The sequence below is a fragment of the Streptomyces sp. NPDC050287 genome, assembly GCF_044459385.1.
Lineage (GTDB): Bacteria > Actinomycetota > Actinomycetes > Streptomycetales > Streptomycetaceae > Streptomyces.
Window position 1 is genome coordinate 545196 of record NZ_JBITIY010000004.1, and the last position, 114260, is coordinate 659455.

At 71.7% G+C, this 114260-nt stretch carries 97 protein-coding genes, 1 tRNA gene and 4 pseudogenes (2 of these 102 cut by a window edge); 47 read left to right on the forward strand and 55 right to left on the reverse strand.

Features of this window, described 5'->3' with window-relative positions; all coding sequences use genetic code 11:
* A protein-coding gene (locus ACIBK3_RS17420) for a lamin tail domain-containing protein (RefSeq protein WP_399366411.1) crosses the window boundary here: on the forward strand, positions 1–503 show its 3' portion. The gene continues 1 nt to the left of window position 1, outside the view; the window shows 503 of its 504 coding nt (coding positions 2–504); its start codon straddles the left edge of the window (only 2 of its three bases are visible, at positions 1–2); the stop codon is at positions 501–503.
* 103 nt (positions 504–606) lie between these two features.
* On the opposite strand, the gene ACIBK3_RS17425 is transcribed toward ACIBK3_RS17420, so the two are convergent.
* The 3 genes from ACIBK3_RS17425 to ACIBK3_RS17435 all read right to left on the reverse strand — a co-directional run bounded on the left by ACIBK3_RS17425 (position 607) and on the right by ACIBK3_RS17435 (position 1788).
* On the reverse strand, positions 607–984 hold the full coding sequence (locus ACIBK3_RS17425) for a luciferase family protein (protein ID WP_399366413.1): 378 nt from the start codon (positions 982–984) through the stop codon (positions 607–609).
* Positions 985–1428: 444 nt separating this feature from the next.
* A complete protein-coding gene (locus ACIBK3_RS17430) occupies positions 1429–1599 on the reverse strand; it encodes a hypothetical protein (RefSeq protein ID WP_399366415.1) in 171 nt (56 codons plus the stop codon).
* A gap of 54 nt (positions 1600–1653) precedes the next feature.
* Positions 1654–1788: a hypothetical protein gene (locus ACIBK3_RS17435; RefSeq protein WP_399366869.1), complete on the reverse strand. Its 135-nt coding sequence runs from the start codon at positions 1786–1788 to the stop codon at positions 1654–1656.
* Positions 1789–2042: 254 nt separating this feature from the next.
* Between ACIBK3_RS17435 and ACIBK3_RS17440 the strand changes: the two genes are divergently transcribed.
* The 11 genes from ACIBK3_RS17440 (at position 2043) to tgmB (ending at position 17457) form a co-directional block, all read left to right on the forward strand.
* The gene (locus ACIBK3_RS17440) at positions 2043–4658 is read left to right on the forward strand and encodes a SpoIIE family protein phosphatase (protein WP_399366417.1); all 2616 of its coding nucleotides are present in this window, start codon (positions 2043–2045) and stop codon (positions 4656–4658) included.
* Positions 4659–5001: 343 nt separating this feature from the next.
* Complete coding sequence (locus ACIBK3_RS17445) at positions 5002–7815, forward strand: SpoIIE family protein phosphatase (RefSeq protein ID WP_399366419.1); 2814 nt, start codon at positions 5002–5004, stop codon at positions 7813–7815.
* Between the two features lie 146 nt (positions 7816–7961).
* Positions 7962–8810: a chitosanase gene (locus ACIBK3_RS17450; protein WP_399366421.1), complete on the forward strand. Its 849-nt coding sequence runs from the start codon at positions 7962–7964 to the stop codon at positions 8808–8810.
* Between the two features lie 171 nt (positions 8811–8981).
* A complete protein-coding gene (locus ACIBK3_RS17455; protein WP_399366423.1) occupies positions 8982–10346 on the forward strand; it encodes an FAD-dependent oxidoreductase in 1365 nt (454 codons plus the stop codon).
* 386 nt (positions 10347–10732) lie between these two features.
* Positions 10733–11827, forward strand: a complete 1095-nt coding sequence (locus ACIBK3_RS17460) for a hypothetical protein (protein WP_399366425.1) — start codon at positions 10733–10735, stop codon at positions 11825–11827.
* An 82-nt stretch (positions 11828–11909) separates the two neighbouring features.
* Positions 11910–12467, forward strand: coding sequence for a (2Fe-2S)-binding protein (locus ACIBK3_RS17465; RefSeq protein WP_399366427.1), 558 nt, complete (start codon positions 11910–11912; stop codon positions 12465–12467).
* The gene (locus ACIBK3_RS17470; protein WP_399366429.1) at positions 12464–13456 is read left to right on the forward strand and encodes an FAD binding domain-containing protein; all 993 of its coding nucleotides are present in this window, start codon (positions 12464–12466) and stop codon (positions 13454–13456) included. Before ACIBK3_RS17465 ends, ACIBK3_RS17470 begins: the two co-directional genes overlap by 4 nt.
* Positions 13457–13481: 25 nt before the next feature.
* Positions 13482–15599: a xanthine dehydrogenase family protein molybdopterin-binding subunit gene (locus ACIBK3_RS17475; protein WP_399366431.1), complete on the forward strand. Its 2118-nt coding sequence runs from the start codon at positions 13482–13484 to the stop codon at positions 15597–15599.
* A gap of 241 nt (positions 15600–15840) precedes the next feature.
* A complete protein-coding gene (locus tag ACIBK3_RS17480; RefSeq protein ID WP_399366433.1) occupies positions 15841–16146 on the forward strand; it encodes a DUF1232 domain-containing protein in 306 nt (101 codons plus the stop codon).
* 119 nt (positions 16147–16265) lie between these two features.
* Positions 16266–16457: a putative ATP-grasp-modified RiPP gene (tgmA, locus tag ACIBK3_RS17485; RefSeq protein WP_030679873.1), complete on the forward strand. Its 192-nt coding sequence runs from the start codon at positions 16266–16268 to the stop codon at positions 16455–16457.
* A gap of 16 nt (positions 16458–16473) precedes the next feature.
* A complete protein-coding gene (gene tgmB, locus ACIBK3_RS17490; RefSeq protein ID WP_399366435.1) occupies positions 16474–17457 on the forward strand; it encodes an ATP-grasp ribosomal peptide maturase in 984 nt (327 codons plus the stop codon).
* A gap of 7 nt (positions 17458–17464) precedes the next feature.
* On the opposite strand, the gene ACIBK3_RS17495 is transcribed toward tgmB, so the two are convergent.
* Complete coding sequence (locus ACIBK3_RS17495; RefSeq protein ID WP_399366437.1) at positions 17465–17695, reverse strand: hypothetical protein; 231 nt, start codon at positions 17693–17695, stop codon at positions 17465–17467.
* Between the two features lie 126 nt (positions 17696–17821).
* A complete protein-coding gene (locus tag ACIBK3_RS17500; protein ID WP_399366439.1) occupies positions 17822–18292 on the reverse strand; it encodes a hypothetical protein in 471 nt (156 codons plus the stop codon).
* A gap of 190 nt (positions 18293–18482) precedes the next feature.
* On the opposite strand from ACIBK3_RS17500, the gene ACIBK3_RS17505 reads away from it, so the two are divergent.
* A complete protein-coding gene (locus ACIBK3_RS17505) occupies positions 18483–19457 on the forward strand; it encodes a GlxA family transcriptional regulator (RefSeq protein ID WP_399366440.1) in 975 nt (324 codons plus the stop codon).
* A 37-nt stretch (positions 19458–19494) separates the two neighbouring features.
* Here ACIBK3_RS17505 and ACIBK3_RS17510 read toward each other — a convergent pair whose 3' ends face one another.
* The 3 genes from ACIBK3_RS17510 to ACIBK3_RS17520 all read right to left on the reverse strand — a co-directional run bounded on the left by ACIBK3_RS17510 (position 19495) and on the right by ACIBK3_RS17520 (position 21313).
* Positions 19495–19752 carry a DUF5133 domain-containing protein gene (locus ACIBK3_RS17510; RefSeq protein WP_399366441.1) on the reverse strand — a complete coding sequence of 86 codons (258 nt, stop codon included), beginning with the start codon at positions 19750–19752 and terminating at the stop codon, positions 19495–19497.
* 416 nt (positions 19753–20168) lie between these two features.
* Positions 20169–20714 (reverse strand): hypothetical protein, encoded by a 546-nt coding sequence (locus tag ACIBK3_RS17515; protein WP_399366443.1) that lies wholly within the window; start codon positions 20712–20714, stop codon positions 20169–20171.
* Between the two features lie 23 nt (positions 20715–20737).
* A complete protein-coding gene (locus ACIBK3_RS17520) occupies positions 20738–21313 on the reverse strand; it encodes an ATP-binding protein (protein WP_399366445.1) in 576 nt (191 codons plus the stop codon).
* Between the two features lie 216 nt (positions 21314–21529).
* Between ACIBK3_RS17520 and ACIBK3_RS17525 the strand changes: the two genes are divergently transcribed.
* Together ACIBK3_RS17525 and ACIBK3_RS17530 are read left to right on the forward strand one after the other, a co-directional pair.
* Positions 21530–21760 (forward strand): DUF397 domain-containing protein, encoded by a 231-nt coding sequence (locus ACIBK3_RS17525; protein ID WP_399366446.1) that lies wholly within the window; start codon positions 21530–21532, stop codon positions 21758–21760.
* Between the two features lie 99 nt (positions 21761–21859).
* Positions 21860–22777 carry a helix-turn-helix domain-containing protein gene (locus ACIBK3_RS17530; protein ID WP_399366449.1) on the forward strand — a complete coding sequence of 306 codons (918 nt, stop codon included), beginning with the start codon at positions 21860–21862 and terminating at the stop codon, positions 22775–22777.
* Between the two features lie 101 nt (positions 22778–22878).
* On the opposite strand, the gene ACIBK3_RS17535 is transcribed toward ACIBK3_RS17530, so the two are convergent.
* Both ACIBK3_RS17535 and ACIBK3_RS17540 read right to left on the reverse strand, forming a co-directional pair.
* Positions 22879–23697: an SAM-dependent methyltransferase gene (locus ACIBK3_RS17535; RefSeq protein ID WP_399366451.1), complete on the reverse strand. Its 819-nt coding sequence runs from the start codon at positions 23695–23697 to the stop codon at positions 22879–22881.
* Positions 23698–24059: 362 nt separating this feature from the next.
* A complete protein-coding gene (locus ACIBK3_RS17540; protein ID WP_399366453.1) occupies positions 24060–24917 on the reverse strand; it encodes an aldo/keto reductase in 858 nt (285 codons plus the stop codon).
* 706 nt (positions 24918–25623) lie between these two features.
* On the opposite strand from ACIBK3_RS17540, the gene ACIBK3_RS17545 reads away from it, so the two are divergent.
* Positions 25624–26505 (forward strand): Gfo/Idh/MocA family protein, encoded by an 882-nt coding sequence (locus ACIBK3_RS17545; protein WP_399366455.1) that lies wholly within the window; start codon positions 25624–25626, stop codon positions 26503–26505.
* A gap of 158 nt (positions 26506–26663) precedes the next feature.
* Here ACIBK3_RS17545 and ACIBK3_RS17550 read toward each other — a convergent pair whose 3' ends face one another.
* Positions 26664–27557: a GNAT family N-acetyltransferase gene (locus ACIBK3_RS17550; protein WP_399366457.1), complete on the reverse strand. Its 894-nt coding sequence runs from the start codon at positions 27555–27557 to the stop codon at positions 26664–26666.
* 189 nt (positions 27558–27746) lie between these two features.
* Between ACIBK3_RS17550 and ACIBK3_RS17555 the strand changes: the two are divergent.
* Positions 27747–27953: pseudogene (locus ACIBK3_RS17555) on the forward strand (beta-1,3-glucanase family protein); the annotation flags it as partial.
* A 76-nt stretch (positions 27954–28029) separates the two neighbouring features.
* On the opposite strand, the pseudogene ACIBK3_RS17560 reads toward ACIBK3_RS17555, so the two are convergent.
* Positions 28030–28224 (reverse strand): annotated as a pseudogene (locus ACIBK3_RS17560) (hypothetical protein); the annotation flags it as partial.
* Positions 28225–28889: 665 nt separating this feature from the next.
* Between ACIBK3_RS17560 and ACIBK3_RS17565 the strand changes: the two are divergent.
* Positions 28890–29096, forward strand: coding sequence for a hypothetical protein (locus tag ACIBK3_RS17565; protein ID WP_030679916.1), 207 nt, complete (start codon positions 28890–28892; stop codon positions 29094–29096).
* Positions 29097–29216: 120 nt separating this feature from the next.
* Complete coding sequence (gene sthA, locus ACIBK3_RS17570) at positions 29217–30620, forward strand: Si-specific NAD(P)(+) transhydrogenase (protein WP_399366459.1); 1404 nt, start codon at positions 29217–29219, stop codon at positions 30618–30620.
* Between the two features lie 11 nt (positions 30621–30631).
* Here sthA and ACIBK3_RS17575 read toward each other — a convergent pair whose 3' ends face one another.
* The gene (locus ACIBK3_RS17575) at positions 30632–31135 is read right to left on the reverse strand and encodes a DUF5709 domain-containing protein (protein WP_399366461.1); all 504 of its coding nucleotides are present in this window, start codon (positions 31133–31135) and stop codon (positions 30632–30634) included.
* Positions 31136–31485: 350 nt separating this feature from the next.
* On the opposite strand from ACIBK3_RS17575, the gene ACIBK3_RS17580 reads away from it, so the two are divergent.
* Positions 31486–32958: an APC family permease gene (locus ACIBK3_RS17580; protein WP_399366463.1), complete on the forward strand. Its 1473-nt coding sequence runs from the start codon at positions 31486–31488 to the stop codon at positions 32956–32958.
* Positions 32959–32971: 13 nt separating this feature from the next.
* Positions 32972–33931, forward strand: a complete 960-nt coding sequence (locus tag ACIBK3_RS17585) for a hypothetical protein (protein WP_399366465.1) — start codon at positions 32972–32974, stop codon at positions 33929–33931.
* Positions 33932–34402: 471 nt separating this feature from the next.
* Here the strand turns inward: ACIBK3_RS17585 and prcB are convergent, their stop codons facing one another.
* The 4 genes from prcB to ACIBK3_RS17605 all read right to left on the reverse strand — a co-directional run bounded on the left by prcB (position 34403) and on the right by ACIBK3_RS17605 (position 40128).
* Positions 34403–35257, reverse strand: coding sequence for a proteasome subunit beta (gene prcB / locus ACIBK3_RS17590; protein ID WP_399366467.1), 855 nt, complete (start codon positions 35255–35257; stop codon positions 34403–34405).
* A gap of 111 nt (positions 35258–35368) precedes the next feature.
* Complete coding sequence (locus ACIBK3_RS17595) at positions 35369–36865, reverse strand: hypothetical protein (protein ID WP_399366469.1); 1497 nt, start codon at positions 36863–36865, stop codon at positions 35369–35371.
* A gap of 165 nt (positions 36866–37030) precedes the next feature.
* Positions 37031–39385 (reverse strand): glycoside hydrolase family 65 protein, encoded by a 2355-nt coding sequence (locus ACIBK3_RS17600; protein WP_399366471.1) that lies wholly within the window; start codon positions 39383–39385, stop codon positions 37031–37033.
* Positions 39382–40128: a beta-phosphoglucomutase family hydrolase gene (locus ACIBK3_RS17605; RefSeq protein ID WP_399366473.1), complete on the reverse strand. Its 747-nt coding sequence runs from the start codon at positions 40126–40128 to the stop codon at positions 39382–39384. Before ACIBK3_RS17605 ends, ACIBK3_RS17600 begins: the two co-directional genes overlap by 4 nt.
* Before the next feature lie 105 nt (positions 40129–40233).
* On the opposite strand from ACIBK3_RS17605, the gene ACIBK3_RS17610 reads away from it, so the two are divergent.
* A complete protein-coding gene (locus ACIBK3_RS17610) occupies positions 40234–40947 on the forward strand; it encodes a nucleoside/nucleotide kinase family protein (protein WP_399366475.1) in 714 nt (237 codons plus the stop codon).
* Complete coding sequence (locus ACIBK3_RS17615; protein WP_399366477.1) at positions 40889–41509, forward strand: hypothetical protein; 621 nt, start codon at positions 40889–40891, stop codon at positions 41507–41509. The genes ACIBK3_RS17610 and ACIBK3_RS17615 overlap by 59 nt, the downstream gene beginning before the upstream one ends.
* A gap of 171 nt (positions 41510–41680) precedes the next feature.
* On the opposite strand, the gene ACIBK3_RS17620 is transcribed toward ACIBK3_RS17615, so the two are convergent.
* The 5 genes from ACIBK3_RS17620 to ACIBK3_RS17640 form a co-directional block, all read right to left on the reverse strand.
* Positions 41681–43399 (reverse strand): hypothetical protein, encoded by a 1719-nt coding sequence (locus ACIBK3_RS17620; protein ID WP_399366479.1) that lies wholly within the window; start codon positions 43397–43399, stop codon positions 41681–41683.
* Positions 43400–43401: 2 nt separating this feature from the next.
* Positions 43402–44304 (reverse strand): carbohydrate ABC transporter permease, encoded by a 903-nt coding sequence (locus ACIBK3_RS17625; protein ID WP_399366481.1) that lies wholly within the window; start codon positions 44302–44304, stop codon positions 43402–43404.
* Positions 44301–45212, reverse strand: a complete 912-nt coding sequence (locus ACIBK3_RS17630; protein ID WP_399366482.1) for a carbohydrate ABC transporter permease — start codon at positions 45210–45212, stop codon at positions 44301–44303. Before ACIBK3_RS17630 ends, ACIBK3_RS17625 begins: the two co-directional genes overlap by 4 nt.
* Positions 45213–45334: 122 nt before the next feature.
* A complete protein-coding gene (locus tag ACIBK3_RS17635) occupies positions 45335–46657 on the reverse strand; it encodes an ABC transporter substrate-binding protein (protein WP_399366484.1) in 1323 nt (440 codons plus the stop codon).
* A 275-nt stretch (positions 46658–46932) separates the two neighbouring features.
* A complete protein-coding gene (locus tag ACIBK3_RS17640) occupies positions 46933–48066 on the reverse strand; it encodes an ROK family transcriptional regulator (RefSeq protein WP_399366486.1) in 1134 nt (377 codons plus the stop codon).
* Between the two features lie 317 nt (positions 48067–48383).
* On the opposite strand from ACIBK3_RS17640, the gene ACIBK3_RS17645 reads away from it, so the two are divergent.
* The 3 genes from ACIBK3_RS17645 (at position 48384) to ACIBK3_RS17655 (ending at position 53164) form a co-directional block, all read left to right on the forward strand.
* The gene (locus ACIBK3_RS17645) at positions 48384–49292 is read left to right on the forward strand and encodes an N-acetylglucosamine kinase (protein WP_399366488.1); all 909 of its coding nucleotides are present in this window, start codon (positions 48384–48386) and stop codon (positions 49290–49292) included.
* A gap of 167 nt (positions 49293–49459) precedes the next feature.
* Complete coding sequence (locus tag ACIBK3_RS17650; RefSeq protein ID WP_399366490.1) at positions 49460–51388, forward strand: phosphatase PAP2 family protein; 1929 nt, start codon at positions 49460–49462, stop codon at positions 51386–51388.
* A gap of 36 nt (positions 51389–51424) precedes the next feature.
* The gene (locus ACIBK3_RS17655) at positions 51425–53164 is read left to right on the forward strand and encodes a phospholipid carrier-dependent glycosyltransferase (RefSeq protein ID WP_399366492.1); all 1740 of its coding nucleotides are present in this window, start codon (positions 51425–51427) and stop codon (positions 53162–53164) included.
* Between the two features lie 77 nt (positions 53165–53241).
* Here ACIBK3_RS17655 and ACIBK3_RS17660 read toward each other — a convergent pair whose 3' ends face one another.
* Entirely contained in the window at positions 53242–53643 is a 402-nt protein-coding gene (locus ACIBK3_RS17660; RefSeq protein ID WP_399366494.1) for a DUF3662 domain-containing protein, read from the reverse strand.
* Positions 53640–53822, reverse strand: a complete 183-nt coding sequence (locus ACIBK3_RS17665) for a hypothetical protein (RefSeq protein WP_399366496.1) — start codon at positions 53820–53822, stop codon at positions 53640–53642. The genes ACIBK3_RS17660 and ACIBK3_RS17665 overlap by 4 nt, the downstream gene beginning before the upstream one ends.
* A 187-nt stretch (positions 53823–54009) precedes the next feature.
* Between ACIBK3_RS17665 and ACIBK3_RS17670 the strand changes: the two genes are divergently transcribed.
* The 4 genes from ACIBK3_RS17670 (at position 54010) to ACIBK3_RS17685 (ending at position 58892) form a co-directional block, all read left to right on the forward strand.
* Positions 54010–54933 carry a MurR/RpiR family transcriptional regulator gene (locus ACIBK3_RS17670; RefSeq protein WP_399366498.1) on the forward strand — a complete coding sequence of 308 codons (924 nt, stop codon included), beginning with the start codon at positions 54010–54012 and terminating at the stop codon, positions 54931–54933.
* A 323-nt stretch (positions 54934–55256) separates the two neighbouring features.
* Positions 55257–55631 carry a hypothetical protein gene (locus ACIBK3_RS17675; RefSeq protein WP_399366500.1) on the forward strand — a complete coding sequence of 125 codons (375 nt, stop codon included), beginning with the start codon at positions 55257–55259 and terminating at the stop codon, positions 55629–55631.
* 73 nt (positions 55632–55704) lie between these two features.
* Positions 55705–56271, forward strand: coding sequence for an antibiotic biosynthesis monooxygenase (locus ACIBK3_RS17680; RefSeq protein ID WP_399366502.1), 567 nt, complete (start codon positions 55705–55707; stop codon positions 56269–56271).
* 239 nt (positions 56272–56510) lie between these two features.
* A complete protein-coding gene (locus ACIBK3_RS17685; RefSeq protein ID WP_399366853.1) occupies positions 56511–58892 on the forward strand; it encodes a SpoIIE family protein phosphatase in 2382 nt (793 codons plus the stop codon).
* Between the two features lie 294 nt (positions 58893–59186).
* Here the strand turns inward: ACIBK3_RS17685 and ACIBK3_RS17690 are convergent, their stop codons facing one another.
* Both ACIBK3_RS17690 and ACIBK3_RS17695 read right to left on the reverse strand, forming a co-directional pair.
* The gene (locus ACIBK3_RS17690) at positions 59187–59678 is read right to left on the reverse strand and encodes a flavin reductase family protein (protein WP_399366504.1); all 492 of its coding nucleotides are present in this window, start codon (positions 59676–59678) and stop codon (positions 59187–59189) included.
* 113 nt (positions 59679–59791) lie between these two features.
* The gene (locus tag ACIBK3_RS17695; protein WP_399366506.1) at positions 59792–60493 is read right to left on the reverse strand and encodes a peptidoglycan-binding protein; all 702 of its coding nucleotides are present in this window, start codon (positions 60491–60493) and stop codon (positions 59792–59794) included.
* Positions 60494–60746: 253 nt separating this feature from the next.
* Here ACIBK3_RS17695 and ACIBK3_RS17700 point away from each other — a divergent pair, with 253 nt between their 5' ends.
* Together ACIBK3_RS17700 and ACIBK3_RS17705 are read left to right on the forward strand one after the other, a co-directional pair.
* Positions 60747–61415, forward strand: coding sequence for a TetR family transcriptional regulator (locus ACIBK3_RS17700; protein WP_399366855.1), 669 nt, complete (start codon positions 60747–60749; stop codon positions 61413–61415).
* A gap of 146 nt (positions 61416–61561) precedes the next feature.
* Entirely contained in the window at positions 61562–61996 is a 435-nt protein-coding gene (locus tag ACIBK3_RS17705; RefSeq protein ID WP_399366857.1) for a Zn-ribbon domain-containing OB-fold protein, read from the forward strand.
* A 7-nt stretch (positions 61997–62003) separates the two neighbouring features.
* On the opposite strand, the gene ACIBK3_RS17710 is transcribed toward ACIBK3_RS17705, so the two are convergent.
* Positions 62004–63371, reverse strand: coding sequence for a Gfo/Idh/MocA family protein (locus ACIBK3_RS17710; protein ID WP_399366508.1), 1368 nt, complete (start codon positions 63369–63371; stop codon positions 62004–62006).
* Positions 63372–63547: 176 nt separating this feature from the next.
* On the opposite strand from ACIBK3_RS17710, the gene ACIBK3_RS17715 reads away from it, so the two are divergent.
* Positions 63548–66343, forward strand: a complete 2796-nt coding sequence (locus tag ACIBK3_RS17715) for an alpha/beta hydrolase family protein (protein WP_399366510.1) — start codon at positions 63548–63550, stop codon at positions 66341–66343.
* 43 nt (positions 66344–66386) lie between these two features.
* On the opposite strand, the gene ACIBK3_RS17720 is transcribed toward ACIBK3_RS17715, so the two are convergent.
* Together ACIBK3_RS17720 and ACIBK3_RS17725 are read right to left on the reverse strand one after the other, a co-directional pair.
* On the reverse strand, positions 66387–66773 hold the full coding sequence (locus ACIBK3_RS17720) for a PPOX class F420-dependent oxidoreductase (RefSeq protein WP_399366512.1): 387 nt from the start codon (positions 66771–66773) through the stop codon (positions 66387–66389).
* Positions 66774–66847: 74 nt separating this feature from the next.
* Positions 66848–68026 (reverse strand): MalY/PatB family protein, encoded by a 1179-nt coding sequence (locus tag ACIBK3_RS17725; RefSeq protein ID WP_399366514.1) that lies wholly within the window; start codon positions 68024–68026, stop codon positions 66848–66850.
* Between the two features lie 25 nt (positions 68027–68051).
* Between ACIBK3_RS17725 and ACIBK3_RS17730 the strand changes: the two genes are divergently transcribed.
* Together ACIBK3_RS17730 and ACIBK3_RS17735 are read left to right on the forward strand one after the other, a co-directional pair.
* Positions 68052–69077 (forward strand): hypothetical protein, encoded by a 1026-nt coding sequence (locus ACIBK3_RS17730; protein WP_399366515.1) that lies wholly within the window; start codon positions 68052–68054, stop codon positions 69075–69077.
* A gap of 94 nt (positions 69078–69171) precedes the next feature.
* Positions 69172–70557, forward strand: coding sequence for a S1 family peptidase (locus tag ACIBK3_RS17735; protein WP_399366517.1), 1386 nt, complete (start codon positions 69172–69174; stop codon positions 70555–70557).
* Between the two features lie 23 nt (positions 70558–70580).
* Here ACIBK3_RS17735 and ACIBK3_RS17740 read toward each other — a convergent pair whose 3' ends face one another.
* The 3 genes from ACIBK3_RS17740 to ACIBK3_RS17750 form a co-directional block, all read right to left on the reverse strand.
* A complete protein-coding gene (locus tag ACIBK3_RS17740) occupies positions 70581–71402 on the reverse strand; it encodes an EamA family transporter (protein WP_399366519.1) in 822 nt (273 codons plus the stop codon).
* A 73-nt stretch (positions 71403–71475) separates the two neighbouring features.
* On the reverse strand, positions 71476–71637 hold the full coding sequence (locus ACIBK3_RS17745; RefSeq protein WP_399366871.1) for a hypothetical protein: 162 nt from the start codon (positions 71635–71637) through the stop codon (positions 71476–71478).
* 112 nt (positions 71638–71749) lie between these two features.
* The gene (locus ACIBK3_RS17750) at positions 71750–72907 is read right to left on the reverse strand and encodes an ROK family protein (RefSeq protein ID WP_399366521.1); all 1158 of its coding nucleotides are present in this window, start codon (positions 72905–72907) and stop codon (positions 71750–71752) included.
* A 167-nt stretch (positions 72908–73074) separates the two neighbouring features.
* Between ACIBK3_RS17750 and ACIBK3_RS17755 the strand changes: the two genes are divergently transcribed.
* Genes ACIBK3_RS17755 through ACIBK3_RS17770 form a run of 4 tightly spaced genes read left to right on the forward strand, consistent with a single transcriptional unit; the run spans position 73075 to position 77557 of the window.
* The gene (locus ACIBK3_RS17755) at positions 73075–74040 is read left to right on the forward strand and encodes a carbohydrate ABC transporter permease (protein WP_399366523.1); all 966 of its coding nucleotides are present in this window, start codon (positions 73075–73077) and stop codon (positions 74038–74040) included.
* Positions 74041–74056: 16 nt separating this feature from the next.
* Positions 74057–74977 carry a carbohydrate ABC transporter permease gene (locus ACIBK3_RS17760; RefSeq protein ID WP_399366525.1) on the forward strand — a complete coding sequence of 307 codons (921 nt, stop codon included), beginning with the start codon at positions 74057–74059 and terminating at the stop codon, positions 74975–74977.
* A 7-nt stretch (positions 74978–74984) separates the two neighbouring features.
* A complete protein-coding gene (locus ACIBK3_RS17765) occupies positions 74985–76331 on the forward strand; it encodes an ABC transporter substrate-binding protein (RefSeq protein ID WP_399366527.1) in 1347 nt (448 codons plus the stop codon).
* 26 nt (positions 76332–76357) lie between these two features.
* Positions 76358–77557 carry a Gfo/Idh/MocA family protein gene (locus ACIBK3_RS17770; RefSeq protein WP_399366529.1) on the forward strand — a complete coding sequence of 400 codons (1200 nt, stop codon included), beginning with the start codon at positions 76358–76360 and terminating at the stop codon, positions 77555–77557.
* 28 nt (positions 77558–77585) lie between these two features.
* On the opposite strand, the gene ACIBK3_RS17775 is transcribed toward ACIBK3_RS17770, so the two are convergent.
* The 5 genes and pseudogenes from ACIBK3_RS17775 to ACIBK3_RS17795 all read right to left on the reverse strand — a co-directional run bounded on the left by ACIBK3_RS17775 (position 77586) and on the right by ACIBK3_RS17795 (position 82031).
* On the reverse strand, positions 77586–78281 hold the full coding sequence (locus tag ACIBK3_RS17775) for a L,D-transpeptidase family protein (RefSeq protein ID WP_399366531.1): 696 nt from the start codon (positions 78279–78281) through the stop codon (positions 77586–77588).
* A gap of 591 nt (positions 78282–78872) precedes the next feature.
* Positions 78873–79189, reverse strand: a pseudogene (locus ACIBK3_RS17780) (SDR family NAD(P)-dependent oxidoreductase); the annotation flags it as partial.
* A 68-nt stretch (positions 79190–79257) separates the two neighbouring features.
* Positions 79258–80172, reverse strand: a complete 915-nt coding sequence (locus ACIBK3_RS17785) for an SDR family oxidoreductase (protein WP_399366533.1) — start codon at positions 80170–80172, stop codon at positions 79258–79260.
* 141 nt (positions 80173–80313) lie between these two features.
* Positions 80314–80943, reverse strand: coding sequence for an MBL fold metallo-hydrolase (locus ACIBK3_RS17790; RefSeq protein WP_399366534.1), 630 nt, complete (start codon positions 80941–80943; stop codon positions 80314–80316).
* Positions 80943–82031, reverse strand: coding sequence for an S-(hydroxymethyl)mycothiol dehydrogenase (locus tag ACIBK3_RS17795; RefSeq protein WP_399366536.1), 1089 nt, complete (start codon positions 82029–82031; stop codon positions 80943–80945). Before ACIBK3_RS17795 ends, ACIBK3_RS17790 begins: the two co-directional genes overlap by 1 nt.
* Positions 82032–82194: 163 nt before the next feature.
* Here ACIBK3_RS17795 and ACIBK3_RS17800 point away from each other — a divergent pair, with 163 nt between their 5' ends.
* Positions 82195–83949, forward strand: a complete 1755-nt coding sequence (locus ACIBK3_RS17800) for an ABC transporter ATP-binding protein (protein ID WP_399366538.1) — start codon at positions 82195–82197, stop codon at positions 83947–83949.
* 156 nt (positions 83950–84105) lie between these two features.
* On the opposite strand, the gene ACIBK3_RS17805 is transcribed toward ACIBK3_RS17800, so the two are convergent.
* On the reverse strand, positions 84106–84315 hold the full coding sequence (locus ACIBK3_RS17805) for a hypothetical protein (protein WP_399366540.1): 210 nt from the start codon (positions 84313–84315) through the stop codon (positions 84106–84108).
* Positions 84316–84485: 170 nt separating this feature from the next.
* On the opposite strand from ACIBK3_RS17805, the gene ACIBK3_RS17810 reads away from it, so the two are divergent.
* Positions 84486–84851, forward strand: coding sequence for a nuclear transport factor 2 family protein (locus tag ACIBK3_RS17810; RefSeq protein ID WP_399366541.1), 366 nt, complete (start codon positions 84486–84488; stop codon positions 84849–84851).
* A 63-nt stretch (positions 84852–84914) separates the two neighbouring features.
* On the opposite strand, the gene ACIBK3_RS17815 is transcribed toward ACIBK3_RS17810, so the two are convergent.
* On the reverse strand, positions 84915–85580 hold the full coding sequence (locus ACIBK3_RS17815) for a TetR/AcrR family transcriptional regulator (RefSeq protein WP_399366542.1): 666 nt from the start codon (positions 85578–85580) through the stop codon (positions 84915–84917).
* Between the two features lie 217 nt (positions 85581–85797).
* On the opposite strand from ACIBK3_RS17815, the gene ACIBK3_RS17820 reads away from it, so the two are divergent.
* Positions 85798–87048, forward strand: a complete 1251-nt coding sequence (locus ACIBK3_RS17820) for a YncE family protein (protein WP_399366544.1) — start codon at positions 85798–85800, stop codon at positions 87046–87048.
* Between the two features lie 3 nt (positions 87049–87051).
* On the opposite strand, the gene ACIBK3_RS17825 is transcribed toward ACIBK3_RS17820, so the two are convergent.
* The 8 genes from ACIBK3_RS17825 to ACIBK3_RS17860 all read right to left on the reverse strand — a co-directional run bounded on the left by ACIBK3_RS17825 (position 87052) and on the right by ACIBK3_RS17860 (position 96445).
* Positions 87052–88266 carry a glycosyltransferase gene (locus ACIBK3_RS17825; protein ID WP_399366546.1) on the reverse strand — a complete coding sequence of 405 codons (1215 nt, stop codon included), beginning with the start codon at positions 88264–88266 and terminating at the stop codon, positions 87052–87054.
* Complete coding sequence (locus tag ACIBK3_RS17830; RefSeq protein ID WP_399366548.1) at positions 88263–89048, reverse strand: MerR family transcriptional regulator; 786 nt, start codon at positions 89046–89048, stop codon at positions 88263–88265. Before ACIBK3_RS17830 ends, ACIBK3_RS17825 begins: the two co-directional genes overlap by 4 nt.
* Positions 89049–89146: 98 nt before the next feature.
* Complete coding sequence (locus ACIBK3_RS17835; RefSeq protein WP_399366550.1) at positions 89147–91012, reverse strand: cellulase family glycosylhydrolase; 1866 nt, start codon at positions 91010–91012, stop codon at positions 89147–89149.
* 74 nt (positions 91013–91086) lie between these two features.
* On the reverse strand, positions 91087–93069 hold the full coding sequence (locus ACIBK3_RS17840) for a GTP-binding protein (protein ID WP_399366552.1): 1983 nt from the start codon (positions 93067–93069) through the stop codon (positions 91087–91089).
* 478 nt (positions 93070–93547) lie between these two features.
* Positions 93548–94462 (reverse strand): aminoglycoside phosphotransferase family protein, encoded by a 915-nt coding sequence (locus ACIBK3_RS17845; RefSeq protein WP_399366554.1) that lies wholly within the window; start codon positions 94460–94462, stop codon positions 93548–93550.
* A gap of 310 nt (positions 94463–94772) precedes the next feature.
* Positions 94773–95273, reverse strand: a complete 501-nt coding sequence (locus ACIBK3_RS17850; protein ID WP_399366556.1) for a metallophosphoesterase family protein — start codon at positions 95271–95273, stop codon at positions 94773–94775.
* A 127-nt stretch (positions 95274–95400) separates the two neighbouring features.
* A tRNA-Gln gene (locus ACIBK3_RS17855) sits at positions 95401–95472 on the reverse strand.
* A gap of 343 nt (positions 95473–95815) precedes the next feature.
* Entirely contained in the window at positions 95816–96445 is a 630-nt protein-coding gene (locus tag ACIBK3_RS17860; protein WP_399366558.1) for a hypothetical protein, read from the reverse strand.
* A gap of 325 nt (positions 96446–96770) precedes the next feature.
* Here ACIBK3_RS17860 and ACIBK3_RS17865 point away from each other — a divergent pair, with 325 nt between their 5' ends.
* Positions 96771–98273, forward strand: a complete 1503-nt coding sequence (locus ACIBK3_RS17865) for a S8 family serine peptidase (RefSeq protein WP_399366559.1) — start codon at positions 96771–96773, stop codon at positions 98271–98273.
* Between the two features lie 418 nt (positions 98274–98691).
* Positions 98692–100638, forward strand: a complete 1947-nt coding sequence (locus ACIBK3_RS17870; RefSeq protein WP_399366561.1) for a glycosyltransferase family 2 protein — start codon at positions 98692–98694, stop codon at positions 100636–100638.
* Between the two features lie 202 nt (positions 100639–100840).
* Here the strand turns inward: ACIBK3_RS17870 and ACIBK3_RS17875 are convergent, their stop codons facing one another.
* The 4 genes and pseudogenes from ACIBK3_RS17875 to ACIBK3_RS17890 form a co-directional block, all read right to left on the reverse strand.
* Positions 100841–101644 carry a class I SAM-dependent methyltransferase gene (locus ACIBK3_RS17875; protein ID WP_399366562.1) on the reverse strand — a complete coding sequence of 268 codons (804 nt, stop codon included), beginning with the start codon at positions 101642–101644 and terminating at the stop codon, positions 100841–100843.
* Positions 101641–102312 (reverse strand): SDR family oxidoreductase, encoded by a 672-nt coding sequence (locus ACIBK3_RS17880; protein WP_399366564.1) that lies wholly within the window; start codon positions 102310–102312, stop codon positions 101641–101643. The genes ACIBK3_RS17875 and ACIBK3_RS17880 overlap by 4 nt, the downstream gene beginning before the upstream one ends.
* Positions 102313–102464: 152 nt before the next feature.
* A pseudogene (locus ACIBK3_RS17885) lies at positions 102465–102758 on the reverse strand (sugar phosphate nucleotidyltransferase); the annotation flags it as partial.
* Positions 102759–102909: 151 nt separating this feature from the next.
* Positions 102910–103089, reverse strand: a complete 180-nt coding sequence (locus ACIBK3_RS17890) for a hypothetical protein (protein ID WP_399366566.1) — start codon at positions 103087–103089, stop codon at positions 102910–102912.
* A 274-nt stretch (positions 103090–103363) separates the two neighbouring features.
* On the opposite strand from ACIBK3_RS17890, the gene ctaD reads away from it, so the two are divergent.
* Together ctaD and ACIBK3_RS17900 are read left to right on the forward strand one after the other, a co-directional pair.
* Positions 103364–105037: a cytochrome c oxidase subunit I gene (gene ctaD, locus ACIBK3_RS17895; RefSeq protein ID WP_399366568.1), complete on the forward strand. Its 1674-nt coding sequence runs from the start codon at positions 103364–103366 to the stop codon at positions 105035–105037.
* A complete protein-coding gene (locus ACIBK3_RS17900) occupies positions 105034–105423 on the forward strand; it encodes a cytochrome c oxidase subunit 4 (protein ID WP_399366570.1) in 390 nt (129 codons plus the stop codon). Before ctaD ends, ACIBK3_RS17900 begins: the two co-directional genes overlap by 4 nt.
* On the opposite strand, the gene ACIBK3_RS17905 is transcribed toward ACIBK3_RS17900, so the two are convergent.
* The 3 genes from ACIBK3_RS17905 to ACIBK3_RS17915 form a co-directional block, all read right to left on the reverse strand.
* Positions 105353–106849, reverse strand: a complete 1497-nt coding sequence (locus tag ACIBK3_RS17905) for a cytochrome bc complex cytochrome b subunit (protein ID WP_399366572.1) — start codon at positions 106847–106849, stop codon at positions 105353–105355. The two genes, ACIBK3_RS17900 and ACIBK3_RS17905, sit on opposite strands and share 71 nt — an antisense overlap.
* Positions 106850–106981: 132 nt before the next feature.
* Positions 106982–107401, reverse strand: coding sequence for a CBS domain-containing protein (locus ACIBK3_RS17910; protein ID WP_399366574.1), 420 nt, complete (start codon positions 107399–107401; stop codon positions 106982–106984).
* Between the two features lie 257 nt (positions 107402–107658).
* On the reverse strand, positions 107659–110235 hold the full coding sequence (locus tag ACIBK3_RS17915; RefSeq protein ID WP_399366576.1) for a SpoIIE family protein phosphatase: 2577 nt from the start codon (positions 110233–110235) through the stop codon (positions 107659–107661).
* A 198-nt stretch (positions 110236–110433) separates the two neighbouring features.
* On the opposite strand from ACIBK3_RS17915, the gene ACIBK3_RS17920 reads away from it, so the two are divergent.
* Positions 110434–112587, forward strand: coding sequence for a SpoIIE family protein phosphatase (locus tag ACIBK3_RS17920; RefSeq protein WP_399366578.1), 2154 nt, complete (start codon positions 110434–110436; stop codon positions 112585–112587).
* Positions 112588–113082: 495 nt separating this feature from the next.
* Here the strand turns inward: ACIBK3_RS17920 and ACIBK3_RS17925 are convergent, their stop codons facing one another.
* Positions 113083–114260, reverse strand: the 3' portion of a protein-coding gene (locus ACIBK3_RS17925; RefSeq protein WP_399366580.1) for a S1 family peptidase. It continues 271 nt past the right edge of the window; only the last 1178 of its 1449 coding nucleotides appear in the window; its start codon lies beyond the right edge, outside the window — the gene reads right to left on this strand; the stop codon is at positions 113083–113085.

Sequence of the window (114260 nt, forward strand, 5' to 3'; positions counted from 1 at the left end):
TGCGTATGCGCCATGTCCTGGCCTGCTCCGCCACCGCCGTCGCCACCGGGCTGATAGCCGCCGTGGCGGCCGCGCCGGCCCAGGCCGCCGAGTACTCCTCGGCCCTGAAGCTCAAGGGCGTCCAGTACGACGCGCCCGGCTCGGACTCCAACAACTGCAGTACCGGCAACACCAAGGACGAGTACCTGACGATCAAGAACTACTCGTCCTCGGCGACCGTGAACCTCAAGGGGTACGTCGTCAAGGACGCCACCGGCAACCGTTTCACCTTCACCGCCAGCCACTCGCTGCAGCCCGGCGACTATGTGAAGCTGCACGGCGGCAAGGGCACCGACTCCGACGCGAAGAACGTCGTCTACCGCCAGAACTGCAACTTCATGTGGAACAACGACAAGGACACGATCTACTTCTACAAGCCCTCCGGCAGTCGGGCCGACGTGCACGCGTACACGAAGAGCGGTTCCGACCGCGACGGCAACGGCTACGTCAGCTTCCACGGCTGACAGGGCGTCACCGGCCCATAGGATCCGGCAGCCCATAGGATCCGGCAGCGCCTCAGATCCACCGGACCCTCGGATCCAGCGGCCCCTCGGAAACACCAACCGCTCACAGGGTGATCGCGACCCCACGGTGGTCGTTGCAGCGCGCGGCGGGGGAAGGGTCACCGGCGGGGCTTGACTGATGGGCTTTGAGGGCGACGCTCACCAGCGTCAGCAGCAGGTCGATGTCCGACTCGCATTCCAGGCGGACGGTCACCCAGGCGGAGCCGGGCACCAGCCGAAGCGCGGTCGAGTTCTTCAGGTCGCCCCTCAGCCGCCAGATCGTCGCCGCCGACAGATGTACGTCGGCCGTCCGGCCCGAATGGAAGTGCGCGATCTCGGCACCGTCGGTGCGCAGGGCCCGGCCCGTTCCGCAGCTGGGCCGGGCCTCCACGAGGTCCGGCCAGTCCGCCAGTCGGGTCATGGCCCGCAAGCCTGTCGTCATGGCTTCATCATGAGGAGCTCACCGTGCGGCCATCAAGGTTTGAGGGCAACGTAACCGGCCCGTAGCCTCACAGGCCCCCCAGAGGACGTCGCGCCCTGGGGGTCGGCGCCCCGCCCGCCTGCCGCGGCAGGACGGAGCCGGCCGGGTGGCCCCGCGTCGGCCACGGGACCACCCGGCCGGCCCGGCTCGGGCTGTCCGTCCTCTCCGCCCGGTCAGTTCGCCCGTCCACCGTTACTGGCCTCCAGGCACTCCTGGAACCTGGCCATACAAGGCAGACAGTGGCGGTCGGTTTCCGTCCCGGCGGACCGTGGGGCACCGGACAGGTCGGCACCGCACAGGCTGTTGCCCCGGTGCCGCTCGACCACGTGCCACACCGGCGCGCCCGTCTTCGTCTCCGGGCCTACGCACATTTCGTACATGGGACATCTCCTTCGACGGCTGTCTTCAGGAGACCGCATCCTCGGCCGGGTATCTCAGCGGGAACGCCATCCGTGTGAAGCCGACGCCCCAGCGGAGCAGTCCGCGTTGCGGGGCGAGCGGTGTCGTGCGCCGGTCGCGGTGGCGGTCGCCGGGGTGGCGGGTCGCAGCGGTCGGCGTCCGGAGCGCGTCCGGCACCCCGCCAGGGCTCAGAGTCGGCGTCCCAGGACGCGTCCGGCACCCCGTCACGGCTCAGAAGCGTGGTGCCGGTGCCTTGCTCTCCACCAGGTCGGCCGCCTCCCGCGGCGTGGCGACCGAAGGCGGGGAGCCCGCGAGGGGCTTGCGGGCCGTCTCCTTCATGCAGGCGACGGCGACGGTGGCCGCCATCGGGTGCTCCTTTCCGCCGTGCACGGGTGCCACAAGATCGGCTGCTCGCTCGTGCCCGGCGCAAACGGGACGCCGTGGGGAGAGCGAGATGTGTCACGCGGCGTGGTCGCGGACGTACGGGAGGCGCGCGGGGCCGGTGGCGGCGCCGGGGTGGCCGACGCCGGTCTCTGTCCGAGCGGATGCGCTTTCCGGCCCGGGGGGCGCATTCTGGCTGTGTCGTCTCCCGTGTGACGGCGTACGACGAGGTAGGGCCGATGACTGGGAGCGCCGGGGACACACATCCGCCGCCGGGACGGCTGGCGGAGCTGCTGATCGACGCCTCGATCCAGGCGATCGACACGGCCGGCGGCCATGCGGGAGGGATCTATCTGCGGTCCGGTACGCCCGGACTGCTGCGGCTCGCCGTGCTCGCCGGGCTGCCCGGTCCGCTGTTCCGGCCCTGGTGGCGGCTGCACGTGGACCGTCCGTTCCCGGTCGCGGACGCCTATCGGCTGGGCGTCCAGGTGGTCCTGCCGAACGCCACGGAGACGATGCGCCGATACCCCCAGTTCGCGGCCGGTCTGCCGTTCCCCTTCGGGTCCCTGTACGTGCCGGTCGGCACCGGCGCGGAGCCCTTCGGGGTGCTCACCGTGCTGCGCCCCTCCGTCGGGGACGCCGCCGACCTGCTGATCGCCCGGGACGGCATGACCCGACTGGCCCAGGAGCTGGAGAGCGCGCTGCGCGGTCTGGACGACGGCGCCGACGCCGTCGTATGGGACGGCGATCCGGTGTGCGTACGGCCGGCGGCCACCCGTCCGCCCGTGGAGCGCCTCGGCCGTTTCGCCTGGGATCCGGCCGCGGAGGAAGTGACCGTGGACGAGGGCCTGCACCTCCTGCTGGGGGTGCCACCGGACGACTTCCCGGGCAGTGCCGAGGCGTTCGCGCACGCCGTGGCGCCCTCGGACACGCACCTCGTGCTGGCCGCGCTGCGGGGTACGGCCGCCGGCCACCCGCCGACCCTGCCGCTGTATCTGCGGGCCGCGAACGGGGCGCTGCGGTTGATGGACCTGTGGAGCGCGGACGAGGCGGCCGACCTGTCCGGCTCGTGGGCCGCTCGGGGGATCGTGAAGGGCATCGTCCTCGATCCGGGCCCCGCCGCGGTCGCCGAAGCGGCCGCCGACCTGCTGCCGGACGGCGTGTTCTGCCTGGACCGGGCGGGCCTGGTCGTCTACGTGAACCCGCGCGCCGCACAGTTGCTGCGCCGGCCCCGGAACGAACTGCTCGGGCGGACACTGTGGCAGACCGTGCCGTGGATCGGCAGACCTGACGTGGAGGACCAGCTGCGCGGGGCCCTGCTGGCGCCGGACTCGGTGCACTTCCACGTCCGACGGCCGCCGGAGGCCGATCCGGCGACCCCGGCCCAGCCGTTCGAGGGCGACTGGCTGTCCGTCTCCGTGCACCCTGCCGAGGACCGGCTGACCTGCACGGTCCGCCCGGCCAGCCGCGTCGGGGACACCGATCCCCCGGACACCGATCCCACCGACGCCGTTCCCGCCGACCTGGCTCTCGACGACGAGACTCCCGCCGGTCCCGCTCCGCCCGGAGCGGCTCCCGGCCTCCTCGCGCCCGGCTCCCCGCACCCGTCCCCTCTCACCGCGCCGGCGCCGGTGTACCGCCCGATCATCCTCGCCATCGCGCTCACCGAGGCGGTCACCGCGCGCCAGGTGTCCGCCGTCGTCATGCGCGAGCTGCTGCCCGCGTTCGGCGGCCGCCGGCTCGCCATCTACCTGTTGCAGGAGCGGCATCTTTTTCTGGCCTGGGAGTCGGGCTTCCCCAAGGGATTCCTCGCCGCGTTCGAAGGGGTGGGCCTGGACGCACGGCTGCCCGGCGTGGAAACGCTCACCACGGGCCGTCCGCTGTTCTTCGACTCGATGGAGCAGCTGTCCGCGGCCTATCCGGGCATCGCGCTGGACGCGAAGGAGGGCGCCCGCGCCTTCCTTCCGCTGATCGCTTCCGGCCGCCCGGTCGGTTCCTGCATCCTCGGTTTCGACCGCCCGCGCAGCTTCAGCACCGAGGAACGTACGGTGCTCACCGCGCTCGCCGGGCTGATCGCCCACGCCATGGAGAAGGCGCGGCGCTACGAGACGGAGGCGGCGCTCGCCCGCGGGCTCCAGCAGGCCCTGCTGCCGCGGCGGCTGTCCGCGCATCCGCTGGTGGAGACCGCCGGGCGTTATCTGCCCGGCACCCAGGGCATGGACGTGGGCGGCGACTGGTACGACGTCGTCGGGTCCGGGGACGGACTGGCGCTGGTCATCGGCGACGTCCAGGGACACGGCGTGCAGGCGGCCGCGACCATGGGGCAACTGCGCAGCGCGGTAAGGGCGTTCGCGCTCAGTGACCGGCCGCCCGACGAGGTGATGAGCGGGACCAACCACCTCCTCATCGACCTCGACCCCGGGCTGTTCGCCAGTTGCTGCTACGTCCGCCTCGACCCCGCCACCGGGGTGGCCCGGGCGGCCCGCGCCGGGCATCCGCAGCCGCTGCTGCGCCGGCCGGACGGCCGTACCCATGTGCTGGACCTGCCCGGCGGGGTCGTGCTCGGCGTGGACCCGCGGGCCCGCTACCCGGTGACCGAGCTGACGATGGAGCCCGGTGCCCTGCTGGCGCTGTACACGGACGGGCTGGTGGAACGGCCCGGCGACGACATCGACGACGGGATCGGCGCCCTGCGGGTGGCCCTCGCCAAGGCGGGCGGACCCGCCGTCCGTCCAGGCGGCCGGTCACTGGCGGGCGTCGCCGACCGCCTCACCGCCACCGCACGCCACGCCGCCGACCGCCCCGACGACATCGCCCTGCTCCTCGCCACCCGCCGCACGGCCCGACGGGCGTGACGGGGCGGGCCGTGTGCCTGCGCGGCCGGGCGACGGCGGAACTGGTTCTCTCAAGGCACCGAAGCGCCCCCATGACGCCGCCGACCCGCACGCCCGGCGTCGCAACGCGAAGGCATCTCACGACACGGCCCAGCCCCCCGCCGCCGTCAACAGAGCCGCGCTCTCAAGGCACCGAAGCGCCCCCGTAACGTCCCCATGACGTCATCGGTCCGCGCGTCGGACACCGCAAGGCGGGCAGGGCCTCGCCGACAAGGCCCCGGCGCCCCCTCGCGGCCAGACGGGCGCCTGTCACGCCGTGTGACGCCCCTCGCCTCCTGGGGCGCGGCAGTGTAGACATGGGCACATGGTCCGACTCTTGGGTCGATCCGGGGCCCGGTCGACCCGTGGTCCCAGCGGTCCGCGCCCTCGACACGCGCCTGACCGCGCCCCGGCGGTGCACCGGCACCGGGCGCGGTCGGCGCCGGGCGGCCCGCCCGCCGGGCCGCCCGGCGCCGACCGGCGGCGGCGGGGACCGGCGTCGGGACTGCGTGCGGCGCTCAGCGGCCGCAGCGTCGCCGGACAGGTGTTCGTCCTCCAAGTGGTGATCGTGCTGCTGCTGGTGGTCGCCGCGGTGACCGCGCTGGTGCTGCAGGCCCGGCGGGACAGCACCACCGAGGCCCGCAACCGCTCGGTCGCCGTCGCCGAGGCCTTCGCGAACGCGCCGGGCACCGTCGAGGCGCTGAGAGGCCCCGATCCGACGACGGTCCTGCAACCCCGGGCCGAGGCGGCCCGGCTGGCCACGAAGGTCGACTTCATCGTCGTCATGAACACCGACGGCATCCGCTACACCCACCCCAAGCCGGACCGCATCGGCAAGAAGTTCGTCGGCACCCTCGGCCCGGCGCTGGCCGGCCACACCGTCACCGAGACGATCGACGGCACCATCGGCCCGCTCGTGCAGGCCGTGGTCCCGGTCAAGGCGGCCGACGGCAAGGTCGTCGGCCTGGTGTCGGCGGGGATCACGACGGCGAACGTGGGCGGGGCGGCGAACCGGCAGCTGCCGCTGGTGCTGATCGCCGCCGCGGCCGGCCTCGCCCTGGCCACCGCGGGCACCGCGCTGGTGAGCCGGCGTCTGCTGCGCCAGACGCACGGCCTGGGCCCGCACGAGATGACCCGGATGTACGAGCACCACGACGCGGTGCTGCACTCCGTACGGGAGGGCGTGCTGATCGTCGGCGACGACGGCACGCTGCTGCTGGCCAACGACGAGGCGCACCGGCTGCTCGACCTGCCCGCCGACGCCGAGGGCCGGCATGTGCGCGACCTCGCCCTCCCGGCGGACACGGCCGGCCTGCTGGCCTCCGGCCGGGTGGCCACCGACGAGGTGCACCTGGTCAAGGACCGGCTGCTGGCCATCAACCAGCGGACCACGGACAGCCAGGGCGGCCCGCCCGGTACGGTCGCCACCCTCCGTGACTCGACGGAGTTGCGGGCCCTGTCCGGCCGGGCGGAGGCGGCCCGGGAGCGCCTGAACCTGCTGTACGACGCCGGGGTGGCCATCGGAACCAGCCTGGACGTGACCCGTACCGCCGAGGAACTGGCGGAGCTGGCCGTGCCCCGGTTCGCGGACTTCGCCACCGTGGACCTGTTCGAGGCGGTGCTCAGCGGCGGCCAGCCGGAGGCGGCGAGGAGCCTGCGCCGTACGGCGTTGAGCGGGATCCGCAAGGACGCGCCGCTGTATCCGGTGGGCGAGCGGATCAGGTTCGTCGACTCCACTCCGCAGGCGCGCAGCGTCCGCTCCGGGCAGGTCGTCGTCGAGCCGCGGCTGAGCGAGGCGGCCGGCTGGCTCGCTCAGGACCTCGAACGCTCCGCCCAGGTGGTGCGGTACGGCATCCACTCGCTGATCATGGTGCCGCTGCGGGCGGGCAGCCTGGTGCTGGGGGTGGCGAGCTTCTGGCGGTCCGAGAAGCTCGAGCCGTTCGACCCGGAGGAGGTGGCTCTCGCCGAGGAACTGGTGGCCCGGGCCGCCGTCTCCATCGACAACGCGCGCCGTTACACCCGCGAGCACAGCATGGCGGTGACGCTGCAGCGCAGTCTGCTGCCGCGCACCCTGCCCGAGCAGAACGCCCTGGAGATCGCCTACCGGTACCTTCCCGCGCAGGCGGGCGTGGGCGGCGACTGGTTCGACGTGCTGCCGCTGTCCGGCGCCCGGGTGGCGCTGGTGGTGGGGGACGTCGTCGGGCACGGGCTGCACGCGGCGGCCACGATGGGGCGGCTGCGCACGGCGGTGCACAACTTCTCCGCCCTGGACCTCCCGCCGGAAGAACTGCTCTCGCTCCTGGACGAGTTGGTCTCCCGGATCGACCAGGACGAGACCACGGACGGCACCCAGGAGGGCGCGAGCGCCCCGGTCACCGGCGCGACCTGCCTGTACGCCGTCTACGATCCGGTCTCCCGGCGGTGCACGGTCGCCCGCGCCGGTCACCCGCCGCCCGCCCTGATCCACCCCGACGGCCGCGTGGAGTTCCCCGACGTGCCGGCCGGTCCCCCGCTGGGGCTCGGTGGGCTGCCGTTCGAGACGGTCGACCTCGAACTCGCCGAGGGCAGCCGTCTGGTGCTCTACACGGACGGGCTGGTCGAGGACCGGGACCACGACATCGACGTGGGTCTGGAGCTGCTGCGGCAGGCGCTGGAACGGGCCGGCCGCTCGCCGGAGGACACCTGCCGGACCGTTCTCGACTCGCGGCTGCCGGCCAGGCCCAGCGACGACATCGCGCTGCTCGTGGCCCGCACCCGGGCCCTCGCCGCGGACCGGACCGCCGAGTGGCAGGTGCCGGGCGACCCGGCGGCCGTGTCCGAGATACGGGCCTCGGTGAGCCGCCGGCTGACCCGATGGGGCCTGGACGAGCTGATGTTCACCACCGAGCTGATCCTGAGCGAACTCGTCACCAACGCGATCCGCTACGGCGGCGACCCCATTCACGTTCGCGTGCTGTACGACCGCACCCTGATCTGCGAGGTCTTCGACAGCAGCAACACCTCGCCCCGCCTGCGCTACGCGGCCACGACGGACGAGGGCGGACGCGGTCTCTTCCTGGTCGCCCAGCTCGCGGAGCGCTGGGGCACCCGGTACACCCGGGAAGGCAAGGTCATCTGGGCGGAACAGCCCCTGCCCTGACCGAACCTCCTGTCGTCATTCCCCGCGAAAATCACACGAACTTTTCCCGAACGGGTGTCCAGCATCCCCAACCTCTGATAGGAAACCTTCCTATCAGTGTGCGCACACGGCCGACTCTCCACCCCCCACCCCCACTTGGAGCCCCCGTGAGACACCCGTCCAGCGATCCCGTACACCCCTGCGGCACCTCACGCCGCACCGTCCTCGCCCTGCTCGGCGCGTCCCTGGCCGCGGCACCTCTCCTGCGGCCGCCGGCCGCCTCAGCCGCCCCGACGGCGGCGGGCTGCGTCGGACTCGACGACCCGGCGAAGAAGGAGATCGCCATGCGGCTGGTGTCGAGCGCGGAGAACTCCTCGCTCGACTGGAAGGCGCAGTACCAGTACATCGAGGACATCGGCGACGGCCGCGGGTACACCGCCGGCATCATCGGCTTCTGCTCCGGCACCGGCGACATGCTCGACCTCGTGCAGCTCTACACCGACCGCAAGCCCGGCAACGTACTCGCCAGGTACCTGCCCGCGCTGCGCGCGGTCAACGGTTCCGACTCGCACCAGGGCCTCGACCCGAACTTCCCCAAGGACTGGCGCAAGGCCGCCCAGGACACGGCCTTCCAGCAGGCGCAGAACGACGAGCGCGACCGCGTGTACTTCAACCCGGCCGTACGGCAGGGCAAGACCGACGGGCTCGGGACACTGGGGCAGTTCGCGTACTACGACGCCATCGTCATGCACGGTGACGGCGACGACTCCACCAGCTTCCGCAACATACGCAAGCGGGCCCTGGCGAAGGCGAAGCCGCCGGCGCAGGGCGGCGACGAGGTGACCTATCTCAACGCCTTCCTCGACGCGCGCGTGTGGGCCATGAAACAGGAGGAGGCCCACAGCGACACCAGCCGGGTCGACACCGAGCAGCGGGTCTTCCTGCGCAACGGCAATCTGTGCCTGAACACGCCGCTGAACTGGAAGGTGTACGGCGACAGTTACCACATCGGCTGACCGGGTCCCTGGGCTGCCGTGCCGCCACCGGCGCGGTACGGCAGCCCAGAAGGGCCGTGGACATAAGGGCGGCTTATGAGCTCATAGACCGGACCCGCGTACCAACTAAGGCTTGCCTTAGCTTAGGCTTCCGATCGAGTCGATCCATCGCCGCTCGAAGGGAACCTGAACATGCCCCGCCCCCTGCGGGTAGCCATCGTCGGAGCCGGCCCCGCCGGGATCTACGCCGCCGACGCCCTGCTCAAGTCCGAGGTGGCCGCCGAACCCGGCGTGTCCATCGACCTCTTCGAGCGGATGCCGGCCCCGTTCGGCCTCATCCGCTACGGCGTCGCACCCGACCACCCCCGCATCAAGGGCATCATCACCGCCCTCCACCAGGTGCTCGACAAGCCGCAGATCCGCCTCTTCGGCAACGTCGACTACCCGACCGACATCAGCCTGGACGACCTGCGCGCCTTCTACGACGCCGTGATCTTCTCCACGGGCGCGACGGCCGACCGCGAGCTGTCCATACCGGGCGTCGAACTCGACGGCTCGTACGGCGCCGCCGACTTCGTGTCCTGGTACGACGGTCACCCGGACGTGCCGCGCACCTGGCCGCTGGAGGCCGAGAAGGTCGCCGTCCTCGGCGTCGGCAACGTCGCCCTCGATGTGGCGCGCGTCCTCGCCAAGACCGCCGACGAGCTGCTGCCGACGGAGATCCCGCCGAACGTGTACGAGGGCCTCAAGGCCAACAAGGCCCTGGAAGTCCACGTGTTCGGCCGCCGGGGCCCGGCGCAGGCGAAGTTCAGCCCGATGGAGCTGCGGGAGCTGGACCACTCCCCCACCATCGAGGTCATCGTCGACCCCGAGGACATCGACTACGACGAGGGCTCGATCGAGACCCGGCGCGGCAACAAGCAGGCCGACATGGTCGCCAAGACCCTGGAGAACTGGGCCATCCGGGACGTCGGCGACCGCCCGCACAAACTGTTCCTGCACTTCTTCGAGTCGCCCACCGAGATCCTCGGCGAGGACGGCAAGGTCGTCGGCCTGCGCACCGAGCGCACCGCCCTGGACGGCACCGGCAACGTGAAGGGCACCGGCGAGTTCAAGGACTGGGACGTCACCGCGATCTACCGCGCCGTCGGCTACCTCTCCGACAAACTCCCGAAGCTGCCCTGGGACATCGAGTCGGGCACGGTCCCGGACCGGGGCGGCCGGGTCATCCAGGAGAGCGGCGAGCACCTGCAGTCGACGTACGTCACCGGCTGGATCCGGCGCGGTCCCGTGGGCCTGATCGGGCACACCAAGGGCGACGCCAACGAGACGGTGTCGAACCTGCTGGACGACTTCGCGGGCGGCCGTCTGCACACGCCCGCCGCACCCGCCCCCGAGGCCGTGGAGGCGTTCCTCGCCGAGCGCGAGGTCCGCTTCACCACCTGGGACGGCTGGTACAAGCTGGACGCCGCGGAGAAGGCACTGGGCGAGCCGCAGGGCCGTGAGCGCGTCAAGCTCGTCGAGCGCGAGGACATGCTCCGGGAGAGCGGCGCGTAAGGCACCGAGCGGTGAGATCGACGGGTCCGGGGATTCCCCGGACCCGTTCGTCATTGCGTGAACTACGAGGTGAACAGGGCCCGCCCCAATGCGGATGGTGGGCGAGCCCTGTCCGGTGAGCCATTGTGCGGGTGCTGTCGTGATCGGGGCAGGAGTGAACGGCTGCCGTCCGGAGCGACGGTCGCGCACCCCCGGTGTCCGACGCGCACCCCGTGTGCGGCGTCGGCCGGGCGGCATCGTGGCCCCGGCCGGCTCGCCGAGGCGACGTAGGCGCCGCAGGCAGGCCGAGCGCCCGCCGACCCGGCAGGGTGACCCCGGGTGATCGCCGGCGCGGGCGGGCGGCGATACTGAAGGACGCACGTGCCCTCCCGCCACCAGATGGACTCATGCCGACCTCCCCCACCGTCCGTCCGCCCTTCCCCCTCACGGTGTGGCTGGCCCGTGGCCGCCACACGGGACCCGACCCGCTGGACACCGTCCGCCGCACGCTGCGGCGGCTGAAGGACGCGGGCGCCATCGACGACTTCCTGGAACCGGCCGAGAACGAGGATGCTCCGGAGCAGGTCTTCGAAGCCCGCTGGAGGGTCCCCGAGGGGGTGACCGTACGGGCGAGGCTCACGGTCGTCGCCGATGCGGAGACCGGGCCGGAGTGGGTGCTGGCGGCGGAGGCGGACCGTCCGTGGGACCAGCGGTGGCCTTCCCCCGCCACCGTGTTCTGGCCCGACACGCCGGACGCCGAGTGGGACCACGACATCCCCACCGGACTGCGGCTGCGGGACGTCAACCGTCTCCCCGAGGACGACAAGGCCATGCGGCGGCTGTTCCGGGACGCCGTGCGCGGCAGCTGGAACATCCACGTCGTCGTGCACGAGGCGATGACCCCGGACGCACGCGGCCGAAAACCGCTGGCCCAGCTGTTTCCGGAGAGCCTGCGGCACCGGGTGGTCGAGCACCGCGCGGCCCCGCAACAGCTGCGGGCCGTCAACTGGGCCCTGAAGGAGGTCGGCGTGCAGGTGCCGCGGGGCGGCGCGGTGGTGCTGCCCGCGGCGCCGGGCGCGTCCGGCCGCGGGGGTGACGAGTTCGCCGTACGCAGTGTCTTCCTCGACGGATCGCAACCGTTGGACCTGGTCGAGGCGTTGACGCGGTTCACCGCGGCGCAGCGTCCGCTTCCGGACGGGGCCGGGGAGGCGGTGACCGCGCTGCGGGAGCAGTGGCGCCTGCTGTCCCTGGAGGAGGAGCTCGCCCGCGAGCGGGCGCTCGTCGCCATGTACGCCGAGGCGCTGGAGGCCATGACCAAGTCCCGGGACCTGTACCGGGAGGCCGCCGAGCGGGCCCACGAGGCACTGGCCACGTACCGCGAGACGGCGGCGTCCCTCCCCGAGCGCGGGCAGCCGTCCTCCCCGGCCGCCACGTCCCCGCTGCAGCAGCTGACCCGCACCCTGGAGCGCCTCAAGGGTGCGCGGACGAAGGACTCGCCCTAGGAAGCATCCGGTACGTGTGGGTCTCCGGAGTTTGGATACGCGGTTGCGACGGCACCGGTCCGTCCCGGAAGGCACGTACGACATGGACAGTCACCAGCACCAGGGTGAGGGGTCCGCGACCCGTCACCAGTCCGAGACGACGCTCCGCGTCAACGGCAAACCGCACACGTTGACCGTCGACCACCGGCGTGTCCTGCTGGACGTCCTGCGCGAGGATCTCGACCTGTTCGGCGCGAAGAAGGGCTGTGACCACGGCCAGTGCGGCGCCTGCACGGTCCTGGTGGACGGGCGGCGGCTGAACAGCTGTCTGCTGCTCGCGGTCGCGCTGGACGGCAGTGAGATCACGACCGTGGAGGGGCTCTCCGGTGACGGTGAGGACCTGCATCCGCTGCAGCGGGCCTTCCTGGACCGGGACGCCTTCCAGTGCGGCTACTGCACCCCGGGGCAGATCTGTTCCGCGCTCGGCGCGATCGCCGAGGCCTCGGCCGGACACCCTTCGCACGTCACCGACCCGGCCGCGCCCTCGGGCGAGCCCGTGCCGCTGGACCGGGACGAGATCCGGGAGCGGCTCAGCGGCAACCTCTGCCGCTGCGGGGCCTATCCACGGATCGTCGACGCGGTCGAGGACGTGATCGGGTGAGGACCTTCGACTACGTCCGGGCCGACAGCCTCCAGGAGGCCGCCGACGCCCTCGCCGCCCGGCCCGGCGCCCGCTGTCTGGGCGGCGGCACCAATCTGGTCGACCTGATGAAGTTCGGCGTCGAACAGCCCACCGCGCTCGTCGACATCAGCCGGCTGCCGCTGGACACGGTGGAGGAGCTGCCCGACGGCTCGCTGCGGATCGGCTCGACGGTCCGCAACAGCGACCTCGCCGCCCATCCCGCCGTACGGGACCGCTGGCCCGCGCTGTCCCAGGCGGTGCTGGCGGGCGCCTCCGGGCAGCTGCGCAACGCGGCCACCACCGGCGGCAACCTGCTGCAGCGCACCCGCTGCCCCTACTTCCAGGACGTGGCCAAGCCGTGCAACAAGCGCGAGCCGGGCAGCGGCTGCGGCGCCCGGGACGGGGTGCACCGTGACCACGCCGTCCTGGGTCATTCCGCGCACTGCATCGCCACCCACCCCTCGGACATGGCGGTGGCGCTGGCCGCCCTGGACGCCCGCGTCGAGCTGTACGGAGCCGAGGGCGCCCGGAGTCTTCCGGCGGCCGAGTTCCACCGGCTGCCCGGGGACCGTCCCGAGGTGGACACCGAGATCCGGCCGGGGGAGATCATCACCGGCGTGGTGCTGCCGGCGGCCACGGGCGGAGTGCCCTCGGCCTACCGCAAGGCCCGCGACCGGGCGTCGTACGCCTTCGCGCTCGCCTCCGTGGCCGTCGCGGTACGGGTGGAGGGCGGCGTGGTCGGCCGCGCCCACATCGCGTTCGGGGCACTGGCGCACCGGCCCTGGCGGGCCCGGCGGGCCGAGGAGGCCCTGCTGGGCGCGGCTCCCACCGAAGCCGCTTTCGAACACGCCGTCGACCTCGAACTGTCCGCCGCCGACCCGCTGCGGGACAACGCCTACAAACTGCCCCTGGCCAGGGGGCTCGCCCTGGACGTCCTGACCCGGCTCACCGCCGCCGCCCGGACCTGAATCCCCAGTCCCCGAGGAGGACTCCATGGCCAGTGTCCCCACCGCTGTGGGCGCTCCCGCCGAGCGCCGGGAGGGGCGGGAGAAGGTCACCGGCACCGCCCGCTACGCCGCCGAACAGCCCCGGCCCGGACGACTGCACGCCCGGCCGGTACCCGCCACGATCGCCCGGGGCCGGGTGACCGGCATCGACACCGCGGCCGCGCTGGAGGTGCCCGGCGTGCTGACCGTGCTCACCCCCGAGAACGCGCCCCGGCTCGCCGAGCCGGACGATGCCACGCTCGCCCTGCTGCAGAACTCCCGCGTCCCGCACCGCGGCTGGTTCGTGGCCCTGGTGGTGGCCGAGACCCTGGAGGCGGCCCGCGCCGGCGCCGCCGCCGTCCGCGTGCGGTACGCGGCGGAGGAGCACGACGTCGCCCTCACCGCCTCGCACCAGCAGGCGTACGTCCCCGAGGAGGCCAACGGCGGCTACCCGGCCCGCACCGAACGGGGCGAGCCCGACGCCGCCTTCGGCTCCGCGGCCGTCCGGGTCGACACCGAGTACCGGGTGCCGCCGCTGCACAACCACCCCATGGAGCCGCACGCCACCACCGCGCACTGGGACGGCGAACGGCTCACCGTGCACAACTCCAGCCAGGGCTCGACGGCCGTACGCGCCACGCTGGCCCAGATGTTCCAGCTGCCCGAGGACCGGATCACGGTCGTCGCCGAACACGTCGGCGGCGGGTTCGGCTCCAAGGGCACCCCCCGCCCGGACGTGGTGCTCGCCGCGATGGCCGCGCGGCACACCGGCCGGCCCGTCACCGTGGCCCTGCCCCGGCGCTTCCTGCCCACGGTCGTCGGACACCGGGCGCCCACCCTGCAGCGGGTGCGCCTCGGCGCCGACGCGGACGGCCGCCTCACCTCCCTGATCCACGAGGTCACCACCCACACCTCCCGCGTCAAGGAGTTCGTGGAGCAGGCCGCGGTACCGGCGCGGATCATGTACGCCTCGCCGCACAGCCGCACCCTGCACCGCGTCGTGCCCCTCGACGTGCCCTCGCCGTCGTGGATGCGCGCCCCGGGCGAGGCTCCCGGCATGTACGCGCTGGAGTCCGCGATGGACGAACTCGCGGGTGAACTCGGCATGGATCCGGTGGAGTTGCGGATCGTCAACGAGCCGGACACCGAGCCCGACAGCGGTCGGCCCTTCAGCAGCCGGCATGTCGTTCAGTGCCTGCGCGAGGGCGCCCGCCGCTTCGCGTGGTCGGCGCGCGATCCCCGCCCCGGCTCCCGGCGTGAGGGGCCGCTGCTCGTCGGCTCGGGCGTGGCCGCCGCCACCTATCCCGTCCAGATGTGGCCGTCGACCGCCGAGGCCCGCGCGCTGCCCGACGGCGGCTACCTGGTCCGGGTCAACGCCACCGACATCGGCACCGGAGCCCGTACGGTCCTCGCGCAGATCGCGGCGGACGTGCTCGCCGTACCGCTCGAACGGGTCCTGATCCAGGTGGGCAGCAGCGATCTTCCCTCGGCGTCGCTGGCGGGCGGCTCGTCCGGCACCGCCTCCTGGGGCTGGGCCGTGCACGAGGCGAGCTCACAGCTGGCGGCGCGGCTGGCCGAGCACTCGGGACCGCTGCCCGGGGAAGGGCTCGCGGCCCGCGCCGACACGGCCGGGAAGGCCGACGCCGACAGCCCCTGGTCGCGGCACGCGTTCGGCGCGCATTTCGCCGAGGTCGGCGTCGACACGGTCACCGGTGAGGTCCGGGTCCGGCGTCTGCTGGGGGTGTACGCCGCCGGGCGCATCCTCAACGCCCGGACCGCGCGGTCCCAGTTCGTCGGCGGGATGACCATGGGTCTGGGGATGGCACTGACCGAAGGCAGCACGACGGACGAGGCATTCGGCGATTTCGCGGAGTCGGACCTGGCGTCGTACCACGTGCCCGCGCACGCGGACGTCCCGGACGTACAGGCGCACTGGATCGACGAGGACGATCCGCATCTCAACCCGATGGGCAGCAAGGGGATCGGCGAGATCGGCATCGTCGGCACGGCCGCCGCGATCGGCAACGCCGTCCACCACGCCATCGGCGTCCGGCTGCGGGAACTGCCGCTCACCCCGGACCGGGTGCTGGCCGCGCTCGCGGACCGGGGTGGGCGGGGCCGGTAGGGATCACTGGGCCGTTCGGCCCGCCTCAGCCATCGGCCGGACCACCGCGCGGCGGGCTGCCGCCGGCCCAGGCGGACGGGCAGGGCCGGTCCTCATACGTGGATCCAGGGGATGCGTGCGGCCGCCGTTCGGGCGTGTCCGGCGTACGGACACACTTTCGGCAGGCCATACCGGCGCCCGGAGGGGGAATCCGTCAAGGTGCGGACGCACGGAGCGTACCGCCCGGACGAGGAGGCTCCCCGTGGACACGACCAGCACCGTGTTCGTCGTCGCCGTGATCCTCGCGGCCCTGGTACTCGCCGTGGCGATCGCCCTGCTGGTGCGGCTGGTGCGGACCCGGCGCACACTGCGGCGGGCAGGACTTCCGACCGGACCGCGCTGGGTCTTCTGGGGCGCTCTGCTGTACTTCGTACTGCCGACGGACCTGCTGCCCGACCCGGTGTACCTGGATGACATCGGTGTACTGCTTCTGGCACTGCGAAGCCTGCGCTCCTCACCCGGTGGACGCGCGCTCGGGTCCCTGCGTGACCATGACTACGCTCCGTAAGGAAACCATTCACCCGTTCGATTCGTATAAGTCTCTGGAAAGCCCGAGAAAGCGGCGGACCAAGGGGGGCCGCGGGGGCGGCCGTCGTTCCATCGAGCAGTACCGGTGAGGGAGAGACGATGCAACCGTTCGCGCTCAACTACGCACGTCCGGCAGTGGAGTTGGAAGTCACGATTCCGTACGCGTACGACTCCGGGCTGCAGTTGAACGTGCTCCTCGACGGGCGGATAGCCGCCTGTGACCACGGCCTGATGAGGGAACTGGGGACCACGACGTCGACCGCGGGCTCCAAGACGCACTTCGACGACTGAACACGGGCCGCTGACCATGACCGTGTTGATTCTGACCAGTGAAGGGGACGTGACCGCCGACATGGTGGTCGTGCACCTCAACACGGCGGGGGTGCCGGTGGTCCGGCTCGATCCCGCCGACCTGACCGGCGGTGCCGCGCTGTCCGGTGAGTATGTGCACGGCGCCTTCCGCGGCCATCTGTCGGCCGGGGGGCGTCTGGTGAGCATCGGCGGGCTGCGCTCCATCTGGGTGCGCAGGCCGGGCACGCCGGCCGCGCGGGCCGCCGCGCCCTCCTCCTGGCTGACCGAGGAGACGTCCCAGGCGCTGTACGGCATGCTGCGCGGCAGCGACGCCTGCTGGATGAACCATCCCGACGCGGCCCGCCGGGCCCGGCACAAGCCCTGGCAGCTGCGGCTCGCCCAGCGTTCGGGCCTGCCGGTGCCGGCCACGCTCATCACGACGTTCCCGCAGGCGGCCCGGGAGTTCGCGGCACGCTACCCGGATCTCGTGGTCAAGCCGGTCTCCGGTGCCCATCCGCAGGATCCGCCCCGCGCGGTGCCGACCAGCCGGGTCGCCCCGGACACCGACTTCTCCGCCGTCGCCTACGGCCCGACGCTGTTACAGCGCCGCGTCGCCAAGCGGGCCGACATCCGTCTCACCGTGGTGGGCGACCGGATGCTGGCCGCCCGCAAGGCGGTCGCGGACGACGCGGACCCGGACGAGGTCGATGTCCGCTTCGCGGTGAACTCCCTGTCCTGGTGCCCCGCCGACGTCGCGCCGCGGGTCGCCGACGCCGTGCGGGCGTACATGCAGGGGGCCGGACTGGCCTACGGCGCCTTCGACTTCGCCGAGGACGCGGACGGCACCTGGTGGTTTCTGGAGTGCAACCAGTCGGGGCAGTTCGGCTTCGTCGAGGTGGACACCGGTCAGCCGATCGCCCGGAGCGTCGCCGAGTGGCTGGCCCGGCCCGATCCGCGGCGGCGGGCCGGCGTCAACGGGGTCGACACGGCGGTGCGGTGAGGGCGGGTCAGTAGGTACGCGGGCCGGGCAGGGCGGCCCGCTGCCATCCCGGGCCGGGGGACGCGGGGCGGTCGGGAGCCTGACCGGGGCCGGGGCCCGGGCCGGAACCGAAGGACTGCAGCGGGCGCATGGCGTACTCCAGTTCCCTGGTGACGCGCTCGGCCTCCCTGCGTGTCTGAAGGGGGACGTCGCCGCGTTCCGCGACGAGCCGGTCGTAGATGGGGGAATCCTGGAACACCCGTCAACGCGCCTTTCGTGTCACTGCCCATCAGCACGGGCACGACTGCCGAGTGTAGGCGCCCTCACCCATAGGAGGGCGAATTCCCGTGGAGGTCTTGACGCCACCCTGTGAAGCATGCCGCGCTCAGGCACCGGTCGTGGAGCCGGGCCGGACGATCATCAGCACCGTGACAGTCGCCCAGAGCAGGTTGAACAGACCGGTGAACATGGCGAGTTGGGCGGTGTTGCGGCGCTCGACGGGCTGCTGCGCGCTCAGCTGTTCCAGAAGTTCGTCCTGGCGGGGCAGCACGAAGGCGACCAGGATCCCCGCGGCCGCCGCGGTCAGCGCGATGGACGTCACAAGCCAGCCGTCACCCAGGACACCCATGGCGCCCGCGGTGGCGAACCCGAGGACGGGCACCGCGAGTCCGACGCCGGAGTAGACCCGGCAGATGCGGTGCAGCAGCCGCACGGTGCCGACGCCCGCGGTGTCCGGTCCCTCGGCACCGGAGTGGGCGCGGCGTGCGGCGGGCGGGAACATGCTGGCCGCGACGGTGACGGGCCCGACGGCGACGATGGCGGCCAGGACGTGCAGGGTCAGCAGGAACTTGGTCATGAAGGGCGTGTCCTCCGGGGCGTCGGTCAGCGGTGCCCGCCCACCCTAGGAAGCCCCCGGATGATCACACAGGGGCGGAAACGACAGGTTCCAACGGATTCTCGCCAATGCTCTGTCCAGGGGCTGGGCCCTCGACACCTGACCAGCCCGTGCTGCCGTGCCTGGCGGGAATCCGCCTATCGTGGCAATCATGCACACGGTGGCGATCCTCGCTCTCGATCACGTGGTGCCGTTCGACATGGCGGCGCCCATGCAGGCCTTCGACTGGACGCGGCTGCCCGACGGCCGCCGTCCCTACCGGGTGCGCCTGTGCGCCGAGACTGCGGAGGTGCGTGCCGACGGCGGCTTCGGCCTGCGGGTCGACCGGGGCCTGGAGACGCTGGCGGAGGCCGACACGGTCATCGTGCCGGGCTGCTCCCCCGATGCCCCGCCGCCCTCGGCCGCCGTGCTCGCGGCCCTACGACAGGCCGCCGCGGCGGGCACCCGGATCGCGTCCGTGTGCGTGGGCGCCTTCGTGCTGGCTCAGGCCGGGCTGCTCGACGGACTCGGAGCCACCACGCACTGGGTGGCCGCCGACGAGCTGGCCCGCCGCTTCCCGCGCGTCGACGTACGGCCGGACGTGCTCTACGTCGACAACGGCCAGATCCTCACCTCGGCCGGAGCCGCCGCGGCCCTGGACATGTGCCTGCACATGATCCGCCGGGACCTGGGCTCGGCCGTCGCCGCACACTCGGCCCGGATGTCGGTGATGCCGCTGGAACGGGAGGGCGGCCAGGCCCAGTTCATCGTGCACGAGCACCCGCCCGTACCGCGGGGCTCGACCCTGGAGCCGGTCCTGGAGTGGATCGAGGACAACCTGGCCCAGGAGGTCACCCTGGGCGACCTGGCGGCCCGCTCGGGGATGAGCGAGCGCACCTTCAGCCGCCGTTTCCGCGAGCAGACGGGCACCACTCCCCTGCAGTGGCTCCTCCGGGCCCGGGTACGGCGGGCCCAGTACCTGCTGGAGAACAGCGACCACCCGGTCGAACGGATCGCGCGACAGGCGGGCTTCGGTTCCCCCACCTCGTTCCGCGAGCGGTTCCGCCGGGTGGTCGGCACCACACCACAGGCGTATCGCGCCGCCTTTCACGCGAGGACGCTCGCCGTCCCCGAGCCGCGCCCCTGACAGGCCCGTTCCGGCGCGGCACGGGGACGGCACGACCTCACACGGCGAGCCGCAGCCCGTCCTCCCCGTCCCTTTCGGCCGGGGTGGTTGCCGCGGTCCCGGCGGCCAGGAGCAGGGCGTCCGCCTTGGCGACCGCCTCGTGGATGTCGGTGACCGCCATCATCACGCACAGCGTGTAGGTGACGTCCTCCAGTTCACGTGCCGTCGCCTCCCTTTCCCTCTCCGCCTGAGCGATCCGCAGCGATGCGTATCGAGTCAGCAGCTTCCTGACGACCTTCGGGTCCGGAACGAGCACGTAGCGCCCCTCTCTCGAGTTTTCACCGCGTATGCCCGAACGGTGGCGGACCATTCACCTCCGACGCGCCCCGGCGCGCAATTGGCGCAAATCCATTACTTCCTGCCCGGCTTTCACGCCCGGGCGTACGCCGTCAGACAAGCTGCCCGCTGTGCGGTGCCCTGTACGCCCCTCCGCGGCGCGGGAGTTCCTCGTGCCCGCCGATCTCCTGGACCCGGCCCTGAGCCGGGCGACGACCAGTGCGGCGGCGGGGGCGACGTCGGCGACGCCATCGGTGGTGGTCTTCCTCGGTTGCCGTCTTCAGGGCGAGAGTTGCCGTCTTCAGGGCGAGCGCTTTCTTCCCTGGCGGGTGAGGACCGCACCGGTGACGGGAGAGACTTTCGGCAGAGGTGGGGTCGGGGTACGGCGGCGCGGGGTCACTCGCCGAGGGTGCGGGCGAGTTCCGTGGTCGCCCGGGCGATCTCGGTGTCCTCCTCGGCCAGCAGCCGCCGCAGGGCGCCCCGCCGGTCCCGGACGGCCTGCCGGGCCTTGCGCTCCCACACGACGTGGTTCTCGCGGTGGTTGAGCAGCTTGGGGTAGACGGCGGCCGTGTCCTCCCACTGCCGGGCGTCGGCGATGCTCCTGAGCAGCTGGATGATCTCCGCGCGGCAGGTCACATGGGGCAGTTGGGCGAGTTCCCAGAGGAAGGGGACCGTGGCGGCCGTCGCCTGTTCCACCACGAAGCCGTACTGGCAGATACGGCTGCGCAGATCGGCGAGGGCGGCGCGGGCGGTCTCCGGGTCCCCGCAGGCCATGGTGGTGAGCAGCAGCGGGATGGCGGCCGCGCAGCCGGTGGAGTCCCGGATCTCGCGCCACGGCACCCGGTCCAGGGCGGTCAGGGACGTCGTCCTGGCCACCCCGGTCGGCGGCTGGCGGGGGTCGGTGCCCTCGGTGCTCTGTCGGTGCGTCGGAGCGGTGCGCATGGCGTGGGGGCCTTTCCGCGGGGTCATACCGGTGAGGGAGGAGGGCAGGTCGACAGCCTTGCCCAGACGGTCTTGCCGGCCGGGGGGTTCAGGGTCCAGCCCCATTCCTCGGCGAGGGCGTCGACGATGAAAAGGCCCCGGCCGTGCTCCAGCAGGGCGGAGCCTTCGGTGGCCGTGAACTCGGGCAGGTCGTCACCGGGGTCGGAGACGGTGAGCAGCACATGGGCGGGGTCGAACAGGATTCCCAGCCGGACCTCCGCCTCGGTCGCCAAGGCGCCGGCGACCGTGTGCGCCACGGCGTTGGCGGCGAGTTCGGTGACCACGAGGGCGGCGTCGTCGCCGTGGTGGCCGAGCGACCAGCAATCCAGGGTGTCCCGGGTGAAGGCCCGGGCCAGCGCGAATCCTTCACCGCTGCATCTGAGGCGCAGGGCGGCGGAGGCGGGGATGCCGTTCGGGAGCGCCGGACTCGGGGCCTGCCACGCGCGGGCTTCCGCGGTGCGTGGCTGCGGGGGAATCCCGTCGGCCAGGGCAGCTCCACCCGCGCCGCCGGGCGCGGCCCGGCCCGGCTGCCGGAGCACGGGGTTCGCAGGTGATGACACGGCATCTCCCTGATGCGACATCAAGAACGGGGCGCCCCCAGGGGGTTGACGCCGTAGCTATTATCCACGCAGACAGCGCCCGCGTGCAATTGCACGAGAAATTGCACGAAAGACAGGTGGGGCGGAAGGGAGCGGGGGAACCCGTCCTGCCCCGTCCGGACGGCCGGGCGGCCGGGCACGGTGCCCGGGAGGAATGCGAACAGCAAGGAGACTGCGGTGCCACCAGTGCGGAACGGAGTGCGGGCGAGTTCGCTGGACGTCCGCTGGATGAAGAGCCGGCACAGCAATGCCGAGGGCAACTGTGTAGAAGTGGCCACGCTGGTCGACGGGGGCATCGCGGTGCGCAACTCCCGTGATCCCGACGGGCCGGCGCTCGTCTACACGCCGGCCGAGGTGGCTGCGTTCGTCGCCGGAGCGAAGGAGGGCGAGTTCGACCATCTCCTGTGAGGGAGCGGTCAACTCCCTTGCGGAGGCGGGCCTCTGCGGTGCGACACTACGGAGTGCGATAGTCTGAGTCGCCTCTGTGCCGGTTTACTGGGAGTCAGGATGTCCACCGAGTCGCATCGCATCTCCCGCCTGCAGCCGTACCTGGACCGGCCCGAGCCGGCTCCCACGCTGCTGAAGATGCTGGTCGGCGTGCAGCTGGCGGGTTTCCGCGAGGACGCCGACCTCACTCAGGAGCAGGCGGCGCGGGCCCTCAGGTTCAGCCCGGCGAAGCTGTCGCGCATCGAGTCGGGCAAGGGCCGGCGGCCCCCGACGGAAAGCGACGTCCGCGCACTGCTGGAGCTGTACGGCACCGACGACTACGAGGCGTCGATGCTCCTCAAGCTGCTCCGGCGCGCCGGTGAGCCGGGCTGGTGGCAGCGCTACGACAAGCGGCTGATGCCCGAGTGGTTCGACCGTCTGGTCGGCCTGCAGGAGGCCGCCGCCGCGATCCGTACCTTCGAGATCCAGTACGTGCCGGGCCTGCTGCAGACCGCGGAGTACACCCGGGCGGTGGTGGAGCGGGGTCTGCCCTCGGCGGCCGCGAGCGAGGTACGGCGCCGGGTCGAACTGCGCACCCGCCGGGCGCAGTTGCTGGAACGGACGGATCCGCCGCAACTGTGGGCGGTCCTCGACGAGTCGGTACTGCTGCGGATCCTGGGCAGCCGCGAGGTGATGCGGGACCAGCTCGGGCATCTGATCGAGATGGCTCAGCGTCCCCATGTGACGGTGCAGATCGTGCCGTTGGACGTGACGGCCGCCTCGGCTCCGTCCATCCCGATCACCTATCTCCGCTTCGGCGGCCTCGACCTGCCCGACGTTGTCTACCTGGAGCACATAAAGAGCGCCAACTTCCTGGAGGACCGCGACGAGACGGAGGAGTACCGGCTCGCCCTGGACCGACTGGCCGACGAGGCGCTCGAACCCCGGGAGTCCCTGCGGTTGCTGGAGGACACCATGAAGCAGCGCTACGGCGGCTGATTCCCCGCACGCACCGACGCCCCCCACGATGGTGTGGGGGGCGTTGTCGTTCGGGGGGACCGCGATCGACGTGGGGGGCGTCGTTCGACGGGACCGCGAAGCTAGACGATCCGGGCCACGCCGCCGAACTCGATCCACTCGTGGGTGAGCTGGCGGGGGGCCACCTCGGAGTCGGGCCGCCAGGTGGAGACCTCCACCAGACCGGGGTCGAGGATCTCCATGCCCTCGAACCACTCGGCCACGTCCTTCTCCTGGCGCACCCGGCCCCAGTGGCCCTGGGTCGCCTGGTCCATGAAGTCGGTGACGAACTTGCGGACCTCGGGGTCCTCGCTGACCAGCTGGCACATCACCAGGTAGCTGCCGGGCACCAGCCGTTCGGACACCCGGCGCACCACCGCGAGGGGCCCGTCCGTGTCGCTGTCGGGGATGCAGTGCATCACCGAGTTGAAGAGCACGGCGACCGGCTGGGTGAAGTCGATCAGGCGCTCGGTGTCCGGGTGCGAGAAGATCTCGTCGGTCTGCCGCATGTCCGCGTGGATGACGGCGGTCCGCTGGTCCTGCTCCAGCAGCGCCCGGCCGTGGACCAGCACCATCGGGTCGTTGTCGACGTAGACGACATGGGTGTCCGGGTTGATGCGCTGGGCGACCTGGTGGACGTTGTCCTGGGTGGGCAGGCCTGATCCGTGGTCGAGGAACTGCCGGATGCCGTGGTCCTGTGCCAGCACCCTCACGACGCGCTGCAGGAAGCGCCGGTTGTTCACGGCGAGGCGGCGGGTGCTGGGAACGACCTTGTCCAGTTCCTCGCACGCCGCCCGGTCGGCCGCGTAGTTGTCCTTGCCGCCCAGATAGTGGTCGTACATCCGTGCGGCCGTGGGTACCGTGGCGTCGATCGACGTGGACAGCTGCTTACCGGTCTGCATCTTTCCCCCAGCTTCGTGCCGCGCCAACTGGCCTGGCAGGACAGGGAGTCCATCCTAGGGACCAGGCGTTCGCCGATGCCAGTCCTCGCACGAACCGTCCCCGAACGAACGACGCGGTGAGGCTGGGGAGGCCCATCGAGCCTGATGGTGTACCGGTTTCGAGTGCGCCCCGCCCGATGTCGCTCCTCGACCGGACCGGGCGGACGTGGCGTCCGGCGACGACGGCCCGGCACCCAGCGCCCAGCCGCAGCTGACGGACTCTGGCCGCCCCGCATGACCGAGGCGGCCGGGCGACCCCACCGCCCCGGGCGGAGCCGACCGCTCGGGTGCCCACCCGACGAGCGCGCACCCGACGCCTCGGATCAGGCCGCGTCCAGTTCCGCGACCTCGTCGGCGGTCAGGACGAGGTCCGTGGCGGCGGCCGAGTCGCGTATGGTCTCGGGGCGGCTCGCTCCCGGGATCGGCACGACCACCGGCGACTTGGCCAGCATCCAGGCCAGGCAGACGCGTTGCGGGCTCACTCCCCGGGCCTGGGCGATCCGGTCGAACGGGGCATGGGCGGAGCCGAGTTCACCGGCCCGGGAGATACCGCCGAGCGGGCTCCAGGGCAGGAAGGCGATGCCGAGCTCGTCGCACAGCCGCAGTTCCGGCTCGCTGGAGCGGAAGGCCGGGGAGAACTGGTTCTGCACGGAGACCAGCCGGCCGCCGAGGATCTCGTAGGCCTGGCGGATCTGGTCCGGGTCGGCGTTGGAGATGCCGGCCATGCGGATCTTGCCCGCGTCGAGGAGGTCGCGGATCGCGCCGACGGACTCCGCGTAGGGGACCTTCGGGTCGGGGCGGTGGAACTGGTAGAGCCCGATGGCCTCCACCCCGAGCCGGCGCAGGGATGCCTCGCAGGCGGCCTTGAGGTGCCCGGGGCTCCCGTCCTGGGTCCAGCTTCCGTCGCCGGGACGCAGATGGCCGCCCTTGGTGGCGACCAGGACCTCCCGGCCGCCGTCGTGCGAGGCGAGGGCCTTGGCGATCAGGGTCTCGTTGTGGCCGACCTCGGCGGCGTGCAGGTGGTAGGCGTCCGCGGTGTCGATCAGGGTGATGCCGGCGTCGAGGGCGGCGTGGATCGTGGCGAGGGAGCGTGTCTCGTCCGGTCGCCCTTCGATGGACATGGGCATGGCGCCCAGGCCGATCGCGCTCACTTCGACATCACCGATACGGCGGGTGTGCATGGGCTCGTGACCTCTTTCGGCTGTCTCGCGGAACCGATGCGGAACCTGTGCGGAACCGATGGGTCCGAGGCTCCCGGCTCGGGAGGGTGCGGGCGCCGTCGGACGCACTCCAGCCTCGTGGGCCCGTACCCCGCAGGTCCAATAGAAGAAGCAGAACGGATTCAGCACCCGGGCCGATGAATCCCGGTCCGAGAGGGCCGCGGCCCGCCCGGCAGGAGGGCCGGACCGCGGCCGTCGGCCGCCGTGCGAGTCCCGGGGGTCGCCTCCTCCGGGTGCGGTGTGTGCGTCCTCGACGAGGGCCCGGCTTCCGGACGCGGATGAGCAGGCCCTGGCGGTGCTGCCCGGCGGGCATGCGGACATGGGGCGCGGCGGCCCCCGGCACCGGGCGTGGGGCCGTCGTCGCCCCGTACACGTCCCTGGGCGCCGACGAGACGGTATGCCGTCGTCCGGGGCCGGACACGTCAGGCGGGGAAGGGAGCGTCAGGCGGCAGCGGTACCGCGGGCCGACCGGGCAGCCACTTCCGTCCGCGTCCCGGCGGGAGCCCGGTCGCCGCCCAATGCCCCCGGTGGGCAGCGGCGCACCGGCACCGTGCCCACCGGGCACGCGGGGCTACGCATCCGCCCACCCATGTGAAACGCTCTGCGTCGACCGGTCGCCCCTCCGCCTCCGGTCCTCACCAGGTCGTACGGCGTGAAAGGCGGCGGTATGCGCATAGGACTGCTCGGCACCGGTCCCTGGGCCCGCATGGCCCATGCTCCCGCCCTGAGCGAACATCCGGGACTGGACTTCGCCGGGGTGTGGGGCCGCCGCCCGGACGCGGCCAAGGAGTTGGCCGAGCTGCACGGCACGCGGGCGTACGACGACGTGGACGCGCTGCTCGACGACGTGGACGCGGTGGCGATCGCCCTGCCTCCGGGCGTACAGGCTCAGCTCGCGGCCCGGGCCGCGCGGGCGGGCCGCCATCTGCTGCTGGACAAGCCGCTCGCCATGACGGTCGAGGAGGGGCGAGCCGTGGTCGACGCCGTGCGGGACTCCGGTGTCGCCTCGGTCGTCTTCTTCACCACCCGTTTCCTGTCCGAGCCCGAGGCGTGGATCACCGAACAGGCGGGAGTGCAGGGCTGGTTCACCGCGCGGGCGCAGTGGCTGGGCTCGGTGTTCACCAGCGACAGCCCGTTCGCCGCCTCGCCGTGGCGGCAGGAGAAGGGCGCCTTGTGGGACGTGGGCCCGCACGCGCTGTCCGTGCTGCTGCCGGTGCTCGGTGACGTGCGGCGGGTGGCGGCGGCAGCGCCCGGTCCCGGGGACACCGTGCATCTGGTCCTGAACCACGCCGCCGGTGCGTCGAGCACCCTGACGCTGAGCCTCACCGCGCCGCCCGCGGCGGCCGCGGCCGGCGTCGAGCTGCGGGGCGAGGCGGGGGTGACGTTTCTTCCGGAGAGTTCCGAGGCAGTCCTGCCCGCTCTCACCCGCGCCGCGGACGCCCTCCTCGACGCCGCCCGCACGGGCCGCCCGCACCCGTGCGACGCCGCGTTCGCCCTGCGGATCACCGAGATCCTGGCGACAGCCGAAGCCGTGCTGGACGACGCCTGAACGACGCCTTATCGCCCGACCTGACCGACGTGGCGGTTCCCGGTCAAGGCTCCTGGCCAGGATCCCGAGCAGTACGCCACCTGGCACCGACGAACGGCCGAACCGTCCGTCGGTGCCGGGGCGAACGTCTCAGCCGGTGCTGCGGCCGAGGGGGAACATCAGTCGTTGCCGAGGTGGAAGTTCAGGCGTTCCCGTACGACGGGATAGCCGGCCCTGGCGAAGTTCGCGGCCATCGGGAAGTTGCCCTGGTCGGTGGCGGCCGAGACGAACTCGGCACCCCGATCGACCAGGAAGTGGGTGCATTCCGCCAGGAGGTCGTAGGCGTAACCGCGTCCCCGCTGGTCCGGCAGTACCCCGATGAATCCGACGCAGGGGCCCGCCGGATTGTGCGCCGGGATGTGAATACCGACCGGCTCTCCCTCGTGGGTGTGGGCGACCTGCCACCACTCCCTCGGTGAGGGGCACCAGTGGAAGAAGTCGAGTTCCTCCTGGGCCGCCTGGTCGAGTCCGCCCTCCTCGATCGCCTTGAGGGCGTGGGCGTCCAGAGTGACGGAGTGGATGCGGCGCAGGGCGTCGCGGAACACCTCGTCGTCCGGTTCGGGCCGGAAGACCAGGCGCCCGGGACGCTCCGGCAGCCCGCACGCGGGGGTCCACCGGTACAGGAAGCGTTCCACCAGGAGTTCGTAGCCGGCGTCCCGTACGGCGGTGAAGCGGGTCTCGGCGGCGGCGCGCAGGGCGGGGTCCTCGCGCCAGCCGCCGGGCAGGTTCATCTCGAGTTCGACCTGCCAGGGTGCGGTGCGCAGAAGTTCGGCCCCCGCCTCCTCCTCGCCCTCGGCCACGTCGAACCAGTTGACGTTGAGGGGTTCGGTGTCGTCGGGGCCGCCCCACCAGGCGGCGCGTGCGACGACCTCGCCGTCGCGCAGGGCCACGCGCTTCCAGTCGGGGCGGTGCCGGGTGAGCCGGTGCGCCTCACGGGCGTTCAGCGGGTCGGGCAGGGTGTCGAAGAGCGGTGCGTCGCGCTCGTCGAGCGCGCGGATGACCAGATCGGTCACGGGTTTTCCTCCGGGATGCGTACTGCGTGAAGCGCTCCCGGTCAGACGAAGCACGCCGGGGCAACGGAGAGGGAGCGCTCAGTGGGTGTGAACTGCACGGCACTCGCCTCCTTCCCGTCGGTCTCAGGGCGTCGGATCACACGCTACCCCGGCAAAGCGGTCCGTGAGGCCGAATTAAAGGCCCCGGCCGGCCCGGTCGCCGCGGTCCTCGGGGCCGGGTTCAACCGCTCGACGCTGCTGGGCGTCCCTTCCCGGCCGACGACCGACCCCGCGTCCTTCAACCGGACCGACCTCACCGACCACTACGCCAAGGCCATGCACACGGCCACCGAGGACGGCCGTGCGTACGACTTCGCCTTCGACGAGGGCCGGCCCCGGTCCCAGCATCTTCACGACGATGTTGTCGCTGACGAGGAACGCGGCGAACACGCTCACCATGATCAGCGCGGCAGCACGTCCTCGGCGAGCGAGCCCGCAGGGCGTAGCGGCAGGCGCCCTGGATCTCGGCTCCGCCGGCGTCGTTCTCGGCGACGGGGCGGCGCACCCGGTAGCGGTCGATGCGGGTGCCGATCAGGCCCGGCAGGCTCTGGACCAGGGTCAGCGCGCCTGGCACGGCCGGGACGACCGTGGCGGCGGCCAGGCCGAGCTTGCCGATGAAGCTCACGCCATGGGGAGCGGTTTCCGCAGGTCGGCGACTGTGGTCGTCCGGCTGGGAGCCCGGCGATCCCAGCGATGCCTGCCGGTCGCGCAGGTCGAGCCGGCTGCCGTAGCCGCCCGCCGCCGGGTCGTGCCGCTTCAGGGCGTCGAGGCCCTCCTGGGACCGCACACCGGGCGGGGAGAAGGTGTCCGAGAAACGTGCCGCCGTGGGTCCGGTTGAGGGTCCGGAGGGCCACCAGTGCCACCAGACGGGCCACCAGGACGATCAGGAAGTGCCGGGCGCACCACTTTCCCGGAGCCCCTGGGAACCCCCGGCCCCCGGACCCCCTGAGGCCCCTGAGCCCCCTGAGCCCCCTGAGCCCCCTGAGCCCCCTGAGCCCCCTGAGCCCCCTGAGCCCCCTGAGCCCCCTGAGCCCCCTGAGCCCCCTGAGTGACACTACCCCCCCCCTCCCGCCTCCCCGGATGTCTGCGTCGCCGGCATGGGCCTGGCCTGCTCTGCCGGGCGAAATCCCCGGTCATCCCCATCACACGCTCTGGTGATCACCGGGGCATCCCGGGAGCGAGCGCCTCCGGGCCGCTCGGGATGCGGGGTGCGCGTGGACGTTGAATGGTGATATCGGGCCCGGTGAGGGAAACCGGGATCGAGGAACGATCCGGATCCGAGGAGCAGACATCATGCCGACGTCACAGCCCGAAGCATCCGGGCAGTCCGAGGACCGCACGACCCCGGACGCCCTGCTGCACACCCGTACCGGCACGGACGTGTCACCCGAGGACGTGGTGCTCGCCTCCGGCAAGGACCTCACCCCGCGCACCCTCGAGTGGGCCAGGCGCAAGCTGGCGGCCGAGGGCCCGGCCGCGCTCGACAAACTGCTGCCGTAGGGCCGTAGTGTCGTAGCACGAGGCGGGCGTACGGCCCTGGCCGTAGGCCCGCCGGGAGCGGGGACGGGATTGCCCGTCCGCCCTTCCGGAGGAGCCCTGGGGACTGACAGACTCCCGAGGGTGCCCGACTTCGACATGCTCGTCATCGGATCCGGACCCGGGGGCCAGAAGGCCGCCATCGCCGCGGCCAAACTGGGCCGCCGGGTCGCCGTCGTCGACCGCCCCGACATGGTCGGCGGGGTCTCCATCCACACCGGCACCATCCCCTCCAAGACGCTGCGCGAGGCGGTGCTGTACCTCACCGGACTCAGCCAGCGCGACCTGTACGGACAGAGCTACCGGCTGAAGGAGGAGATCACCGTCGCCGACCTGACCGCGCGCACCCAGCACGTGGTCAGCCGCGAGGTCGACGTCATCCGCAGCCAGCTGTCCCGCAACCACGTCGCCCTGTACGCCGGCACGGCCGCCTTCATGGACCCGCACACCGTCGCCGTACGCGAGATCACCGGCCACGAACGCCTGGTGACCGCCGAACACGTCGTGATCGCCACCGGCACCCGCCCCGCGCGCCCCGACAGCGTCGAGTTCGACGGGCGCACCATCATGGACTCCGACAACGTGCTCGCGCTGGAACGGGTGCCGCGTTCCATGGTCATCGTCGGCGCCGGGGTCATCGGCATGGAGTACGCGTCGATGTTCGCCGCGCTCGGCAGCAAGGTCACCGTGGTCGAGAAGCGGGCCGGGATGCTCGACATGTGTGACGTCGAGGTGATCGAGTCGCTCAAGTACCAACTGCGGGACCTGGCGGTGACGTTCCGTTTCGGGGAGACCGTGGCCGCCGTCGAGCGCCACCCACGGGGCACGCTCACCGTCCTGGAGAGCGGCAAGAAGATACCCGCCGACGCCGTGATGTACTCGGCGGGCCGGCAGGGCCTCACCGACGACCTCGACCTCGACAAGGCGGGCCTGTCGGCGGACGCCCGGGGCCGGATCACCGTGGACGAGCACTACCGCACCGAGGTGCCGCACATCTACGCCGTCGGGGACGTCATCGGCTTCCCGGCGCTGGCGGCGACCTCGATGGAACAGGGCCGGGCGGCGGCGTACCACGCGTGCGGTGAGCCGGTGCCCCGGATGCACAACCTCCAGCCGATCGGCATCTACACCATCCCCGAGATCAGCTTCGTGGGCCGGACGGAGGACCAGCTCACCGAGGACCGGGTGCCGTTCGAGGTCGGCGTCTCCCGCTACCGGGAACTGGCCCGCGGACAGATCATGGGCGACTCGCACGGCATGCTGAAGCTACTGGTCTCCCCCGAGGACCGCACCCTGCTCGGGGTGCACTGCTTCGGCACCGGTGCCACCGAGCTCATCCACATCGGCCAGTCCGTGATGGGGTGCGGCGGCACCGTCGACTACCTGGTCGACGCCGTGTTCAACTACCCGACGCTCGCGGAGTCCTACAAGGTCGCGGCCCTGGACGCCACCAACAAGCTCCGTCTCATCGACCGGATCGGGGACTGAGGCCGGCCCGCTCAGGCCTCCGGGCTGTCCTCCTCGTCGGGGGGCCATTCGGGAAGGACCTCGTCCTCGACGACGTGCACGGCGGCCTCCTCGGCCCCGGCGGCGCCCGCGTCGATGCCCACGTCGGAAGCGACGGCCTCCTTGGTGGTGTCGGGGTGGGCGCCCTCGTCCGGAGCCACGAGTCGCCCGGCACGGTCGCCGCCCGCCTCCGGGTCGACCGGTTCGCCCTCGCCGCCGGGAAGGTCGCCGACCGCGTCGCCGGCCGGCTCGCCGGCGTCGGGAACCTCCTGGGCCAGCCGCTGGTCGAGGCTCTCCCCGTCGTGCTGTTCGGCGGCCGTGGTGCCGTACTTGGTGACGCCGAGCGGTTTCTCCGGCGGGGAGTAGCCCTCGTCGAGGGTGTCGTCGTACGTCCGCTCGTCGACCGCGTCCTGCAGGTCGAGCGGGGCCGCGTCCTCCTGCTCCTCGTTGGTACCGGTGGGCTGGTACGCGTCGTCCGCCATCGGCTCGGTGCCCATGGGCCGCCTCCCTCGTTCACTGCGTCGACTGGTTTCACTCCGGTGTCCTGACACCGCGTTTCCAGCCAGGCGGAGCCCAATCCCCACCGGCGGCGGAAGTGGCCCGGGACCGGCCGCGGAGGTTACTCACCGGTCAACCTTGAAACGTCAATCAGTGCCGCTATCATCACTCGCACCCACGGTGTGACCTGCTGCCGACATGGGGGCAGCGGTATCCGCCGCCCTGCTTTCACCGCCCCTGACCCGAGGCCAACCCTCTCCGGTTCCGGGCGGATCCACCCCCCGCCGCCCTCTTACGTCGTCGAGGCCTCATGGTCCGCGCGTCGTGCACGACCGAAAGCAGCACAACCATGAGCAATGTGAGGGGCAGAGGGCTGCAGGCCAACGCCCTCGGTATGGTCGACACCGTTGTGATGGCCGTCGCGGGCAGCGCACCGGCGTACTCGCTGGCCGCGACCACCGCGGTCCTGGTCGGTGCGGTGGGACTGGCCAGTCCGGCCGCCCTGTTGTACTGCGCGATACCGATGCTGGGCATCGCGCTGGCCTTCAGCTACCTCGGCCGGATCGATGTGAACGCGGGCGCCAGCTACTCGTGGGTGGGGCGCACGCTCCACCCCTTTCTCGGCTTCATCAGCGGCTGGGCGCTGGTGATCTCGGCGACCATCTTCATGGTGGCCGGCTCACTGCCCGCAGGTTCCATGACACTGGCCCTGTTCGACGACAAGCTCTCCGACAACACCGCGCTGTCCACAGTGGTCGGAGGACTCTGGTTCCTGGTCATGCTGCTGGTGGTGCTCGGCGGCGCCCGGCTGACCGCCCGCGCCCAACTCCTCATGTCCGGCGTGGAACTGGCCGTCCTGGCGCTCTTCGCGGTCCTCGCCTTCTTCCACTCCGGCAACGCCCTCGCCTTCGACTGGTCCTGGCTCGGGTTCAGCCACTTCGACGGCATGGGAGGCTTCGCGTCCGGCGCGCTCATCGCCGCGTTCTACTACTGGGGCTGGGACGTCACCAGCAACCTGAGCGAGGAGACCCGCAACAGCCGCCGTACGACCGGACTCGCGGGCCTGATCGGGGTCGGCATCGTCTTCCTGCTGTTCGAGGCGTTCACCATCGCCGTGAACATGATCCTGTCCTCGAAGCAGATCGAGGGGAACAACGCCAACGTGCTGTCCGCGCTGGGTGACGAGATCTGGCCGGGCTGGGGCGGCAAGCTGCTCATCGTGGCGGTGATGCTGTCGACCATCGCCACGCTGGAGACCACGCTGATCCAGGTCACGCGTTCGCTGTTCGCGATGGGCCGGGACCGCACGATGCCGTCCGCGCTGGGCCGGGTCCACCCTCGCTGGAACACCCCGTGGGTCGCGATCGTGGTGGTCGGCACGGTGGCGCTGGGGATGCTGGTCGCCTCCAACGCCCTGGGCAGTGTCGGTGACATCCTCACCGACGCCATCTCCGCGATCGGTCTGCAGATCGCCGTGTACTACGGACTCGCCGGGCTCGCGGTGGTCGTCGCCTACCGCAAGATGCTGCTGAAGTCGGCGGCCAACTTCGTCTTCGGCGGGCTGTGGCCGCTGCTCGGGGCACTGTTCATGTTCTGGGTGTTCGCCGAGTCGCTGGGCGAGCTGAGCACGGCCGCGGTCGGCATCGGCATCGGTGGACTGGCAGTCGGTCTGATCCCGATGCTCTGGTACTGGCGGCAGGGCAGCGAGTACTACGGGCCGGCCCGGCTGGACGCCTCCCACGCCGTCGAGACGGACTACGTCCCCGACGACGCCGCCGCCGCGCACTCCCGGTTCCACGAGGGTCTGCCCACCGACTTCTGAAGGGAGACCTCCGATGGCGCGCGACAGCTTCACCCCCGACTTCGACCCCGACTGCGGGGACAGGGCCCTCAGCTCCGCCCGCCACGACATCGTCATCGGCCGCTGGCGGGGACTGCGCGAACTGCTCTACGCCACCGGCCCCCACTGGCTCACCCGCGGGCACCGCGTCCGGCTGCTCGCGCAGGCCTGCGCGAGCAGTTCGTCGGTGGAGGCGTGGCTGGCCGCCGAGCCGCACCGCGGCGACGCGCTGGTGCTGCGCGCGGCCACGGAGACGGCCCGGGCCTTCAACCTGGCCATCAACGCGGGCCGGGGGGTACCGATCGACCAGCACCGTATCGACGGCGCGGTGCTGGCCTGTCTGGAGGCGGCCGAGGCGTATCCGGAGGACCCGACGCCCTGGGTCTCCCTGATCTCGGTGGCCCGGCTGTATCCGGGTGGGGTGCGCCGGCAGGAACTGGGGCGCTGGTGGGACGAGTTGCACAGCCGCGACCCGTACAGCGTGGAGGGTCACCTGCAGATCCTGCACTACTACTCCGCGCGCTGGCACGGCTCGAACGGCCTCATGTACGACTTCGCCCGCGACGCGGCGGGGGTGGCCCCGCCCGGCTCCGCGCTGCCGGTGCTGGTGCAGTACGCGCGGGTGGAGGAGTACCGGTACGCCCAGGCCGGGGCTCAGGAGGGCCGGACGTCCGTGGGTCTGGGGCAGCACTGGAGGCACGACGGCCCGGTCAGCGACGTACGGCGCACCTGGGAGCGCTGGATCATGGGCCGGACCGAGAGCGAGGTGGCGCCGGGCGAGCTGCGGGACCTCAACTACCTCGCGCACGCGGCCTGTTACGCGGGCCTCCAGGAGATCGCCGGCGCCGTGCTGCGGATGCCGGGCCGGCTCGCCACGCGGACCCCGTGGTCGTACACGGGCGATCCGGAGAAGCAACTCCTCAAGTGGCGCAAGGAGTTCAGGTTGCGGGCCTGAACGAGGCAGACTCTCGCACGGCAGCGCTCCGCACCGTCCAGGGCGGACCGGTGCGGCACGGAGCGCGACCGGGACCCGCCGGCAGGCCCGCCCGGCCCGATGCCGGCTCAGTGGACGCCGTCGGTTTCGTCGGTGACAGCGAGCCAGGACGTGCCGTGCGCGCCGCACCGTTCGTGGTCGGGTGCCAGGCGGCCTCGACCTCGACGACGATCCGTGAGCCGTCGGAGGTACGGCGGCCGTCCCGCCCGCCCTGATCCACTCCTGCCGGGCCGAGCCTGTCCCGGGACGGCGGGGAGGAGAGGCGGAGCGGAGTCAGGGGCGGCCGGCATCGGGAGGAGGATCTTTCTCCACGGGGTACGGCCGCGGTCAGCAGCCTGGTTCCCTCCTGGAGCAGCTGCAAGTCATGTGCGGTAAAGGCCGGGACAGGTCTTCCCCACGAAGGAGGAAAGCCGCCTGTCACGGGGGCCTGTGTCACGGCGTCGCGTTCGGTCCGTCCGGCCTGGTGCGGCGCTGCTCGACCATCTCGCGGCTCAGTTCCCCGGTCTCCGGTTCGGGCAGCCGCTCGAAGCCGTCCTCGGTGATGACCGAGACGATGGGATAGATCCGGCGGCTGATGTCGGGGCCGCCCGTCGCGGAGTCGTCGTCGGCCGCGTCGTACAGCGCCTGGAGCGCGGCGAGGGCGGCCTCGCGCCGGTCCATGCCCTTGCGGAACAGCTTCTTCAACGCGCCCCGGGCGTACGGGGATCCGGAGCCCTCGGCGTGGAAGTCCGTCTTCTCGTACAGTCCGCCGGCCACGTCGAAGCTGAAGATGCGGCCCTTCTCGCCCTCGGGCGCCGAGGCGTCGTAGCCGGTGAGGAGGGGAACGACGGCGAGGCCCTGCATGGCCTGGCCGAGGTTCTCCCGGATCATGCCGGCCAGGCGGCGCGCCTTGCCGTCGACGCTCATCGCGACGCCCTCGATCTTCTCGAAGTGCGTCAGCTCCACCTGGTACAGCTTCACCATGTCCAGCGCGAGACCGACGGTGCCGGCGAAGGCGACGGCCGTGTGGTCGTCGGCGGGGTGCACCTTCTCCAGGTCCCGCTGGGCGATCAGGTTGCCCATGGTGGCCCTGCGGTCGCCGGCGATGAGGACGCCGTCGCGGTAGGTGAGGGCCAGCACGGTGGTGCCGTGCGGGACCCGGTCGGGTGGGGCGACCACGCCGGGCGGGAGGATCCGGCGGGTGCTCAGCAGTTCCGGGCGGTGCGCTGCCAGGAACTCACTGAACGACGATGTGCCGGGGGTGAGGAACTCGTCTCCTAACCGCCCGCCGTTCTCGTTCCCTGTCATGGCCCTCCCCCTCGTCCGTGATCCGACATCCGGGCTCCTACCAGGTGCGGGCGAGCGGGAAACACCAGTGGCGGCACAGCTCCCCCGAGGCGACGGCGGCCTGATCCCCCGTCATCCCGTTCCGGGCCCGTCCGGCGCCGGTGCGATGTGGAGGTCCACTCCGGCGCCCCGGTGGGTGTCCCAGTCGCGGGCGTACGACGGGGGCTTGGCACCGGGCAGGGTGACGTTGGCGGCCGGGATCCGGCGGGCGGTACGCAGGATGTCCGCCCGGGTGCTGTTGGCGTTGTGTCCGCCGGTCGCCGCGGAGGAGCAACCGGTGTAGTAGGCGATGGGGATGGCCTCGTGCCCGGTGAGCAGACAGGGCGGCTCGACACCCAGGCGGTGCAGTGCGTCGGCGGTGCGGGCCCAGTCGCGGCGGTCGGCGCCCGTGCGGTCCACGGTGTGCTCCAGGACGATGTACTGCACCGCGAGATGTCCGGCCAGGCCGAGTGCGAGCACGGCCGCCGCCACCGGGCGCCAGCGGCCCTGCGGCCGGGTGACCAGGTGCAGGAGCGCGTCGGCGACGGGGATCGCCGCCAGGGCGTAGGCGGGCAGCAGGAAGCGGGGAGCCGCGTAACCGATCATGAACAGGTAGGGCACGGCGGCCGTGGTGGCGCAGGCCAGGGGCAGCAGTGTCCGCTCGATGCGGCGGGCCCGTAACGCGACCATGAGACCGACGACGGCCAGCAGTGGGAGGACGAACCACCAGACCATCACCGCGGGATGGGGCATCGATCCGGTGCACGGACGGCACAGGGCCCGTCCGCCGAGGCTGCGCAGTTGGTCGTCGACGGCGAAGTTCCAGCCCAGGCCGCCCTGGATGTCGGAGGCGTCGGACAGCCGCTGCCCGAGGCCGCCGTAGCTGACGTACGCCTCGATCACCCACTCCACCGCGCCCGCGGCGAGTCCGCCGACCAGCGCGAGAGCCGGGCGCCACAGGCGGCCCACGGCCACCAGCACGAACAGCGGCAGCGTGACCCACACGGCGTCGGTGGGCCGCATCCATGCCATGAGCATGGCGCCCGCCGCGATGCCCCACAGGGCGGCCCGGTCGAGGCGGTCCGCGCGGACGCGTACGAAGCAGCCGACGGTGATCAGGGCGCCGAGGGCGACCCAGTAGTTGGGCATGGCCTGCGGGCCGTAGTAGAGGGTCACCCACAGGGAGGCGAACGCCGCGCCCGCCACGGCCAGGACGCGGATCGGGAACAGTCCGCGCCAGACCCGCAGGGCCAGGTAGAGGCCCAGACCGGAGAGGACGGCCAGATAGACGCGCAGGAGTTCGGTGGACGTCGACCAGGACGCGATCGGCGCCACCAGCAGGGAGATGCCCCGGGACCGCGGAGCGCTGAAGAAGGCGGCCGGGGCCTGGGTGCCGACCTGGCTGACGTACACGGTCTCGTCCCAGCCCAGGCCCAGGCCCGGTCCGACGAGGACCAGTTGGGCGAGGGTGAAGGCGGCGGCCACGGCTGCGAGTGGCCATGCCCAGCGCGTCCGCCCGGACGCGCTGGGCATGCTCGCCGGTTCGCGTCTTCGCAGACCGACGAGCATGGCGGTCGTGCCGTTCACCATTCCACCCCTTACCCCTACGCGTCGTAGGGCGGCTCAACCCCCGCGGCTGACGAGCCGACAGCAGGATCGGTTTAACTGAAAAACACGCCAAAGTTAACCCGAGGTGGATGGTTGTGCAGTCGGTATTCGGCCAGGTGAGTGACCTGATCCGGTGGCTCCCCCCAATCAGCGGACGGTGGGACTGCGGTGCGGGGGCTGTTCGGGGGTCGGGCGGGTTGCTTGGGGTGGGATCGCGCGGACGACGGGGCCGTCGCCGTTCACGGTGAGGGGCGCTCGGTGGTGCCGGATCGTCAGAGGGGCGCCCGACACCAGTGTGTAGGTGGCCTTGTCCGGGCCGATCTCCACCCGCAGGCGCCGCCCCAGGACTTGCAGGGTGAAGGCGAGGCGGCTGAACCTGTCGGGCAGCCGGGGTGCGAACCGGAGGGAGTCACCGTCCCGGCGCAGACCGCCGAACCCGGCGACCAGGGCCGTCCAGGAACCGGCGAGGGACGCGATGTGCAGTCCGTCGCGGGTGTTCTGCTCCAGGTCGGCGAGATCCATCAGTGCCGCCTCGGCCGTGTAGGCGTAGGCCAGGTCGAGATGCCCGGACTGGGCGGCGACGACGGCCTGCACGCACGCCGAGAGCGAGGAGTCCCGTACGGTCAGCGGCTCGTAGTAGGCGAAGTTGCGGGCGATCTGCTCCTCGTCGTGGAACTCCTCGAACCAGCCGCTGCACATGTACATCGCCAGTACCAGGTCGGCCTGTTTGACGACCTGCTTGCGGTAGAGGTCGAAGTAGGGGAAGTGCAGCAGCAGCGGGTACTGGTCGGGGCGGGTGCCGTCGAAGTCCCAGCGCTGGTAGCGGGTGAAGCCGGCGTGCTGTTCGTGGACCCCGAGTTCGGCGTTGTAGGGGATGTGCACGGCGCCTGCCGCGTCCCGCCAGGCGGCGCTCTCCTCGTCGTCGACGCCGAGCCGGGCCGCCCGGTCGGGATGGCGTTCGCAGGCGTCGGCGGCGGCCAGCAGGTTCGCCCGGGCCATCAGGTTGGTGTACAGGTTGTCGTCGGCGACCGCGCTGTACTCGTCGGGGCCGGTGACGCCGTCGAGGTGGAAGACGCCGTGGTGGTCGTGGTGGCCCAGGGAGCGCCACAACCGGGCGGTCTCCACCAGGAGTTCGACACCGGTGTCCCGCTCGAAGTCGACGTCACCGGTCGCGGCGACGTAGCGCACCGCCGCGTCCGCGATGGCCGCGTTGACGTGGAAGGCGGCCGTACCGGCGGGCCAGTACGCCGACCCCTCCGAGCCCTCGATGGTCCGCCAGGGGAACGCGGCGCCGTTCAGGCCGAGTTGCTGGGCGCGTTCCCGGGCCGCGGGCAGGGTGTTCTGCCGCCAGCGCAGCGCCTCGGCGACGGAATCCGGCGCGGTGTAGGTGAGCAGGGGCAGGACGAAGGTCTCGGTGTCCCAGAAGGCGTGCCCGTCGTATCCGGAACCGGTCAGTCCCTTGGCGGGGATGGCGCGTTGCTCGGCGCGGGCGCCGGCCTGCAGGACGTGGAAGAGGGCGAAGCGGACGGCCTGCTGGATCTCCTCGTCGCCGTCGACCTCGACGTCGGCGCGGGCCCAGAAGTCGTCGAGGTAGTCCCGTTGTTCGTCGAGGAGGCCCTGCCAGCCGCTGTGCGCGGCCGCCGCCAGCGCCGCCTCGACCTGGTCGCTCATCGCGGGCCGGGAGCGGGCGCTCGACCAGCCGTGGGCGACGAGCTTCTCCACCCGCAGCCGCTGTCCCGGTTCCAGGACGGAGGTGACCGTCAGCCGGGACACGTCCACGTTGCTCTCGCTGCCGGTCGTGGTGCGCTCGGGGCCGTCGATGACATGGTCGGCGGCCACGGCCACCCGGAAGCCGCTGCGGCGGGTGCGGTGGACCAGGCGCAGCCGGGTTCCGGAGGCGAAGTCCTCCTCCGGCTCCAGCGGCGATTTCAGGGCGCGGGCGGCACGCGGGTCGCCGTCGGGGTCGGGCAGGCTCTCGTTGGCGACGAGTTCCGACTGGATCACCACACGGGTCCGGCTGTCGACGGGTTCGACCTCGTAGGCGACGGCGGCGATGGCCCGCTGGGTGAGGGAGACCAGCCGTGTCGAGCGGACGCGGACCTGTGACCCGGCCGGGGATATCCACTCGCAGGTCCGCTCCAGGACGCCCCGGCGCAGGTCCAGGGTGCGTTCGTGGGTGACGAGGCGGCCGTAGCGCAGGTCGAAGGGTTCGTCGTCGACGAGCAGCCGCAGCACCTTGCCGTTGGTGACGTTGATGACGGTCTGCCCGGACTCCGGGTAGCCGTAGCCGGCTTCGGCGTAGGGCAGCGGGTGCAGTTCGTGGACACCGTTGAGGTAGGAGCCGGGCAGGCCGTGCGGTTCGCCCTCGTCGAGGTTGCCGCGCCAGCCGACATGGCCGTTGGACAGCGCGAACACGGACTCGCTCTGGGCGAGGACGTCGAGGTCGAGGTCGGTCTCCCGGACGGCCCAGGGTTCCACGGTGTACGCCCTGTCCTTGATCACTCCTTGCCTCCCAGCTCGTCGAGGTCGGCGAGGTCCTTCACGACCACGTCCGCGCCGTGCGCGTACAGCTTGTCGGTCTGTCCGACCCGGTCGACGCCGACGACGTAGCCGAAGTGGCCGGAGCGGCCCGCGTCCATGCCGGCCAGGGCGTCCTCGAAGACCGCGCAGCGGGCGGCGTCGACGCCCAGGTCCTTCGCGGCGGCCAGGAAGGTGTCGGGGCGTGGCTTGCCCGGCAGTTTCCGCTTCGCGGCCACCACACCGTCGATCCGTACGTCGAAGAGGTCCTCGGCGCCGATCGCGCGCAGGACGTCACGGCAGTTGGCGCTGGAGGAGACGATCGCGGTGGCGAGGCCCTTCGCGCGGACGGCGGCCAGGTAGCGCAGGGTGCCGTCGTAGGCCTCCACTCCGTCGGTGCGGATCTTCTCCAGGACCAGGTCGTTCTTGCGGTTGCCGAGTCCGTGCACGGTCCGGGCGGACGGTGGATCGCCCGGATCGCCGTCGGGCAGTTCGATGCCGCGGGAGGCGAGGAAGGTGCGTACGCCGTCGGCGCGGGGGCGGCCGTCGACGTACTCGTCGTAGTCCTTGTCGTCGAACGGCCGGAAGTGCTCGCCCTCGCGTTCTCGCAGGAACGCGTCGAACATCTCCTTCCAGGCGGCCGCGTGCACCACGGCCGTCCTGGTGACAACGCCGTCCAGATCGAAGAGGCAGGCCAGGATGGTTTCGGGTAGACCGAGCTCCGTCATAAGGACACGGTTCCCCGCGAAACCGTCTCCAGTGAGTGGCGCACGCCACAGTGGAGGCACTTCACGGCGAACTCTCACCCCGCGCCGGATGACAGACTCTGCTCTGTGCCGCTGACCTTCGACGATCTCCTCACCCGCGCCCGCGCCCTCACGCGCCCCGGTCGCCGTGCGCTCCTCGGCCTGACCGGCAGCCCGGGCGCGGGCAAGACGACCCTCGCCGAGCAGCTCGTGCGGGCACTGAACGGGTCCGGTGAGCCGTGGGTGGCGCATGTCCCCATGGACGGCTTCCACCTCGCCGACGTCGAACTGGACCGGCTCGGCCTGCGGGACCGCAAGGGCGCGCCGGACACCTTCGACGCGGCGGGGTACGCGGCGCTGCTGCGGCGTCTGCGGACCCAGGAGCCGGACGACGAGATCGTGTACGCGCCCGGTTTCGAGCGGGTGCTCGAGCAGCCGGTCGCGGGGACGATCCCGGTGCCACCGACCGCCCGACTGATCGTGACGGAGGGCAACTACCTGCTGCTGGACACGGGAGCGTGGCGGCGGGTCCGGGCCGAGCTGGACGAGGTGTGGTTCTGCGACCTCGACGAGGACGAGCGCCTGCGCCGACTGGTCGCGCGGCACGAGGAGTTCGGCAAGACCCACCGGGAGGCGGTGGCCTGGGTGCTGCGCTCGGACCAGCCCAACGCCGCACTGGTCGCGGCCACACGGGAGCGGGCGGACCTGGTGGTCCGCGACCTCGTAGGGTGGCCGGATGGGCATGGACATCACCGTACTGGCGGTGGACTGGGGGCAGTTGGAGCGGACACCGGCGGGTGAGCGGGAGGATCTCCTGTACGAGGCCATGGCACCCGATGAGGAGCCCTGCCCGCTGCCGGAGCCCGAGGTGGGCTGGGTGTTCCCCGCCTCGCCGAAGGTGCCGTGGAGCGGGCGGTACGAGTTCCGCGGCACCCTCGGCTCGTACAAGCCGCACTTCTGGGCGGCGGACGGCTGGGACAAGGCCCGGGAGTTCGCGCAGCCCGCGCTGCGCGAGCCGTTGGACGGCTTCCTGCGGAGGCTGATCTGGTGGGGACCGGACGTGGACGGCGAGGCCGATGAGACCGATGAGGCCGAGGGCCGTCTCTTCCCCTCCGATCCCGAGCCCTGCGGGCCACCTCGCCTGCTTGTCTGTCCACCGCCCGCGCTGCCGTCGCTCGCCGCCCACTGGGCCCGGGCCGAACCGCTCCTGGAGGGGCTTCGCGCGACCTATGACGTCCAGGTCTGGCGCCCGGACGGATGGATCCCGGACTTCGGCGCCTTCGACGCCCTGGTGCGCCAGTGGGCCGAGGTCGTCGACGAGACCGCCCGGCGGGGCTGGGGAGTGCTCGGGCTGACCCACTGACGGGTCGGGCGCGCCCCGCCCCCCAGGGCCTGCTCGACGACATCGGCGAGGACGGTGCAGGGCAGGGCACGGGAGGTTCACGGGGGTCAGCCCTTCATGCCTGAGGTGGTCATGGCATGGGTGTCGGGGTCACCCGACAGGTGCGGGCCGACGAGCACGCAGCCGCCGGAGTCACACCACAGGTCCGGTCCGGCGGGCACGCAGCGCCACGGTCAGTGTGTGCGGGCCGAGTCCACCGATGTAGACGTGGTTCCCCGTCGTCGCGTCGGTGCCGCCCACCACGGTGTAGTCCTGCCCCGGGTCGTACCGCAGTACGTCGCTCCGGTCCGGTCCGGCGAGCGGTTCGCCTGCCTCGACGCCGGCCTCGACCCGGATCTCGTCGTCGCCGACCCGGTAGGTCATCGGCCCGGTCGTCAGGCACCAGCGTCCGTCGCCGATCGGTACGGCACCCTCTGTCACGCCGCCCGGCCGGAAGGTCAGTTCGAGGGCCCAGGGCACCCGTGGTCCGCTGATGTCGATCCGCAGGTCGGCACCGTCGTCCCTCAGGTCCACCTCGACGCGGGTCGTGTGCGAGACCTCGTCCCGAGGCCGGTCCGGGAAGGCCATCGCGGCCGAGAAGCGTCCCTCGTCCGCCATCCGGTAGAGACCGTCGGTCCGGCGCTGGTCCGGTGGGAGTGGCTGGTAGTAGGCGGCCGTGAGGGTTTCGGTGAGCCGGTACCGGCTGTCGGCGAGCCGTTCCATGCCGGCAGCGCGGAACGGGCCCAGGTCGAAGAATCCCCGCGAGAGACGGACCGCTTCGAGGACGGCGTCGCCGGCGAACAGGCGCAGGAAGGTGGGATTGCAGGCGAGGCCCGACCGGATGCGCCGGTGCTCGGGCACGTCGGAGCCGCCGTACACCGCGGTGTGCGCGGTGGCCGAGGCGCGTGCGGCGAGGCGGGCGGTGGTGATGTACCGGTCGCGGGGCAGTGTTTCCACGGCCGGCGCGGGCAGCGCGCGGCACAGGTCCGGGGTGAGGAGGGTGTCGGCGAGCAGGTCGGGGTCGTCGACGCCGCCGGCGGCCGCCAGCCGCGCCGCCCGGCTGAAGTCGCCCCGGCCGGTCCGGATCGCCAGCAGCCGGTAGTGCGGCAGGTAGGGCGCCAGCGGGAACGGGTGGTTCTGGTCCTGCCGTCGCGAGTGGACGGTCTCCACCGTGCCGTCCGGCCTGATGAGGTCCAGGGTGGTGGCGAGGTTGCGTTCGACGGCGTCCCGCAGGTCGGCGCGGCCGAGCACCTCGGCCAGCAGCAGCAGCGACGGGTTGGACACGTGGGCCGCGTAGTTGGCGCTCCGTTCCGAGTACAGGCCCTCCGCGTCGATGTCGACGCCCTCGGAGAGCCACTCCTCGACGCGGTCGAGCAGCCGGTCGTCGGGGAACGACCGGTGCAGCCGGGCCAGCGCCGCGCACAGCTCCCAGCGGTGGTTCGGGGTGTGCACCCCACCGGTGAGGAGACTGCCGGAGGCTGCGCGGGCGATCTCGGCGAGGGCGGCCGTGACGTGGCGCAGTTCCGGCCCCGCGCCGACGGCGAGGACGTGCGCGTCGCACACGTCGTTGACGGTGAACGCGGAGTCCGGCGGTGACTGCACGTTGTCGCCGCCGGCGAAGAGGCCGGTGGCGGTCTGCGCGGCCCGCAGGGCGCGGAGGTGGGTCATCGTGGCGGCGACGGCCTGCCGGCTGCCGTGCAGTGCCGAGTCCGGGGAACGGTATGCCGCGACCAGGGTCTTCACCCGGCGCGCCAGAACGCGGTGGGTCACACCTGCGGGTTCCTCGTCGGGGCCGGCCGCCAGCGGGGCGGCCAGCCGGTCGGCGGCGCGGGCCACCGCGCGGACGAAATCGTGGTCGAGCGGGGTGAGCAAGGTCAGTCCTTCAGTCCGGCGTTGATGTCGGCGTTCATGACGTAGCGCTGGAAGACCAGGAAGATCACGATCAGCGGGATCATGGAGATGACCGATGCGCCGAGCAGTACCGACCAGTTGATGCTCTGCGCGCCGACGATGCTCTGGATGCCGATCTGCACGGTGAACTTGTTGGGGTCGTTGAGCATCAGAAGCGGCCAGATGTAGTCGTTCCACCGCCACTGGAAGGACAGGATGGCGAGGGTCAGCATGATGGGCCGGGAGAGCGGCACCATGATCCGCAGGAAGATCGACAGTTCACGGGCGCCGTCGATGCGCGCGGCTTCCACGAGTTCGTCGGGAACCGTCAGGAAGAACTGGCGGAACATGAAGCATCCGGTCGCGGTGAGCACGGCCGGGAAGATGATGCCGGCGAACGAGTTGTAGAGGCCGAGGTTGCGGACCACCAGGAACTCCGGGGCGAGCATGACCTCGCCCGGCAGCATCGTGGTGGCCAGGATGCAGATGAAGAACGCCTTGAGCCACTTGTTGTCGTACTTGGCCAGCGCGTACCCGGTGCAGCAGCTGGCACCCACCGTGAGAATCGTCGTGATCACGCACACGATGGTCGTGTTGAGGAAGTACTGGGAGAAGTTGGCGCTGCGCCACGCCGTCAGGTATCCGGACAGGGTGGGGTTGTGCGGAACCAGCGTCAGCGGATAGGAGAACAGATCCCCGGCCGGTTTGAGGGAGCTGAGGATGAACCACAGCACCGGCAACCCGTACAGGCACGCCAGGATCCACAGCAGTGTCGTCGCGGGCACCGCCCGCCGGAGCCCACCGACGCCCGTGCTGCGGGGCCGCTTCTTGGAAACGGCCCGTCCGGCATCGGCGTCGACCGGGCGTGGCATGTCTGTGGTTGTCATCGGTTCTCCACCCGCCGGTTGACGATCAGCTGGACGATCGCGACGGCCATCAGGATGAGCATGAGCACGAATGACGCGGCGCTCGCGTAGCCGATCTGGCCCCGTTTGAAGCCGGTCTCATAGATGTACTGGACGAGCAGGTTGTTCGACGATCCGGGTCCGCCGTTGTTGAGGGCGACGAACAGCGGGTATTCCTTCATCGCGTTGATCGTGTTGAGCAGGATGACGATGAACGAGGTGGGCGCGATGCTCGGCAGCGTGATGCTGATGAACTGGCGCCAGGGGCCGGCGCCGTCGAGCGAGGCCGCCTCGTAGTACGACACCGGTACGTTCTTGAGCGCCGCGATGAACAGCAGCATCGTGAAGCCCGTCCAGAACCAGGCTGCTGCCACCACCACCACGATCAACGACAGGTCCGCGTTCGACTGCCACGGGACGGCGCTTCCGCCGAGCTTCTCGATGACGTAGTTGACCAGTCCGAAGTTCTCACCGAACAGCCACCGCCACAGGACACCCACGACGATGGGCGACAGCAGCCACGGGATGAAGAAAAGGACGCGGGCGACCGACGAGCCCTTGGCGTGCTTGCTCACCACCAGGTTGGCGGCGAGCAGCGAGAGCGCGAAGTTCAGCGGAACCATGAGCACGGCGTACAGCAGCGTCCGAGTCAGCGCGCCGTAGAAGGTGGAGTCTCCGAACAGGTTGTGGTAGTTGTCCAGTCCGATGAACTGGAACGTCCCCACGCCAGTGTAGTTCGTGAAGGAGTAGACGAGCCCGATCACCGCCGGCCAGACGAAGAACAGCGCGAAGAGCACGACATTGGCCGCGATGAGGACGAGCGGCGCAACGGTGTACCTGTTGCGTCTCCTGGGCGGGCTCACGGACACGTCCGAGGCGCGTTTTGTCATCTTCCTGACTCCGTGCTGGTGGAATGGGTTCCTGTGGGCTCACGCCATGAGCCCGGCATCACGTGGGCGCCCGAGGCCGGGCGGCGGTCCTGATCCCGCCGCCCGGGCCCGCCGGCCTGCGCTCAGCCGCCGACCTGCTGGTTGTAGCCGTCCACGATGTTCTGCAGGGCCTTGTCGGCCGACTGCTGGCCGTTGATCGCCTTGCCGAGCTCCGTCTTGGTCGGGTCTTCGGTGATGGTCTTGCCCTTCAGCACCCACTGCGTCTGCGCGTTGTTGAAGTAGCCGGAGATCGGGGCGTAGAGCGGGATCTCCTCGTTGTACAGCTTGAACGCCGCCTGCGCCGCCTCGGAGGTGAAGGGGTACTTCGGGTTCAGACCGTTCTCGACCGGCAGGAATCCGGAGGCCTCGCACAGCTCGCGGTAGTGGTCCGGCTCGTAGATCCAGGACATGAACTTCTGCGCGGCGGTGGCCGCGGCGCCGTTGTTGTTGAAGCCCACCATCAGGCCGCCGCTGTTGACGTCGCTGGCCTGGACCGGCTCGGCGGGAGTCGGAACGCTCGCCCAGTCGAACTTCTTGATGCTCTCCGCGAAGGCGGCCACCTGCCACACGCCGGACCAGTAGGCGACCACGTCACCGCTCTGGAACATGGCCGCCGGGTCGGCGCCGCTGGTCCACACCGACTTCGGCATGGTCTTGTTGTCGTTCCATCCGACGAAGGTGTTCACGGCCTTCTTGGTCGCGCTGTCCACCGAGAACTTGCCGGAGGAGTCCGCGTGGACGTACTTCCCGCCCATCTCGTACACCATGGCGCGCAGCCGGGACGGCGACTGGTCGAAGGTCAGGGAGTACTTGGCGCCGGTCTTCTCGCGGACCTTGTTCGCCGCCGCGATGAAGTCGGTCCAGGTCCAGGTCTTCTGGGGCGAGGCCGGGACGGAGACGCCGGCCTTCTTGAAGAGCGTCTCGTTGATGAACAGGCCGGACGCGGTGACGTCCGAGGGGATGGCCAGCACCTTCCCGGACGAGTCCTTGGCGAGGAAGTTGGAGTTGATCTTGTTGCCCTTGTTGTTGGCGATGGAGCTGAGGTCGATCAGCTTGCTCGACCAGATCGGGTCCAGCGCCGGCACGGCCGCCACGTCGGGCAGGGAGTTCGCCTGCGCGGCGTTGTGCAGCTTCGTCGTGTAGCCGTCGTAGGGAATGTTGACGAGCTTGACGGAGACGCCGGCTTCCTTCTTGTACTGCGTCACCAGCTTCTTCCAGCCCGCGTCCTGCCCCGGAACCGTGGAGATCCAGAACGTCAGCGACTTGGAGTTCCCGCCCGAGCCGGATCCCGACCCGCAGGCGGAGAGCAGCAGGGCACCTGCCGTGGCCACGGCAGCGAGGGGAGCCAGGCGGCGTATGCCGCCGCGGCCGAGTCGGCGGGAGCGCCGCACACCCACAGTGGTCATCTTTCGATCCCTTTTCGTGATAGCGGAAGAAGCACGGCGCCAGCCGAGGCGGCACGGGTGCATTGTGCGGGGAATTCCGCTTTCCGGGGGCACGGCCTCGCCCGGCCGCGTCGCCTTGACGGGTGGGGTCCCCGGCCCTGAGGGCCGTCGTCGCACAAGCACGCCCTCGTGCGGCTGCCGTACTTCGAGTACGGGCGGGAGGCTCACCCGGAGTCGGCGTCCCGGCCGACCTAGAAAGCGCTTGTCCGGACATTGGCAGATCGAGTCGGAAGCCGTCAATCCTTCTCCCCCGCGGCCTCGGTCACGGTTTGGACTCCTCGGGAGACCGCGAGCCGGGCGGCGCCCACGACGGTGCCGAGATCACCGACCGTGCTGCTGACCACCTCGGTGGGCCAGCTCAGCCGCCCCAGCTCGGCCCGCACACCGGGCAGGAGCTGCGGATCCGCGCCGGTGCTGCCGCCCAGCACGATCAGTCCAGGGTCGAGTACGGCGGTCACCGCGGCGGCGAGGCGGCCGACGTCCGCGGCGTGACGGGCGACGACGGCGCGGGCCGCGATGTGGCCCTGTCCGGCGAGGGCGAAGAGCTGGTCGGCGGTGCGCGGGCAGGGTCCGTCGGTGTCCTGCCAGGCCCCCGCGGCCCGGCGCAGGAGCGAGCGGGCGCCGATGTACTCCTCCAGCGCCTCCTGGCGGGGCTCGCGGTCGTCGTCCCAGGGGTAGGGCAGCCGGGCCAGCTCTCCGGCGGCCCCGTTGGCTCCGCGCAGCACCCGCCCGCCGACCACGATGCCGAGGCCGATACCCACGCCGATCCGCAGATAACCGAAGGTGTGACGGCCGCGGGCGGCGCCCTCGTGCAGTTCGGCGAGCGCGGCGCAGTTGACGTTGTTCTCGAGGTGGACGGGCACACCCGGCGGCAGTGCGACGGCCATGGCGTCGAACACGGGGCCCGCCTTGGCGGTCGCGGGGCGCATCCCGGCGCCCTCCTTCTGCGGCGCGGTGACATCGCCGACGGCCACGACGATGGTGCGCAGGGGGGCGTCGGCGGGCAGCGCGTCGAGGGCCTCGCGCACCACGCCGGCGGCCGCTTCCCGCGCGCCGGTGGCCTCGGCGAGCAGGGTGCCGTCCAGACCGCAGCCACGCACCCGGGTGAAGGCCGGGCCCAGGTCGACGGCGAGTACGGCGCCGGCGGCCGGGCCGAGCCGGTACACGGCGGCGGTGCGGCCGGTGCCGCTGGAGGAGGTGCCGGAGTGGGCGGCGAGGCGGGCACTCTCCAGCTCCGCGACGGCGGAGGACACCGTCGGCTTGGACAGGCCCGCCAGGCTCGCGAGCTGCGGCCGGGTCGCCGTGCCCGCCCCGGCGAGCACGGCGAACACCGCGCTCGCGCTCTCGGTCAGGCGCGGGGCTTTCAGCACGTCGTGTTCCACAGTTCTCCCACCCGGGTCAAGGCCGCGTTCCCCGTCCGAACGGCTCCGTGGGACGCGGCGATGAGATGCCCTGGCGCCGCGGTTCCCGCCCCGCTGCGGCCCGGTGGGACCGCTCGGTGGTCGAGTGCGCGAAGCCTCTTGACAGGCACTGTACTTCGTTAGTTAACTTCCTAACGAACGTCACGGTACTCGCCTGCCGTGCCCGTCAGAAGCCCGTCCCGGGGCTTCCCTAGGTCAACAACTCCCCATCCCTCAGGCACGGTTCGCCCACCGTCGCAGCCAAGCGCAACGACGAAAGAGGATTCGTGCAGGACACCCCCCTCTCGTTCCCGCTCGTGGTGGGCATCGACGTGGGCGGCACCAAGACGCACCTGCGCGCCTTCGCGGGCGGCACCTGCGTCGCCGACCACGTGCGCCCGAGCAGCGGCTGGCGTCCGCACGACCCCGTGGCCGCCGCCGGCTGGCTGGCCGCACTGGTCGCCGGGACGCTGCCGGCGGGCACCCGCCCGTCCGCCGTCGCCGTGGGCGGGCACGCCTGCGAGACGCCCCGCCAGTGCGCCCAGATCCGCACCGCGCTGCACCTGCACTTCGACGCGCCCGCGCTCGTCATGGGCGACGCCGAACTGCTGGTGCCCGCCGCCGGTCTCGACCGGGGTGTCGGCCTGGTCGCGGGCACCGGTTCCGTCGCCGTCGGCCGCCTGCCCGACGGCACTGCTGTGCAGGTCGGCGGCTGGGGCGCCCTGCTCGGCGACGAGGGCGGCTCGGCCGGTCTGGTGCGCGAGGCCGTACGCGCCGTATGGGCGGCCCACGACCGCGGCGAGGAACCCGACGCGCTCGCCGAGAACCTGATCACCGCGTTCGGCGTCGACGAGGTACCCGGCCTCGGCGCCGCCCTGGAAAACGCCCCGCACGCCTCCGCCGACTGGGGCCGGCACGCACCCGTCGTCTTCGCCGCCGCCGAGGCGGGATCGGCGCTCGCCCGGGCGGTGATCGCCGACGGCGGCCGCTCACTGGCCACGCTCGTCGCCCGGCTCGCCGCCCGCGGCGTGCCCGTCGACGACGTCGTGGTCGCGGGCAGCACGGTCCTCGCCCAGAGGGCCCTCTACGACGCCTTCGTGGCGTCCCTGGCCACGAGCGTGCCCGGGGCCCGGCCCCGGCGCCTGGACGGGCCGCCGGTCGAGGGCGCCGTGGCGATGGCGCGTTCACTGGTATGACATGCGGCGGACGCCGGATCCTCCCTGATCCGACACGACCCGCCCGTAGATCTTCGCTCGTACGGCTCGGGACAGCGCAAGCGACGCCTATGTCGTGCCGCACCGTGAGCCGCGCTCGATCCTCCTCCTCCGGCCACAGGGCCGCAGAACTCCAGAGAGGCAGACGTATGCCGTCACCAGCCGGGCACCGTTCCCCCTCGTCGGTCCGCGAACGCGGCCTGAACCGAAGGGGGTTCCTCACGTCGTCGCTGGGCGCCTCGGCCGCTGTGCTGGCCGCGCCCACCTTCGTGACGTGGCTGGCCGCCGCCGACGCGAAGGCGGCCGGCGCCCCCGCCGCGTTCGTCGACGACTACCGGACCAACGTCATGGCGAACCTGACGCCCGAGACCAACGCCGTGGTCCGCGTCCTGGGCGGCATGGCGGCGGTGTGGAAGACCGGCGGTGCCTGGAACACCGGCACACCGCTGATGCCCGAGGTGTTGCGCGCCAACATGCGTTACTGCGCCCGGATCACGTCGGCGCGCACCGAGGCGCAGGCCAAGGAGGCGTTCCTCTACGACCGCCAGCACCAGAGCTACGCGATGATCGCGGGCCTGGGTCCGCTCGCCGACCTGTACCGGACGGGTGCCAGGGCCGTCACGTCGATCACCGGCGCGCCCGACGGCACACCGCCCACCAAGATCGACGACGCGGTACCGGCCGACGCCCCGGCCGGCTCCGCGCTCGGCGCGGGTTCGCACGACTCGGCGCTCGGCAAGGTGGCCGAACTGGTCGACACGGTCCGCGGCCCGTTCGCCTCCGGCAACCCCGGCAAGTACGCCTTCCAGTACCCGCGTCCGTGGCGCATGAACGAGGACAGCGAGGTCGTCGACACCGGGCGGACCGACGCGCTCGGTTACCCGGTCTACGACTCGAAGGTGATCGTCGCGCCCCAGCTGCTGCGGCAGCGCAGCACCTCCCCGGTCGACGACGGCGGCTTCCCCAGCGGCCACACCAACGCCTTCCACCTGGCGGCGCTGGCCTTCGCGTACGCGGTGCCCGAGCGCTACCAGGAGCTGGTGACCCGGGCGTTCGAGCTGAGCCACACCCGGATCATGGCGGGCATGCACTCCACGGTCGACGTCCTCGGCGGCCGGATCATGGCCACCGCCCTGGCCGCCGCCACCCTGGCCGACCCGGCGAACGCCGGCCTCAAGGCCGCGGCACGCGCCCAGGCCCTGGCGTACTTCCAGGACCAGACCGGCACGACGGCGGACACCCTGTACGCCTACGCCCACGCGGACCCCTCCGACGCCTACGCCGACCGCGACGCCAACGAGTGTGCCGTCACACCCCGGTTGACGTACGTGCTGACCCGACGCGGCCGCGACGAGCCGCTCACCGTACCGAAGGGCGCGGAGGTGCTGCTGGAGACGCGGCTGCCCTACCTGGACGCGGCCCAGCGGCGCGCGGTGCTGCGCAGCACCGCGCTGCCGTCCGGGTACGTCCTGCTGGACGGCTTCGAGCAGTGGGGGCGGGTGAACCTGTTCGCCGCGGCGGACGGGTACGGCGCCTTCGACTCCGACGTGACCGTCACCCTGGACGCGGCGGCCGGCGGTTTCAACGCGGCCGACAGCTGGCGCAACGACATCGACGGCGACGGCTCACTGACCAAGCGCGGCACCGGCACGCTGACCCTGACCGGCCACAACCGGTACACGGGCGGCACCGTGCTGGCGGACGGCGTCCTGGTGGCGGGGTCGGCGCACGCGCTGGGCCACGGGGACGTGCGGGTGCAGGGCGGCACGCTGAAGCCGAGCAGGTCGCTGCAGGTCCACGGCACGTACACGCAGGAGTCGGGCACCCTTGAGGTGACGCTGCGCTCCGGGCAGGAGCCGGTGCTGGAGGTCACCAGCCGGGCGGTGCTCGGCCGGGGCAGCACGCTGTCCCTGCGGCTGGACGCCGAGCGGCCTCCGGCCGCGGGACGCACGGTCCGGGTGCTCGGTGCCCCGGTGCTGCGCGGCCAGTTCGACCGCGTGGAGCTGAACTCCGACGCCCTGCGGGCCGTACCCGTCTACACGGCGGAAGGTCTGTCGGTACGACTCCTGAAGCGATGACACCCCAGGTGGCTGGAGCTGCGGCAGGGTAGGCGCATGAGACGCCGCTCGCCCGCTCCCGCCACCGCCCGCCCCGGTGTCACCGCGGGGCGGAAGATGGCACGCGTGACGCACCCGGTCCTGGACCCCGTAACGCCCCTCCGCGCGCCCGCCGGACGGTCGCCGGGGTGGTCGGGCCGGCGGTGGCTCGTGCCGCTCCTCATGGTGCTGCTGCTCGCCCAGATGGCCGTCGCGATGGTGACGACGGCCGTCCAGCAGACGCCGACCATCGACGAACCGGTGTACGTCGCCACGGCCGCCGAGTACCTCCACGAACACCGGCTGCGCCACAACCCCGAGCATCCGCCGCTCGGCAAACTGGTCATCGCCACCGGGGTGGCGCTCGCCGACCCGCACGTCGACGCGTCCTTCACCGGCGACCAGAGCCGGCTCGGGCAGCACCTGCTGTACGAGTCCGGCAACGACCCGTGGCGGCTGATGCTGTGGGCTCGCCTCCCGGTGATCGCACTGACGCTGCTCTTCGGGCTCGTCGTGTTCGCCTTCGCCCGCGAACTCGCCGGCGCGGCGGGCGGGTTGCTGGCGCTCGCGCTGTACACCTTCTCCCCCGACGTCATCGCCCACGGCTCGCTGGCCACACTGGACGTTCCGGCGGCCGGGTTCCTGCTGACGTCGGTGTGGCTGCTGTGGCGGGCCCGCCGACGGCCGCGGCGGTACCTGCCGCTCGCCGGGGCGGCGCTCGGAGCAGCCGTGGCCACGAAGATGAACATGCTGGCGGCGGTACCGGTGCTGCTCGCGCTGGCCGGCGTCTCGGGGTGGTACGCCCACGCCGACCGACTTGGGTCCCGCCGCCGGACACTGCTGCGGGCAGCCGCGGGAGCCGGCGTGGTCGCGCTGGCCGCGCTCGCCGTCGTCTGGGCGTCGTACCTGGTCGTCGACCCACGGCTGCGCTGGACGCCCGAACAGCACGTGCCCACGGTGCGCGGGCTGCGCGGACTGCTCGTCCAACTGCTGCCGTTCCCGGAGGCGTACCGGGACGGGATGCGGGTCCAGTTCCACCTGGAGAACCAGCCCTGGCAGGGCTTCCTGTTCGGCCGGCTGTACACCGGGTCCCTCTGGTACTACCTGCCGGCCGCGCTGCTGGTGAAGACCCCGCTCGGGATGCTCGCACTGTGGACCGCCGGCGCCGTCGTGGTGCCGGCGGTACGCAGGCTGCGGCCCTCGGCGCCGTATCTGCTCGTCCCCTCCGCCGTACTGCTGGCCGTGGCGATGGAGGGGGCGCGGGACTTCGGAACCCGCTACGTGGTCTTCCTGCCGATGTTCCTGGCGGTGGCCGCGAGCGGTGTCGTCCTCGTGCGGTGGCGGTGGGCGCCGCTCGTGACGGGAGCGCTGGTGCTGTTCGTCGCGGTGAGTTCGCTGCGGACCTGTCCCTACTATCTGCCGTACTCCAACGAGGCGTTCGGCGGGCCGGCCACGACCCGGCTCAGGCTGCACGACTCCAACGTCGACTGGGGCCAGGACCTCGGCCGGCTCGCCGACCGGCTGCGCGAGCGGTACCGCGGCGAGCGGATCTGGCTCGTGTACAAGGGCAGCGGCCTGCCGTCGTTCTACGGCGTCGACGGCGACGACCCGCTCGACGTGCCCGAGCCGGCGGTACGTGGGCTGCTGGTCGTGTCGGACTCCGCGGCCGCCAAGGCGACCGGGCGGCTGGCCGAGCTGATCGACAGCAGCCGTCCGATCGACGAGGTCGGTCACTCGATCACGATCTACCGGCGGTGACCTGCCCTCATGGGTCTCGCAGGCCTCTCATGGGTCTCACAGGTCTCATGATGGGTCTCGTGGGTCACCTGACGGGTCTAGTGGGTCACTTGGTGGAAGCCCTCGGCGCTGACGTGGGTCATCACGCCGCTGTTCACGCGGTAGCGGCCGTTGGGCACGTCCGAGGACCGGGTCAGATGCACGGTGAGCGGCCCCGCCCATTCGTAGCCCTTCTCCTCGGCGTGCCGCATCAGGCTGTCCGTGAGCTCCTGGCCGACACGGCTGCCGCTGCGCGTGAGCTCGTCGTGCACGTGGTCGGCGAGTTCCACCTCGTAGGCGTTGGGGACCACGACCCGGCTCTCGCTGCAGACGACCACGTTGCTGTCGCACTCACGCCGCAACGCGTCGAGGAGTTCGACCGGTTCCTTGTCGACGACCCGCGCCCACAGGGCCTCCCACCGGTTCTCCAGGGCCTGTTCCAGCGCGCTGATCGCGCTCATTCAGTCCTCCTCGAAGTCGTCTCGTCCTTGAAGTCGTCAGGCCGGACCTCGGCCTCTTCGAGGGCCTCCCGCAACGTGCGGCCGGTGGCGCCGGTCGCCCGCGGCGCGTTCTCCCCGTGCTGCTCCAGGAGTTCGTCGGTCGCCTCGGTCTTGGGGCGGTTCTCCTCGGGGACGGTCATGAAGGTCGCTCCTCGTCTGACGTCGTCTGTTGTCTGTCGGCGGTGATCGTCTGTGGCGGGCGGGTTCCCGTCCCGCGTCCGCATATCCGTACCTCCTTCTCCCGAGGCCGGATGAGGCCGCACAAGCCCTGGTCACCAGGCCGGTCGGCTATGTTGAGTCCCTGTGGGAGACAAAGGAGGCGCACCGGTGCCATCGCCGCAGCAGGCACGTGCACAGGCATCCTCGATCACCTCGGGCAGGACCGCACCGGAGGCGGAGGGCTCCCCGACGTCCCAGCTCAGGGCACTCTTCGACGGGCCCCGGCTGTCCCCCGGTCAGCGCCGTATCGCCCAGTACCTGATCGAGCACATCACCGAGGCGGCCTTCCTGTCGATCACCGATCTCGCGGAGCGCGTCGGGGTCAGCCAGCCCTCGGTGACCCGGTTCGCGGCGGCGGTGGGCTTCAGCGGTTACCCCTCGCTGCGGGAGAAGCTCCAGTCGATCGCGCTCGGCGCCCTGGCCGGCGGACCCGCGACGGCGGAGGAGAACGGGAGCAACGAGCTCCAGGCGGCCGTCGACGCCGAGATCGAGAACCTGGAGAACCTGCGCCGGGACTTCGTCGATCCCGACCAGGTGATCGGTGTCGGCCGTGAACTGTCCCGGTCGACCCCGCTGACCGTGCTGGGCCTGCGCATCTCGGCGTCCCTGGCGGAGTACTTCGCGTACGCGGCACGCCGGGTCCATCCCGACGTACGGCTGGTGACGCGCGGCGGCAGCGTCGCCTACGACGCGCTGCTGCAGTCCCGGGAGGCCGGCGGCACCTGGGTACTGGCGTTCTCGATGCCCCGGCACGCCCAGGAGACCCTCACCGCCGTACAGGTCGCCCGCAGCGCCGGGTTGAAGGTCGCGCTGATCACCGACCTCGCCCTCGGACCGGTGGCCGACGAGGCGGACGCGGTGTTCGCCACCGGCACCGGCTCCCGTCTGGTCTTCGACTCCTACGCCGCCCCCGGCGTGATGGCCGCCGCGCTGCTTCAGGCCATGACGGACGCCGACCCGGAACGCACCCAGGCGCGGCTGGAGGAGTACGAGCAGATCTCCGACCAGCACCAGTTCTTCCTCCGGGACTGATCCGCACTCTCTCCCCACTCCCTCCTCACACAGGACAGACCGGTATCAGACGCCTCATATCGCGCATGAATGTTTTCATGCTCCTTGCAAAGTGCACGGCATATATAAATACTGCTCACGGATCGCACCCCGGGCCGCACCGGGACACGTTCCGCACCTGCGGACACCCGAAGGCGCCGTCTCCTACCCGCGTCGGCGCCGGGGGTGTTCGGCCGGGCATCGCCTGCGCGAGCGCCCGTGGCGGCCCCGGTCATCCCCGGGCCGGGGCCGCCGCCACCTCGTCGGACCACCCTCACGACGCCGCACAACCGGAGGCGACGACCATGCCCCTGACGACGACGCGCACCCGCCCGGACTGGCCGTGCCAGGTCAAGACTCCCGGCAGCTACGACTGGGAACGCTCGGCGTCCAAGTGGCTGCGCGAACTGGTCCCGGCGCGCTACGCCAGCTATCCCGCGCTGATCCGCCACCCCGTGCTGCTCGCCCGGCACGCGCAGATCCAGGTCCAGCACGAGATCCGGGTCGCCCGCACCGCCCTGCAGACGGCCCGGGCCGATCTGCCCGGACTCGGGCTGCCGGAGTCGGTCATCGAGCACACGATCAAGCTGTACGCGGCGGAGGTCCTGCAGCTCCAGCACATCGCGCGCAGCGTCCGGGCGGTCACCCAGGCCCTGGTGGACCACGCCCACGGCCGCTGAAGCCCCGGTTTTCCCGACACCTCCCCGCGCCCGCGGGGCATGACCCGCCTCTCCCGTGGCACCCGTGGCGAACATGAGCACCACCGAAGTCCGACGCGGCGAACCGGTCACCACGGTCCTCACCTGGCAGGTGCGCCCCGGCCATGAGCACGAGTTCGAGCAGTGGACGCACGGGATCGCCGACTGCGCCAGACGGTTCCCGGGCAACGAGGGTGTCTCGTGGCTGCGCCCGGAGGGCGGTCACCGCTTCCACGCGGTGCTGCGCTGGTCCGATCCGCACCGGCTCGCCGCCTGGCTGGAGTCGGACGAGCGGGCCGGCTGGCACCGCCGGATCGAGGACATCGCGACGGAAGTCGGCAGCGAACGCCAGTCGACGACCGGGATGGAGGCCTGGTTCAGCCTGCCCGGCACGACCGTGCAGGCACCGCCCCGATGGAAGATGGTGCTCACCACCTTCCTCGGCGCCTATCCGTTCACGCTGCTGATCCAGTGGCTGGTGACACCCGCCACCACCGCCTGGCCCCTGCCGCTGCGCGCCGCCGTCTTCCCCGTGGTGCTGCTGCCCGTGCTGACGTACCTCGTGATGCCGTCGCTCAGCCGCCTGCTGCGGCTGTGGCTGTACCGGTCACCGGACAGCTGAGACCACAGGGGCGAGGTGGCCGTGAACGGGCCTGGCGCGTGAGTGGGCGAGCGGGCGCGGCGAGTGACGGGCCGGGCCGGTGAGCGGGCCCGGCGCGTGAGCGGGCCGGGCCGGTGAGCGGCTTGGGCGCACGGTATATCCGCGCACCCAAGCCCGTGATCGGAGCGCGTCCGATGTGCAATGCTCGACGAGTGACGAGCGAGCCCGCCAGTCCGGCCGAGCCCGGCGCCGCGCCCGACATGGGAGCGCTGGCGCAGGTTGTTGCCCGGCAGCGTGCGGAGATGGAACGGCTACGGACCCAGGCCGCGACGGCGGCCGTCCTGGAGCGGGCCAAGGGCGCCCTGATGGCACTGACCGGATGCGCCCCGGACGCGGCCGGCGAGGAGCTGCTGCAACGGGCGAAGGCGGCGAACCGCACGCTGCTGGAGGAGTGCTGGATCATCCTCGGCGGTCTGGTTCCCCCGTTGCGCGCCGCCGTACCGGACCCCGGCCCCGTCGCCGACGCCCCCGGCGACTCGTCGTCCGACGCGGTCGGCGTCGGCTTCCCGGCCCTGCGGGACCGGACGGACTCCGGCGACGCCGAGGACGACGACTTCGCCGTGCTCGGCCGCCTCGGTGAGGCGCTGGTCCGGGTCGACACCCCGCAAGAGCTCGCCCGGTGCCTGCTGGAGCACCTCGCGCGGGACGTGGAGGCCGACGCGGTCATGCTCTACCGGCGACTGCCCGCCGGCGGGCTCCGGCTGATCGGGCACGCGGGCATCGACGACACCCTCGCCGCCCAGTGGTGCCAGGTGCCACCGCTGAGCGGCATAGCCGCGCTGGACGCCCTGCGGGCGGGTCAGCCGCGCTGGCTGGAGAACATCGACGGGGACCGGGAGCGATATCTGCTCATAGGGGATCCACCCGAGCGCTGGGGCTCCCGTGCCTGGCTGCCCGTGCCCGTCGGCGACACCACCGACGTCTGCGTGGGCGTCCTGCGGGTCCGTGGCGGTTCGTTCGGTCCGTCGGTGCGGCGGCTGCTGCGGGCGGTGGCCCGGCTGTGCGCCGGACGCCTGCGCGCCTTCGGCACCCCGCGGGACCAGGACCCCGCCGCCGACGCCGCCCAGGCCGTCTTCGGTTCGCTGCCGGGAGCGGCGATGCTGCTGACGCCGCTGCGGGCGCTGTCCGGGGAGGTCGAGGACTACCGTATCGACGCCGCGACGGCGGACGCGGTCGACATCGTGGGCCGTACGGGCGGCGAACTGGTCGGCCGCAGGCTCCTGGAGTGCTTCCCGAGCATGGCCGGCGACCGGCTGTGGGAGGGCTGTCTGAGCGCCCTGAACACCGGGGAGCCGTACGAGGGCGAGCCGTTCGCCCACGAGGAGGTCGTGGCCGGCGCCGCGGGCGTCTCCCCCTACTCGATACGGGCGTCCCGGCTGGGCGGCGGACTGGTCCTCACCTGGATCCGGCGGGAGTCCTCTGACCGGCAGGAGCAGCGGCTGTCGGACGTGCAGCGCCTGGGCAACCTGGGCTGGGCGAACTGGCACCTGGTCTCCCGCGAGGCCGGCTGGTCCTCCCAGGTCTTCGCCATCTTCGACCGCGATCCCGCCGACGGCCCCATTCCCCTCACCGACCTGCCGGCCCACGCACTGCCGGAGGACGCCCCGTCACTGGCCCGGGCGATCCGCCAACTGGTGCGCACCGGGCGGCCGTTCGACGTGCCGTTCCGGATCCGGGCGGGCGGCGGGCTCCGTCATCTGCGGGCCGTCGCCGAGGCGGTGGCGGACGTCGACGGCACCCCCGTCGAGGTGCACGGCTTCATCCAGGACCTCACCGCGCAGCGCAGCGTGGAACTCGCCCTGGTGGAAAGCGAGCAGGAGATCCTCGCCCAGCACGGCGTGCTGCGCGCCGAGCGGACGCTGGCCACCCGCCTGCAGCACGCGCTGCTGCCGCTGCCCACCCGCCCGGTGCGGCTGGCCGGACTGCGGGTCGAGGTCGCCTATCTGCCCGCCCAGTCGGGACTGTACGTCGGCGGTGACTGGTTCAGCGCCATCGAACTGCCCGACGGCGACGCCCTGTTCGTGGTCGGTGACGTCGCCGGTCACGGCATCGACGCCGTCGCCACGATGGCGCAGCTGCGCTTCACCGCCAAGGGCATGGTGATCACCGGTTCCTCGCTGACCGGCGCGCTGGCCCGGCTCAACGCCCTGCTGCTGCACTCCCGGGACTCCCACGGCACCGCGACCATGGTGCTGGCCCGCTACACCGCGGCCGAGCGCCGCCTGGTGTGGGCACAGGCCGGCCATCCGCCGCCGTTGCTGCTGCGCGACGGCGAGGTGCGCTTCCTCGGCCGCCCGCGCGGGATGCTGCTCGGGGCGAGCCCCACACCGGTCTACGAGGAGGCGGAGTGCCGCCTGCGGCCGGGCGACCGGCTCCTGCTGTACACGGACGGGCTGGTGGAACGCCCCACTGAGGGCATCGACCTGGGCCTGCGACGGCTCGCCGATGCCGTCGTGGCCCCTCGCGAGGCCGGTCCCGGTTCTCTGGCACCGCTGCTCGCCGCGGTGCTGGAGGAGGAGCGACGGGACGACGTCTGTGTCGTCGACATCCAGGTGCCCGACAAGACCGACAAGCCCGAGTGACAGGCGCCTCGGCACCTGACGTGACGTGGCACAGGCGGCACAGCCGGCGATCGACTCGGCCGGCTCAGTCGTCGTCGCGGTGCCCCCAGTACCAGAACACGCCCACGACGAGGGCCAGCAGGAATACGGCGGGCACCACCAGGCCCGGGATACGGGAGCCGCTCATCGGCGTGGCCTTCGGTTCAGGACGTTCGGGACCCCTGACAGAGGATTGCCCATGATGACGTCCGGACACCCCTCGTCACCGTCACTTTCCCGACACGTTGCCCGCTGTTCGAGTACCGGAGCGCCACGTCAGTCGGCCGGGTGCCCCGGCGGGATGTCGACCGCGTCCGCGAGCCGCAGCAGCGGCCCCCCGTCGCCGCCGTCCAGCCCGCCGCCCGACACCGGGTCGAGGACGTACCCGACATGATCGCCCGCGTCGGCGCGCAGCGTGACCGTACCGACGTACCAGGCCGCCACGTCCTCCAGTACGACGGCTCCCTCGGGTCCCTCCCGCCAGCGGACGTGGGCGAACTTGTCGGTGTCGTCGCCGGTGCGGGAGCCGAACAGCTCGGCCAGTTCCCGCTGTTCCCGGGTGAGCAGATGCACGGCGAGATGCCGGGCGGCCCCCGCCACCCGGCAGGTGTGGTTCGCCTTGGACAGCCACACCACGAAGCGCTGGGGCCGGATGGAGCACTGGGACGAGAATCCGACCAGACACCCGGCCCGTTCGCCGCCCGCCACGGCCGTCACCACGCACATGTCGGGGTCCAGCCGGTCGATGAACGCGTCCACGTCCGCCATGCTCGCTCCGTTCGCTCGTCCCGTCGCCCACGGCCGGTGCCTCGGCCCGGCTCACCACGGCCCGGGTACCCACGGGGGGCGGATTCCGCCCCCGGGAGGCACGCGGCCCGGTGTCACTCCGCTTTCGTACGGGACTCCAGAGCGAGCCGGGTGTCGTCGCCGTAGACGCCGGTCTCGTCGCCGCGGATGCCGTACCAGAGCTGGAAGCGGGCCACCGCCTCGGTCAGGGTCGTGTCGTAGCGGCCGCTGGTGGAGCCGTTGTCGTACACGTTCGGGATGCGCAGCAGACGGTGCTGGAGGTCGGTCACCTCCGGGCCGCTGGATCCTTCCCGCAGGGTGCCGGGGCCGTCGGGGTCCAACGCGCCGCCGCCCGAGGGGGTCGGGGCCGGCTCGGCCGAGGCGGGCGGGGGCGAGGCGGGAGCCGGTTCGGCGCTCGCGTCGCTGCGGCCGGGCAGCAGGAGCGCGCAGCCGAAGCCGACCACGGCGGCACCGGCCACGGCTCCCCCGACGGCGATACGGCGCAGGCCGCGCGGCCGGTCGCGGGGAGGGGCGACGGGTTCCGGGGGGCGGCGGTCGCCGAAGACGGGCGGCAGCTCCTGTGTCTCCTCCTCGGCGTGCGGCCGTACCACGGGCATCGGCCCCGCCGCGTCGGCGCCACGCGTGGGCTGCTGCGTCACCGGCTGGTACCGGCCGCTCTGCTCCCGGTACTCCCTGATCAGCTCGGCGAGAGCGTCGGTGCGACGCGGGCGCAGCACCCGGATCGGTTCGAGGGGCGGCCTGTCCTCAGGCGCGCCCTCGTCGGGCGGTGTCGGCATTGCTGGTCTCCTTCCGTCCCCTGCGCAGGGACCCCCGGCATCCCCCGGGAAGGGATACGTGCCGGTCGGGCGAGGAGTTCAGCGGACCTCGCTCCGGCCGGCCCGCAGCACTCAGTTCCCTCGGATCACTGCACTGAGTGCCATGCGTCGCGACCGGATGCTACGTTCGGCGTCCATGAGCTCCGAGACCGCCGAGACCGCCGAGAACACCGCCAAGGCGAGGAAGCCGGACCCGGCGACCGCGAAGCCGCCCATGCGGGACGCGCTGGTGGCGGCCGCCTTCCGGCTGTTCCTGGAGCGGGGGTACGAGCAGACCACCGTCGACGACATCGTGGCGCTCGCCGGCGTCGGACGCCGGTCGTTCTTCCGTTACTTCCCCTCCAAGGAGGACGTGGTCTTCCCCGACCACGAGCGCTGTCTGGCCGACATGACGGAGTTCCTGGCCTCCGGCGACGGCACCGAGGAACCCGTGGGGCGGGTCTGCGACGCGGCCCGGCTGGTGCTGCGGATGTACGCCGAGAACCCGACGTTCTCCGTCCAGCGCTATCGCCTGACCAAGAAGGTGCCGGGTCTGCGCGCGTACGAGCTGTCCGTGGTGTGGCGCTACGAGCGGGCCCTCGCCGAGTACCTGCGGGCACGGTTCGCGGGGCGGCCCGACGGGACCCTGCAGGCCGACGTGATCGCCGCGGCCGTGGTCGCGGCCCACAACAACGCGCTGCGCTCCTGGCTGCGCTCGGACGGGCAGAGCGACGCGAGCGCCACGGTCGACCACGCGCTGGGCTACGTGCAGTCCGCCTTCGGTACGGCTCCGGCGGCGGCCCGCGTCGAGCAGCCGGAGGACGTGGTGGTGGTCGTCTCCCGGCGCGGGGCGCCGCTGTGGCGGGTGGTCCAGGAGGTCGAGACCGCACTGGCTCGGGACTGACCCATACTTGGGGTACGCAGTGCCTTTACGAGTGACACTCAGTGCCATACGCTGAGGGCGTGCGCGGTGGCACGGTGAACCGGGCACACGCGTGCGCGGTGACCCGGGCACGCGGGATTCCGGCCGAGCGCAGGGAGTTGACCAGCGTGTACCACCCCTCAGGAAGCGTTGCCCGTCAGTCAGCCGGTTCCGCGGCGGGGCTCCTGGATCCCGGGAGGCCCGATCCGCGCGGCTCGGGCTCGGGCTCGGAGACCATCCTGTTCCAGCGCTGCACCTGGTGCGGGACCGCCATGTTCCACCGGCTGCTGTGTCCGGTCTGCCAGGGCAGCGACCTGCGGACGGAGCGCAGCGAGGGCACCGGGACGGTCCGCCACTCCACGGTGGTGCACCGCAACACCCCCGCCGCGCGCAATGTGTCGTTGATCGAGATGGCGGAGGGCTTCGTCCTGCGCGGCCGGGTGATGGGCCCGCCCATCGGCATCCACAGCGGGGACCGGGTACGGCTGTCCACCGCGAAGGACCCGGTCCGGGGTGAGCCGGTCTTCCAGCTGATCGACGAGCCGTACCGCGCCTGGAGCTGACACTCCGTCAGGCGGACTCGCGCGGTCGCCGCTCCCCTGTTCCGGGTACCACGTCGCACACCCGCACCGGCAGCCCCGACTCGAAGCACTGGTTGGCCGCGAGTCCGACGGCCAGTGCGAGGGCGCCGTCGCGTTCGGTGGCCGTCGGGTGGGTTCCGGCGCCGGCATCCGACGGGTGCGCCGGGTTCACGGGTCCGAAGAGCGCGTCGAGCATGCGCGGATCGCCGCCGCCGTGCGCCTCGTGCGCGGTGACCAGCGGGATGTCGACCGGCGGCCGCCACAGCGGTCGCAGGGTGAGGCGGGCCCCGCCCGCGTGTTCGGCGGCGGTGTCGCCGTGCACGGCGCCGCTGCCCGAGGTGATCCGGGCCCGGGGCGGCTGCCAGCGGCTCTCCTCCACCTCGAGTTCCAGCCGGCCCGCACTGCCGTTGAACATCACCCGGTAGCCCTCCCACGGGGAGTAGGCGGTGAGGTGGTAGGTCATCGTCGGGCCGGCCCCGTAGCGGACGAGGACGGCCATGTCGTCCTCGATGGTGACGGGACCGTCGAAGACGTTGCGGTCGCGCAGGTAGCCGTCGTCCTGTTCGGCGTCGAGGTAGAGGGCACGCAGGGTGTCGTCGGCCGCGAGGTCCAGGGCGAAAAGGTCGTCGGCCGCCGCGGCGGCGCCGTGGGCACGGTCGTAGTCCCGGCGCAGTCCGTGGCGTTCGCCCGCCGCACGGCCGTAGAAGCCGAGCCGTCCGTAGCCGAAGACCTCCTGCGGCTCGTCGGCGAGCCACCAGTTGACGAGGTCGAAGTGGTGGCTCGACTTGTGCACCATGAGGCCGCCACTGTTGCGCTTCTCGCGGTGCCAGCGGCGGAAGTAGTCGGCACCGTGCCGTACGTCGAGCAGCCACTCGAAGTGCACGGACAGGACCTCGCCGATCGCGCCCTCGGCGAGCAGCGCGCGGACCTTCTCGTGGACGGGGTTGAAGCGGTAGTTGAAGGCCACGGTCAGGGAGTTGCCGGTGTCCCGGACCGTGTCGAGGATGCGCGCGCAGCGGTCCGCGTCGACGGTCATCGGCTTCTCGGTGACCACCCGGCAGCCGGCTTTCAGGGCCGGGACGATGTAGCGGTCGTGCTCGGCGTCGACGGTGGTGACGACGACCTCGTCGATGTCCTCCTCGGCGAGCAGTTCGTCGAAGCGGTCCGGTTCCCACTGGGCGGCGGCGGGTTCGCCGGCCGCGGTCAACAGGCCGTTGTGGAAGGCCATGCGGGTGGGGCTGGGATCGCAGAGGGCGGCGACGAGGTGGCCTGGGCGTTCGGCGAGGGCCCGGGTGAACATCTGGGCACGGTGCCCGGTGCCGACGACGACGGCCCGGTGACGGTTGGTTCGGCTCATGGAAAGCGCTTCCCCCGCGCGGGAGCCGGCTACGCCCGCTGGCTTGATCGCATCGCTCGCCGCTGACCGCTTCCCCTTCAAAGACAACCCACAGGACTCTCTTACCCGTCCTCTGTGACACGTGAGGCTCCCGGGACGGACGGGCGCCCGCGTTCGGGGGGTTGAGGAGAGGACCATTGATCCGTGCCCGGCGAATAGGTGTGACCGCCGTGGCGGTGCTGGCGGCCCTGGCGGGGTCGCCCGGACTGGCACAGGCCCAAGAGCCCGGACAGCCGCAGCCGTTGAGCGCGGCGACCGCAGCCGACGGGCTTCCGCCCGGCTGGCGGGTCGCCGGAGAGGGCGCCGCGCGTGAACTGGTGTGGCGTGCTCCGCAGCGGGTGCCCATGGGGGACGCACGCGTCGAGTTCCACACCGGGAACCGGCTGCTCGGAGTGCCGTCGGCGGGGCAGGACGGGCGGACGTTCCGCCTGCGCCTCGACGAGGTCCGCGCGGCGGAACTGACAGGTCTTCAAGTGGTGGCCGCCGGCCGTCGGTTGGACGCGCCCACCGACACGGCCGCCGAGTCCCGCGAACGCGGCTCCCGCGCCGTCGCGCAGCCGCCCGCTGCCCTGCCGGCCGGGGCCGTCGACCCCGGGAAGCCGGGCTCGTACCGCACGGTCAGCGGTGAGTACGACCTCGCCCCGGTGCGCCTGCCCGGGCTCTCGGCGCCGGTCGAGATGCGCGCCGAGGTGGTGGCCCCGAAGGGCGCCGCCGGCAGCCGCCCCCTCGCGCTCTTCCTGCACGGCCGGCACCCCACCTGCTACAAGCCGGGCGGCACCGAGGACGACGTGAACATCGACTGGCCCTGCCCGGCCGGTATGAAGGAGATCCCCAGCCACAAGGGCTATCTGCAGGACCAGAAACTGCTGGCCTCCCAGGGCTATGTCACCGTGTCGATCTCGGCCAACGGCGTCAACGGCCAGGACGGGGGTCTCGCGGACGCCGGCGCCCAGGCGCGCTCCTCTCTCGTGCGGCAGCACCTGGCCCGCTGGGCCGACTGGGCCGCCCACCCGGCCACGGCACCCGCCGTCGTACGCACCGCGCCGAAGGCAGACCTGTCGCGCGTTCTGCTGGTCGGACACTCACGCGGCGGCGAGGGCGTCAACCGGGCCGCCATGGACAGCCTCTACCCGCCACCCGCCGACCAGGACGGCTACCGCGGCCCGGTGCGCTGGAAGGTGCGCGGGACCGTGCTGATCGGACCGACGATCTTCGGACAGAATCCGGTCGCGGACGTGCCGTCGGTGACGATCCTGCCCGGCTGCGACGGCGACGTGTCCGACCTCCAGGGCGAGGTGTACGTCGACGGGACGCGCGGGGTGAGCCGGGGCAGCGCCCTGCACAGCGCCGTGTACATGGTCGGCGCCAACCACAACTACTTCAACAGCGAGTGGACCCCGGGCCAGTCCGAGGCGCCCTCCTGGGACGACTTCTGGGAGGGCGAGGAGCAGGGGGATCAGAAGGACCCGGTGTGCTCGGTGGGCGCCCCGACCCGGCTGACCGCCGGCCAGCAGCACCAGGCCGGGGCGACCTACATCGCCGCGGCGGCCCGGCTGTTCGTCGCCGGTGACGACAAGGTCCGCCCGCTGCTCGACGGCTCGGGCCGCCGGGCTCCCTCGGCGGATCCCGCCCGGGTGCTGACGCACGCCGTCGGCGCGCGGCGCGGCGCCGGGTTCCTGCCGGACGGACCGGTGAAGGTGACCGGCGGCCGGCTGTGCTCGGCGGTGGATCCGGACCCGGCCGTCTCCTGCCTGGACCCCGAATCCTCCGCGGCCTCCCCGCACTTCGCGCGCTGGGACACGGAGCGCGAGAGCGGACGCCGTGCCGTGGCGCTGCGCTGGTCGTCTCCCGGATCGGTGGCGCGGGTGCGCCCCGACAAGCCGCTCTCGCTCGCCGGTGCCGAGGACCTGGCGCTGCGGGTGATCGTGCCGCCGAACACCACCGGCACGCGGCTCGACGTGGCCGTCGCCGACGCCTCCGGCAAGCGGGCCGCGCTCGGCGGGGTCCGGGTGGACGGGTTGCCGGGCAGTGACAATACGACCTCGTACTGGGCGCGCGAGGTGCGCGTACCTCTGTCGGCCGCCGCCCGCGCGGGGCTCGACCTCAAGCACATCAAGTCCCTTGAGCTGACGCCGCGTTCGGGCTCGGGCCAGGCCTGGCTGATGGACGCGTGGGGCTGGCGTCCGGGCACGCCGGCGGTCCGGGCGGCCGCGCTGCCGCGCGTCGACATCGGCCGTACGACGGTGCAGGAGGGCGACTCCGGTGTCCGCACGTACCGGATCCCGGTGCGGGTGGCCGGGCAGGGCAGTGGTCAGGTGCGGGTGTACGCGATCGACCCGGAGACCGGCGCGGCGAAGGACCGGCTGGTGACGGTCCGGCCCGGCGGCCGGGACATCGACGTGTCCGTGAAGGTGACGGGCAACACCCGCTACGCGTACGACATGGAGCACGACATCGCCGTGAAGGCGGTGCACGGGGCGGTCATCGGCTCGTACCGCGGCGGGGTCACCGTGCGGAACGACGACCCCCTTCCGAAGATCGGCGTGACGCCGGTCGCGGACCGGGTGACCGAGGGGCAGCCGCTGACCTGGCGGGTGACGCTGTCCGAGGCGGCCGACGTGGAGGTGTGGCCCTTCCTCATGGCGACCGGGCCCGCCGAGGGTGCGGAGCTGTCCACCAAGGACGTCGATCCTCAGTGGCTGGCGGACAACTTCGGTGTCTCCCCGGACCCGGAGCTCCCGCTGTCCGAGGCGCATCTCTACCTGCAGGCGGGCGTGCCCGCCGGGCAGACCAGCGCCGAGATGTCCGTGCCGACCGTCGCGGACACGGTGGCCGAGCCGGCCGAGTCGGTGCGTTTCCGGCTCGCCGACGACGGGGGTGAGCCGCAGGAGGGCGGACCGGAGGCGACCGGCACGGTGCTGGACGCGCCGTAGCCCGACCGTCACAGGGGGCGGGCCGCGCGGCTCGCCCCCTGTGTCATGCGTCGAAGGTGACCCGGATGCCGACCGTCCCGTCCAGGCCGCGGCGCAGCCTGCTGCCGAGCAGGGTGAGGCGGCCGACGACGCCGTACTCGCGCTTGATGAGCTGCCGGTAGCGGGCGACCGTGGCCGCGTCGGTGATCTCGGCGGTGGCGGGGATCTGGTCGCCGGTCGGGTGGCCGCGCATGTCGCAGGGCCAGACGAGGACGTCGCCGCGGGCCCGGATGCGTGTGACCTTGCCGGAGTCCGCGGCGGTCCACACGCCGAGCGTGTCGCCGTCGCGCACCACCCACACCGGGGTGGCGACCGGGGTGCCGTTCCTCCGGAAGCTGGTGAGCAGCAGATACTTGCCCGCGCCCAGGCGCGCCGACGCCGTCTCGTCCATGGCGGAAGTCCAGGAGACTCTCCCGCCGCCGGGGGCTTCCGGGACCGGACCACGTCGGTGGAGGCCGTTGCCCGTCAGCCGACCGCCGCCGCCATCCGCCGTACCGCCTCCTCAAGGATCTCCGGCGAGGTCGCCAGGTTCAGGCGTACGTGCCCCGCGCCCCCGGTCCCGAAGGGGAGCCCGGAGCTGACGGCCACCCGGCCGCGGCGCAGGAAGGTCTCGGCCGGATCGTCGCCGAGGCCGAGGGCACGGCAGTCGAGCCAGACCAGGTAGGTGCCCTGACCGGGGTGACGGACGACCGCGGGGAGGTGCTCGGCGAGCAGGTCGGCGAGCAGGCGCCGGTTGTCGTCGAGGCCGGCCAGCAGGGCGTCCAGCCAGGGGACGCCCTCGCGCAGGGCGGCGGTGTGGGCGATCACGCCGACGTGGCTCGGACCGTGCCCGACCTCTTCCGGCAGCCGGGCCAGGTCGGCGGCGGCCCCGGGCCCCGCGACGGCGAGCGCCGCCTTCAGGCCCGCCAGGTTCCAGCCCTTGGACGCCGACATCAGCGACAGCCCGTTCTCGCCGCCCGGCACGCCGAGGTACGGCACGAAGCGGGCGCCGTCGGTGACGAGCGGTGCGTGGATCTCGTCGGCGACCACCCGGACGCCGTACCGGTCGGCGAGGGCGGCGACCGCGGTCAGCTCGTCTGCGGTGTGCACGGTGCCGGTCGGGTTGTGCGGGCTGCACAGCAGGTAGGCGGCCCGCCGCCCGTCCGCCACGGCCCGCCGGAAGGTCTCCTGCAGGGTGTCCAGGTCCAGGCGCCCGTCCGTGCCCAGCGGGGCCTCGGCCACCGTCCGGTCCATGTGCTCGATGAACGGGAAGAACGGCGGATACACGGGCGGGTTCACGACCACCGGATCGCCGGGTCCGGTGACCAGTTTGAGCATCTCGACGACGCCGAGCATCACGTCGGGCACGATCGCGGTGCGTTCCACGGCGAGCCCGTCCCAGCCCCACCGCTTGCCGGCGAAGGCGGCCAGCGCCTCGGCGTACGCGGTGCCGGCGGGGTAGCCGGTGTCGCCGAGCGCGAGCGCGTCCGTGACCGCGCGGACGACCGGTTCGGCGAGCGGGACGTCCATCTCGGCCACCCACACCGGCAGGACGTCCTCGGGATAGGTGCGCCACTTCATGCTGGTACGACGACGGAGCCGGTCGAGGGTGAGGGAGCGCAGCGGATTCGGTTCACCGGACGGTTCGTGCGGGATCCTGGTCATGCGGACAAGATAAGGGGGCTGCGGTGTGACCTGGAGTCATGAGGACGGCGTACGGGCGACGGCGCCGGTGCCGGCGGGCGGCGTCCTGGAGGTCGGCTGCGACGAGTCGGGGTCGGACGGGGAGAACCTCACCGGCGGGAACACCGATGTGTTCGCGCACGCGAGCGTGCGGCTGTCCGTGGAGTCGGCCGCCGCGGCCGTGCGGGAGATCCGGGACCGGATCCGGTCGCCGGCGGAGGAGTACAAGGCGAACCATCTGCTGCGGGAGAAGCACCGGGCGGTGCTGGAGTGGCTGCTCGCGCCGGCCGGCCCGATCCACGGGCAGGCTCATGTGCATCTGATCGAGAAGACGTTCCTGGTCGTGGACCGGGCCGTCGACCTGCTCCTCGGCCCCGGTTCGGCCGACGCCGCGGTACTGTTCCGCGCGGGCCGGCGGGAGTTCGGTCAGGAGCGGTGGCAGGCGTTCCTCGCGGCGGCCAACCAGTTGCTGCGGGTCAGGAACGACGGGGAGCCCGAGGCGCCCGTGGCGGGCTTCTTCCGTGAGGTGGACGCCCTGCGGCGGGCGCGTCCCCGGGCGGCGGTGTCGGACGTCCTCGACCGGCTCGCAGCGGCCCGGCCCCGCGCCGACGCCTACCGGGCCGGGGTCGGGGACGGTCCCACACTGGTCCCGCTCCTCAACCCGCTGCTGCCCGCCGTCGTCAGCACGGCCGCGTACTGGAGCGCGGGCGGACGGCCGGTCCGGCTGGTGCACGACCGGCAGAACATGCTGACGCCGGAACGCATCGCCTGGATCGAGGAGACCAGCCGCCGGGCGGGCGTGGCCCTCGCCGGTCTCCAACTGGTGGAGGCGCGGCGGGATGCCCGGGTGCAGGTCGCCGACTTCCTCGCCGGCATCGCCCGCAAGATCGCCTCGGACGAGCTGAACGGACGCGGCGACCGACCGCTCACCACCCTGCTGCGCCCCTACGTCGACCGGGCGTCCGTGTGGGGCGACGAGCTCAGCTGGGCGGAGCTCGTCTCGGCGGACGAGGAGAGATCACCCGTGCCGTGAACGCCGCCGCCCTGGGCCACGTATGGAAGGAGGGTGCCCAACCAAGCGGGTGCCCCGCGGCGTTGACCGTGAGTTCGGGGTTCGGGAGCCAGGCATGAGGCACGCACGACGACGGGTCGTCCGGCGAGTGACACGGCTGGCGGCCGTCGGCGGACTCCTCCTCGGAGGGACGATGGTGACACGGGCCATGGCCAGTGAGACTCCAGCCGTCCCCGCTCCGCACACGTTCGCCCAGCAGGCCCGGCAGGCCGGGACCATGGGCGAGGGGCTCGTCCGGCGGCTCGGGCCGTCCCGTACGGCGGGCACCTGGATCGGCTCCGACGGGCGGCCGGTGGTCGCGGTCACCGACAAGGACGCGGCGGCCGCGGTCCGCGCGGCGGGCGCCGAGGCCAAGATGGTGTCGCACAGCATGAACGAGCTCAAGTCGGCGACCTCGACGCTGCGTTCGGCGCCCCGGGTGCCGGGCACCGCCTGGGCGATGGACTACCGCACCAACCGTGTCGTGGTACGGGGGGACAGCACCGTCTCGGCCGACGACTGGTCCCGGATGACCCAGGTCGCCGGCGGCATCGGCAGCTTCGTCCGCATGGAACGCACCCAGGGCAGCTTCACCCCCCGCGTCAACGGCGCGCTGCCCATCCTGTCGACCGGCGGCCGCTGCTCGGCGGGCTTCAACGTGACCAACGGGCAGAGCGACTTCATCCTCACCGCCGGACACTGCGGACCCACCGGCTCCATCTGGTTCGAGGACTCCCAGGCCAGCGCACGGCTGGGCAAGACGGTCACGCAGAGCTTCCCCGGCAACGACTTCTCCCTGGTGCAGTACGAGGGTGGCAAGGCGGGCGACGGAGCCGCCGTGGTGGCCATCGGCAACGGCAAGGGCGTGCAGATCACCGGCGCGGCCGATCCGACCGTCGGGCAGCGGGTGTTCCGCAGCGGCAGCACGAGCGGGCTGCGCGACGGCGAGGTGACGGGGCTCAACGCCACGGTCAACTACCCGGAGGGCACCGTCACCGGCCTGATCGAGACGAACGTGTGCGCCGAACCCGGTGACAGCGGCGGCCCGATGTTCTCCGAGGGGATCGCGCTCGGGGTGACCTCGGGCGGCAGCGGCGACTGCACGAGCGGCGGTACGACGTTCTTCCAGCCGGTGACGAAGGCGCTGGCCGACCTGAACGTCAAGCTGCTGGTGGCGGCCCCGGCCGCCGGTGGCGCGAACGGCAAGGCCTCCGCGGCGCCGTCCGCCTCCTCGCCGCAGAACGCTGCCGACCCCGGTGCGGCCTCGCCCGGCTCGTCGGCGCCGGCGGGCGGCGGCGCGAGCGCGGAGCCGCTGCTGGCCCGGCTCACGGATCCCCGGAACGTGGGGCCCGGTCTGCTGGTCATCGCGGGCAGTCTGGTCGCGCTGGCGGCCACCCGGTTCATCCGCGCCGAGCAGGACCGCAAGGCGTACCGGCAGTACTACTCGGCCACTTGGAACTGACCCGCCCCTCGGCCTGTCCCGCCTCAACCGAGGGTCAGCAGGACGGTGGCGGCAGCCGCGCCCAGCAGGCCCGCCGTCTGTCTCACGCTGACCTTCTCGCGCAGGAGGGCCAGTCCGAGGATGACCGGGAGGGCCGGATAGAGGGAGGCCAGGACCACGGCGACGGCCAGCAACTGCCGCTGGGCGGCGAGCAGATACAGCACCAGTCCGAGCGCGGCGCCCGCTCCGACCAGGAGCGCCCGGACCAGCAGGGCGGGCGGCATCCTCAGGCGGCCGGTGTGGCGGGCCGCGCCGGGCAGCAGGAGCAGGACGGCGGCGACCCGGCCCGCCGCCACCGGCCACAGTCCACTGGCCGGACCTGCCTGGGCGAGCGCGATGTACTGCACGGCGACACCCGCGCTGGCCAGCAGCCCGTCCGCCGTTCCCCGGCCGGTGTCCGTGCCGCCGCCGGAGACGAGCCAGAGCGCGGGGGCCGTGACGGCGATGCCGGCCCAGGCCAGCGGCTCGGGCCGGTCACCGAGGAGCACACCGCACAGCACGGACAGGGCGACTGCGGTGACCGCGCTGACGGGCACGACCACACTCATCGCGCCGCCGCTCAGTCCGCGGTTGAGGAAGTGCATGGCGGTGCCACTGCCCACGCCGGACAGCGCACCCCACAGGAGGTCCACGGGGTGGATCGCGTCGGCGGGCAGCAGCAGGGCGGCCACGCACGCGAGCACGAGGCCGCCCAGCTGGCCGAGGAAGGTGACGGCGGCGAAGTGGGCACGGCGGGACAACAGCCCGCCGGCGAAGTCGACGATGCCGTAGGTGACGGCGGAGGCCAGAGCGAGGAGGGGGCCCATTCGGTCAGGGGTGCCCCGGGGGCGCGGACCGATGCCTGCCGGCAGCGGCCCTCAGACGGCGGTCAGAGCGCCGTCACCGACGGGGGGACGCGGCGGCCCACTCGAGGACGAGGCGCCGGTATTCCTCACGCTGCTCGCCGTTCAGTGTCCCGCCCGACCTGAGCCACAGCGCCCGGATCTCCTCGTTGACCTCGTCAGCCGAGCGTTCGGTAGCGGGTTCAACACGGGTGGACATGATGTGAAGCATACGGCGCCCGAGGTGAAGACGATGTGAGTCATCACGAGCTAAACGGACATTACGGACCGTGTTGCTGATCACGTCCAAATGCCCACCCGCGTCCCGGACTTCACGCTTCCGCCGCGCCCAGCACCAGCACCTGGATCGCCAACACCGCGGCGCCGCGGGCCCAGTCGTGAAAGTCGGACACCTTGGTCTCCAGGTCGACCGGGGCGGCCAGCGGATGCCGGTGGGTACGGAGGGTGTCGTCCACCACCTTGCCGGCCACGTCGATCAGGCCGACGCCCTCCCCGGCGAGAAGGATCTTCTGCGGCAGCACGAAGTTCGCGATCTGCGCGACCAGGATGCCGAGGGCGCGCCCGGCCTCGTCGATGACGCGGGCCGGCATGGGCTCCCCGGCGGCGGCGAGGGTGAGGATCTCCTCGTAGGTGTGGTCGCGGCCGGTGGCGGCCTGCACCTGGTAGCGGATGTTGGGGATGGTGAGCAGGGAGACGGCGCTGCCGCGTTCGCCCTCGGGTGTGAGCGGGCCGTTGGCGTCGATGATCCAGTGACGGCCGAAGCCGCGGTCCTCCTCGGCGTAGGGCACGCGTTTGCCGCCCAGGACGAGGCCGTATCCGATGCCGGCGCCGATGGTGAGGACGACGAAGCGGTCGAAGCCGCGTCCGGCGCCGAACCAGGTCTCGGCCTCGACGAGGGCGGCGACGTCGTTCTCGACGATCACGGGAAGCCCGGTGCGCTCCTCGACGAGCGCCGCCAGGGGAACCTCGCGCCAGTTCAGGAACGGCGACTCCCCCACCACGGACCGGTCGCGGACCAGACCGCCGACGCCGATGCCGATGCCGGCCAGCCGCGGGTGCTCGCGGGTGAGCTCCGCGGTCATCTCGGCCAGCAGGTCGGCGACCCGGTCGGGGTCGTGGGTGGTGAGGGGGCGGTCGTGGCGGGCGACGATGTCGCTCCGCAGGGTGGTGACGACGCCGTAGACCATGTCCTCGGTGATCTTGAAACCGAGGAAGGAGCGGGATTCCGCGACGACGTCCAGGGGCTGCGAGGGGCGCCCCTGGCGTGCCTCGGCCGGGGCGCCGGCCTCCGGGACCTCGATCAGCAGACCCGACTCGATCAGCGGTTTGGTCAGCCGGGTGAGGCTGCCCGGGGAGAGGTCGAGTCGGCGCGCCAGTTCGGTGCGCGACATCGGGCCGTGGACGAGCACCTCGATCGCCACCGAGCGCTCCCCCGCGCTCAGTGGGAGCCAGCTGGCACCTGCGGTCATAGGGTCAGACTCCCACAGAGATTTTTTTCGTCACAAAAACAACGTGACCACTCTAGGGCGCATCCGGTGTCTCGGAAAAGATGTTGGCACGACCCTTGACGCATGGATTCTTCCGCCGCAAAAGTAAATGGCCGAGGACGAGCCGCCGCGGACAAGGGAGTCTCCCGATGACCATCGCCTCCAGCAGCCCACCCTCGCGCCTGCCCCTGGGCGGCGCCGAGGGGACACGGACCAAACCGAGGACGGACCGGGCACGGACCGGGGAGAACCGGGGTGACGGACGGCTCGCCGCGGTGTTCATCGCGCCGGCCCTGCTGGGCTTCCTGATCTTCCTGCTCTGGCCGACGCTGCGGGGCATCTATCTGAGCTTCACCCGCTACAACCTGCTCACCCCGGCCAAGTGGGTGGGCCTCGACAACTACGTGCGCATGGTGCACGACCCGATCTTCTGGAACTCGCTGACGGTGACCGTCGAGTACGTGGTCATCAACATCGGGGTGCAGACGGTCGCGGCCCTCGCGATCGCCGTGCTGCTCCAGCGGCTGACGCAGTCAGCCCTGCTGCGAGGGATCGTGCTCACCCCGTACCTGATGTCGAACGTCGTGGCCGGCCTCGTCTGGCTGTGGATCCTCGACACCCAGCTCGGCATCGGCAACGAGATCATCACCGCCCTCGGATTCGACCGCATCCCCTTCCTCGCCGACGAGACCTGGGCCATCCCCACCATCGCGCTGATCAACGTCTGGCGGCACGTCGGCTACACCGCGCTGCTGCTGTTCGCCGGTCTCCAGGCGATACCGGGCGACATGTACGAGGCGGCCAAGGTGGACGGCGCGAGCGAGTGGCGGATGTTCTGGCGGATCACCATGCCGCTGCTGCGCCCGGTCCTGGCGGTCGTGCTGATCATGACCGTGATCGGCTCGTTCCAGGTGTTCGACACCGTCGCGGTGACCACCGCGGGCGGCCCGGCGAACGCGACCAACGTACTCCAGTACTACATCTACGGCTCCGCCTTCGGCCGCTTCCAGTTCGGCTACGCCTCGGCCATGTCCGTCGCCCTGCTGATCGTGCTGAGTGCGATCACCGTCCTGCAGTACCGGCTCACCCGGGCCGGCCAGACCGACCTCGGCTGACGGAAAGGAGTTCACCGTGGCTGCCGTGACAACGACGACGACCGCGATACGGCCGGTCGGGCGCAGGTTCTCCCCCGGCCGGATCGCCGCCTGGACCGTGATGGGCCTGATCATGCTCATCACCCTGCTCCCCTTCTACTGGATCCTGCGCACCGCGCTGTCCACCAACGCGGGGCTCAACGCCAACCCCGCCGACCCACTGCCGGTCGACCTCAGTTCCAGCGGTTTCGAGCGGGCGCTCGGGCTGCAGTCCGCGAAAGAGGCGATCGCCCAGGGCGGTGCCGGCGGCGGGCTGGACTTCTGGCGCTACCTGCTCAACTCGGTGATCGTCTCGACCCTGATCACCGGCTGTCAGATCTTCTTCTCGGCGATGGCCGCCTACGCCTTCGCGCGGCTGCGCTGGCGCGGCCGGGACAAGGTGTTCAGCCTGTTCCTGGCCGGCCTGATGGTGCCGACCATCTTCACGCTGCTGCCGAACTTCGTGCTCATCAAGCAGCTCCACCTGGTGGACACCCTGCTCGGCATCGCGCTGCCCAGCCTCTTCATGACCCCGTTCGCGGTGTTCTTCCTGCGGCAGTTCTTCATGAACATCCCCCGCGAGGTGGAGGAGGCGGCCCTGCTCGACGGCGCGGGAAAGGTCAAGATCTTCTTCCGGGTGGTGCTCCCCATGGCGTCCACGCCGATCATCACGCTGTCCGTACTGACGTACATCACCGCATGGAACGACTACTTCTGGCCGCTGATGGTCTCCTACAGCGACAGCTCACGAGTGCTGACCGTGGCACTGGCGATCTTCCGGGCGCAGACCCCGGCGACCGGCGTCGACTGGTCCGGGCTGTCGGCGGCGACGCTGATCGCCGCACTGCCGATGCTGGTGCTCTTCGCCTGCTTCGCCCGCCGCATCGTCAGCTCCATCGGCTTCACCGGGATCAAGTGAGGGAACCGTGACACGACTTCGTACGATCGCGGCGCTGGCCGGCGCGCTGACGCTGTCCCTGGTCACCGGCTGCGCGAAGGGCGACTCCACCGGGGCGTCCGCGAACACGGTGACCTACTGGCTGTGGGACACCAACCAACTGCCCGCCTACCAGGCCTGCGCCAAAGGGTTCAAGCAGGAGAACCCCGGGCTCAAGGTCAAGATCACCCAATTGGGCTGGAGCGACTACTGGACCAAGCTCACCGCCGGGTTCATCGCGGGCACCCAGCCGGACGTGTTCACCGACCACATCCAGAAGTTCGGCCAGTTCGCCGACCTGAAGGTGCTGGAGCCACTCGACGACCTGAACGTCAAGGAGTCCGCCTACCAGCCGGGCCTCGCCGCCAACTGGATCGGCCAGGACGGCCACCGCTACGGCACCCCAAAGGACTGGGACACCGTCGCCCTCTTCTACAACGACAAGATGGCCAAGGACGCCGGCCTCACCGCCGAGCAGCTGAACAACCTCTCCTGGAACCCGAAGGACGGCGGCAGCTTCGAGAAGGCCATCGCCCACCTCACCGTCGACCGCAACGGCAAGCGGGGTGACGAGCCCGGCTTCGACAAGAACCACGTCAAGGTGTACGGGCTCGCCTCCAACGGCGGCGGCTACGGCGACGGCCAGACCCAGTGGAGCCCCTTCACCGCGTCCGCCGGATGGAACTACACGGACAAGGCCCGCTGGGGCACGAAGTACCAGTACGACAGCAAGACCTTCCAGTCCACGATCAAGTGGTACTTCGGGCTGGCGAAGAAGGGCTATATGGCCCCCTTCTCCGACTACAACGTCCAGTCCAACCAGTCCAACACCCAGGTCGCCGCGGGCAAGGCCGCCACGTCCTTCGACGGGGCCTGGATGATCTCCACGTACAACGGCTTCAAGGGCAGGGAGATCAAGACCGCCCTCACACCGGTCGGGCCCACCGGCAAGCGCGCCACCATGATGAACGGCCTCGCCGACTCCATCACCAAGGGCTCCAAGAACAAGGCAGGCGCCCGGAAATGGGTGGAGTATCTGGCCTCGGACAAGTGCCAGAAGGTCGTCGGCACATACGGCGTCGTCTTCCCCGCCACGCCAGCCGGCACCGACGCCGCCATCGCCGCGTACAAGAAGCAGGGCATCGACGTGTCGGCCTTCACCGACCCCGTGGCCGACAAGAAGCAGTTCCGAACCTTCTCCTACCCGATCACCAACTACGCGGCGGACGTCACCGCGCTCATGCAGCCGGCCATGGAAGACATCTATGGCAACGGCAAGTCCGTGAGCAGCCTCGACCAGACCAACAGCCAGATCAACCTCATCCTCGACCAGTGACTCCACCAGTGAAGGACACGCCTCACATGACGTTCTCCCTCGGCATCGTGGGCGCCGGACAGTTCTCGGGACAGTTCGCCAAGCTGTTCCTGGCCCATCCCGGCGTCCGCGACGTCCACGTCACCGACATCCTCCCCGAACGGGCCGAGCAACTGGCCGCCGCCGAAGGCCTGGCCGGCACCTTCCCCTCGTACGAAGCCATGCTGGAGTCGAAGGACATCGACGCGGTGGCGATCTTCACCCAGCGCTGGACCCACGGGCCGCTGGTCGTGCAGGGCCTGAACGCCGGCAAGCACGTCTACTCCGCCGTCCCGATGGCCATCACCACCGAGGAGATAGCGGCCATCATCGACACGGTGAAGGCGACCGGGCTGACGTACATGATGGGTGAGACCAGCCAGTACAACCCGGCGACCGTGCACGCACGCAACCAGATCGCCGAGGGCGCCTTCGGCCGGCTCTTCTACGCCGAGGGCGACTACGTCCACGACATGGACCTGGGGTTCTACGAGGCGTACCAGTACAGCGGCGGCGAGAACTGGAAGGCGACGGCCAGCTATCCCCCGCTGCTGTACCCGACGCACGCGATCGGCGGGGTGCTGGGCGCCTGGCAGACGCACGCGGTGAGCGTGTCGGCGATCGGGGTGGTCGACGACCGCGGGGACGGCGTCTTCGACAAGGAGGTCAGCCAGTTCGACAACGACGTCTCCAACGCGACCGCGCTGTTCGAGGTGGCGGGCGGCGGCTCGTTCCGGACGAACGAGTTCCGGCGGGTCGGCTACCCCTCGCACATCCGGGAGTCCCGTTTCCGGTTCTTCGGGACGGAGGGCAGCATGGAGCAGTTGGCGACGGTGGCCCTGTGGCAGGACAAGAACGGCGTGAAGGACATCAGCGAACTGCTGGAGCCCAAGCCCACCATGTCTCCTGACGACCCGTCACTCCAGCACATCGCGCCGGACCTTCGGGCAGCCTTCACCTCCGGCTCGGCGCCGGTGCACGACCGCGCGCGCCTGCCACGCGAGTTCGACAACCTGCACAACGGTCACGAGGGCAGCCACCACTTCCTGGTCGACGACTTCGTGACCGCGGTGAACGCCCGGAGCCTGCCGTCGGTGAACGCGTGGGTGGCCGCCCGCTACACCCTGCCGGGCATCGTCGCGCACGAGTCCGCGCGGCAGGGCGGGGTCAGGCTGGAGATCCCGGACTTCGGGGACGCGCCCCAGTAGCGGGGCGCGTGCGAGCCGGGTGCCTGTCTCAGGTGCCCGGCTTGCGGCCGTACACGAAGACGTCGTCGCCGTTCTTCAGGAGCGACCAGTACTTCTTGGCCGTGGTCGGGGTCATGTTGACGCAGCCGTGCGAGCCCGGCGGGTTCCACATGCTGAGGCCGACCGAGTGGAAGGCCTGACCGCCGTCGAAGAACTGGCTGTAGGGCATCGGCACGTTGTAGAGGGTGGAGACGTGGTCGATGTCGCGCCAGTAGATCTTCTTCAGACCGGTGCGGGTCTCGTAGCCGTTGCGGCCGGTGCGCACCGGGACGGGGCCGTAGACGAGCGTCCTGCCGTCCTGGATCCAGCTCAGCTGGAGGGTGAGGTTCACGCAGGCGATGCGGCCCTTGTTGACCGGGCAGCTGCCGTCCCTGTTGGGGTTGTTCCCGACGGCCTTCTGCTTGTTCATCAGGTTCATCACGCCCCAGGTGACGGAACCCGCGTACCCGGCGTTCGGGGTGATGCCGTGCTTGGTCTGGAAGGCCTGGATGGCCTTGCAGTCGGCGGCGGACTGCCTGCCGTCGACCGGCCGCCCGAGGAACTTCTCCACCTGCTTCTGGTACGGCCCCGTCTGCGTGGTGCAGCTCGCGGCCTGCGCGGGCGCGGTGCCCAGCGCGAGCGTCAGCGGCGCCACCAGTCCGGTGACTCCCAGTACGACGGCACCCCGTCTGCGTATGTTCCTCATGACCATCCCCCTTTATACGGTCCTGCGATCTCTGCCAGCTAGACCGGTGCCCGCGGGATTCGGTTGTAGCGCCGCCCGTGCTGGGACGAAACGGTGACATTCGACGCGCCCTGCGGGCGCGCAGGGCCTCACCCGGGCTCAGGAGCTGTCCCCGGCCGGCTGACCGCCGCGCGGAATCCCGTGTTCACGGCGGTGATTCCGTAGCTGCTGGCTGGAGAGTGTGCAGGAGGTCGAGTTAGCTCGATCGTGTAATGGTCGGCTCGCTGGCTTGCGGCGCTCTGGGCCGACCGGGTTACCGTGATCGTGTGATCTGGGACGTCAGGTACGGCGTCGGCGTGCGGGGCCCCCGCTCCACCGGAGTGATGGTTCGGGGCCTCCCCGCAGTCACTGGCCATACCCACCTGACCAGGTCGCGCAGGGAACTGGCCTCCCGGGGATCGGACCACGCACAGGATGCGAGTCGCTGCCCTGGGGTTGAGTACGCCGGGGACCTGGGGGTACCTCCCACGCCCTTCAGGCAGTGGGGGAGCGCCCAAGACCGTTCGGGGCGTGCGGCTGATCAGACTCACTCCTGCTCAGTCTTCAGGAACGGTAGAGGCCGCGCACCGCATCCAGGTCGTCCTCCCGGCCCTCCCAGGGCGTCGTACGGACGGTGCCCGGGGCCACCAGGTTGACCCGCACTCCGCCGGGGCGGCGTGTCCGGCGAGAGTGCGGGTCAGGGAGCCGAGGCCCGCCTTGGCGGCGCTGTAGGCGTGGTTGCCGTAGTCCTGGAGGCCGTTGACGGAGCCGATGTTGACGACGGCGCCGCGACCGGAGGCGGCCAGGTGCGGGAGGGCCGCGCGGGCGCAGCGGTAGGCGCCGGTGAGGGTGACGTCCAGGTCGCGGGCCCACGCCTCGTCGGGCTCGTCAACTGGGCAGCCTCCGTACGTTCATGCCCCGACACGGCGGACACAACGGATAGAACGGGGCATAACCGTCACCGGTACCCCGTCGTGTCCGCCGGCTTTCCCGCGTCCTGTACCTCGACCAGGTACCGCCAGGCATCGGGGCGGCTGCCGTCGAGGTCGTTGAAGCCGTACTCCTGGGCGAGGCCTCCGCTGGACAGGGACGCGCCGTTCCACCGTGCCACGTCGGGGTCGGCGGCGAGGGCGGCGACCGCGCGGCCCACGTAGCGCGGTGTCTCCGAGATGGCGAAGTGGGGCACGCGGTCGAGCGCGTCGCGCCAGTTGTTCTCACGCACCCCGAAATGCTCGAGCATCATCTCCGAGCGCAGCCAGCCCGGCGTCAGCGCCAGGGCGGTGGCGCCGCGCGGGCCGAGTTCGTGGCCGAGGGCGAAGGCCATGCGCAGGACGGACGCCTTGGCGAGGTCGTAGAAGAAGTTGACCCGGTAGGTGTCGCGGTTGTACTCGGCGGTGCCGTCGGTCATCTCGACCACCAGCCCGCCGGGGTGGCGCAGCAGCAGGGGCAGGGCGTGGTGGCTGGTGATCGCGTGTGTGTCGACGGCGAGCCGGAGGATCCTGAGCCCGTTGTCGAGGTCGTGCTCCCAGACGGGGGTGTCGAACGTGAAGAGCTTCTCGCCGCCCCAGATGTCGTTGACGAGGATGTCGAGGCGGCCCTGCTCGTCGGCGATGCGGTCGACGAGGGTGCGGACCTGTGCGGGGTCGAGGTGGTCCGTCGGTACGGCGATCCCGTGGCCGCCGGCCTCGGTGACGAGGCCGGCGGTGTCCTCGATGGTCTCGGGACGGTCGTATTCGGAGCGGTGGGTCCGGGTGGAGCGGCCGGTGACGTAGACGGTCGCGCCGGCCGCGCCGAGTTCCACGGCGATGCCGCGCCCGGCTCCGCGGGTCGCCCCGGCGACCAGTGCGATCTTGCCCTTCAACGGCTGTGACATGCCTTGCCTCCCGTGTGCCCGGTTGTTGCCTCGAGCATGGCGGGTAAGCCGGACAACTCCTGTCGTCTTTTACGGCCGTGTCGTAGGCGGGATCGGCGACGCGTTCGGAGGGGACGCTTCCGGCCGCGGCCGGCGGGTCCGTCAGTGGCCCCGGGTGATCCATTCGTCCAGGTGCGGGGCCTCCGCGCCGATGGTCGTCGGGTCGCCGTGACCGGTGAGCACCTTGGTCTCGGGCGGGAGGGTGAGCAGGCGCTCGCGGATCGAGGCGATGATCGTGGGGAAGTGGGAGTAGGAGCGGCCGGTCGCGCCGGGGCCGCCCTGGAAGAGGGTGTCGCCGGTGAAGACGGTGGCCAGGCCCGGTTCGTACAGGCAGACCGCGCCGGGCGCGTGTCCGGGGGTGTGCAGAACCCGCAGGCCGGCGCCGGCGGCCTCGATGACCTGGCCGTCCTGGAGCCAGGCGTCGGGGTCCCGGTCGGGGTGGGTCTGCTTCCACAGCGGCAGGTCGTCGGGGTGCAGCCAGATGGTGGCGCCGGTGCGCTCGGCGAGGGCGGGGGCGGCGTCGATGTGGTCGTTGTGGGCGTGGGTGCACACGATCGCGGTGAGCCGGCGGTCGCCCACGGCCTCGGCGATGGCGTCGGCGTCGTGGGCGGCGTCGATGACGATCGCTTCGTGGTCGTCACCGACGATCCACACGTTGTTGTCCACGTCCCAGGTGCCGCCGTCGAGGCTGAACTGGCCGGAGGTGACGAGGTGTTCGATGCGGGAGGCCATCACAGCACCACCACCGAACGCAGCACGTCGCCGTGGTGCATCCGCTCGAACGCCTTCTCCACCTCGTCGAGCTGGATGGTCTCGGTGACGAACGCGCCCAGGTCCAGGCGGCCCTGCAAGTGCAGGTCGATCAGCATCGGGAAGTCACGGCTGGGCAGGCAGTCGCCGTACCAGGACGACTTCAGCGCCCCGCCCCGGCCGAACACGTCCAGCAGGGGCAGTTCGAGTTTCATCTCCGGGGTGGGCACGCCGACCAGGACGACCGTGCCGGCCAGGTCACGGGCGTAGAAAGCCTGCTTGTAGGTCTCCGGGCGGCCGACCGCCTCGATGACGACGTCCGCGCCGAAACCGCCGGTCAGTTCCCGGATCGCGTCCACCGGATCGCTCTCGCGGGAGTTGACCGTGTGGGTGGCGCCCATGGTGCGGGCGGTCTCCAGCTTGCGGTCGTCGATGTCCACGGCGATGATCTTCGCCGCGCCCGCCAGGTTCGCCCCGGCGATCGCCGCGTCCCCCACCCCTCCGCAGCCGATCACCGCGACCGTGTCACCGCGGCCGACCTGTCCGGTGTTGATCGCGGCGCCGATGCCGGCCATCACCCCGCAGCCCAGCAGCCCGGCCACCGCCGCCGAGACCGACGGGTCGACCTTGGTGCACTGCCCGGCCGCGACCAGCGTCTTCTCCGCGAACGCGCCGATACCGAGGGCCGGGGACAGCTCCTGGCCGGTGGCGGCCAGTGTCATCTTCTGGCCGGCGTTGTGGGTGTCGAAGCAGTACCAGGACCGTCCTCGCAGGCAGGCCCGGCACTTCCCGCACACCGCCCGCCAGTTGAGGATCACGAAATCGCCGGGCGCGACCTCGGTGACCCCGTCGCCGACCGCCTCCACCACACCCGCGGCCTCGTGGCCGAGCAGGAAGGGGAAGTCGTCGTTGATGCCGCCCTGCTTGTAGTGCAGGTCGGTGTGGCACACCCCGCAGGCCTGCACCTGGACCACGGCCTCGCCCGGCCCCGGATCCGGCACGACGATCGTCTCCACCCGCACCGGCTCGTCCTTGCCCGGTGCGATCACGCCGCGTACTTCCTGCGCCATGGTGTCGGCCCCTTCCTCGTGTCCGTCCCTGCCCCGACCCTACGCGGGACTGATCGGTAACGGCATGACATCACGAGGCGCCGCTCACCCCGGGACCGGCCGGCCCGTGTCCGATGCCGACGTAGCCTGAGTGCTCCGCCCGCCGCAGGTCAGAAGGAGCGCCGTGACCGACGACAGCACGGAGCAGGAGACGCCCACCTGGCGGCTCCTGCTCGGATACGTACGGCCGCACCGGTGGGCCCTGCTCGCGGGTGCCGTCCTGTCCCTGCTCACGGGCGCCACCGGGCTCCTGCTGCCGTTGATCGCACGGGAGTTGATCGACGACCTTTCACATGACCGCACCATCACCGGCGCGTTGCTCGCCATGTCGGGCCTGGTGGTCGCCAACACGGCGCTGGGCGCACTGGGTTCGTACGTACTGCGGCGCACCGCTGAGTCGGTGGTGCTCGGTGCGCGGCGCGCGCTGTCCTCGTATCTGCTGCGGCTGAGGATAGCGGCCGTGGACCGCACCGAGCCGGGCGATCTGATGGCCCGGATCACCTCGGACACCACCCTGCTGCGGGAGGTGACCACCGACTCGCTGGTGGGCCTGGGTACCGGCGGGCTCACGCTGGTGGCGACGGTGGTGATGATGGGCCTGGTGGATCCGGTGCTGCTCGGGGTCACGCTCGCGGTGATCCTCGCCGCGGGCACCGTCCTCGGACTGATCGTGCCGCGCATCAACCGGGCCAGCCGGCAGGCGCAGAACGCGGTCGGGGTGATGGGTGCCTCGCTGGAGCGGATCCTGGGCGCGCTGCGCACGGTGAAGGCGTCCGGCGCCGAACACCGGGAGGAACGTACGCTGCACGCCGCCGCCGAGGAGTCCTGGCGGCAGAGCGTGCGCGCGGCCAAGTGGTCGGCCGCGGCGGGCAACACGGCCGGCCTGGCGATGCAGATCGCGTTCATCACGGTGCTCGCGGTCGGCGGGGCCCGGGTCGCGACCGGCGCCATCGACGTGGGCACGCTGGTCGCGTTCCTGCTGTACGTCTTCTACCTCATGTCGCCGATCCAGCAGGTCGTCGGCGCGGTCACCCAGTACCAGACCGGCGCCGCCGCCCTGGCCCGCATCCAGGAGGCCCTGCGGCTGCCCGCCGAACCGGCCTCCCGGCCCGCGCCGCTGCCCTCTCCCGGTGCCGAGCCCGCCGCCGTCGCCTTCACCGACGTGCGCTTCCGGTACGCCGACGACCTGCCGTACGTCCACCACGGGGTGACGTTCGCCGTGCCCGCGCGGGGGATGACCGCGTTCGTCGGCCCGTCCGGCGCCGGCAAGACCACCGTCTTCTCGCTCATCGAGCGGTTCTACGACCCCGAGTCCGGTGTGATCACCCTGGACGGCCGGGACGTGGCGGACTGGGAACTGGCTCATCTGCGGTCCGCGATCGGGTACGTGGAGCAGGACGCCCCGGTGCTGTCGGGTTCCCTGCGGGACAACCTGCTGCTGGGCCATCCCGGCGCCGACGAGGACGCCGTCGCGCGGGTGGTGAAGACGACCCGGCTGGACGGGCTGGTCGCCAAGCTGCCCCACGGTCTGGACACCCTGGTGGGGCACCGCGGCACCAAGCTGTCGGGCGGCGAACGCCAGCGGGTCGCCATTGCCCGCGCCCTGCTGCGCCGCCCCCGGCTGCTGCTCCTGGACGAGGCGACCTCGCAGCTGGACGCGGTGAACGAGGCGGCGCTCAGGGACACGGTGGCGGACGTGGCCCGGACGACCACGGTGCTGGTCGTCGCGCACCGGCTGTCCACGGTGACGATGGCCGACCGGATCGTGGTGATGGACGCGGGCCGGGTGCGCGCGGTGGGCACCCACCGTGAACTGGTGGGTGCCGATCCGCTGTACGCGGAGCTGGCGGCGACGCAGTTCCTGGCGACGCACGACTGAGCGGTGAGGCCGGACAACACGCCGGACGACGAAAAGGGCCGCCCGTCTTCGGGCGGCCCTCGACGCTGCGGGGTGGTGGACGGCGGGCAGCAGCCCCATGACCTGGGCGACGAGGCCGGTGAGCTGCTGCGGCTGTTCCAGTTCGTGGACGCAGGTCTACCGCGGCCAGTGCTGGTAGACCCTCACGACGTCGCCCTGGTGCTCCGCGGGGACGTCGCGCGCGGCGAGCGAGTCGAACAGGGTGCCGGGACTCAGCCGGCCGGCGCCCGGCACATCCGCTTCTGCCGCCTGCGCGAGTGAGGTGGCCAGGCCGGTGACCGCGACGGCGAGACCGATGGCTGCGGTGATACGTCGAGTTGAGATCATGCCTGGGCAACGCCCTCGGCCCCCTGCCGGACACGGGCCGCGCCCGCCGCTCACCCGTCGGACCGAGCGTTCGCACCGCGCTTGCCGGGGCCGCCGGGGCGGAGGAGTCTCGAAGGGAGGCACGCAACGGTCCGCTCCTCGTCGGGCCGTGGCCTCGAAGGAGGTTCATCATGGGCACCGAGACAGGCTCGCGTTTCGACACCGACACGCTGCGCCGGGGCATCGAAGGATCGGTTGCGGAGACTCTGCTGTCGCTCTACGCGGACGACGCCGAGATGCGGATCGTGGACCACAACACCCAGCCCAGCCATCCCAAGGTCCTGCACGGCCGGGACGAGATCGCCCGGATGCTCGAAGAGGTGTGCGGCCGCGACATGACACACAAGCTGGAGAACTGTGTGGTCCAGGGCGACCGGGCCGCCTTCAGCGAGTCCTGCGAGTACCCGGACGGGGTACGCGTCCTCTCCGAGTCGATGCTGTCCCTGCGGGACGGGAAGATCGTCGAACAGACCATGGTCCAGGCCTGGGACGAATAGCCGGAGGAGACGGGTGGAGCGCGGCGCCCGCTCCAGGCAGCCGGAACGAACCGGCGGCGCTCTTCAGGCGCCGTGCGACGGCTTCCACCCCGGTGGCCGCAGGATCCCCAGCAGCTGACGGACCAGTTCGTCGACGACCTCGTCGAGCGTGGCGTGCACCCAGCCGGCGGTCCAGTCGTGGAGCAGTCCGTTGACGCTGCCGATGAACGCCGTGGCGGCGAGCCGGTAGTCGCGGGGCGCCGCCTCCCCGCGCGCCACGGCGGCCTCGGCCTGGGCGCACACCAGGTCGACCCAGCGGGCGCGGCGGGCCAGTCGCTGTTCCTCCAGGCGCGGGCTGACGCCGATGATCTCGACGAAGGTGATGCGGATGCGGCGCGGGTCGCCGGTGACGTTCGCGGCGTACGCGTGGAAGATCGCGGCGACGCGCTCGGCGAGCGGGAGGTTCTCCGCGCCGGTCACGGCGGCCAGGACCGCCTGCTCGGCCCAGGCGTTGACCTCGAGGTGGAGAGCGGTCAGGACGTCTTCGAGGGTGCGGAACTCCTCGTAGAACTGGCGGGTGGACAGGCCCGCGGCCTCGCTGAGCGCGGCGACGGTGGTGGCGCGGTAGCCGGGGGTGTCGCCGAAGAGCTGGAGGGCGGCGTCCAGGAAGCGCCGGCGTCGCTCGGCCTGCCGTTCCTCGGCCGTCTTGCCGCCGTAGCGGCCGGTCGGCGCCCTGAGCCTGCCCGTCACCGCGTCTCCTTGTCCCGTCCGACCGTCGGACGCCCCGTTCGAACACTGATTTTGTCGTGTACGCACTCTTGTGGAGAAGGGCACCCCTTCCTTACTTTGCAGTAAGTTAACTCTGAATCAAAGCGTGTTCAGTTTTCCGACGCCCTTTTGGCATGCCCATGTCCATGCCTAGCCGTACATGCCCATGCCCGGCCCCTAGCAGAGGAAGGGAGCAGTCATGCCTGCCATCAGACCCAGGCACCTGTGCTCCGTAGCCGCCGCCCTCGCCCTGACCCTCACCGTTCCCGCGACCGCCGCCACCGCCGTCCCGGACACCTCCGCCGCCCTGCGCGAGGTGATGTTCGTCGGCAACAACTGGGACGGCACCGCCGATGTCATCAAGTCCAGCGGGGACTTCGCGAAGATCGGCCGCGTCAACGTGATCCCCGACAAGGCCCAGCGGATGGCGGAGATCAACGCCGACCCGATCCGGTGGATCGCGTTCATGACCGTCCGCAACACCGTCGGCGAGGGCCACGACCAGTTCGCCGACGACATGTACTCCACCCCGGACGGCACCTCGGTGGTCGTCTCGCGCCCGAGCTTCGCCGACGTGGTCTCGATCAACCTGACCACCGGGGCCATCAACTGGCGTTTCCCCGTGTCGGGTTACCGCGCCGACCACATGGCGGTCTCCCCCGACGGAAAGCGGGTCGCGGTCTCCGCCTCGACCGGCAACACCGTGCACGTCCTGGACATCTCCACGGGCAAGCAACTGGGGTCGTTCGCCACGGGCGACAAGCCGCACGAGAACATCTTCACCAGCGACGGCAAGTACATCTGGAACATGGCCATCGGCGACGTGAACACCGCGACCGACGCCCCGTGGCTGGACTGGACGAAGGGCGACCGGCACATCACCGTCGTCGACGCCACGACCTACAAGCAGGTCAAGGTCATCGACATGCGGGAGCGGCTGGACGCGATCGGCCTCACCGACTACTCCGACGCGGTCCGGCCGGCCGTCTTCTCCCCCGACGAGTCCAAGCTGTACTTCCAGGTGTCGTTCTTCAACGGCTTCTTCGAGTACGACATCGCCGCCGACAAGATCACTCGCACCAAGACCCTGCCGAAGAACCCGGCGACCAGCGACGACCGTACGACGTTCGTCAACGACTCACGTCACCACGGCATCTCGATGAAGCCGGACGGCTCCAAGCTGTGCGTGGCGGGGACGATGGACGACTACGCGACCGTCGTGGACCGCGCCACCCTCAAGGAGGGCCCGCTCGTGCCCGCGTCCAAGCCGTACTGGGCCACCGTGAGCGGTGACGGCAAGAGCTGTGTCATCTCCGAGAGCGGCGCCGACCAGGTCACCGCCATCGACTTCGCCACCGGGCAGAAGACGGTGTCGGTGCCGGTGGGCGACCATCCGCAGCGGGTCCGGCTCGGGCACGTGGCGGCGGGCTGGACGGGGCCGGCCTCCTGAGGCTCACCCGGTCAGCCGTGCGACGGCTTTCACCGCCGCGCCCGCTCCGTCCTCGGTCGCCAGGTGCCGCGCGGCGACCGAGGCGGCGCGGGCGTGGCCCTGCCGTCGTACGACCCGTTCCAGCGCGTCGGCGAGCCGGTCGGCGGTGAGGGACCGGAAGGGGATCGGGGCGGTCGCGGCGCCGGTCGCTGCCAGCCGCCGCGCCCAGAACGGCTGGTCCGCCGTCACCGGCACCGGTACCGCGGGCGCCCCGGCACGCAGCCCGGCGGCGGTGGTGCCCGCCCCGGCGTGGTGGACCACGGCGGCGACCCTCGGGAACAGCAGCTCGTGCGGTGTGTCCCCGATCGTCAGCACGTCGTCGCCGTCGGCCGCGAGTCCCGCGCTGCCGGTCTGCAGGATCCCCCGCAGTCCTGCCTGCCGCAGCGCCCGTACGGCGATCTCGCTCAGCCGCTGCCCATGACCGGCAGCCATGCTGCCGAACCCGATGAACACCGGCCGGGGTCCGGCCGCGAGGAAGTCCTCGACCTCGGCGGGCAGTCGACGGCCGGCGGCGACGAACGGCCACCAGGTGCCGACGACATCGAGCCCCGGACGCCAGTCGGACGGACGTGGGACCAGCGCCGTGCTGAAACCGTGCAGGACGGGCCAGTTCGCCCGCTCCTGCCGTCGGCGCATCCCGTGCGGCGCGAGCGGGGGCAGCCCCAGGTCGCCGCGGAGTTCCGTGACCGCACGTGTGTAGACCCGGTCGGCCATCCGCAGGGCGAGACGTCCGGCCGTACGGTTGCCCGGGCGCCCCAGTGAGCGGGCGCCCGTGACGACGGGCGGGAAGTCGCCGGTGGCCGCGGTGGGTTGGAGGTAGGCGCCGACGGCCGGGATGCCGGTGGCCTCGGCCAGGTGCCAGCCGAGCGGTGCCGTGGTGGTCGACAGCAGGAGCAGGTCCGTGCCCTGGGCCACGGCGTCGGCGAAGCCGTGTCCGAGTTCGGTCACGAACTGGGCCGCCGCCCGCATGAGTCGGCGCTTCCCGGGGGAGCCGCCGCCCTCGGCCCGCGGGCGGGCGGGGAGGCCGCGGAAATCCAGTCCCGCCTCCCGCACCAGCGGGGCGAAGGCGTCCGTCGTGGCGAGGGCGACCTCGTACCCGGCCCGGCGGAGCTCGGCTCCGAGTCCGGTGAAGGGCGCGATGTCGCCGCGCGAGCCGGCCGCGGCGATCAGGATCCTCATGTCTCCTCCGAGGAGTCGGTGCGGGACGCGTTGGCGTGCACGGCCTTCCCCACATAGGCGGCGAGGCCCGGCCGTTGCTGAGAGGGCGGCACGACCAGGGCGAAGGCGCGCGGGTCGGCGACGAAGTCGTCGGCGATGCGCCGGTGCATGTCCGGCGGGCAGGTGGTGAACCAGCGGGTGATGTGCCGCCGGTGCTCCTCGGCGAGGTCCATGGCCCGCTCGCCGTCGGCGGGTTCCCCCGCGTCGAAGGCGGCGAGCAGCCGCGCGCGCCAGGCCGCGGCCTGGCCCATCAGCTGCCGCCAGTCCTCCTTGCTGTGGGCGGCGGCACGGGCCATGGACGCGCGCTGCCCCTCAGAGCCGGCCCACTTGAGCTGTGCCTCGGTGGCGTAGCTGAGGTCGAAGCTGATCTCGCCGAACACCTCGAAGCGTTCCTGCGGGGTCAGCGTCACCCCGGTCTGCTGGACCTCGATGGCGCGCTCGGCGACTTCGGCGAGACGCTGGAGCCGGGTGATCTCCTCGGCCAACTGCCGTTGCCGCTCCCGCAGTCGGTCCAGGGCGGTCGCCTGCGGGTCCTTGAGGATGGCGGCGATCTCGTCGAGGGAGAAGCCGAGTTCGCGGTAGAAGAGGATCTGCTGGAGCCGGGCCAGGTCGGCCTCGTCGTAGAGCCGGTAACCGGCCCCGCTGCGGGTGCTGGGTGTGAGCAGGCCCGCCTTGTCGTAGTGGTGCAACGTGCGCACCGTCACCCCGGCGAAGGATGCGACCTGCCGCACGGAGTACCTCATGCACCTGCCCTTTCGTCGAGGTCCAGCCTCAACCCTGACGCAAGGGGAGGGTCAAGCGGTCCCGGGCCGCGCCGTTCGGACCGGCCCGGGACCTTGGCTCAGCCGGCCCGCTGGGCGGCCCACGCGGACAGCTCGGACCTGGCCGCGTTCAGCAGGGCCGTCGAGGGTGCCGTCGTGCCGTTGGTCACCAGCGCGTAGTGCGGGACGCCGGTGTCGGGGGCGGTGAGAAGGAGGCGGCGGCTTCCGGTGCCGCCCGGCTCCGGGGCCGCCGCGATCGGGGTGGTCCGGGTGTAGGCGGGCGGACCGTAGGAGGTGCCCAGGTCGGAGACCACCGTGGTGGTCGCGGTCGGGAAGGACGCCGGGAGGTGCAGTTCGGTGGGCGCCGACGTGCCGTCGGAGCGCCACAGCAGCAGCCCGTACTGGCCCGAGCCGACCAGCCGGGAGACGTTCGGGAGGGAGCTCGGCACCGGGTTCCAGGTCAGGGTGGTGGAACCGTCGCGGGAGCGGTCCTCATAGGTGAAGCCGACCGTCGTTCCGGCCGTCGCGCTCGGGTAGAGCCGGTCCAGGAGCCGGGCGTCCTGCCGCAGGACCGCCGTCCCGGAGTCGTCGAGGCGTACGGCGGACAGGTCCTCGTCGTTCCAGGCGTCACCGGAGGTGAGGACCTTGTCGGGGTTGCCGTTCATCAGCTCGTGGTGACGGCCGTTGTAGATGTCCCACTGCCACTGCGTACCGGAGAGCACCGGGCCGGAGGAGCCCGGTTTCGCCCACCAACTCGACCCGGGCACACGGGAGTCGAGTGCCTGGTACATCGCCTTGAGGACCGTCGGCGCCTTGTCGGAGACGGTGCCCGCGAGGGGGTGGCCGAACTCGCTGACGATGCCGGCGGTGCCGGTGGCCGCCGCGCGGTCGCGGACCGTGCCGAAGTCGCCCGAGTACTGGCCGTCCCCGGCCTTGCCCGGCATGAAGATCCCGGAAATGGCCTTCTGGTCGTAGAAGTGTGTGTTGAAGACGTAGTCCGGGCCGAGCGTGCCGGCGTCCAGCAGGCCGCCCTCCTGCTTCTGGAAGCTGATGTTGGCGTTCCAGAAGAGGTTCGGCTCCACGAAGGCGGGCTTGTCCTGCCAGCCCGCCGCGTCCATACGGGCGCGGAACTTCTCGTAGAACGGCCACAGCACGTCACGTTCCCAGGCCCGGCTGGTCTGCCCGGAGTCGTAGGCGCCGGCGTGCGGCTCGTTGTACGGGTCGAAGCCGACGACGCCCGCGAACTCGGCGGAGCTCAGGTGCTGTCCGACATACGCCATCGTCTTCTGGGCGGTGGCGAGGAACGCGTCCTGGAGGCCGTACGCGTTGTGCCAGAAGTCGCGCGACGCCTGTTTCACGGCCTCGTTCTGGGTGATGTTCTGTCCCCACAGCAGGCAGATCCCGCAGCTCTCGTCCGGGTAGTTCCCGGCGTCCACGGCCCACTTGGGGGCACCGTCGCCCGTGTACCAGCTGTCCGGGTCGAACAGGTACCGGGAGTAGAGGTCCTGGTGGAAGTCGGGGTAGACGCGGATGCCGGCGTCGAGGAACGCGCGCATCTGCTCGGTCGCGGCCGACAGGTAGGCCGTGTCGATCTGGCCGCGCACGGGTTCGGCGTAGGCCCAGGAGAGCAGGAAGCGGACCGCGTTGCCGCCGCCCTGGGCACGCAGCGCGGTCGCGGACTTCTTCGCGTCGGCGACCGAGGCGAAGGGCAGGCCCTTGTTCTCGGCCAGCTTGGTCTCACCGGAGACGTTGTAGCCGCGCAGCACGACCTCACGGCCCTGACCGTCGCTGAGGCGGCCGTCCCGCACGGTGACAGGGGTGTCGTCGAACCACAGGGAGCCCGGGAGGGCTTCGGCCGTGGCAGGTCTCACTCCCGCCCCCGTGAGGAACCCGGAGAGGACAACCAGAACAACGAGCAGACGCGCACGTAAATTCGGCATGTCCATTACAGTCCGACGATTTCGGGACACAGTCAACAGCATCTGACTGATGAGTAAGTTTCAGCTTTCCGGCCGGAGTCTCACCCGCCGACGCGACGCGTCACGTTCAGCAGGTACTCCTTCCTGTTCAGCGGGTTGTGGTCGGTGCGCGGCCGGCTCGGAGCCGTGCCTCGGGCGACCGGTGCGTAATGGCCGAACCCGCTCTCCAGTTCACCCTCGCCCCGGGTGAGACCCGGAAGTCGCTGTTCCAGTTCATGTACCCGATCAGCCGGAACCACACCCTCCAGTACGCCCAGGTCGTCCCGCGTCTCGGTGGTCTGCGGTACGGCCCGCAGGGCGGCCAGCACCGGGAGCAGAGCGCCGAGAGTGTCCGCGGGCGCCTCGACGCGGAAGCGGTGCATCGGCTCGTACACCGTGGTGCCCGCCCGGCGCAGAGCCTCGATCAGGACCAGCGGGGTCAGTCCGCGGAAGTCGGCACCGGTGCTGGACATGCTTTTGTCGAAGCCCTGGTGGGCGTGGCTCTGGCGGGGCGAGTAGCCGCTGTGGGTCATGGTGACCGTGCAGTCGGTGACCTGCCAGCCGTGCAGCCCCTGTCCGAGGGCCTCGCGCACGGTGTCCTCGACGGCCTTGAAGAAGGCGTACGGCATGGAGCCGAGCTCCACCTCCAGCCGGAAGCCGACCCCGGACCCGACCGGGGCGGGGTCGACGCGCAGGCCGACGGTCGCGAGGAACGGGTTGGCGTCCTTCTTGTTGAACTCGACCGCCGCGCCCGTCCCGGCCGGCCGCTCGACGCACAGGGGTGTGGTCTCGCGGAAGGTGACGTCGAGCCCGAAGTCGTCGGCGAGGGTGGCCTGGACGACCTCCTTCTGCACCTCTCCGTAGAGGGACACGGAGATCTCCCGCCGGACCTCGTCGTGCCGCAGGTCGATCAGCGGGTCCTGCTCGGCGAGTTGGGTGAGCGCGAGATGCAGGGCCCGCCGGTCCGTGCCCGGGCCGGGGACGACGACCGTTTCGAGGGTGGGCGGGGCGAAGAAGTGGCCGTGGGCCTTGTGGGGTTCGCCGAGGGCGTCGCCGATCCGGATGTCGGCCAGGCCCCACAGCTTGGCGATCCGGCCCGCGGACACCGAGTCCCGGCGTACGTCCGTACCGTGCTCGAAGACGCTGATCGCGGTGATCCTGCCGTCCTCGCGGGTGTCGGCGTCGGCGTCCGCGAAGGGGACGCGGTCGCGGGTGCGCAGGGTGCCGGAGAACATCCGGGCGTACGCGATCTTCTCCCCGGCCGGGCCCCGCTCGACCTTGAACACCGTGCCGGAGACCGGGCCGTCGGGGTCGCCCCCCGCAGTGGGCAGCAACTCCCTGATGCCGGTGGTCAGTTCGGGCACACCCGCGCCGGTGACGGCGGAGCCGAAGTACACGGGGTGCACCAGGGCCTGCCGGGTCCGGGCGGTGAGGGCGGCACGCAGCCGGGCGTCGGAGAGGGTGCCGTCGACGTAGGCGGCCAGCAGGTCGTCGTCCTGGTCGGCGAGGACGTCGAGGGCGGCCGGGCCGGGACCAGGAGTGAAGCGGGCGTCGCGGGTGCCGAGCCCGGTGGTCGTTCCCATCGGTACGACGGCGGCCGTGAGCCGTTCGGAGATCTGCCGCAGCACGCCCTCGTACCGGGCGCCCCTGCGGTCGATCTTGTTGACGAAGACGAGCGTGGGGATGCGCAGGCGTTGCAGGGTCCGCATGAGGACGCGGGTCTGCGCCTGGACGCCCTCGACGGCCGACACCACCAGCACGGCCCCGTCGAGAACTCCGAGCACCCGCTCCACCTCGGCGATGAAGTCCGGGTGACCGGGGGTGTCGATGAGGTTGACCGTCACGTCGTCGAGCACGAAGGAGACGACGGCGGACTTGATGGTGATCCCCCGCCGACGCTCCAGTTCGAGGGTGTCGGTCTGGGTGTTTCCGGCGTCGACGCTGCCGATCTCGTCGATCACACCGACCGAGTGCAGCAGCCGCTCGGTCAGGCTGGTCTTACCTGCGTCGACGTGCGCGAGAATTCCGAGGTTGAGCAAGTGCACGAAGCGTCATGTCCTTTGAAGTGGGGGTCATTCCTTCCGAGGCGGACATGAACGGTGCGCGCATTGCTGCTCCTGGGTCGTGCGGAAACAAGGTCAGGGACAGTGCAGCAGGCAGGGGCCTCGACGGCAACGGATTAATGCTCCACCGGTGGGGTGCGGGGCGCTCGCCCCTGCGGGTCGTGACAGCCGCACCGGACCGGCGTCGGCGTACCCGGCTCGGTGAGCTGGTGCGCGCGTTCCTGAACGGCTGGGGGGCAGTGCGGCGGGGCACACGGCGGGCCGCTCCGGATGGGTGTCCTCCGGCGCGGCCGTCGTGCTGCTGCCGGTCAGCCGGGAGCGTGGCGATCCGGAGCCGCTCGCCACCGGGATGCGACACCGGCACCGACCGGCGCACCGGGTGATCCGCGCCGACCGGAGATGATCCACCCCGCGCCCCGGTCGGCCGCCGGGTGCGGCGCCGTCGGCCTCCCCCGAGCCGTCAGACGCCGTGCCGTCGGTGGTCCTCGACGACCGTCTCCAGGTGGCGCAGGGCCGTCGTCACCCGGGTGGGGTCCGCCTGGAAGAAGGGGTCCTCCGGTACCGGCAGCGAACCGGCCACCACCCAGCCGCGGGCACGTGCCCAGGTCGGGCCGTCGTGCCCGACCGCCTCCCGGAAGACGTCCCGCGCCGTGCCGGGCAGGAACTTCCAGTAGGGCAGCAGGTCCACCGCCGGGTCGGCCACCGCCAGCGTGCCGAAGTCGATGACCGCGCTGAGCCTGCCGTCCACGGTCAGCAGGTTCCCGGTGTCGAGGTCGCCGTGGATCCACACCGGCGGGCGGTCCCAGGCGGGGGCCGCGAGGGCCGCCTCCCAGACCTCCGTCACGGCGTCCGCGTCGACGAGGCCCCTCTCGCGCAGCGCCTCGATCTTGGGCCGGACGCGGGCCTCGGCGGCCAGGGAGTCCCGTTCGTCGCCCATCGGCACGCCGCGGAAGGCGTTGCTCTGCTCGGGGCCGGGCCCGTCGGTGGCGTCGATCGACTGGAGGGCCGTGAGGAACCCGGCGAGTTCGCGGGCGGCCTGGACGGGATCGGCCAGTGACTCTGTCGTCGCCGTGTCCCCCTCCAGCCACCGGTACACCGACCACGGGTACGGGTAGCCCTCCCCGGGCGAGCCCTGGGCGACCGGTTCGGAGACGGGCAGCGGCAGCCGCGGTGCCAGTCGCGGCAGCCAGCGGTGTTCGCGCTCCACCTGGCCCACCCAGTGCGCGTAGCGCGGCAGCCGGACCGACAGGTCGCTGCCGAGTCGGAAGGTGGCGTTGTCCATGCCTGACCGCTCCACCGGGGTGACGGGAAGGTGCGCCCACTGCGGGAACTGGGCGGTCAGCAGACGGCGTACAAGAGGGGCGTCGATCAGCACGCCGCCCAGTTCAGCGGGGCGGCACCGCCGGCGTCCAACGAATTACGGGTTGCCGGCCCGGTGGAGCACCGGCAAGTACCCGGCGCGCATGACGACGACGACGGTTCGCGGCGAGCCGCCCCGCCCGGCAGGCTCAGCGCGTGCTGAGACGAGCGGTCCGTCAGCGGGGCGGCACCGCCGGCGTCCAACGAATTACGGGTTGCCGGCCCGGTGGAGCACCAGCAAGTGCCCGGCGCACATGACGACGACGAAGGTTCGCGGCGAGCCGCCCCGCCCGGCAGGCTCAGCGCGTGCTGAGACGAGCGGTCCGTCAGCGGGGCGGCAGCGGGTGCAAGGTGACGTCCGTGAGGCGGCCGTCGGTCACGGCCGCGGTCATGTAGGTGCAGTGGGGCTGGCGACGGCGGTCGGTCGGGGAGCCGGGGTTGAGCAGGCGCAGGCCGGTGGGGGCGGTGGTGTCCCACGGGATGTGGCTGTGCCCGAAGACCAGGACGTCGGTGTCCGGGAAGCGGGCTGCGCAGCGCGCCTCGCGGCCCTGAGCGGGCCCCGTCTCATGGATCACGGCGAAGCGCAGGCCGTCCAGGTCGGCGTACGCGGTCTCGGGCAGCCGGGTGCGCAACGGCGGTCCGTCGTTGTTGCCGTACACGGCGACGAGTCGGCGGCTGCGGCTCTCCAGCAGGTCGAGCGTGGCCTCGTCGACCCAGTCCCCGGCGTGGAACACGACGTCCGCGCGCGGGAGTTCGGCGAGCAGGGGCGCGGGGAGTTCCTTGGCGCGCTTGGGGAGGTGGGTGTCGGACATCAGCAGCAGACGCACGCCGTGAGCCTAGTGCTGCTCCGCGTCGGTTCGTGGCGGGGTGCCGCGTTGGCCAGGCGGTGTCGAGGCAGAGGCCGCCGACGCAGTCGAGGCATTCTTCGGGACTGCACATGACCCGCCATGCCGGCTGGGATACCAGGACTCGAACCTGGACTAACGGAACCAGAAACCGTCGGGCTGCCAATTACCCCATATCCCATTCGCCTCGAAGGCCGCCGGAGTGAAGGCCAGTCGGGGCATGCCGTACCACGCGCTCACCGTGCGGTACGACCGGCTGCCTAAGCTACGCCTTCTCTCCGTCAGGTGCGGTGATGACGTGCCTGGCGTGTCGGTCGGGCTTCCACATGGCCTGCGGGCAACGCGCAGGGGTCCGCGGTGGGCCGGCGGTCGGGTGGCGAGGCCTGCCGCGCCATGGACCGCTCGCCGGCCGCAGGTCCGATGGGGGGACTCTCCTCTGCCGAGCCGCTCCCCCGATTGCGGTCGCGGCGGCGCCACCTTAACGTCGACGTAACGGATATTTTCCGTAAAAGCCTACATACCTCTTATGTCGGCTTTCCCGTGCGTTGAATGGAGCTTTCATGTCGGTGATGACCGGTGCCCAGCCACTGCAGCAGTTCGGGCAGCAGCAGATGGGGGGCCCGCAGCCGCTCGCGCAGGTAGTCCACCAGGCGATGCAGCAGGCCTGTCAGCAGGCGAGCCAGCAGATCGCGCAGCGCATGCAGCAGACGCTGCAGCAGATCCAGCAGGTCCAGCAGCAGCTGCAGCAGCAGGGCCTGGGCCACCAGGCCCACCCGTACCTCGCCATCGCACTGCAGACAACGCTGCGTGAGGGTGTGCGGCACGCTGTGGAGCAGTCCGTGCAGCAGGTACTGCCGATCGCGATCCTGACGCTGGTGCAGCAGAGCCAGCAGGGTCAGCAGGGTCAGCAGCAGTTCGGTCAGCAGCCCTTCGGTCAGCAGGGTCAGCAGCAGTTCGGCCAGCAGCCCTTCGGCCAGCACGGTCAGCAGCCGTTCGGCCAGCAGCAGTTCGGCCAGCAGCCCTTCGGCCAGCAGGGCCAGCAGCCGTTCGGCCAGCAGCCTGGCTCCGGTTTCGGTCAGATGGGTCAGCCCTTCGGTATCGGCTGATCCAGCAGCGCGTGATGCGGTGTGCTCAGGAGTCGTTCTTGGGCGCACCGCATCGCCATGGCGGCGGGGGCCGTCCGTTATCGGAGCAGAAGCACAAAGAGGGGACGTAGGTGTGGTGAAGGTGGACGTGATGGTAAAGGACAGGCCCGGGAACAATTCCCGGAACAACCGCCAGAGCGAATCCGAGGCGGAAGGGGCAGGCGGGTTGGGCCCCGAGGACAGAGAAGTGACGCCACGCAAGAAGGGCGCACCGTCACCGATCGCGGTGCGGTCGCGCCGGCAGCGGTACCTGATCACACCGCTGCCACAACAGCTGCTCCCACCGGGGGTTGGCGAACTGAGCATGGACGCGGTGTGTGAAAGGCTCGAGAGCATGCCCGACGTCGACGTGATCCGCCGACTGCGGTCGTCCGAGAAGCTGCAGTCGGCCGGCATCGTGCCATCCTGCCCGGAGATCGCGGTCGTCGAGGCAGCCGAGACTCAGCTGCCGGCCCTGTGGACGCTGCATGTGCACATCGAACCCGACCTGCCGCTCACCGGCGCCGCACCCGCCACCCCGCCGACCGCGCAATTCCTGGCGCTGCGCGATCCGGGACTGGTCGTGCCGTCGGAGGAGCCGGTGGAGATCTCGCTGCGCGTCTGCGGCCCGGAGGGCGAACCACTGGCCGGTGCGGGCGTGTTCCTGATCGGCGCGACCTGGCCGAGCCAGGGCGTCACCGCCGCCGACGGCACCCTTGCCCTCACCCTGACCACAGACACCGAACAGTCCGTCCAGTCCCTGTACGTGCGCCCCCAAGGCGGATACACCGACCGCTGGATCCACCGCCCCGACCTGTCGGCGACCCGGGAGAACGTCGTCACCCTCACCCCCCTCGAGACGATGTACCCGGATCTGGCCGAACGTCAGAGTTACGGCTGGGGCCAGCAGGCCATGCGGCTGGACCGGCTGCCCCCCACGTTCCGTGGCTTCGGCGTCAAGGTGGCGGTCATCGGTACGGGCGTCAGCGTCGACCACCCCGATTTGAAGCAGCGGGTGCGCTCCGGTGTCGATATCGTGGGCCGCACGGCCGAGGGCTGGGCGCAGGATGGCGGTAGTGGTACGCACGCCGCCGGCATCATCGCGGGCGCGGACACGGGCGAGGGCATCGTGGGCATCGCCGTCGACGCCGAGCTCGACGCCTGCAAGGTGCTGCCTGACGGCCACTTCAGCGACCTGATCGCCGCCCTCGACCACTGCATCGAACGCGAGGTCGACATCGCCCACATCGCTGTCGCGACCCCGTATCCGTCGGCGCTGGTCTCCCGCAAACTCGCCGACACCACCGCGGCGGGTATCGCCTGCATCGCCCCGGCCGGCGACACCGGCGGGCCGATCGCTTTCCCCGCCTCGCTGCCCACCGTATTCGCTGTAGGCGCCCTCGGAGCCTTCGGCACCTTCCCGCCCGACACCTCCCACGCCACCCACACAGGGCAGCAGCTGACCCCCGAAGGACTGTTCGCTGCCCCGTTCAGCTGCCATGGTCCCGGCGTCGACGCGGCAGCCCCGGGTGTGGCGGTCCTGTCGTGCGCATCGGTGGGCGGATACGCGGCCATCGACGGCACCGTGACGGCCTCGGCCCACGTGGCGGGCCTGGCCGCCCTCGTTCTCGCCCACCACGAGGTTTTCCACGGCCAGTTGCTGCCCCGTGGCCCCGGTCGGGTGCAGCACCTGTTCGACATCGTCGCCGCCAGCTGCCGCCCGCTGGCCGCCCCCGGCACAGTTGAGGCGGCCCGCACCGGACGCGGGCTGCCCGATGCTCTCGTGGCCTTCGGCCTGGCCCCCGGCATGCAGCCCGTCCCGGCCCTGTCACCCTTCACCTCCTCGATGACGGGATAGGCCCTGCCCGCGGCAACCGCCGGGGAACGGCACGTGCCCTTTCGGGCACGTGCCGTTCGGCTTGCCCGCCGACCCCCGCCGGCAACGGTGCTCGACACCCTGTGCGCAGCCGCTCTCCTCATCCTGTGACCGGGGTCGTCGGGCCGGACGGTGCCCGTCCGGTGGCCGGCTCCGAGCACCAGGGCCGCCGACGGACTCCGTAGCCCAACTCGTCAGGGGGAAGCCCCAGTTGCCGTTTCGCTGCTCCGGCGCCGCCGAGCACCTGGATCTGCCGGGCGAGGACATACGGCCGACCGGGCCACGGCGGCGCGCTGCCGGGGGGCCGGATGCGGACAACCCCCGGCGCGGCGTTAGCATCTGCCCACGCGCAGCAGCTCTTCACGCACGCGGCGAGAAACCCAAGGGGGCCCGGAGACCGATGCCGGTCAAGGTCAGCGTCATCGTTCCCGTCTACAACCCGGGGATCTACATCGAGGACTGCGTTTCCTCGCTGCTGCGGCAGTCGCTGCCGCCCGACGAGTACGAAATGATCTTCGTCGACGACGGTTCCACCGACGCGACGCCCGCCCGGCTGGACGCGCTCGCCGCCGAGAACCCCCGGGTCAAGGTGATCCACCAGGAGCCCTCCGGGTGGTCCGGCAAGCCCCGCAACGTCGGCATCGCCGCCTCCGAGGGCGAGTACGTGATGTTCGTCGACAACGACGACTACCTCGGCGACGAGGCCCTGGAGCGGATGTACGACTACGGCGTGGCCAACGGTGCCGACGTCGTCATCGGCAAGATGGCCGGCAAGGGCCGTGGCGTGCCGGTGGAGCTGTTCCGCCGCAACCGTCCGCGCGCCAGTGTGGAGAACGCCCCGCTGATCGACAGCCTCACCCCGCACAAGATGTTCCGGCGGGCGTTCCTCGACGACATCGGGCTGCGTTTCCCCGAGGGGCGGCGGCGGCTGGAGGACCACGTCTTCGTCACCGAGGCGTTCCTGCGCGCCGACAACGTGTCGGTGCTCAGCGACTACGTCTGCTACTACCACGTCAAGCGCGAGGACGCGTCCAACGCGGGCTTCCAGCGCTTCGACCCGGCCGGCTACTTCAAGAACCTGCGCGAAGCACTCGACGTCGTCGAGCGGTACACCGAACCAGGTGCCGTGCGGGACCGGCTCCAACGGCGGTGGCTGCGGATCGAGATGGTCGAGCGGATGCGCGGCCGGCGTCTGCTGGACGCGCCCGAGGACTACCGCAAGGAACTCTTCGAGGAGATCCGCGAGGTCGTCGTGGAGCGTTTCGGCCCCGGTGTCGCGGCGGGGCTGCCGCTGACCCAGCGGACGATCGCCGGTCTGATCGCCGCCGACCGGTTCGACGACGTCGTGGCGTTCGCCGAGTGGGAGTCCTCCGTCGCCCTGAGCGCCGAGCCCGGAAGCATCCGGTGGGAGGACGGCACGCTGAAGATCGACCTGAGCGCCGAGTACCGGGTGGGCGGGCAGCCGATGACGTTCCCGGCCGGTCCGTCCGGTGCCGCGCCCGCCGGTCCGCCGAAGGACGTGGCGGAGGCGATCGGCCGGGTGGGTGCCGACACCGTGGACCAGTTCGGGAAGGCCACGGTGGATCTGCTGCTGCGTGAACGCGCCAGCTCCGCCCAGTACTTCCAGCCCGTCGAGGTCACTCGGGAGATCGTTCCCGTGGAGGGGGGCGAGCAGGTCCGGCTGGTGCTGCGGGCAACGGCCACCGTCGATCCCGCCACCGCGGCGGACGGCACCGCGCCGGACAGTGGACTGTGGGACGCCCGCGTGCGGGTGAGGCTGGGCGGCTGGACCAAGGAGGGCCGGCTGGGTCCGGTCCCCCGCAAGGGCCGGGCGGCGGCCTCGGCCGGTGTGGTGGCCGGCCGGGTGGTGCTGCCGTACTGGACCGACCGGGGCAACCTCGCCCTGGACCTCGACCGCGCGAGCAAGCGGCTGGGTCTGTCCGCGCTCGCCCCCGAGGACGTCACCGTCACCGGCGACCGGCTGCGCGCGCCCCTGCCGTTGTACGTGCCCGGCGACACCGAGGCGCTGCTGCGGCTCACCGGTCCCACCCCCACCGACGTACCCGCCACGCTCTCCCCGGACGGCTCCGGGGCACACCTGGAGGCCACGCTGGCCGTCGGTGACCTCAAGGGCCCGGCCCGGCAGCTCGCTCTGTGCCCGGCGCCCACGGCGGACGAGCGCCGCTTCCTCGCCCTGCCGGTCGCCGTGCGCACGGGTGCGGGCTCGGTGCAGGTGGTGCGTCCGGCGGGCCCCGGCGCCGTACGGCAGCTGGCGCGCACGGTGCGGCGGATCCTGGGCCGGATCCGCGCGAAGGCGGCCGCCGTGATCAAGGCACGGCGGACCTGACGGCAGGCGGGCCGCCGGCGGTGGTGACGGGCCCGCGGGCCGGCTCGCCCCTTGATCCTCTGAGCCACGACACCGGACACGGCCCCGTTGTCACGCCCGAGCACTCACCGTGCCCGCACGCGCGGAGGCGGAGCCGGTCCGGTCTGCTGTCGCCCTGACCGGACCTGCTCCGCCTCCTACGAGGGCCTGCGCGGCCCGGGCCTCAGCGGCCGACGGAGATCTGCTCCAGCGCCTTGCGCAGCGGCTCCCAGCCGCGGGAGCGTCCGACACCGAGGTTGCGCGCCTTCACCAGCGCGCGCCAGAACGGCGCCTGCACCAGGGTCTCCGGCGTCACCGCCTGCACCCGCTCCAGGATCGCCTCGGGCACCTTCTGCGGGTCGGGCACCTTGAACTCGGCCATGATCTCGTCGTACTTGTCGTGCAGCGTCGTGTTGTCCGGGTCGGCTCCGAAGACGACCAGCTGACCGGTGGGCTGCGTGTCGACCAGGACGGTGACCAGGTCCGGGCGGTAACGGTTGAGGACCTCCACGACCTTGTAGACGTCACCGGTCCAGGCACCGGTGTGCCGGTCGCGGGCCGCCTCGTCGATGTTGCGCGGCAGCATGTCGTCGAGGACGATCACGCTTCCCCAGTCCGAGTACTTCTCCACGTTCATGAAGTCGCGCAGCGCGTACTCGAACAGGTGCATGCCGTCGATGAAAGACAGGTCGAGGGTGGTGCGCCGCCAGTAGCCGATGGGGCTGCGGCCCCGCCGCAGGTTGCGCACCGGGTGCCGGCCGCCCTTGAGGTGCTGCAGCGGGTTCTCACGGGCGAAGAAGTCGTCACTGGTGGCCTTCACCAGATGGACGTCGCAGCGGATCTCGGTGACCACCTTGAAGGCCGGGTCGATGGCGATACTGGGAACACGGGACAACGTCAGGCTGCGGCCGTCGTTGACGCCGATCTCCAGGTAGTTGCGGTTGGCGCTGACCTTGTGCAGCTCCCGGAGGAACTCATGGCGTTTCACGCGGGCGACTCCTTGCGGATTCGGGGAAGGGCTTCGTGCAGGGCAGAACGCCCCTCACGCGGCGGCGGCAGGCCCAGGGACTGCCGGCGGCCGTGCGCGAGGGCGCGGTAGGCGGGTCGGAGGCGCGGGCCGGACGAAGGCCGCGCTGCCGACCGGGTGCACCCGGTCCGGGCCGGCCCCGAGGCGGAGGAACACCTCGCGGACCAGTCGTACCAAGTGGTCTCTCCGGAGCTGGTGGCGTGCGGAACACCACTCGCGTCCCGGCCGATCCGGGGGCCGAGGCCGGCGATGCGCTCGGCGGCGTCGGCGCTCCAGATCGGCTGCCCGCGCTGGTCGTCGACGACGTCCACGGTGTCGCGGCGGGCTTCGAGCTCGGTCGTCGTACGGACGAAGCTGCGGCCGTGGACGCCGTACAGCCACGCGGTGCGCGGGACCACGCTCGCGCCGGGGAGTTTCCGCGGCACGGCGTGCTCCCCGGCGAGTTCGGTGCGGCCGTAGGCCGTGCGGGGAACGGGCCGGTGGTCCTCCGGGTGGGCAGTGGCGCGGGCCTCGCCGGAGAGGACGTGGTCGGGCGAGAGGTGCACCACGCGTGCGCCCAGGCCGGCGGTGGCGCGGGTCGGCAGGCGCGGGCCGATGAACCCGGCGGTGCCGGTGACGAGGAGGTTCATGAAGCGATCTGCACCTTGCCGTGGTCTCCGAGGACGAGACGGTGGGCCCGGGGCGCGCTGGGTGCCGGGGTCGCCTCGGCATGGAGGCCGGCCGTGGAGCGGACGCCGGCACGGGAGTCGATGAGGTGCTGGGGGGCTTGGGTGGTCTCCAGCTCGCCGAGGTGGTCCTGGGCGATCAGTACCGCGTGGGCCAGGCCCGGCGGCTGTTCCTGGGGGATGCAGGTGATGTCCGGGCCGAAGGCCGATCCGTCCCCGACGGCTTCCTGGATCTCCGCGGCGGTGTCACCGACGATCATGCCCACGTCGGTGATACCGGCCGCGACGAGCGATTCGAGGGCGTGCAAGAGGACAGCCCTGGTCGCCACTGGTCCCAGTTGTTCGGCCGAGGTGTGGGTGATCGGCCTCAGCCGTGTCCCGGCGCCCCCGGACAGCACGAGTGCCTTCATCTGCTTCACCATAGTCCGTCGCCCCACGTCCAGGGAACGGATCATGGCGAACCGGCGGCCTGTTGGTTTACGCGCGGCGGCGGGAGGGGCGGCCCGATGGTTCACACGCGGCGGCGGAACGGGCGGCCGGTTGGGTTCCGCGCGGCGGCGGTCAGTCCTCGCCGCGGAAGATGTTCTCCTCTGTCCCGCCCTGTGCCGTGCGCGGTGTGTTCTTCTCCTCGACCGCCGGCAGGCAGGTTCGCAGAGCGCGGGCGCCGCGCAGGCGGCGGGTCTTCGACCAGCCCGTCTCGGGGCGTCGGACAACAGGGTTCTCACTGGTCTGCGCGGTCACGGCCGTTCATCTTCCTTCTGCGTCCCGTCCTGCCGCGGCCCGCTCCGGGCCGGGCGGCTCCGTCCTTTCGTGCTGCCCCTCCGGGTCCCCGGAGCCGGTCCGGGCAAACAAGGTGATCCGGGCCCGCCCCTGGGCGTGGCGTGGTCCCCCGCCCGGACGGCGGCGGTAGCGTCGCCGCGGTCCGGGAGCAGGTCGCCGCGGTCCGGGAGCAGGACGAAGGCGCACCTGAGCGGGACGACAGGGCATCAGGACGAGGCGGCGGCTGAGGAGGACGATGACGGATCTGTCGGAGGGCGATGTCACCGCCCGGCGGCACACCGCCCCCGAGCGCTCGCTCGGCAGGGCGCTGCTGCGCTGGACCTCGACGACCGACCACAAGGTGATCGGCCGGTTGTACATGGTGACGGCGTTCGGGTTCTTCCTGCTGGGCGGTCTGCTGGCGCTGGCCATACGGGCCGAACTCGCCCGCCCAGGGCTGCAGTTCGTGAACGAGCACACCTACAACCAGCTCTTCACGATCCACGGCAGCATCATGATGCTGCTGTTCGCGACGCCGATGTTCGCCGGTTTCGCGAACGCGGTGATGCCACTGCAGATCGGCGCTCCGGACGTGGCCTTCCCCCGGCTGAACGCGCTGTCGTACTGGATGTACCTGTTCGGGGGGCTGATGGTCGTGTCGGGGTTCGTGGTGCCGGGCGGTGCGGCGGCGTTCGGCTGGTTCGCCTACGCCCCGCTCAACAGCGCCTACCACTCCCCCGGCGCGGGCGGCGACCTGTGGGTGATGGGTCTGGTGGTGACGGGCGTGTCGACGACTCTGGGGGCGGTCAACTTCATCGCCACCGTCATGTGTCTGCGCGCCCCCGGGATGACGATGTTCCGGATGCCGATTTTCACCTGGAACGTACTGTTCACCTCCATCCTGGTGCTCCCCGCGTTCCCTGTGCTGACGGCCGCGCTGCTGGCACTGGAGGCGGACCGGAAGTTCGGCGCGCACGTCTTCGACGCGACGAACGGCGGGGCACTGCTGTGGCAGCACCTGTTCTGGTTCTTCGGACATCCCGAGGTGTACATCGTGGCTCTGCCGTTCTTCGGGATCGTCACGGAGATCCTGCCGGTGTTCTCCCGCAAGCCGCTGTTCGGCTATCTGCCGCTGATCGGTGCCACGATCGCGATCACCATGCTGTCCGCTGTGGTGTGGGCGCACCACATGTTCGCCACCGGGGCGGTGCTGCTGCCGTTCTTCTCGGTGATGTCGTTCCTGATCGCCGTGCCCACCGGCATCAAGTTCTTCGCGTGGATCGGCACCATCCGGGGCGGTTCCCTGTCCTTCGAGACACCGATGCTGTGGGCGCTGGGCTTTCTGCTGTCGTTCCTGCCGGGCGGGTTGAGCGGGGTGCTGATCGCCTCGCCGCCGCTCGACTTCCACCTCACCGACTCGTACTTCATCGTGGCTCATCTGCATTACGTGCTCTTCGGCACCGTCGTGTTCGCGATGTTCGCCGGGTTCTACTTCTGGTGGCCCAAGTTCACCGGCAGGATGCTCGACGAACGGCTGGGGAAGCTGCACTTCTGGCTGCTGTTCCCGGCGTTCCACCTGACCTTCCTGGTGCAGCACTGGCTGGGCGAGGAGGGCATGCCCCGGCGCTACGCCGACTACCTGCCCGCCGACGGCTTCACCCTGCTCAACTCGCTGTCGTCGGCGGGGGCGTTCCTGGTCGGCGTGTCCACGCTGCCGTTCCTCTACAACGTGTGGCGCACCGCCCGGTACGCGCCTCTCGTCACCGTCGACGACCCCTGGGGGTACGGGCGCGGCCTGGAGTGGGCGACCGGGTGCCCGCCCCCGCGGCACAACTTCACGGCGCTGCCCCGGGTGCGGTCCGAGGCGCCGGCGTTCGATCTGCACCATCCGGGGATCGTCCGGCGGGCCGCGCGGGAGGGGCTGCGATGAGGACCGAGTCGTTGCTGTTCGGCGGGGTCGCGCTGTTCTTCGCGGGGGTGGCCGCCCTGTACGGCTGGTGGTCCGGGGAGCCGGCCGGTACGGCTGCCCTCCTGGTCGCCTTCCTGATGGCCGCCGTCATCTCCTTCTTCGGCGCGGTGCAGTACCGGCGCAAGGGACGGCGCCCGCAGGACCGCGGCGACGCCGAAGTGGCCGACGGGGCGGGCCCGTTGGAGTTCTTCCCGCCGGACAGCCGGTGGCCCGTGGTGACCGCGCTGGGATTCGCGGTCACCGCCCTCGGAGTGGTCTACGGGCTGTGGCTGTTCCTCATCGGCGGCGCGGTGCTGGCTCGGGGTGTTCTGGGGCTGGTGTTCCAGTACGCGGGCCGAGGGGAGTGAGCGGGGCTCCGGGGCGATGGGTCCGCAGCGGGCGGTGCTCGCCCTCGTAGCCTCCCTCCACGGTCTGGCGCACCTCGCCGGTCTCCACTCCGTCCACGAGGTGTTCGCGCTCGGCGGCCATCAGGGCGTGGCACAGCCGCCGGGTGAGCAGGAACGCGAGGACCGGGCCCACGACCAGGGCCGTGCGCAGCACCCAGGTCAGGGTGTTCACCGAGATGCGGAAGGTCTGCGCGAGGACGTCGTTGCCGCCGGCCAGCAGCAGGACGCCGTAGAAGGTGATCCCGGCGACCCCGAGGGCGGTACGGACGGGACGCTCCCTCGGGCGGTCGCACAGGTGCTGCTCCTGCCGGCCCTCGCCGGTCAGGCGCTGCTCGACGAACGGGTGGAGGTACAGCACGAGGAACAGCAGCCCCGGCAGGACGACCGCCGGAAGCAGCACGTTCCACATCAGGGTGTGACCGGCGAGGGTGGTCTCCCACGGCGGTACGAGCCGCAGCGCGCCCTCGAGGAAACCGACGTACCAGTCGGGCTGGGAGCCGGTCGAGGCCAGGTCGGGGCGGTAGGGGCCGTACACCCACACGGGGTTGATCTGGGCCAGGCCGCCGAGCAGGGCGAGCACACCGAAGACGATCAGGAAGAGGCCGGTCGAGGACGCGGTGAACTGCGGGAAGAGGGGCTTGCCGACGGCGTTGCGCCGGGTGCGGCCCGGGCCGCCCCACTGGGTGTGCTTGAGGTGGAACACCAGGATCAGGTGCACGGTCACCAGGCCGATCAGCGCTCCGGGCAGCAGCAGGATGTGCAGCGGGTAGAGCCGGGAGATGATCTCTTGGCCGGGGAACTGGGCGCCGAAGACGAACAGGCTGACGTAGGTGCCGACGAGCGGGATCGACAGCATGATACCCTGCGCGATGCGCAGTCCCGTGCCGGACAGGAGGTCGTCGGGGAGCGAGTAGCCCGCGAAGCCCTCGGCGAGCGCCAGCATGAAGAGCGTGAGCCCGATGACCCAGTTGAGCTCCCGGGGCCGGCGGAAGGCGCCGGTGAAGAAGATCCGCAGCAGGTGCAGTCCGATCGCGGCCACGAAGACGAGCGCGGCCCAGTGGTGCACCTGCCGCATCAGGAGCCCGCCGCGGATGTCGAAGCTGATGCGGAGGGTTGAGTCGAAGGCGGCGGACATGCGCACGCCCCGCAGCGGCACGTACCGGCCCTGGTAGACAACCTCGCGCATCTCCGGCGCGAAGAAGAAGGTCAGCCAGGTGCCGGTCAGGACGAGGACGAGCAGGCTGTAAAGGGCCAGTTCACCCAGGAGGAACGACCAGTGGTCGGGGAACGCCTTGCGCATCAGTCGGCCGCCGCCGTCGAGGACGGGCAGGCGGCCGTCCGCCGCGTCCGCGAACCGTTCCCCCGGACCTGACCGCTCACGCTCCATCCCCGACCGCCTCCCGTCTCGAACACCGCGGTGTGTGCCTCCCCCGCGGGAGACGGTGCCGGGTACGGGGCGGCCGGGAAGTACCCGAACGGGTGCTCAGCCGGCGAGCCGGATCGGCCCGGCCCGCCTCGCTCAGATATTGGGCTTGGCCGCGCTGATGTCGCCCAGGGCGGAGTCCGGGTCGCGTTCCATGGCCAGGTCGGCCAGGGCGAGGATGCCGACGGGGTGGCCGTTCTCCACGACCGGGACACGGCGTACGGCGTGTTCGCGCATGAGCTCGATCGCGCGGTCCACCTCGTCCTCGGGGGTGACGGTGACCAGGTCGTCGCTGCACGCGCCGGCGACGGTGGTCTGCTCGGGGTCGCCGCCCTCGGCGAGGGCGCGCACCACGAGGTCGCGGTCGGTGACCAGGCCGCGCAGGTTGTCGCCGTCCGCGACCAGGACGGCACCGAGATCCTGGTCGCGCATGATGCGGGCGACGGCGGTCACGGACGTCTGCGGTTCGACGCTGACCGGGGCGCTGGTCATGATTTCGCTGACGTGCTGGGTCATGACGGGCCTCTCTTCTCGGAGTTCTTCGGGAGTTCCCGGAGTTCTTCGGGAGTTCCCGGAGTTCTTCGGGAGTTCCCGGAGTTCTCGGGGTTCTCGGGGGTTCTCGGGGGTTCTCGGGGGTTCTCCGGTTGTCTGTAGATTCGGGAGTTCTCAGGATCTCCCGGTGGCTCGGGCGTTCTCGGGATCTCCGGGGATTTTCGGGTGTTCTCGGGACCTCGGAGTTCCGGGCTCCGGGTACCCATCTGGACGGGTGGTCGTCACGTTTCCAGCGTGATCTCGCTCCACACCTGTTTGCCGCCGCTGACGGGCACGGTCCCCCACGCCGCCGACATCGCCTCGACGAGGAGGATGCCGCGGCCGCCGGTGGCCTCCCAGCCGATACTGGTCGGTTTGACCGGCGTGCGCGGGGAGGAGTCGGCGACGGCGACCCGCAGCCGGTGGTTGATGCGGGTGAGGTCGAGACGGACCCGGCCGTCGGTGTGCACCAGGGCGTTGGTGACGAGTTCGGAGACGACGAGGAGGACCGTGTCCAGGGAGTCGGGCGGGACGCCCCAGGCCCGCAGGGTGCGGCGGGTGAAGCGGCGGGCCTGGCTGACGGCCTGCGGAAGGCGCCACACCGTCCAGCTGTCGCGCTGCGGACGCAGGACCATGCCGTCGTAGCGCAGCAGGAGCAGGGCGACGTCGTCGCTGCGGGCTGCGTTGCCGAGGAGGGCGTCGGCGACGAGGTCGAGGTGGGCGGGGTCGCAGACGCCGAGTGCGTGGGCGAAGCCGTCCATGCCCTCGTCGATGTCGGCCTCGATGGTTTCGACCAGGCCGTCCGTGGTCAGGGCGATGACCGTGCCGGGCCGCAGCCTCAGCGGGCTCATCGGGAAGTCGGACTGCGTCACCACGCCGAGCGGCGGTCCGCCGTCCGCCTCGGCGATCTCCGTGCTGCCGTCCGCGTGCCGCAGCACCGGCGGCAGGTGTCCGGCGCGCACGCACCAGGCGGAGCCCTCCTCCAGATCGACGTCGACATAGGCGCAGGTGGCGAAGAGGTCGGTCTCCAGGTCCGTCAGGAGGCGGTTGGCGCGCGAGACCACCACGTCCGGCGGGTGCCCCTCGACGGCGTAGGCGCGCAGCGCGGTGCGCATCTGACCCATGAGGGTGGCGGCCGCCGCGCTGTGGCCCTGCACGTCACCGATGACGAGGGCGACGTGGTGGTCGGGCAGCGGGATCACGTCGTACCAGTCGCCGCCGAGCTCCAGACCGGCCGTGCTCGGCAGATAGCGGGCGACAGCGACCGCACCGGGCAGCTCGGGCAGGCGGCGGGGCAGCAGCTGGCGCTGGAGCATGCCGACGAGTTCGTGCTCGGCGTCGAAGGCGTGGGCCCGCATCAGGGCCTGCCCGGCGAGGCCGGCGGCGGCGGTGAGAAGGGAGCGTTCGTCGGGGCCGAAGTCGTGCGGGGTGTCCCAGCCGATCAGACAGGCGCCGGCCATACGGCCCGCGGCGGGCAGCGGCAGTACGGCGAGGCCGCCGCGGCCGACCTCGGCGAGGGCGGGTTCCAGGGCGGTGCCGGCGGGCCAGATCTGGGCGCGGCCCTCCCGCAGGGCGGCGGCGAGCGTGGGCATGGTGCGCACGGGCGTGTCGGGCCACTCGGAGCGCCACTCCAGGCGCCACAGCTCCGGCCATGCCTCCGGTTCGGGCGGATCGAGGACGGTGACGACGAGCCGGTCGTTCTCCAGTTCGGCGAGGGCGATCCGGTCCGCCCTGAGCGGACCGCGCAGCGCCGAGGCGACGGCCTGGCTGACGTCGCGGACCGTGCCGGCGACGGCCAGGGCGGCGGCCAGGCGCTGCACCCGGGTCACGTCGGTGACGCCGGAGCGCAACAGAGAGGCGTCGCGGACCGTGCCCACGAGCCGGGCCGGGTGCCCCTCGCCGCCCGGCAGACTGCGGCCGCGCAGTCGCAGCCATCTGGGTGGTCCGGAGGGCTGGAGCACCCGGAACTCCAGTTCGCGGTCGCCGATGGACATGTGGTCGGCCTCGACCACGGACATCAGTGAGGGCAGGTCCTCCGGCACGGTCAGTGCGAGCAGGGTCTCGACCTTGCCGTCGAACGCGTCGCGGCTGAGGCCGAACAGCGCCAGGATGTCGTCGCCGACCTCCACCCGGCCGCTGTCCATGGCCAGGCTGAAGGCATCGGGACCCAGGGCCTCGCCCTCGGCCGGCCGGGCGGGCAGCGGGCAGGCGACGGCACCGGCGATCAGTTCGAGACAGGCGCGCTCGTCGGGACCGAAACCGGCGGGCTCCTCGCTCACAGCGAGCAGACAGGCTCCGCCGTCGCCTTCGCCGTCGATGGTCTCGCTACGGCCGTCGCTGCCGCTGTCGCCCCTTCCGTCGCTACCGCTGTCGCTACCGCTGTCGCTGTCGCTGTCCCCGTCGCCAGGGGCGTCGCGGATGTCTGCGGCGGACGTGGGCAGGGCCGCCAGGAAGAACTCCCGGGACGGTGTCCGCCGTGACTCCGGGCACTCGGCGAGTTCCTCCGGGCTGAGCCACACCGGCCGCCCGGTGCGCATGGCGTCCGCCGCCGGACAGCGGCCGGAGCGGTCGTAGCTGTCGCGCAGGCCGTACAGCGTCCTGGGTACGCCCACCGACTCGACCAGGCACAGCCGGTCATCGCCCGCCCCCGGGGCATACACGGCGGCGAAGCTCGCACTGGCGAAGATGAGCGCGTGTTCGAGGATGCGGCGCAGTCGTTCGGGCGAGTCCCGATCGGCCGTGACGGTTTCGAGGGCAACTTCGGCACGCGCAGTTCTTGTTCTGCGTCCCGCAACGCCCTCACTGACCACACTGGCCATTACAGCGCGTATGGGGCACCCGCGCAGCCCCTGTGGCCGTTCCGTGGAGCCCGGCGGCCGGTGCGCGGGGCGGACGCGGAGTGCCGGTACGTCGCCGCGCGCGTCGCAGAGGGGCCGTCGGGCGTCCCTCGCCGTGCGCGACGGCCCGCCAGGGAGGAGATTTGATCCCGGAGACCCGTCACGCGGCCGTGCGAGGAGGTGGGCGACGTGTCCGACGTGCAGTCGTCCGCCCAGGCGCCCGTGACCGCCAGGACGCGCGTCGGCCGGCCCCTGCTGTCCTTGGCGCTGGCCGCGATGATGGACGAGATCCAGGCACACTCCGGTGCGGTCTACCTGCTGGCGCCCGACGGCGCGGTGCTGGAGATGGCCGTGATGGCGGGGCTGCCCCGGGCGTTCGCGGCGCCCTGGGAACGGGTGGGGCTGAACGCGCCGATCCCGGTGGCCGAGGCGGTGCGCGAGCGGCGGCTGGTGTGGGTCGGCGGCGAGCAGGAGATGGCGGCCCGCTTTCCGAGGATCGCGGTCGTGCTGCCGTACCCCTTCGCGCTGGCCGCGGTGCCGGTCGCCACCGAGTCCACGGTGTACGGCGCGGTTTTCATGACCTGGCCCGGCTCGCATCCGCCGGAGCTGTCCGACCGGGAGCGGGACCATCTGACCGCGGCCTGCGACCGGCTGGCGGTACGGCTGGAGCGTGCCGTCGAGGAGAGCGTCCCGCTGCACGCCGAGCCCGATCTGCTCGACGCGTCCGTGCTGGGCGGGGCGTCGGGCACGCTCGGCCCGGTGGAGGCGGCACGGATGGTGGCGCGGCTGCCGTACGGGCTGTGCTCACTCGATCTGGACGGGCGGATCACCTTCGCCAACACGGCCGCCGCCGAACTGATCGGCGTGCCGACCGCGGATCTGCTCGGCCGCCTGCTGTGGGCGGCGGTCCCGTGGCTCAACGACCCGGCGTACGAGGACCGTTACCGGGCCGCGCTGATCAGCCAGCACACCACGTCGTTCGTGGCGCTGCGGCCACCCGGAGAGTGGCTGTCGTTCCGTCTGTATCCGAGTACGAACGGGCTGAGCGTGCGGATCAGCCGGGCCCGGGCCGTGACGGAGATGGCCCGGTCCAGGCCACCACCCGGTGACACCTCGCCCCGGTTGGTCACGATCTCCCAGGTGCTGAGCCTGGCGGGCCCGCTCACGGAGGCCGCGGGTGTGCAGGACGTGGTGCAACTGGTCGCGGACGAGATCGCGCCGGCCGTGGGCTGCCAGGCCCTGGTGCTGCTCGGGTCCCGGGCGGGCCGGATGCACGTCCTGGGGCATCGCGGCTATCCGGACCCGCACATCGTGGAGCGGTTCGACGGGCTGCCGCTGACCGAGCGGACGCCGGGCACGCACGTCCTGGCCAGCGGGGTGCCCGGGTTCTTCGAGTCCCGGGAGCAGTTGGAGCGGCTGTATCCGGAGCGGCAGGCGACCCCCGGCGGGTTCGCGGCCTGGGCGTACCTTCCGCTGATCGCGTCGGGCCGCCCGGTGGGCACCTGTGTGCTGGCGTACGACGAACCACACGCCTTCCCCGCGGACGAGCGGGCGGTGCTGACGAGTCTGGGTGGGCTGATCGCCCAGGCTCTGGAACGGGCGATGCTCTACGACGCCAAGCACCGGCTGGCCCACGGTCTGCAGGCGGCCCTGCTGCCGCACTCGCTGCCGTCGCTGCCCGGCATCGAGGCGGCCGCGCGCTATCTGCCGGCCACGCAGGGCATGGAGATCGGCGGCGACTTCTACGACCTGGTGTCGGCTCGGGGGCTCGCGGCGGCCGTGATCGGGGACGTGCAGGGACACAACGTGACCGCGGCGGGGCTGATGGGTCAGATCCGTACCGCGGTACGCGCCTACACCACGGTCGGGCAGGCGCCCGGAGAGGTCATGCGCAGCACCAACCGGCTCCTGATCGACCTCGGCTCCGACCTGTTCGCCAGCTGTCTGTACCTGCGGCTGGACCCGGCGCGCGGGCAGGCCGTGATGGCCCGGGCAGGGCATCCGCCGCCGCTGCTGCGCCGGCCGGACGGCCGGGTGCGGGTGCTCGACCTGGCGGGCGGCCCGCTGCTGGGCATCGACGGGGCGGCGGCCTATCCGACGACGGAGGTGGATCTCGCGCCGGGTTCCGTGCTGGTCCTCTACACCGACGGGCTGATCGAGTCGCCCGGCGTCGACATCGAGGACGCCCTCGCCGGCCTCGGCCGTCACCTGACCGAGGCCGGCGACCGGCCCCTCGACGACCTGGCCGACGACTTGGTCCGCCATGGCGCGGCCACCCGGGAACGGGCCGACGATGTGGCGTTGCTGCTGCTCAGAGCGCGGCAGACGGGGTGACCGGGGCGGTCCGGACCTGAGCCGCTGCCGGCCCGGCGTCTCGCCGACCTGGCCGCCGGACCGCTACCGCGGCCGGCGCCCCGTGACGATGCCGCGCCGACTCGTCGACCGGCGTGCGTTCCGGCCTGGGGCCGGTGTGCCCAGCGGTGTCCGCGCCGCGAACAAATCGGTCCGACCCTCCCGCCGGAGGGCCGGACCGATCCACCGCCGGCCCGACCCGGTACGAGGCCGGGGTCGGGCCGGGGGGCTGTGCTGTCGAGAGCGGCTCAGTGGGGGCGAGTCGCTCTCGACAGCGGCCGGATCATCAGGATCCGGAGGTCACCCGGTGTGGAAGGTCACCGGGTGGTCGAAGGTCAACCGGGTGGTCGAAGGTCGACCGGGTGGTTGGGCTCCCGGGCCGGAGATCCGACCCGGCCCACCGACGGACCGTCCGAACGCGTGGCCGGGACCGCCGCGGAGGCCGAATCTCGGAATACCGGATCCCGGAGTACCGGATCAGCGGGTCTCGGTCAGGCCCGAGCCGTCCTGGACACCCGTGCCCGCGCCCGTGTCCTGGCCTGTGCCTTGCTCCTGGCCTGTGCCTTGCTCCTGGCCCGTACCGGTCCCCTGGCCCGCACCGGTCTCGTCGCCGGTCCCGGGCTCCTGGCTCGCACCGGCTCCCGCACCGTTGCCGGCCTCCTGACCGCCACCGGCCTCTTGGCCCGCGCCGGCCCCGTCACCCGCACCGGCCCCGTCACCGGCGCCGGCCTCTCCGCCACCGGCCTGATCGCCGGCACCGGCCTCGCCGCCGGCCTGGTCGCCCGCGCCGCCGCCGGCCGCGCCGCCCGCACCGAGGGTCGCGCCGACCGCCTGCAGGGCGGTGGTGACCGGCTGGAAGAAGGTCTCGCCGCCGGCCGTGCAGTCGCCGCTGCCGCCGGACGTCAGGCCGACGGCCTGGCCGTCCTGGGTGAAGAGCGAGCCGCCGCTGTCGCCGGGCTCGGCACACACGTCGGTCTGGATGAGCCCGGTGACGGTGCCCTCGGGGTAGTTGACGGTGGCGTCGAGTCCGAGGACCTGACCGTCGTTGAGACCCGTGGTGCTGCCCATCCGGAAGACCTGCGCACCGACCGTGGCCTCGGCGGCCTCGGTGATCTGGACGGTCTGGCCGCCGCCCACGTTGACCTCGCTGGGGGCCGCGGTCGCCGGGTCGTCGTACTTCACCAGTGCGAAGTCACCGTCGCCGGGGAAGGTCGCCTGGTCGACGGTGGCGATCGGCTGGCCGTCCTGCGCGTCCGACCACTGCTCGGCGGCCACACCACAGTGTCCGGCGGTCAGGAACGCGGGGCTGCCGTCACCCGCGGTGACGTTGAAGCCGAGGGAGCAGCGGGCGCCGCCGCCGAAGATGGCGTCACCGCCGGAGACGAAGGTCTTCAAGGTGCCGGCCGACTTCTTGATGGTCGCCATGCCGGAGCCGAGCGTCTCGACCGTCGATTCCAGTCTGTCCCACTTGCTGCCGGTGACCGTGCTGTCGGCGGTGACCAGGATCTTGTTCGTCTTCGGGTCGACGGCCCAGGAGGTGCCCGGGATGGTCGCCTTGGCCTTCAGGGTCTGCGCGCCGGCCTCGAGCTCGCTGAGGCTGTTGTCGACCTCGCGGACCTTCGCGCCCGCCTTCTTCGCCTGCACGATCACGTTGT

Excerpts from the sequence above, each read along its gene's own strand:
- ACIBK3_RS17425 (WP_399366413.1), bottom strand. The coding sequence starts at position 984 with ATGACGACAGGCTTGCGGGCCATGACCCGACTGGCGGACTGGCCGGAC.
- ACIBK3_RS17435 (WP_399366869.1), bottom strand. The coding sequence starts at position 1,788 with ATGGCGGCCACCGTCGCCGTCGCCTGCATGAAGGAGACGGCCCGCAAG.
- ACIBK3_RS17440 (WP_399366417.1), top strand. The coding sequence starts at position 2,043 with ATGACTGGGAGCGCCGGGGACACACATCCGCCGCCGGGACGGCTGGCG.
- ACIBK3_RS17445 (WP_399366419.1), top strand. The coding sequence starts at position 5,002 with ATGGTCCGACTCTTGGGTCGATCCGGGGCCCGGTCGACCCGTGGTCCC.
- ACIBK3_RS17455 (WP_399366423.1), top strand. The coding sequence starts at position 8,982 with ATGCCCCGCCCCCTGCGGGTAGCCATCGTCGGAGCCGGCCCCGCCGGG.
- ACIBK3_RS17460 (WP_399366425.1), top strand. The coding sequence starts at position 10,733 with ATGCCGACCTCCCCCACCGTCCGTCCGCCCTTCCCCCTCACGGTGTGG.
- ACIBK3_RS17465 (WP_399366427.1), top strand. The coding sequence starts at position 11,910 with ATGGACAGTCACCAGCACCAGGGTGAGGGGTCCGCGACCCGTCACCAG.
- ACIBK3_RS17475 (WP_399366431.1), top strand. The coding sequence starts at position 13,482 with ATGGCCAGTGTCCCCACCGCTGTGGGCGCTCCCGCCGAGCGCCGGGAG.
- tgmA (WP_030679873.1), top strand. The coding sequence starts at position 16,266 with ATGCAACCGTTCGCGCTCAACTACGCACGTCCGGCAGTGGAGTTGGAA.
- tgmB (WP_399366435.1), top strand. The coding sequence starts at position 16,474 with ATGACCGTGTTGATTCTGACCAGTGAAGGGGACGTGACCGCCGACATG.
- ACIBK3_RS17500 (WP_399366439.1), bottom strand. The coding sequence starts at position 18,292 with ATGACCAAGTTCCTGCTGACCCTGCACGTCCTGGCCGCCATCGTCGCC.
- ACIBK3_RS17505 (WP_399366440.1), top strand. The coding sequence starts at position 18,483 with ATGCACACGGTGGCGATCCTCGCTCTCGATCACGTGGTGCCGTTCGAC.
- ACIBK3_RS17515 (WP_399366443.1), bottom strand. The coding sequence starts at position 20,714 with ATGCGCACCGCTCCGACGCACCGACAGAGCACCGAGGGCACCGACCCC.
- ACIBK3_RS17530 (WP_399366449.1), top strand. The coding sequence starts at position 21,860 with ATGTCCACCGAGTCGCATCGCATCTCCCGCCTGCAGCCGTACCTGGAC.
- ACIBK3_RS17535 (WP_399366451.1), bottom strand. The coding sequence starts at position 23,697 with ATGCAGACCGGTAAGCAGCTGTCCACGTCGATCGACGCCACGGTACCC.
- ACIBK3_RS17540 (WP_399366453.1), bottom strand. The coding sequence starts at position 24,917 with ATGCACACCCGCCGTATCGGTGATGTCGAAGTGAGCGCGATCGGCCTG.
- ACIBK3_RS17545 (WP_399366455.1), top strand. The coding sequence starts at position 25,624 with ATGCGCATAGGACTGCTCGGCACCGGTCCCTGGGCCCGCATGGCCCAT.
- ACIBK3_RS17565 (WP_030679916.1), top strand. The coding sequence starts at position 28,890 with ATGCCGACGTCACAGCCCGAAGCATCCGGGCAGTCCGAGGACCGCACG.
- ACIBK3_RS17575 (WP_399366461.1), bottom strand. The coding sequence starts at position 31,135 with ATGGGCACCGAGCCGATGGCGGACGACGCGTACCAGCCCACCGGTACC.
- ACIBK3_RS17580 (WP_399366463.1), top strand. The coding sequence starts at position 31,486 with ATGAGCAATGTGAGGGGCAGAGGGCTGCAGGCCAACGCCCTCGGTATG.
- ACIBK3_RS17585 (WP_399366465.1), top strand. The coding sequence starts at position 32,972 with ATGGCGCGCGACAGCTTCACCCCCGACTTCGACCCCGACTGCGGGGAC.
- prcB (WP_399366467.1), bottom strand. The coding sequence starts at position 35,257 with ATGACAGGGAACGAGAACGGCGGGCGGTTAGGAGACGAGTTCCTCACC.
- ACIBK3_RS17595 (WP_399366469.1), bottom strand. The coding sequence starts at position 36,865 with ATGGTGAACGGCACGACCGCCATGCTCGTCGGTCTGCGAAGACGCGAA.
- ACIBK3_RS17605 (WP_399366473.1), bottom strand. The coding sequence starts at position 40,128 with ATGACGGAGCTCGGTCTACCCGAAACCATCCTGGCCTGCCTCTTCGAT.
- ACIBK3_RS17615 (WP_399366477.1), top strand. The coding sequence starts at position 40,889 with ATGGACATCACCGTACTGGCGGTGGACTGGGGGCAGTTGGAGCGGACA.
- ACIBK3_RS17625 (WP_399366481.1), bottom strand. The coding sequence starts at position 44,304 with ATGACAACCACAGACATGCCACGCCCGGTCGACGCCGATGCCGGACGG.
- ACIBK3_RS17630 (WP_399366482.1), bottom strand. The coding sequence starts at position 45,212 with ATGACAAAACGCGCCTCGGACGTGTCCGTGAGCCCGCCCAGGAGACGC.
- ACIBK3_RS17635 (WP_399366484.1), bottom strand. The coding sequence starts at position 46,657 with ATGACCACTGTGGGTGTGCGGCGCTCCCGCCGACTCGGCCGCGGCGGC.
- ACIBK3_RS17650 (WP_399366490.1), top strand. The coding sequence starts at position 49,460 with ATGCCGTCACCAGCCGGGCACCGTTCCCCCTCGTCGGTCCGCGAACGC.
- ACIBK3_RS17655 (WP_399366492.1), top strand. The coding sequence starts at position 51,425 with ATGAGACGCCGCTCGCCCGCTCCCGCCACCGCCCGCCCCGGTGTCACC.
- ACIBK3_RS17660 (WP_399366494.1), bottom strand. The coding sequence starts at position 53,643 with ATGAGCGCGATCAGCGCGCTGGAACAGGCCCTGGAGAACCGGTGGGAG.
- ACIBK3_RS17665 (WP_399366496.1), bottom strand. The coding sequence starts at position 53,822 with ATGACCGTCCCCGAGGAGAACCGCCCCAAGACCGAGGCGACCGACGAA.
- ACIBK3_RS17675 (WP_399366500.1), top strand. The coding sequence starts at position 55,257 with ATGCCCCTGACGACGACGCGCACCCGCCCGGACTGGCCGTGCCAGGTC.
- ACIBK3_RS17680 (WP_399366502.1), top strand. The coding sequence starts at position 55,705 with ATGAGCACCACCGAAGTCCGACGCGGCGAACCGGTCACCACGGTCCTC.
- ACIBK3_RS17685 (WP_399366853.1), top strand. The coding sequence starts at position 56,511 with ATGGGAGCGCTGGCGCAGGTTGTTGCCCGGCAGCGTGCGGAGATGGAA.
- ACIBK3_RS17690 (WP_399366504.1), bottom strand. The coding sequence starts at position 59,678 with ATGGCGGACGTGGACGCGTTCATCGACCGGCTGGACCCCGACATGTGC.
- ACIBK3_RS17695 (WP_399366506.1), bottom strand. The coding sequence starts at position 60,493 with ATGCCGACACCGCCCGACGAGGGCGCGCCTGAGGACAGGCCGCCCCTC.
- ACIBK3_RS17700 (WP_399366855.1), top strand. The coding sequence starts at position 60,747 with ATGCGGGACGCGCTGGTGGCGGCCGCCTTCCGGCTGTTCCTGGAGCGG.
- ACIBK3_RS17710 (WP_399366508.1), bottom strand. The coding sequence starts at position 63,371 with ATGAGCCGAACCAACCGTCACCGGGCCGTCGTCGTCGGCACCGGGCAC.
- ACIBK3_RS17720 (WP_399366512.1), bottom strand. The coding sequence starts at position 66,773 with ATGGACGAGACGGCGTCGGCGCGCCTGGGCGCGGGCAAGTATCTGCTG.
- ACIBK3_RS17725 (WP_399366514.1), bottom strand. The coding sequence starts at position 68,026 with ATGACCAGGATCCCGCACGAACCGTCCGGTGAACCGAATCCGCTGCGC.
- ACIBK3_RS17735 (WP_399366517.1), top strand. The coding sequence starts at position 69,172 with ATGAGGCACGCACGACGACGGGTCGTCCGGCGAGTGACACGGCTGGCG.
- ACIBK3_RS17740 (WP_399366519.1), bottom strand. The coding sequence starts at position 71,402 with ATGGGCCCCCTCCTCGCTCTGGCCTCCGCCGTCACCTACGGCATCGTC.
- ACIBK3_RS17745 (WP_399366871.1), bottom strand. The coding sequence starts at position 71,637 with ATGTCCACCCGTGTTGAACCCGCTACCGAACGCTCGGCTGACGAGGTC.
- ACIBK3_RS17750 (WP_399366521.1), bottom strand. The coding sequence starts at position 72,907 with ATGACCGCAGGTGCCAGCTGGCTCCCACTGAGCGCGGGGGAGCGCTCG.
- ACIBK3_RS17755 (WP_399366523.1), top strand. The coding sequence starts at position 73,075 with ATGACCATCGCCTCCAGCAGCCCACCCTCGCGCCTGCCCCTGGGCGGC.
- ACIBK3_RS17770 (WP_399366529.1), top strand. The coding sequence starts at position 76,358 with ATGACGTTCTCCCTCGGCATCGTGGGCGCCGGACAGTTCTCGGGACAG.
- ACIBK3_RS17775 (WP_399366531.1), bottom strand. The coding sequence starts at position 78,281 with ATGAGGAACATACGCAGACGGGGTGCCGTCGTACTGGGAGTCACCGGA.
- ACIBK3_RS17785 (WP_399366533.1), bottom strand. The coding sequence starts at position 80,172 with ATGTCACAGCCGTTGAAGGGCAAGATCGCACTGGTCGCCGGGGCGACC.
- ACIBK3_RS17790 (WP_399366534.1), bottom strand. The coding sequence starts at position 80,943 with ATGGCCTCCCGCATCGAACACCTCGTCACCTCCGGCCAGTTCAGCCTC.
- ACIBK3_RS17795 (WP_399366536.1), bottom strand. The coding sequence starts at position 82,031 with ATGGCGCAGGAAGTACGCGGCGTGATCGCACCGGGCAAGGACGAGCCG.
- ACIBK3_RS17805 (WP_399366540.1), bottom strand. The coding sequence starts at position 84,315 with ATGATCTCAACTCGACGTATCACCGCAGCCATCGGTCTCGCCGTCGCG.
- ACIBK3_RS17810 (WP_399366541.1), top strand. The coding sequence starts at position 84,486 with ATGGGCACCGAGACAGGCTCGCGTTTCGACACCGACACGCTGCGCCGG.
- ACIBK3_RS17820 (WP_399366544.1), top strand. The coding sequence starts at position 85,798 with ATGCCTGCCATCAGACCCAGGCACCTGTGCTCCGTAGCCGCCGCCCTC.
- ACIBK3_RS17825 (WP_399366546.1), bottom strand. The coding sequence starts at position 88,266 with ATGAGGATCCTGATCGCCGCGGCCGGCTCGCGCGGCGACATCGCGCCC.
- ACIBK3_RS17830 (WP_399366548.1), bottom strand. The coding sequence starts at position 89,048 with ATGAGGTACTCCGTGCGGCAGGTCGCATCCTTCGCCGGGGTGACGGTG.
- ACIBK3_RS17835 (WP_399366550.1), bottom strand. The coding sequence starts at position 91,012 with ATGGACATGCCGAATTTACGTGCGCGTCTGCTCGTTGTTCTGGTTGTC.
- ACIBK3_RS17865 (WP_399366559.1), top strand. The coding sequence starts at position 96,771 with ATGCCCGACGTCGACGTGATCCGCCGACTGCGGTCGTCCGAGAAGCTG.
- ACIBK3_RS17870 (WP_399366561.1), top strand. The coding sequence starts at position 98,692 with ATGCCGGTCAAGGTCAGCGTCATCGTTCCCGTCTACAACCCGGGGATC.
- ACIBK3_RS17880 (WP_399366564.1), bottom strand. The coding sequence starts at position 102,312 with ATGAACCTCCTCGTCACCGGCACCGCCGGGTTCATCGGCCCGCGCCTG.
- ctaD (WP_399366568.1), top strand. The coding sequence starts at position 103,364 with ATGACGGATCTGTCGGAGGGCGATGTCACCGCCCGGCGGCACACCGCC.
- ACIBK3_RS17900 (WP_399366570.1), top strand. The coding sequence starts at position 105,034 with ATGAGGACCGAGTCGTTGCTGTTCGGCGGGGTCGCGCTGTTCTTCGCG.
- ACIBK3_RS17905 (WP_399366572.1), bottom strand. The coding sequence starts at position 106,849 with ATGGAGCGTGAGCGGTCAGGTCCGGGGGAACGGTTCGCGGACGCGGCG.
- ACIBK3_RS17910 (WP_399366574.1), bottom strand. The coding sequence starts at position 107,401 with ATGACCCAGCACGTCAGCGAAATCATGACCAGCGCCCCGGTCAGCGTC.
- ACIBK3_RS17915 (WP_399366576.1), bottom strand. The coding sequence starts at position 110,235 with ATGGCCAGTGTGGTCAGTGAGGGCGTTGCGGGACGCAGAACAAGAACT.